This window comes from Campylobacter corcagiensis, from assembly GCF_013201645.1.
GTDB lineage: Bacteria > Campylobacterota > Campylobacteria > Campylobacterales > Campylobacteraceae > Campylobacter_B > Campylobacter_B corcagiensis.
On record NZ_CP053842.1, the window covers coordinates 1,437,817 to 1,553,159 of the forward strand.

Genomic DNA, 115,343 nt, shown 5'->3' on the forward strand with positions numbered 1-115,343 from the left:
AGGTAGTGACCACAGTGTTTTACGAAACCTGACAACACATAAAACAAAAAGAGTAAAAAATAAAAATAAGATAAGCAAACGAGCTATTAGTACTGGTCAGCTAAATGACTTACATCACTTACACACCCAGCCTATCAAACTAGTAGTCTACTAGAGCTCTTAAAAGAAGATTAATCTTGGAGTTGGCTTCGAGCTTAGATGCTTTCAGCTCTTATCACATCCCAACTTAGCTACTCTGCGATGCTCTTGGCAGAACAACAGATACACCAGTGGTTGGTTCAACCCGGTCCTCTCGTACTAGGGTCAACTCTCCTCAATCTTCTTACGCCCACGGCAGATAGGGACCGAACTGTCTCACGACGTTCTGAACCCAGCTCGCGTACCGCTTTAAATGGCGAACAGCCATACCCTTGGGACCTGCTCCAGCCCCAGGATGCGATGAGCCGACATCGAGGTGCCAAACCTCCCCGTCGATGTGAGCTCTTGGGGGAGATCAGCCTGTTATCCCCGGGGTACCTTTTATCCTTTGAGCGATGGCCCTTCCACACAGAACCACCGGATCACTAAGACCGACTTTCGTCTCTGCTTGGCTTGTTGGCCTCGCAGTTAAGCTAGTTTATGCCTTTATACTCTACAAACGATTTCCAACCGTTTTGAACTAACCTTTGTAAGCCTCCGTTATTATTTGGGAGGCGACCGCCCCAGTCAAACTACCCACCAGACATTGTCCTACATATGGATAACATATGCTAGTTAGCTACCCGAATAAAGAAGAGTGGTATCTCAACAATGGCTCATAATAAACTGGCGTCTATTAATCAAAGCCTCCCACCTATCCTGCACATCTTTATCCAAGTAGCAGTGTCAAGCTATAGTAAAGGTCCACGGGGTCTTTCCGTCTTGCCGCGGGTAGGAGGAATTTTCACCTCCACTACAATTTCACTGGATCCCTCTTTGAGACAGCTCCCATCTCGTTACGCCATTCATGCAGGTCGGTATTTAACCGACAAGGAATTTCGCTACCTTAGGACCGTTATAGTTACGGCCGCCGTTTACTCGGGCTTCGATCAAGAGCTTCGCTAATGCTAACCCCATCAATTAACCTTCGAGCACCGGGCAGGCGTCACACCCTATACATCCACTTACGTGTTAGCAGAGTGCTGTGTTTTTGGTAAACAGTCGGGAGGGACTCTTTGTTGTAACCTCTAGGGCTTGCACCCTGGTAGGCACACCTTATACCGAAGATACGGTGCTATTTTGCAGAGTTCCTTAAAGAGAGTTCTTCCACGCGCCTTAGAATACTCATCCCACCCACCTGTGTCGGTTTACGGTACGGGCAATTATTACTAAACTTAGAAACTTTTCTTGGCTCGACAGTATCATGGGTTCTTCTCGCTCTCCGAAGAGTTTGAAAAGCCTTTAAAGTTTCGGATAAAGAGTTACGGATTTGCCTATAACTCAACCTACACTCTTAGACTAACTATTCCATCAGTTAGCCCCACTAACTCTAAGCGTCCTTCCATCGCACATAATAATTGGTATTGGAATATTAACCAATTTTCCATCGCATACCCCTTTCGGACTTTGCTTAGGACCCGACTAACCCTACGATGACGAGCATCGCGTAGGAAACCTTGGGTTTTCGGCGATCAGGATTCTCACCTGATTTAACGCTACTCATGCCTGCATGCTCACTTGTATTTGCTCCAACGCTCCTTACCGGTACATCTTCAACGCTAAATACAACGCTCTCCTACCACTTAGTAAAACTAAGTCTACGACTTCGGTACTTATTTTAGCCCCGTTATATTTTCCGCGCAAAATCACTAGACCAGTGAGCTATTACGCTATCTTTAAAGGATGGCTGCTTCTAAGCCAACCTCCTGGTTGTTTAAGTAACTTCACATCGTTTTCCACTTAAATAAGATTTTGGGACCTTAGTCGGTAGTCTGGGTTGTTCCCCTCTTGACGACGGATTTTATCACTCGCCGCCTGACTGCTATGATTACACTATAGGTATTCGGAGTTTGATAGGGTTTGGTACATTGGTGTATGCCCTAGCCCATTCAGTGCTCTACCCCCTATAGTTACTACATAACGCTATACCTCAATATATTTCGGAGAGAACCAGCTATCACGAAGTTTGATTGGCCTTTCACCCCTATCCACAAGTCATCCCAAGACTTTTCAACGTCAGCGGGTTCGGTCCTCCGCCGGCTCTTACACCGGTTTCAACCTGCTCATGGATAGATCACTTCGTTTCGGGTCTGCAATATCTGACTAAACGCCCTATTAAGACTTGCTTTCGCTACGGCTCCGGATTTCCTTAACCTTGCCAGATATCACAACTCGCAGGCTCATTATGCAAAAGGCAGTCCATCACACGTCATAAAGAATCGTGCTCTGAATGATTGTAAGCCAATGGTTTCAGGTTCTATTTCACTCCGCTCACCGCGGTTCTTTTCACCTTTCCCTCACGGTACTTGTACACTATCGGTTTGGTAGTAGTATTTAGGGTTGGAAAGTGGTCTTCCCAGCTTCAAACAAGGTTTCACGTGCCTCGTTCTACTCAGGATACTGCTAAGTAAAAAAGAGTTTTCATATACGGGAGTATCACCCTCTATGCTTAAACTTTCCAGATTATTCTATTAACTCTTTTTAGTCTTTATTGCAGTCCTACAACCCCACTAGTAAACTAGTGGTTTGCCCTATTACGCGTTCGCTCGCCGCTACTAGCGTAATCTCTATTGATTTCTTTTCCTGTGGGTACTAAGATGTTTCAATTCCCCACGTTTGCTCCATAACAATGGTAGTATATATCACTATATACTGGGTTGCCCCATTCGGAAATTCCCAGATCAAAGCTTCTTGACAGCTCCCTGAGACTTATCGCAGTCTAGTACGTCCTTCATCGCCTCTACCAACCAAGGCATCCGCCATTGGCTCTTAGTAGCTTACCTTTTTTAACTTCGCAGAGTAGCAAAGCTACTCTTTGCGACAAGGAGTGTAAACACTCCCTTGACCCACCTAAATCTAAATTAAGGTAGATTTACTATGTCGCTTACGAAGTATTAGAATCATTTTATTATGTTGATATTCTAATTCGCATTACTTCCTTGTTAAAGATAAAGTTAAATTTATAAAGATTTGAAATTTAATGATTTATACTATATAGTTCTTATAGATCATATTATAGTGTATCTATTATTACATAGTATCTTTAAATTATATCTTTATGTTTAAATTTAAAACTACTGAAGTTTTAAATATGCTTTATAATATTTAAACTAACTATTTAAGACGGAAAGAGATTAATGATGATATAAAGATAAGTTTTAACTCTTTATATATCCGTGATTCAATCTTTAACAAATAGATCTTGATAACAGTTAAAATCTATATGTTTGCTTTTATAATAGTTAGATTAAAGCTTTAACAAGTTCCTGTAAAATTGTTTTATTTTATAAAACTTGTTTGTGACTTTTAACAATTGTACTTTAAAGATCGTTTAGGTAAAGACCTAATCTTAAAATTTGGGTAAATTTTAAGATTAAATCTCTACTATTTAGTATTAAACTATAAATTTAAGACAAGCTATTAACTCAATTATTTTAATGGTGGAGAATAACGGGATCGAACCGATGACCTCCTGCGTGCAAGGCAGGCGCTCTCCCAGCTGAGCTAATTCCCCATCTTTATATATTTTTTTACATTTACAATACAGATATATCTTAATTTCATAAATGCTACTGGTTTAGTATTTATATCTATTTTTTAAGAAATTAGACAATAACCTTAGTCAACCTTTAAAATCTAAATAAGCTTTCAATTGATCATTTAATTGTAACTTTCTTATAGATATCTTGTGAGAGAGTATCTATATTGTACTCTAGAAAGGAGGTGATCCAACCGCAGGTTCTCCTACGGTTACCTTGTTACGACTTCACCCCAGTCGCTGATTCCACTGTGGAAGGTAGCTAATTTAGCATCCCTGCTTCGAGTGAAATCAACTCCCATGGTGTGACGGGCGGTGAGTACAAGACCCGGGAACGTATTCACCGTAGCATGGCTGATCTACGATTACTAGCGATTCCGGCTTCATGGGGTCGAGTTGCAGACCCCAATCCGAACTGGGACATATTTTATAGATTTGCTCCATCTTACGATATTGCGTCTTACTGTATATGCCATTGTAGCACGTGTGTCGCCCCGGACATAAGGGCCATGATGACTTGACGTCGTCCACACCTTCCTCCTACTTGCGTAGGCAGTCTGTTTAGAGAACTCAGCCGAACTGTTAGCAACTAAACACGTGGGTTGCGCTCGTTGCGGGACTTAACCCAACATCTCACGACACGAGCTGACGACAGCCGTGCAGCACCTGTCTTAACATTTCTGCAAGCAGACACTCTTCCATCTCTGGATGATTTGTTAGATATCAAGTCCGGGTAAGGTTCTTCGCGTATCTTCGAATTAAACCACATGCTCCACCGCTTGTGCGGGTCCCCGTCTATTCCTTTGAGTTTTAATCTTGCGACCGTACTCCCCAGGCGGTATACTTAATGCGTTAGCTGCATTACTGCTTTGACTTGCAAAGCAACAACTAGTATACATCGTTTAGGGCGTGGACTACCAGGGTATCTAATCCTGTTTGCTACCCACGCTTTCACGCCTCAGCGTCAGTTAGGTTCTAGTAGATCGCCTTCGCAATAAGTATTCCTCTTAACCTCTACGGATTTTACCCCTACGCTAAGAATTCCATCTACCTCTCCCCTACTCTAGACTACCAGTTTCCTGTGCAGTTTAATGGTTAAGCCATTAGATTTCACACAAGACTTGATAATCCGCCTACGCGTCCTTTACGCCCAGTGATTCCGAGTAACGCTTGCACCCCCCGTATTACCGCGGCTGCTGGCACGGAGTTAGCCGGTGCTTATTCGTTAGGTACCGTCATTATTCTTTCCTAACAAAAGGAGTTTACGCTCCGAAAAGTGTCATCCTCCACGCGGTATTGCTGCGTCAGGGTTTCCCCCATTGCGCAATATTCCTTACTGCTGCCTCCCGTAGGAGTTTGGACCGTGTCTCAGTTCCAATGTGACTGATCATCCTCTCAGACCAGTTACGCGTCATAGCCTTGGTAAGCCATTACCTTACCAACTAGCTGATACGATATAGTCTCATCTTACACCGAAAAAACTTTCCCAACTTAACTTATGATAAGTTGGAGTATAGAGTATTAGCAGTCATTTCTAACTGTTGTTCTCTAGTGTAAGGCAGATTAACTATATATTACTCACCCGTGCGCCACTAATTCATCCTAGCAAGCTAGGACTTCATCGTTCGACTTGCATGTATTAGGCATACCGCCAGCGTTCACTCTGAGCCAGGATCAAACTCTCCATAAAAATATGAAACTTTAGTATTTTTATATTACTATTATGGTATATAAAAACTAAAGAGTGTTTGTTTTTATTTAAGTTTAATCTTTAAAACTTTAATAGCTTAAATCTACTATGGAATTTATAGTAAAAATAAGATTTTAAAATATTTATTAATTTATAATTTTACTCTTAATTGATATAGTAAGTTAATTACTTGCTTATATCTAAGGTTCTCCATATTTTATATAGATATCTTAAAGTTATCTATATACGATAGAAAAGACTATAAAGAGTATATAAATAAATGGCTCAATCGATCACTTATTTAGATTTCAAAGATTGACTTTGATTTATAGTTTAACATTATTAAATTTAAAAAACATACTTTTATAAAAAGACTGTTTAACTTAGCTTGATAAAATTATTATTTAAGCTCTTTAAAAAGGCTTCCTTTAAAAGCGAAATGAAATTATACAAGAGTAAAGCTTAAATATAGCTGAAAGTTGGGGAGAAATTTCAAGGGGTTTTTAGAATTTGTTATTTGGGTGGTTGTTACTAGTTTGATTTTGCTCTTTTGTATATACACTAACATTAGAACTTCTGTTTCTATCTAAAATTTCACTAAAAATATTATAAGTTTTTGCTGTATTTAAGGTATTATTATGTGTTAAAAAATTTATAACTCCACTTTTCAAAGCATTTTGGCTATCTAACTCATCTATTTTTAACCCAATATTTTCTAAACTTTTAGCATATTTAGTATCTTTTATTAGGCTGTTTAAATTTATTTGAGTATTGATGATTATGTTATTATCTAAAGTTTTTATATTTAAAGTTGCTTTATTGCCATCACTAATTAAAATTCCACTACTAAAAAGTAGCTTCTCTACTGTAGTATCGCCTTTTGTAAAAAGCATTAAATACTCCTTATCAAAAGAGATATCTAAATCAGCATATATAGCCTTCGTAAGATCGCCACTGTAGTTATCCACGCCAAATCTACCGCTTATCAAAACCTCTCTATTGTGGATATCGCTAAAGCTAATATTTGAAACTTCTACCTTTAAATTTTGTGATAAAATTTCATATAATCCTCTTAAATTTAGCTCTTTTTTTATGAAATCTTTATCTAAATTTAAAATTTTAACATCAAATTTCAGATTTGAAAATTTATATATCTGCTTTAAAAAATCAAAAACCAACTCTGAAATTCCGCCATCTAAACTAAGGTTTATAAAATTTTCATCTGTTTTAAAACCAATATCTGTGTTTATATTTTCAAGTCGTGCTAAAAAAGAGCTTCCCTTTTTTACATAATTTTTAATTTTTATATTTATTATCTCATCTAAAGTTAGACTAAACCCGCCGATATTTCCATTTATTTTGCTACTTTCAACTCTTATAGTTTTAGGTTTAGCATATTCATAATTTGCCCAAAACATAGGGTAATAAAACAGGTAATCACCATCTAAATTTAACCTAAAACTTGGAAGTTGTGTATCTATGTAGGTGTTTTTTCCTAATTCAAAAATATTATATTTAACCTTGATATCATCATCAAGATAATCACTACTAAGCACTAAAGTAGTAGCGTTAAAATCAACATTTAAAACGCTACTTTTAAAGCTTTCTAAAGCTATGTCGCTAGCTAATGAAAACCTAAAAAATAGCAAAGTTGTGATTAAAAAGAGTTTTTTCATACTAAGCTTTTATGGATCAATGGATAACTTTTAGTATCTCATCTACACTTCTTCTTATCTTTAAACTTTGTTCATTAAGCCTATATCCAAACGATAATATTACTGCAATACGGCGTTTTTGCGAATCATTTGTAAGAATTGCATCTAGATTTTTTTCGCTAAACCAACCTTCCATCGGACAACTATCTATACCCAAAACTGCTGCCATACTCATCATATTTTGCACAGCTAAAAAGGTTTGAGCCTTACTCCACGCAAAAATTTCAAGATCGCTAAGCCCAACATTATTTCTAATAAAATTTTCTATTTTTTCTATATAGGTAGCGTGCTGATTGCTATTTTTATCAGTTCGTCTTGAAACCATATCCTTAATATATTCACTGCCTGGATAAAGATCAGAAATTTTAGCAAAAACAACCAAAAGATGCGATGCGGTAGTGATTTGTGCCTGATCCCAGCACTCTTTTTTAAGCCTTTGTTTTAGTTCAGTATTTTTTACTAAAAGAAAATCCCATGGCTCTAAACCAAGTGAACTTGGACTAAGCCTACCAGCTTCTATAATCTTAGAAAAATTTTCATCACTTATCTTTAACTTATCATCAAAAATTTTACAAGCATGACGAAATTTAAGACTATCTTCAAAACTCATCATTTTAGCTCCTTGTCATAATTTAGCTTATAATATCCAAATTTATATATAAATTTCAAATTCTCCTCTTTGTATAACCTCACCGATTATGGCGGCTTTTTCATAACCTAAATTTTGTAGATTTTTAAGGGCTTTTGGGGCATCTTTTTCTAGGATTGCTACCAAAAGTCCGCCGCTTGTTTGAGGATCTGTAAGTAAAATGTCTGGTTTTTTGTTTAAAAATTTGCTAACAAATTCTAAATTTCTATATCCACCAGCTGGTATAAGACCAAGATCTCTAAATTTAGCAGCAAAACTCATAAAAGGAATTTTCAAGCTATCAAATTTAAGTGAAATTTGAGAATTTAACATCTCACTAGCGTGTCCTAAAAGCCCAAAACCAGTAATGTCGGTTGCCGCGTGCACGCTTAAATCTTTAAGAGCTTCTACTGCGTAAAAATTTAGCTGACTCATGTAAAATACAGTCTCTTTTATCTGAGCTATACTAGCAAAATCTCCCTTTATAGCCGTGCTTGCAACACCGCTTCCAAGGGGCTTTGTAAGGATTAAGACATCTCCAACTTTTGCTGTATTATTAGACCAAAATTTAGTAGGATTTACTAAACCAGTTACGCTTAAACCATAATACATCTCAGGAGTTTCTATCGTGTGTCCGCCAGTCATTATCCCGCCACACTCTTTTACTTTACTTTTTCCACCCCTTAAAATTTCGCTCATTATCTCGCTACCAAAATGGCAACTATCAAAGCCCATGATGTTAAGGGCTGTGATGACTTTTGCCCCCATAGCAAACACATCACTTAAAGAATTTGCAGCTGCAATCTGCCCAAAAATAAATGGATCATTTACAACTGGAGTTATAAAGTCTAGAGTCTGAACTAAAGCAGTATCAGATGAAATTTGATAAACGCTAGCATCTTCATTGCTATTTATGCTTGAGATTAAACTCGGGCTACTTTCCAAGATACCGCCTAATGCATTGTCTAAACCCTCCGGGCTTACTTTAGCAGCTCAGCCCGCAGCTTTTACAAATTTCGTAAGACTAAAATCTTTATATATCAAAGTGAAATAACCTCAAATTTAGTCAAATTTTCCATTATTTCTAAAGCATTTGTCATCTTTCCAATGCTAAGTTTATCTACTAATTTATAGCTTTCAAGACAACTTCCGCATGTAAAAATTTCAATTCCTTTATCTTCTAGCTCTTTTAAAACCGCATAACATGGATGACTTCTATCTGTTGTCATCTTAACGCCGTTATTTACAATGAAAATTTTAGTTGGTTTATTTGGTAAATTTGAAATAGATCCTAGAAATTTTGCAAGCAAACTAGGGCCAACTTCGCCACTTCCAGCTCTATCATCATTTAGATATAAAATTTTAGTAGCATTTGTTGGAAGTCCACAATTATAAACAGATAAATCTTGCTCTTGTATATCTTTGTTTTTTGTAATTTTAAAAAGCACTTCTTTGCCATTTCTGCTCATCTCAAAAGGCACATCATTTGTCTTTAAAAAACGGCTAATATTTTCTTGCGGTGGAAGTGTATTTACAACAGCTTCAAAGCTTTCGCCGATTTTAATAGAGTTAAGTTTTTCTTTGACTTTAATAATTGGCTCTGGACACTCCAAATCTCGTAAATCTAGCTTCATAACATATCCTTATAAATTTTAAATCTTTGAAACTCAAAGCTAACCTCGATATTATATCTAAATTTCAATAACTAAAATATAAATTTAAGTATATTAAATTTGCATCTATTTTTTTATGAAAAGCTCTTTAAATCTTTTGTGAGCAAATTCTTCAATATCTCTTTCAAGCTCTCTATAAGCTTTTATTAGCTCATATGCTTTTGGTTTTAGTCTAGTTCCAGCTTGATTGCCACCACCTTGTTTTGTTTCAAAAAGAGTCTCGCCGAAATGACGCTCTAAAATTTTAAGGTGATTCCAGCACTTTTTATAGTTCATATCTAAATTTTCAGACGCTTTTTTAATGCTTCCTACCTTATCTATCATATCCAAAACCTCAGTTTTACCACGCCCAAAAAGCAGATCTCCGTTTGAATTTTCTATCCAAATTTTAGTTTTAATCTCCATTTGTTTGCCTTTTTTCTCTTTAAAACAGCCAAGTAGGCAGTATTTTATATCTATTTTATTTTCTCTAAGACTAGCTCTTACTTTTCTAAAACCGCTTCTGTTTTCTGCTATTTCTCTAGCATCTTTACAAAAAACTCGCCTTTTATCATCCATAAATTCTTTTAAAAGCTCTGCAGTTTCTACATCGCTGCTGTTAATTTCATGTTTAAATTTACCAAACTGCCCAAGTTGGCAAGCAGAAATTCTTATATTCATTTCATTAACTTTATCGCTAACTTCTGAAATATCAATGTTTAAATTTTTAGAAATCTTAAAACACATCCCACAATCAATCTTGCCATCAACTGTATGCTTATCAATCAGCTCTTCTAAACTACTCATATAAGCTCTCCACTATAAACATTTATATTTTGTCCTCTAGCAAAACCACACAGCCCTAAGTTAAAACTCCTTGCTACCATAACTCCTAGATAAGTTGGTGCTGTTCTTGAGACGATAAGTGGAACACCGTGCATTATCGCCTTAACAACCATTTCAGAACTGAGCCTACCACTTACCATTAAGAATGAATTTCCTAGATTAGCACCATTTAAAATGGCTTTTCCTAATGCTTTATCTATGGTGTTATGCTGGGCTATATCTTCACCTAAATAAAACTCATTATCACTGGTATAGAGTTTTGCTGTGTGAACGCATCCAGTTTGCTCGTAAAGATCACACTCAGTATAAAAAGTAGCCATTCTTGACAAAACTAAACGCTTGCTAAATTTAACTTCACCGCTAAATTTCTTAGCTTTAATATCTTTTGGCAATAAATTTAGACTTTTAGCACTCCCACAACCACTAACGATAATGCCATAAGAGTTAAGTTTAGCAAAATTTTCTTCATTTATTTTGGCTGAAATTTCTACATTTATGCTAAATTCATCTACTAGGTTAAATTCAAATTTAGATATATCTTTAAAATTTGCCACAATACCTTCGCTTATTAAATAGCCTATTATCAAAGCTTTTTCATCAATTGGCGTAGCCATTATAGATATTAAAAATTTAGAATTTACAAAGAGGTCATACTTGACCTCTCTAACTAAGATATCACTTACTTCTTTTTGTAAGTTATCTTTAAATTTAACTATTGAAGTCTTTGCAGTTGGGCTTATCATATAACCTTGCCAACAGCATTAACAGGTTCTAATCTTGGGTATTTATCTTCAAAAACAGACTCTTGGATTTTACCTTTTTTAAGTAGTTCTTGATACCAGTAGTGATGAAGCACATAAACTTCTTCTTCTTCTTTGTAGCCATTTATGATAGCATGTATTGCACCCTTGATACAAAAAACTGCCATATAAATATGCACTAATAAAAATACCGCACAAGCTGCACCTAAAATGTTATGGATGATAGCTGAAAGTCTTAAAAACTCAATCTGGCTTATACCAAATACTGCTCCATTTGCTCCAGGAATCGTACCATCTAAGAAAAACATCACAGCACCAGTAACAATCATAAAAAATCCACCTAACGTACAGACCCAAAACCATGCTTTTTGACCAAAATTAAATTTGCCAGCTGGTATTGCTCTTTTTTTCTTAGATAAATACCCGCCAACTATCAATGCCCATCTTAAATCATACATAACAGGAAGCATTCTTACAAACCAAAAAGCAAACATAAATGGCAGTGATATAGCAAAGAAAATAGTTGCCACACCGTGTAAGTCCTTCATAAATGATACAAATCCACCGCCACCAAAAGATGAGCCAAACATTATAATTAAACCTGTTGGAACAAGTATAACCCAAGCAACAGCAGCTATAAGATGGATAATTCTCTCAAATTTACTAAACGCATAAACCTTACCATGATCGTGTGAAAATGACTTTGGTCCAACAATCATATAGTGACCTATAAAAGCGATAATTACAGCAATAACTGCAAAAAGTGCTAAATATTTAAACACGCCTGCACTTTGAAGCTCAACAAAAAGCTGAGCAAAAGGGCTAGAAGCATATGGAACTATATTTTCTACCCTGCCTTCACCCCAAACTGAACTATTATATTGCACTTGATCAATAAACTCTTTGTTTGAAACACCAGCAAAGATAGCGCTTGTGCAGATAAATAGAAATAAAACTGCCTTTTTCATCTAATTTCCTTTAATAAAACTTAACCTTATGTGGATTATATCATATTTTTACTTAATATGATAAATCCACATATTATCTCAACCAAACATTATTGATGTTAGTGGATAATCACTAGCCTCATCATCTGGCGTACTAAGATTTCCTAAATTATAACCTCTAAGCTTGACTCTATCACTGTAAATTTTATCAACTTCTTGGGCATCTCCTACAATGAGTGCTTTTGTAGAACACATTGCTGCACATAATGGAACTTTACCCTCAGCTATACGGTTTTGTCCATATTTGTGATGCTCTTTAGAAGAGTGAGTTTCATCCGGTCCACCTGCACACATCGTGCATTTATCCATAACCCCTTTTGTTGCAAAAATTCCACTGCCATTTTTATCAAATTGAGGTGCTCCAAATGGACATGCATACAGGCAATATCCACACGCTATACAAGTGTCTTTATCGTGTAGGACGATTCCATCATCTCTTATGTAAAAGCAATCAACCGGACAAACCTGTGCACAAGGTGCATCTTTGCAGTGCATACAAGCTATGGAAGCTGAAAACTGCTTACCTGGAATTCCTTCATTAAAGGTATAAACTCTTCTTCTTCTAACAGCCAAAGGTAGCTCATGTCCGCTATCACAAGCAACAGAGCACCCATTACAATCTATACATCTATCAAAATCACATATAAATTTAAGTCTTGCCATTTATTACTCCTTATGCTTTTTCTATGCGGCAAATTCCGCCTTTTGTCTCAGGAATTTGAGTAAAAATATCATAACCATAGTTTGTAACTGTGTTTGCACTCTCACCCCACGCATATGGCCTAGTTCCTTTAGGGAAATTTCCTGTCATATCAACACCTTGCATGATTCCAGTAAAGTGGAATGGTAAAAATACCATATCTTCAGCAACCGCGTAAGTAAATCTAGCTTTTACTTTAATTTTTGTTCCCTCAGGAGAGTGAATCCAAATCATATCGCCCTCTTTAATGCCATATTTCTTAGCAAGTTCTGGTCTCATATCACAAAACATCTCAGGAGTTAGTCTTGATAAATACGGACTTGCTCTGTTTTCCATACCAGCTCCGTTCATATTCACAAGTCTTCCTGTTATCATATTAATCGGAAATTCCTTACTATAGTCTCTTGCAAGTTGAATGCTTTTATATTTAGTCTCAACCCTAAATAGACTCTCAACATCATCAAAGCTCGGATACTCCTGAGCAAGATCATATCTTGGAGTGTGAAGTGGCTCTCTATGAAGTGGAATTTGATCTTTAAAATTCCAAGCCCTTGCTCTAGCTCTTGCGTTTCCATAAGGAGTAATTCCTTTTTCCATACACTTCTTAGCTATTATGCCACTACCATCAGTTGTCCAGCTAGGACCCATAGCATCTCGTTCTTCATCGGTTAATGTTATTCCAAGAACTGTTTCTATATTTTCTTTTGTGATTTGTGGATATCCACCATTAATAGGTGAATTTAGTGGTGCTGAACCATCACCTGCAAGCTGGCTAACGCCATTATGCTCTAAGCCAAAGTTATTTCTAAAGCCCATTCCACCTTGCATTACTGGCTTACTAATATCATATAAATTTGGACTTCCTGGGTGATCTTCTGTCCAGCATGGCCACGGCAAACCATAGTACTCACCTTCAACAGGTCCTGTTCCCATAAGAGTTTTTTCATCAAATTTATCCCAATTATCGGTGTGTTTTTTAATCCTCTCAGGTGTCCAGCCCGTAAGGCCAATAGTTTTTACAATTCTAGCTATCTCTCTTGTAGCATCTTCAGGCCACTCAAAGCTGTCTTTGCCATTATAAAGTGATCTTGTATACTCATCATAAAATCCCATTCTTTTAGCTAAACCAAATAGTATTTCTTGATCTGGTTTGCACTCATGAAGCGGATCAACTACTTGATATCTCCACTGTGCACTTCTGTTTGTAGCAACAACTGTTCCAGATGTCTCATACTGTGTAGCAGCTGGAAGAATAAAGATGTTATCTTTTTTATTTGTAATAATAGCTGCTTCGTTAACAAATGGATCAGATATTACAAGTAGCTCCAAATTATCAAGCCCTTCTTGAACTTTAGCTTGTTGGGCGATAGAGGTTATACCATTTCCCATAACAACTAGTGCTTTTAAGCTCGTTCCAGCATTATCAATCTTATCATTTCCATTTTTACCATCTAAAACTCCAGCATACCACCTAGCTAAAGTAAAGCCACTTTTATGCATCCATTCCTTATTGACAAATCTTGAAACCATCCATTCATAATCAACTCCCCACATTTTTGAGAAGTATTTCCAAGTTCCTTCATTTAGACCATAATACCCTGGTAAATTTTCAGATAAACAGCCCATATCGCTAGCACCTTGAACATTATCATGGCCTCTTAAGATATTACATCCACCACCTTCTTTGCCTGCATAGCCAAGTGCAAGCTGAACTATTGGCCCAAGTCTTGTATTTGATGTACCAATAGTGTGCTGAGTTAAGCCCATAGCCCATACGAGCGTTCCAGGATTATTTTTTGCATACATCTGTGTAATCTCATAAAGTAGCTCTTTTTTAACGCCCGTAACATTTTCTACCAACTCTGGAGTCCATTTTTTAGCCTCTTCTTTAATGCTTTGCATATCATAAACGCGCGTTTCAATAAATTCCTTATCTTCCCAGCCATTTTCAAAAATTATATTTAGCATACCATACATGAATGGTATATCTGTTCCTGGTCTAATCTGTGCATAAAGATCAGCCCTAGCTGCTGTTTGAGTAAATCTTGGATCAATTACTATTAATTTAGCACCATTTTCTTTAGCTTTTATGAAGTGTCTAAAACCAACAGGGTGATTAACCGCTGGATTTGCACCAAAAACAATTATAGCTTTTGTTTTTTGGATATCTCCAAGGTGGTTTGTCATAGCGCCATAACCCCATGTATTCGCCACACCGGCGACTGTTGCACTATGTCAAATTCTAGCTTGATGATCTACATTGTTTGTGCCATAAAAAGCTCCAAATTTTCTTACATAATAAGCCTGCTCATTGCTCATCTTAGCTGAACCTAAAAAAAGTACTTGTTCAGGGTTTTCTTGTCTATACTTATCAAGCTGAGTAGCGATTTTATCCAAAGCCTCTTCATAAGAGATTCTTTTCCATTCACCATTAACTTTTTCCATAGGATATTTAAGCCTAACAGAAGACTTAACCATATCACACATATCAGCACCCTTACAGCAGTGTCCACCAAGACTTACTGGGTGATCTGTAGCAACATCTTGTCTTACCCAAACACCATTTTGAACCTCAGCTATAATCCCACATCCTACAGAACATGCAGTACATATAGTTTTAACTTTTTTTGATCCTGGAAACTGTTTACTTAGTTCCAAAGTCGTTGCATCTCTTGTAACTGTAGCAGCGTTTATCGCACCAGCTGAACCAGCCGCTCCTGCTAAAGCTGCCATCTTAAGAAATGATCTTCTACCCACTTTAGGCAAAAGAGTTTCTCTATTAACATTTGACATACTCTATCCTTTCTTTATTTTGACTTTTTATAGTATAATTCCCACTCTGGGGTTTTTTGGTAAAGAGTCTCTGGCTTTTTACCACTACTATTTTTAATATCTTCAGGCGTTACTGCATTTGCACTAACGACCGCTACACCAGCAACTCCAGTTAGAGCTTTTTTAAGAAAGCTCCTTCTTTCTTCTTTTATCATTTTCTCTCCTTTTTTTATTTGACTCTCTTCTTGCCATCTCAGCTCTTGAAAGACCATCTTTTACCTTGATACTTTTTACATTTTGTGACTCTATGCCGTCATAGTAAATTCTCTCAAAAGCAAAAAAACTAGCCATCAAAGATGCCACATTTCTATAAATTTCAGCTTTTGGATGAGTGTAGAGTTTTTCTACAAACTCATCAATATAAGGATTTAAAAATCTTACAAATATCTCATCACTAAGATCTCGATAATTTTCATCATTTTTTCCCAACTCAATGAAATTTGACATTAGTGAAAAAAGAAATCCAAAGTTATCTTCAGTGTCTTTATATCTCTTTTCATCTCGTCTAAATTTGGTTTTTAAAAGCATATTTTTAATCTCCAAGCAAGGACTTGATGACTCATAACCCTCTTCGTAAAAGCTTACACTTGTTCGTATTGGATCAGGCGGAGCATGAAAAATTCTATCATACTCACTAGCTACACTCTCTAAATTTCTAGAATCAAAAGCAAGTTGTAAATTTTCTAGTGCTTTTTGGCTATTTTCATCCATAGGGTTAGCTGCCATTAAATCAAGCATCTGTTGTACTCCGCTAAATCTATCATCATCCCAACTAAAAACAAAGAGTCTTGAAAGTAGCGAGTAGTAAACTCTTCTTGCATCAACAACACTTTGCTTATCGATCATTTATTATCCTTTTAAAAAATCTATACAAAACTCTATGATTTTGTAGCAAAAGCTTACCTAAATTTCTCTTGATACTTTATAAATTTATAAACTAATTAATTTTTTTAAACTTTTCTTAAATATGCTATTTTTGAATATTTCTTTTTAGATTTTTCTTTGAGTTCTTATATATTAAGCATAGAGAGTTTTAGCACTATTCTTTGCTTTTATTTATTAAATTTAAAAACTAATTTTATAAATTTATATAATTTTAATAAATGCAAAAATTTAAGAATTTTTTTATCTATTTCTTAAGGTGAAAAATAGACAAAATTTAGAAATTCTTGTTAAAATAGATAAAATTTATTAAAAAGGAGAAAATAATGAAAAAAATTTTATTAATGACAACGCTTTTTGTAAATTTAGTATTTGCTGCTTTTATAGATGAAAGCTTAATAAAAAATGAAATTTTTAGTAAAGATGCAAAACTTGAAGTTGTAGCTACTGATTTAGGCTTTAGCGAGGGTCCTTTATATCTTGAAAATGAACGCATTTGGATATTTAGTGATTTAATAAATGATAAAATCTACACTCTTGATGAAAACAATACATTAGGCGTTTTCTTAGATCCAGCTGGCGTTACAAATGGTATGACAAAATACGAAAACAGAGGCATTTTACAAGCAAGGCATTCAAGAAATTTAACGCTTTTAGATGAAAATAAAAACGAGAAAATTTTAGCCACTAACTATAATGGTAAAAAACTAAACTCGCCAAATGACGTTATCATAAGCAAAAACGGCGATATTTACTTTACAGACCCTAGCTTTGGTATCTCGCAAAATGGTCTTGTAAATGAAAAAAGCGAACTAGGATTTAACGGCGTTTATAAATTAAGCGGCGATAAACTAACTCTTTTAACTAGTAAGATAAAAATTCCAAACGGAATTAGCCTAAATCAAGATGAAACAAAACTTTATATTGCAGATACTTTTAGTGGGAAAATTTACTCAATAAATTTAGAAAATTTAGAACTAAAAGAGTTTATAGACCAAAATAAATTTATAAAACAAAAAGAAAATGCAGATGGTTTTGCTGATGGCATGGCAGTAGATGAGAGTGGAAATATCTTTACAACTACAAGTTTAGGCGTTAGTGTTTTTAGTAAAGATGCTAAGCTTTTAGGCTTTATCCACCTTGACGAAACGCCTACAAATATTAGCTTTGGAAAGGGTGAAGTTTTAATAACTGCAAGAAGCAGAGTTTATAAAATCACTCTTTAAATAAATTTATCGCCGTTAATTTCTACGGCGATACTCCTCATATCCTAATTCTATTTTATTTATGACTTTACCATTTTCATCAACTAAAACTAAATCAGGAAGCTTTATGCCATTAAAAGTTGTATTTTTTACTATTGTGTAGTGGATTTGATCTTTGAAAATAACTTTATCGCCAACTTTTAAAGGCTTATCAAATTTATAATCCGCCCCACCAGCCTCAAGCCCAACGATATCTCCTGCAAGGCAGGTATTTCCGCCAAATCTATACTCAAATTTGCCATTTTCACTCTCACCTTCCACATCTGGGCGATACGGCATAAGGATAGTATCAGGCATATGAGCCTCAGCTGAAATGTCCAAAATAGCGATATTTTTCTCATTTTCAACGATGTCTAAAACACTAGCTACTAAATACCCACACTCCCAGCCAACAGCCTCGCCAGGCTCAAGATAAACCTCTACGCCAAATTCACTTTTAAACTCTTTAATTAAGCTTATTAGATGATTTACATCATAACCTTTTTTTGTGATGTGATGTCCACCGCCGAAATTTATCCATTTCATTTTTGGAATAAACTCTTTAAAATCACTTCTAAATTTATCCAAAACTTTTTCTAAGCTTTTACTACTTTCTTCACAAAGTGCGTGAAAATGAAGCCCGTTTATGCCATCAAGTAAGGTTTTATCGCTATTTAAAGCTTTTAATAAATTTGCCTTTGTCGTGCCAAGACGGCTAAATTTAGCACAAGGATTATAGATATCTTTTGGCGAAAATGAACTTTGTGGGTTTATCCTAAGCCCACAATCCACGCCGTTTTTTAAGGCGTAATCTTTAAATTTTAAAATTTGATTTGGACTATTAAAAACGATGTGATTTGAAATTTTAACAATCTCTTTAAAATCCTCATCTTTAAAAGCAGGTGAATAAGTATGGATTTCTCCATTTTTTATAAACTCACCAGCAAATTTAGCCTCGTGTAATCCACTACAAGTCGCACCCCAAAGGTATTTATCCACATATGGCATAGCTAGACTAAAAGCAAAGCCTTTTAATGCACAAAGCACTTTTGCACCACTTTCATCACCTACAAATTTTAAAAGTTCTAAGTTTTTTATAAGTTTTGGAAGTTCGCAAACATAAGCTGGAGTTTTTATCATTTTTCAACCTTTTAAAAATTTTTTAATATTATATAGAAGTTTATTAACTTTTGATAAAATCTAGCAAAAATTTAAAAAGGAAATTAATAATGGTAAAAGTTGAGTTTTTAGGTCCTATTAAAAAGCCAGATTTAGAAGTAAAAGCTTCAAATTTAAGCGAATTAAAAGAGATTTTAAATCAAGATGAAAGCCTTAAAGAGTGGCTTGAAATTTGTGCTGTGGCGATAAATGATGAGATAGTTTGCGAGCTAGATACTATGCTTAAAAGTGGCGATAAAATCTCTATTTTACCGCCAGTTTGTGGTGGCTAAATAAATAAGGAAATTTATGCAAAATATTGAAATTTACAAAGGCGGGCTTGATACAGACGCACTTTATAAAAAGTGGTATGATGAGATAAAAACTCAAAATTTAGGAGCTTTTATAACTTTTAGTGGAGTTATAAGAGATGATGATGGCGTGGAAGCACTTAGCTTTGATATTTACGAAAAGCTTTTACAAAACTGGTTTAATGGGTGGCAAAAAAAAGTTAAAGATGAAAGAGTAGAAAATGAAAAAATTAGACTATTTTTTGCTCACTCTTTTGGCGATGTAAAAGTTGGTGAGAGTTCGTATTTTACAGCAATTGCATCAAAGCAAAGAAAAGTGGCTTTAAGGCTGATTGATGAATTTGTAGAAGACTTTAAAGCAAACGCTCCGATTTGGAAATATGATGTGAAAAATGGCACTAGAATTTATGCAAAAAATAGATCTTTTAAGTTAAAAGGTGCTGGACTTTTAAAGGGGTGAAAATGGAATTTATGGAGTATGAAAAAACGCTTGATATTTTAAAAAATAACCTTATTTCTTGGGATAGGGTTGAAAAAGTAGCTATAACAAACGCCTTAAATCGCTACTTAGCAGTTGATATAATCGCAAAAGAAAACTACCCAAAATCCCAAACTGCTTCAATGGATGGATATGCGATTAAATTTAATAGCAAGTGCAAGGAATATAAAATTCTAGGAAGCAATCCTGCTGGAGAGTTTAAATTTAAAAGTTTAAGTGATTTTGAGTGTATTAAAACCTTTACAGGCTCACTAATGCCACAAAATGCTGATACTTTGGTGCCTGTGGAAAATGTAAAAGTAACTAATGATAAAATAGAAATTTTAAAAAATGTTAATCAAGGTTTTGCCGTTAGAAAAATCGGCGAAAGCTATAAAAAAGGTGAAATCTTACTTAAAAAAGGCACAAAAATAAGCTACTCTGAAATCGCACTTTTAGCTGAAATTGGCGAGTTTCATATAAGTGTTTTTGTAAAACCAAAAGTATGCGTTATGGCTAGTGGAAGTGAGATAAAAGACCTTGGAGAACCACTAGAAAACGAAGCACAAATAAGAAGTTCAAACCATGTCGCAATTGCTTCGATGATGCAGTTGATGGGCTGTGAGGCGATAATTTTACCGATCGTAAAAGATGAAAAAGAGACGGTTAAAAAAGCTATTTTAAACTCGCTTAAATTTTGTGATATTTTAATAACAACAGGCGGCGTTAGCATGGGGGATTATGACTTTATAAAAGAGATTTTAGACTCAAAAACTATCATAAATGGGGCAGCCATAAAGCCAGGCAGACATATAAAAATAGCCAAATTTAATGAAAAATATATCTTTGCCTTGCCTGGGTTTCCATATTCAGCGATGGTGATGTGTGTTTTATATGTAAGAGTTTTGGTTGAAAGCTTTTTTTGTGCCACAAAAGATCACTTCATAAACGCTGTTTTAGAAAATGACTACACTAAAAAATCTCCATTTTTAGAATTTAGTGCTTGCTCTTTAAAAGTTGATGAAAACGGTATTGTAAGGGCAAATTTAGAGGGTAAAAAAAATGGCTCAAGTGCGATTGTAAATAACTTAAATAACGAAGCTGCACTTTTAGTAGTTCCAAAGGAGTTAAAAGGCTATAAAAAAGGCGATGTTGTTCAAATTTTAAAGATGATTTGATGAGATGTGCTGAGTTTTTTATTATTTTTTTGCTAGTCCCAGCCCTATTTGTTTTGGAAATTTTACCAAAAAGCTATATGTTTTTAACCCTTTGGGTTGGGTGTTTTTACGCACTTTATCACACCAAAAAAAATGGTATAAAAATTTTAAAAGGCTTTAAATTTGATGAGTTTAAATTCATCTTTAAAAGATTTTTAATCTTAGCTTTGTTTTTAGCTATTTTTACATGGATTTTTGAAAGAAATAGCTTTTTATCTCTCCCAAAGCAAAGGCTTGATATCTGGCTTTTAGTGATGATTTTATACCCTATATTTTCAGCGTTTTTTCAAGAGATTTTATTTAGGGCGTTTTTTACTTTAAGATATAAAGCTTTTTTTAAAAATCAAAATTTATTTATCTTTATAAATGCTTTGATTTTTGGTTTAGTTCATCTACTTTTTGGAAATTTTATAGCTGTTATTTTTAGCTTTTTTGGTGGAATTTTATTTATAAAAACCTATCTTAAATCAAACTCTACCCTACTTTCTAGCATAGAACACGCACTTTATGGAAATTTTATATTTACTATTGGGCTAGGGCATTATTTTTATCATGGATATTAAATTTTAAAAATTTAAATTTAATAAATTTTATTAAAAAGTTTAATGGCTTAAAACAACGATACATAGTCATTTAAAACTAAATTTATCACAAAAATATAAAGATTTTATTAATAATTCTCATTTACTTTTATCAGATTTTAAGCAACTATCTTATAAACTTCTGGGCTAATTTTATGTTGATAAGCAATATCATCATCAAATAAAAATTAAAATTAAAATTTAAAAGGATTAAAATGCAAAAAAATAGAGTTGTTTTATCACTAGCGGCTTCTTTTATGTTGTGTGCAAATGCATTGGCAGAAGATACGGTTAAACTTGATACGATAGAAGTTAGTAGCACTGTTGCAAACACTCAAACAGTTGATGCTTACAAAGTAAATACTAGAAATGCTGGGCTTTTAAAAGATGTTCTAAGAGATATACCAGGCGTTTATATGGGTGGAACAAACGGCTATAACCAAAAAATTTATATGCGCGGTATGAATGATAGAGCATTAAATATCACAATCGATGGTGCTAGACAAAAAGGAAATACATTCCACCATAATGCCGATTTATTAATAGATCCTGCTATTATAAAAGCAGTGGATGTTGGAGTTGGTGTTCATAGTGTAGTTGGAACAAGTGGAGCAATGGGTGGTAGTGTTGCTTTTAAAACTGTTGATGCAAGTGATTTACTAGAAGATGGTGAAATAGTAGGCGCTAGAATAAATATGGGCTTTGCATCAAATAACGATGAGTTCTCACAAGGACTAACTATTTATGGCTCTGATGAAGATAGAATATTTGATGCGTTAGGATATTTTAACCACAGGGGCTATGATTTTGGCAAAGATGGTGCAGGAAGAGCGATGGGCGGAGATGGAGATGATTATAACTACTTACTAAAACTTGGTGTAAAAACAGGTGATCATGGAAAATTAACAGGTAGTTATGAGCATATGGAGTATAAAGGAATTTATCCTATGAAAGCTGAATGGCCAGGTGGGGTAGACAGAAATGGTAAAAGAATTTTAAAAGATAGCAAATATACAAGAGATACTTTTGCATTAAACTATGACTATAATCCAAATAATTATATAGATCTTAATTTAAATGCTTATTACACAGATCATAACCTAGATATGACAAAAGAAGATCCATCAGGAATCAATACTGGTGTAAAAACTTGGGGAATAAAAGCCATTAATAAAACTAATTTTCAAACTGGAATTTTAGATCATACTTTAGTTTATGGAACAGAATATTATCAAACAAAAGCCTATAACGATTCAAAAAGTGCCACAAGTGGAAATAAATTTAAAACAAAAACAGCAAATGACTTTGGAATAAAAGATGATGAGGTAAAAAGCTTATCAATATTTTTAGAAGACCAAATAAGGCATGGTGGATTAACTTTTGTTCCTGGAATTAGATTTGACAAATATGAGCTTGATACATTGGGTGGCAAAGGCTCAACATATAATGCAAGCGGAAAAAAACTAAATGGAGATATAAAAGGTAGATCAAAATATAGCTGGAATGAATGGTCACCTGCACTTTTATTAGACTATCAAACACAATTTGGTTTAGGTGGATATATAAGCTATGCTAAACTTTTTAGAGGTCCAGATGTTTTTGAAGGAATTAGAATCAACAATGTAAATGCTACAGATACTAAATATAATGAAGATCTAAAACCTGAAACAGGCGATACTTACGAGATAGGACTAAGATATAGCACTGATTTAAGTGAGGTATCTAGCTTAAGTCTTTCAGCAAAATATTTTTACACAGAATATGAAAATTTAATAGGTGAGTTTTCAACTCCAAGCAATCCAAATGCTGTTAGAATGAACGCAGGAGATGCTAGAATTAATGGCATTGAATTAGCGGCTAAATTCTTGTATGAAAACCTAAGCCTATCAGCTAGTTACTCAACACAAGATACAAAGTACAAAAATGTTCCAACTGTTTTAAGTAGAGGTAAAAAAGCAAGTGGATATGGCTCAGGACTAGCCTATTCAGATATTGGAGATAAGATAACATTTAATGCAGAATACTTCATATCATCAATAGATACATTTGTAGGCTGGAATACAATAGCATTTACAAGTATAAATGAACAAAAATTTGAAGGTGAAAAAGGTAAAGTGCGCAAACCAGGATATGCAGTTCATGACATATATGCTACATGGGTTCCAAATAGTGGTAAATTTAAAGGGCTAGAAGTAAATTTTGGAATTTATAATATATTTGACAAAACATATGCTTCGCACTCTCAAAGAACACTTGATTTCTCATCAGCTGAAAAATCAAGTATCGATTTTGAAGAAGGTAGAAATGTCAAATTTAATGTAAGTTATAAATTTTAGTTAAAAGCCCCATAAATTCGGGGCTTTTTATATCTTAAATTTAACCAAAATATAAATTTTAGAACTCTTTTAGTATTTTAAAGGGCAAATCGCCCTTTAAATTTATATCATTCCTTTAACTCTCATATCTTCTAAACTCATGTCACTTATTAGATATGGAGCGATTTGAGCTATAGTTCTAGCACCACTTTCACCATTTTTTGATAAGCGATAAGCAGCCCTTGCGTAGGCTATCATCACGCTTGATGTAAACTCAGGATTTGAGTCTAAATTCAAGCTAAATTCATAAATTTGCTTACAATTTTTTCCTGTTATACCGCTTGTTATAACTACACCGCCATGTGGAAGGCCTGCGTGATCTCTTAAAAGCTCATCTTCACTTATAAAATTTACAGTTGTATCATAAGGCTCAAAGTAGTTTGGCATAGTTTTTATCTCATGTTCTACTCTTTTTCTCTCATCAGCTGTATCGTTTTCAAGTACGACAAAGCACTCTCTTGTGTGTTTTTCTTTTGTGCTAAATTCCTTTAAATCGCCACTTCTTACGGTATCAAGTGCGGTTTTTGAAGGTATAGTGTACTGCCTTGCATCTTTTACGCCTTTAATTCTTCTAATGGCATCACTATGTCCTTGACTTACGCCTTTGCCCCAAAATGTATAAGTTTTAGAATTTGGTAGTACTGCTGAACCGATTATTCTATTAAGAGAAAAAAGTCCTGGGTCCCAACCAACTGAGATTATTGCGATTTTACCGCCACTTTTTGCTGATGCATCAACTTCTTTGTAGTGATCGTTTATAAATGCGTGATTATCAAAGCTATCAACGATATTAAAATTCTTTACAATTGCAGGGCTTTGCTCTCTTAAGTCATTTGCACTTCCGCCACAAAGGATTAAAACATCGATTTTACCTTTGAAATTTTCTAGTTCGCTCATCTTAAAGCTTGCTACTCCTGAGTCGGTTTTAACTCCATCTCTTCTTGAGAAAACACCAACCAACTCAAAATCTTTAAAATTTTTGATATTTTTCTCAACGCCTCTTCCTAAATTTCCATATCCTACGATACCAACTTTTATCATATAAATCCTTTCAAATTTCTAGCAATTATATAAATATTTTCATAAATGCATAATAAATTATTTAAAAATTTGTATAATTTATTTAAATTTAAGAAAGCTTCTGATAGAATTCTCAACCTGATATAGATTATCATAATTAAAAAGCACTTAAGTTGCTTAAATTTCTAGAATGTAAGGTTGTAAATGGAAATTTTAAATTTTTTAAAAGACAATGTAGAAATTGGTATTATCGTTGTCTTAGGATTTATGGGTTTTTTAGTAGTTGTGTATACATTTGAAAGGCTATTTTTTTATGCAAAAGTTAATATAAAAAGCTATAAAAACGCAGATGAATTAGAAATAGCACTTACAAAAAATCTAACCACGCTTTATATTATCTACTCAAACGCTCCATATGTTGGGCTTTTAGGCACAGTTGCTGGTATAATGATAACATTTTATGATATGGGAATGGCTGGTGGAGTTGATGCAAAAGCTGTAATGGTTGGTATGAGTTTAGCCTTAAAAGCAACAGCTATTGGACTACTTGTAGCTATACCAACACTTATGATTTATAACGCATTTAGTAGAAAAGTTGATATTTTAATGACAAGGTACAGCTCTTTATGAGAAATTCAAAACTAAAAAAAGATGGGCTTAATATAGTTCCATTTATAGATATTATGCTGGTTTTGCTCTGCATTGTGCTAAGTATTTCTACATTTATTGCTCAAGGAAATATAAGCGTAGATCTCCCTAAGTCAAAAAGCGCTCAAAAAAGCAAAGATGAGATAAAATTTCTTGTAGTTGTAGATGAAAATAACACTATCTATCTAAATGATGAAATTATAAATGAAGAGGTTTTACTTTCAAAACTTGACGAGATAGATAGTAACACCACTGTAGTTTTAAAAAGCGACAAAAACGCTAAATTTGAGAGCTTTGTCAAAATAATAGACGCACTAAAAATAAAAAAACATGACAATGTATCAATCGCAACAGAAATTAGAGAATAAAAGCTTAGCTATAGGGCTTTTAGTAGCATCACTTTTATATGGTGGAACGATTTGTGGATATTATTACTTTAGACCCACTCCAAAGCAAACACCAATTTTAAACATAACTAAAATTGATCTAGATATGTTTGAGATAGCTGGTGGACTAAACGATGCTCCTCCAACTCCTGATGAGCCAATAAATGAAGTCTTAGAACCAGAGGAAATTTTAAAAGATGAAGCTGAAATTATAGAAGAGATCGTAGAACCTGAAACTATAGAAGAGGTAGTTGAAGTTATAGAAGAGATTGAACCAGTAGAAGAGATAATAACACCAGAAGTTGTTGAGAAAAAGCCCGAGCCTAAAAAGATTGAAAAAAAGCCAGAACCAAAAAAAGTGGTTAAAAAACCTGCCCCTAAAAAGCCCGTCAAAAAAGTAGAAAAAAAAGAAAAACCAGCAAAAAAACCATCAAATAGCGGTGGATATAACGCTTATAATCCAAATTCTAATAAAGTCGCCTCAAGTGCTATAGCTGGTGAAAACACCATACAAACGCTTAGTGCAAGTGAGAAAAACAGTATCGCTTCACAAATTCAAGCTATCATAGCAAAAGAGGCCAAGAAAAACTATCCAACAAAAGCTAAACGCTTAAGACAAAGAGGAACTTCAGTTATTAGTTTTACTTATAGTCCTGATGGAAGTGTGACAAATATCAGAGTTAAAAACTCATCTGGTCATCAAATTTTAGATGACACAGTTATACAGGCTATAAACAGAGTTAAAAGTAAATTTCCTAAAATAAGGGCAAGAGCAACTTTTGAAGTTCCAGTTAAATTCACACTAAATTAAATTTAGCAATTTTAAGGCAAATTTTGCTAAAAATTAGTAACTATAGGTTTTATAAAATTTAGGGATATTTGTAGATTTTATAGCTAAATATCCCCAAATTGTGATAATTAGATAAATTTAATCACACTTTTAGTTATCTTTTAGTGATTTTGCGACTGAAATTTGATAAATTCTAATAACTGGTATAAAGCAAAGCACGGCTGAGACTAAAAACACAAGCCCTAAAAAGATAAAATCACCGCTTTCAAACCTAGTTATCAGCGAAAATCCAAGCTTATCACCTAGCTTAAATGAGATAAATTTAGCCAACACAAAGCCTAAAATTACGCCAATTATCATGCCTGATAAAATTATACTAACTAACTCAGTCCAAACATAAGCCATGATTTTAAACACATTTGCCCCAAAGACTCGAAGTTCGGTTATTTGGTGGCGTTTTTGATGGATAAACAAAAACGAAAGCCCAAAAACTAGCCCAAAAGCTAAAATTTGAAGTGCGATAGAGATACTTAAAAGCCAGCTTTTCGCATCGCCTAAAAGTGCGTATAACCACGCTAAAATCTCTCCTGGAAAAACAGCTATCGTATCATCACTATCTTTATAATCCTGCCTTAATTGATACGCTGCTGCAAAGCTAACTGGCTTTACAACAATTGCTGGAACTCCTAACTTGTTAGCGTGAGTTAGTTCGCTATCATCGTGGTTTTGATGAGTTTCTTCGCCACTGTGTTTGTTAGTTTTGTTAGTAGAGTTGATAACATGAGTATCAAGGTTGTTTTCGTTATGATTTTCGCTGTGTTTGTTATGAGAATGCTCGTGTGAGTGGTCCTGAGAATTATCGTGCAAATTTTCATCGTGGTCGTCGCGATCAGCGTGTGCTTTATCGTGAGAATGACTATGCGAATGTTCTGCGTGATTATCGTGGTAGTGTGCGTGATCGTGATCAGAATGCACATGCCAAACAGCCTCAATGCCAACTAAAATAGAGTTATCCCAAGCTGAATTATCTCTTTTTTTAATGCCGACAACTTTATAAGTTATATCATCATGAGTGTGTGCTCCAGCTTCCACAAACTGCCCATGCATCGGACTAAAAGTGTCGCCTATTTTAAGTCCGGTATCAACTCCTGCAACAGCATCAAACATCTCTTTTAAATTCTCACCTTCTGAAATTTCGCCTTCAATCATCTCTTTTGAAATCCCAATCACAGGAAAGTTTTGATAAAAATCTCCAAAACCAACAGGAGATGCCCATTTTACTCTATCATCAGCTTTTAACTCATCTAAAATTTTAGAATCAATCAAATCAAGCGAAGCCGGTTTTAAAAAAACCGAACTTAAAACAAGCTGGACTTCGCTACCTTTTGCACCAACTACCAAATCAAACTTATCAGCCGCAGCAGCTGAGCCAAGACGAAGTGATCTCTCACTTAAAATACTTAACAAGCTAAGGCTTAAAGTTGCTGATATTAGAAGTATCATAACGCTAATTAATCCAAAATCTTTTCTAAAATCTGCTAAAAAAAGCTTAAAAAAACTCATTTTTCTTCCTTAGTTTGTAAAGTATTACTTTGCCAGTTGATGCTTTCATTTTTTTTGATATCTAAAATGTTTTTAAAGCTATTTTTTATAGTCTCATCATGAGAGGCAACTATCATCGTGGCGTTAGTTTTGTTAGTGAAATTTGTTAGTAAATTGGTGATTAAATTTGAGTTAAATTTATCCAAACTCGCAGTTGGCTCATCTAAGATAAGAACCTTTGGAGCACAAGACAGTGCCCTAACAATGGCTATTCTTTGCATTTGACCGCGTGAATAAAGTTTAAGTTTTAAATTTGGATTTGTTATGCCAACTTCATTTAAAAGATGCATCGCTAACTCTTTTTTAACTGGTTTGTTAGTAGAAAAAAGATTTAAAAGCATGATATTTTCAATGGCACTTAAATTTTGAATAAGATGAAAATTTTGCATCACGATGCCAAAATTTAGGTTTCTAAATCTATCTTTTTGAGTTTGATTAAGAGTTGAGGTTTTTACATTACCCCAGTAAATTTCGCCACTTGTTGGAAACTCTAAAAGGCTTATTAAATTTAAAAATGTCGTCTTTCCAGCACCACTTTCGCCAGTTACGACTAAATTTTCTCCACTTTTTAGATATAAATTTTCAACTTCTAAAATAGGGTTTTCTTCATTTTTTACTTTTAAAACTAAATTTTTGATTTTTAAATCCACATTTTGCCTTTATTTTCTTTTAAATTTTGCATCAACAATTCTCATCAAGCTTACAAAACCAGTCTCTTTATCAGTTTGTGAGCCAACTTCAAGCGTTCCAGTAACTTCAATCGGTGCGTTAAACTGCACAAAGCTTTGGCGTTTTTTAAGAAAAACGACGATGATATCAGGTGGCCAGTCAGCATCTGATGAGCAAAACGGACAAAGTGCCATTGGATACTGAGTTAAGACAAAAAACTTCGCATCCGCTTTTAAAGGTGGTGCCATAAAGCCTGTGATTTTTACCTCTTTTCCTACATTATCTAAAACTTGCTTAGACATCTCAAGCCCTAAAACTCCCCAGCTTGAGTAAAGTCCTTCAAATGAAAGTTGTGCAGGGTCTTTAGCAAAATTTGGTGTAAGAAGTAGCCACGATAAAATGGCTACTTTAAATAAGTTTTTCATAAATTTAAACTCTAAATTTTAATCTTTTTTAGGTTTAATTCCCAAAGTCTCAACTAAAACTCTAAACACTTCTGTATTTTCCATATATCCTTTTAGTTTCTCAGCCCCAGGACCCTCACCTAAAATAACCATATCATCAACTGCGTGGATTCCAGTTCCTTCAAATGTAGGTAGGTTTCCTTCTCTAAATACAGCACCTTTTACATTTTTATACTCTTCGTTTGCCACATATTCGCCTTTTTCATTTTTTACAGCAGGAACGAATTGTTTATCAAGTTTTGGTCTAAATGTCTCGTAGTAGTCAGGAAATGCAGCAAAAAACACAGCAAGTCTTACATCAACATCTAGCCTATCAGGGTATCCATCGCCGTCTTTATCTTCATAAGTTGGAAATCCAGCATGTTGATAAATACCAACTTTTTCACGCATTTTATCGCCTGGTTTGTTATCATCAACTGTTCCAATAACAGAAATCGGATGAGTGTGATCGCCAACTGTGATGATTAAAGTATCAGGGTTTTCTTTTTGAAAATCAAGTGCCATTTTTACAACTTTATCAAGCATTATCGTGCTCATCACAGCTCTTTCCCAGTCAAGTGGGTGAGAAGCTTTATCGATGTGGGCTGATTCTACCATTAGGAAAAACCCATCTTTGTTTTTTGATAAGATATCAAGTGCAGTTTTTGCCATATCAGGAAGTTCTGGCTGGTCTGGAAAGTTTTTTGTAGCACCATTTTCTTTTAAGAATTTAATATCTAAAATAGTGTTTAAATTTCCTGTGTGGAAAAGTCCTAGAAGTTTATCAGTGTTTTTAGTATCAATTTTGCTAAGTTCAGTAGCATTTGTAGCTAGGCTGTAACCTGCGTTTTTAAACTCATCTATGTAGTTTTTATCATCTTTTCTTTTTGAGCCAGGAGTTGATTGTGGTAAAAAGTAAGCTGAGCCACCACCTAAAATAACATCAGGCTTTAATGCAAACATCTGCTCAACTATCTCAGCTTTTTTTGATCTAGCTCTTGTGTGAGCTACAACAGCTGCTGGAGTGGCGTCCTCGACTTCTGCATCACTTACGATTCCTAGTGATTTGTTTGAGTGAAGTTTAATGAGTTCGCCGATATTTATAAATTTAGGATGATTAAATGGATCGCTTGATCTTGAAGTAAAGCTTCCCATACTATTTACGGCTGATTTTTGCCCAGTCATAAATGCTGACATTGTGTTTGCTGAGTCAGTTCCTATGCTATCTTGAGCTCCAATTCCAACAAAAGCAGCATAAGTCATATCATCCATTGCAAGGTTTTTATTTACTTTTCCCTCAGTTGAGCCACCTATCATAAGTCTTGCAGCAGTTCTGTGAGCTACTGATAAGCCGTCTCCAACTATAAAAATAACATTTTTAGCCAGTGGTTTTTCGCTTTCAAAAAACTCCCATTTTACGCTCTCATCTTTGCCATCGCCACTTGCTTTTACTTCGTAGTTTCCCTTTGGAAGAGTGATATCTCTTATCCAAATACTTGAGCCAAGCCCTTCTTCATCTTCAACAAACTCGATTTTATCTTTAAATAACTCGTTTATATTTTTATTGTTGATTAAGACTTTTGTATCATCTAAATTTAGCTTTTTATCAAACTCAACTTTGATATCAAATTTAGAATCTGCAACTAATTCTGCTCTATCAAGTGGGTAAATTTTCGCCCCAAAAGAACAAGTTACGCCAACTAAAAGCGAAACTGCAACTAATGAAATTTTTTTCATAAAACTCTCCTATCCATAAAATTTATAACATAAGTATAGAGAAATTAAGAAACTTTTTGATTACAAAAATTATTACAAGAAAGATATTAAATTTACTAAATATAGAAAAATTATTATTTGTGATTTTTAGTATGAATTTGTTAAATATTAAAGGCTTACTTAAATTTGATATAAAATTTATATCAAAGTATAGTTAAATCCCTTACTAAAAAGCAAGAGATTTAACCAAGTTTTATCTTAAAGCGTTTTCTAGGTCCTTTAGCATCTCATCCATAGCTGTTATCCCACCTTCACTTAAGTACCAAACAGCTGGATTTAGATAGTAAATTTTATCGTTTTTGTAAGCCTTTGTGCTTGCGATTAGATCATTTTCTAAGACCTGTTTTGCTTTTTTTGTTCCGCTATTTCCTATGGCTGTATCTCTATCTAAAACAAATAAATACTCAGGATCAAGTTTTATAATCAGCTCAAAACTTGCATCATTTCCATGAGTTGTCTTTGCATCAGCTGCAAGATTTTCAAATTTAGCATCATTTGCTATCATTGAGCATCTTTTTTTATTACCTAGCGTGTTGATATTTGAATTTGAAACCATAGCTATCACAGCTGTTTTGCCATTAGCACTATCTTTTATCTTATCAAGCCTTTTTTCAAATTCATCAAATTTAGCATCAACTTCGCTCTCTTTATTAAAAATCTTAGCTATAGTTTTTGCGTTTTTCTTTGTGCTTTCAAAAGTGCCATTTTCATAATTAATCTCCAAAAGCACAACTGGAGCTATCTTAGAAAGCTTATCGTACTGCTCTTTTAGCCTTGTGCCTATAAAAATCACATCAGGCTCACTCACCATCAACGCTTCTAAATCAACCTCTTTTACGCTTCCAATATTTACAATATTTTTATCTTTAATATATCTATCTAGATAATCAACATTTTGTGCTTTTGTAACAGCTACAACTCTATCTCCAAGCCCCAAACTATCAAGAGTATCTAAAGTAGCAAAGTCAGCTACAGCTATTTTTTTAGGATCGTCTTTGATAGTTACTTTAACAACCTCATCTTTAGAGTTAAAACTCTCAACTTCAACTGCATTTAAAAGCCCTAAAAATAGAGCTAAACATAAAATTTTTTTCATTTTTATCCTTTGATTTAAATTTTTAACAATACATACATAAATTTTTACCATCTCTATTTAAGATCTCAAAATCAACGCCATATAGCTCCTTTAAATTCTCACAAGTCATCACTTCCTGACTAGTTCCAAATTTCATAATTTTGCCATCTTTAAAAGCACAGATATAATCTGAATAGTAAGATGCTAAATTTAGCTCATGAAGAACCATTATAACGCTCTTTCCAAACTCATCACAAAGGCGTCTAATATTTTTCATCATCGTTGTTGAGTGGTAAATATCAAGGTTGTTTGTTGGTTCATCTAAAAGTACAAACTCAGTATCTTGAGCTAAAATCATCGCAATAAATGCTCTTTGCCTTTGCCCACCACTTAACTCATCTATAAATTTATCACTAATTTCTAAAAGCTCCATATCTAAAAGTGCCTTTTTTACGATCTCTTTATCCTCTTTTGTAAGTCTTCCAGAACTATATGGAAATCTTCCAAAGCTTACAAGTTCTTTTATGGTGAGTTTTATATTTATATTATTTGTTTGTGAAAGTATGGCTAAATTTTTAGATAGCTCTTTGCTTTTCCACTTTTTAAGCTCTTTTCCTTTAAATTTAACACTTCCACTATCCATTTGAACAAGTCTAGAGATAAGCCCCATAACTGTTGATTTTCCAGCACCATTTGGACCTATAAAAGATGTGATTTTGCCTTTAGGAATTTCAAAGCTTACATCATCAACTACTCTATTTCCAAAGTATGATTTAGATAAATTCTCAACTATCAAATTCTACTCCTATTTACTACTAACAAATACATAAAATACCCACCGCCCATTATGCTTATAAAAACTGAAATCGGCACACTTAAAACAAAAACTCTTTCTACAATCACTTGCCCAACTATTAAAACAATCATCCCAAAAAAGATAGACCCAGCTATCAAATAGCTATGGCGATATGTATTAAAAAACTGTCTTGATAAATTTGCTATGATAAGCCCTAGAAATGATATCGGACCAACTAAAGCTGTGGCAACTGCTATAAAAAGTGCAACTCCTAGAAGAAGTCTTTTTGTAACTTTATCATAGTCAATACCTAAATTTATAGCCATCTCTTTGCCAAGACTAATAGCATCTAAAAGCTTTAAATCTTTGTAAAAAACAATACTTAAAACAAAAGCTACTATAAATGCAAAACCTAAAATATCACTATTTACATTGTTAAAACTAGCTACAAGTGAGCTAAGTAGCGCGTCATACTCATTTGGATCCATAACTCTAACCATTGAGTTTTGAAGTGAGCTAAATAAAGTTGCCATTACCGTACCAGTAAGCAATACATAAAGTACATTATGCCCAGTTACGCGAAAAAGATAGCTATATAAAAATGTCGCAATACTTCCCATAAGAACCAAATCCAGCATAAAACTAGCAAATTTATTTAATACAAAAACACTAGCTGATCCTAGAAAAAACATAACCGCCGTATGGATAAGTAAATATAAAGAGTTCATACCAAGAAGGCATGGCGTTACGATTGTGTTTTTTATGATGGTTTGAAATATCAAAGTAGCAGCACCTATACAATAAGCCACCAACAGCATAGCCAAAAATTTAGGAATTCTTAAACTCATGCTAAATTCAAAGAATTTAAAATTTAATCCATAAAAGAGATAAACAAGACCAAAAACTGCAACCAAAACAGCCATAATTATAAGTTTAGTTCTCATTTTTAACCTTTATAAAACCACCACAACCTTTTACAAAAGCTACTACTTTTTTATCGCCTTTTTTAAGTTTGATAAAGATTAAAGCTATAAAAACCAAACTTCCTAAAACCCCAGCTATAAGATCAATTGGTAGTTCATAAGGTGCCATTATGAGTCTGCCTAAAATATCACAAACCAAAACAAACAGTGCCCCAAACAAAGCAGTATCAACAAGAGTTCCTTTAAGATTATCACCTTTAAACATTTTAATTAAATTTGGAACAATTAGTCCGATATAAGATATCGCCCCAACAACTACAACTACTGAAGCTGTAAGCATTGCTGCTAAGCTCATACCTAAAAATAGCACAACAGAGTAAGGAACGCCTAAATTTTTAGAAAACTCTTTACCAAGACCTACGATATTAAAGTAGTTTGCAAACAAAAACGCTACAACAACAAGTGGCAAAGTTATATAAAGTATCTCATACCGCCCTTTGATAATTAGTGAAAATGAGCCCGTAAGCCAAGTTGATAGAGTTTGAACTAAACCATATCTAAAAGCAAGATAGCTGGTTATGCCACCAATTACATACCCAAACATAATCCCAACAAGAGCAACCATCACACTATCTTTAAATTTGATAGCTTGAATAAAACCGACATATATCCAAGTCCCAATCATAGCAACAATAAATGCAAAAATAGCCCTGCCGTAAATACTTGAATCTGGTATAAAAATAAGTGCTATTAAAATCCCAAGCTGCGCTGAAGATATCGTTCCACCTGTTGTAGGTGATACAAAGTTGTTTTGCACAAGTTGCTGCATAATAAGTCCTGCAACACTCAATGCTACACCACTTAAGATGATAGCAAGTAGGCGTGGAAAGCGAGATATAAATAAAATCTCTAAACCTTCTTTACTAAAAAGATTAGTTATATCTAACTCTATAACTCCTATAAATAGCGATATAGAGCTAAATACAAGTAGCAAGGTGGCTAAGATAGCTGTTGATCTCAATAAAATCCTTAAAAAATTATTTTGATAATGATTATAACTTTTTATCTTTAAAGATTTGCTTAATTTCTTAAATTTAATTATATTTTTTAGGTTGTTTTTAGTTAAATTTAATGAAGCACTATAAGAATTTGCGAAATTTATAAAGCACAGCTGTTAAGCTTCTTTGCCACGGCTTTAGCAGATGCAAATGCAAAATGTAGGTTAAATCCACCTATCATACCACTAACATCCAAAATTTCGCCGATAAAATAGAGATTTTTACAAATCTTACTCTCGCAAAAATTTGACATCTCACTCACACAAATCCCACCTTTTGTTATCTCAGCTTTCTCATATCCAAAATTACCAGCAGGAGCAAATTTATAGCTTTGTAAATTCTTAATAATCTCAAACTCACTATCACTAAATCTACTTACAGGCTTATCTAAAAGGTTAAAATTTTTAAGGTAGGCTTTGATAAAATTTCTTGGAAGCGGCAAAACACTTACAAGTTGTTTACGAGAATTTCTAATATTTTTAAGGTTAAAATTTGGCATGAAATTTAGCTCACACTCACCTTTTTGCCAAAAAAGTGAAGCATTCATCGCCACTGGTCCGCTTATACCTTTGTGAGTAAAAAGTAGTTCGCCATCTAAAATTCTACTTCCAACTTTTAACGTCCCTTTTAAACTCACCCCACTTAAACTCTTCATCCAAAACTCAGGCTTTTGCACCGTAAGTCCTACAAGAGCTGGATTTAGAGTTGAAACTTTGTGATTAAATTTCATAGCTATATTGTAGCCGATATCGCTTACTCCTAGGGCTTTTGCACTAAGTCCGCCACTTGCAACAACCAAATTCTTACATGAAAAATCACCACTGTTTGTTGTTAATATGAAATCATCGCCTAGTTTTTTAACACTTTGTACTTTTGTGCTAGTTAAAATCTCGCTATTTTTACACATTTTAAGCAAAGAATTTAGCACATCTTTGCTTGAGCTTGCAAAGAATTGATTATTTTTTATCTTGCTAAATTTCACATCACTAAATTTAGCTAAAACCTCTTTATAGCTCAAATTTGATAAAATTTCATCTATAAATTCAGCATCTCCTAAGTAATTTTGTGATGATATAAACTCATTTGTGATATTGCATTTTCCACCACCGCTGGCAAGAATTTTCTTTCCTACTTTTGAGTTTTGCTCTAAGACAGTGTGCTGTTTTAAAAGAAGCGAGCTAAGATATAGCCCGCTTGCGCCGCCACCAATGATGATGGTCTTAGTTTGCCTCATCTGTTTTATTATTTTCTAAATTTTGAGTTTCGTTATTATCTGTGTTTTGCATAGCGTTTATCTCATTGATTAAATTTTGAAGTAAGTTACAACCATCTTGATTTCCTAGTTGGCAAGATTTTTGATACAAATTTATAGCAGTTTGGATGTCATTTAATGTATTAGCACTACTTTGAACTATAGCACCTAAATTTACACAAGCTGTACTTTCATCTCTTGAACATGCCAAATCATAAAGTCTTACAGCATTTTGTAAATTTTGTTCTATACCTAAACCATTTTGAAACATAAAACCAAGATTGTTACAAGAAGTTAAATTTCCACCATCACAAGCATTTGCGTATAAATTTGCTGCCATAGTTTCGTTTTTATCAGCCCCGCCGAGCCCACCTTGATAGTAAGCTGCTAGGTTATTACATCCGATAGGATCTTTACTGCTACATGATTTATTATAAAACTCAAAAGCTTTTACTAAATCTTTGCTAGCACCATACCCACCTTGATAAAAAAGCCCGGCCACATTACATCTTTCTATCACGCCGCCACTGCATGCTAATTCAGCATATTTTAAAGCTTTTGTTAAATTTTGATCAAGCTCACCTCCATTTTGAAAAACAACAGATAAGCTGTTGCAAGCAGGTGCGTAACCTAGTAAGCATGATTTATCAAGATATTTTATAGCTTTTGGCAACTCTTTTGTAGCTGCTCCAAAAAATAGCGTACCAGCGTTATTGCAACTTTGTGGATGATCTTTTAAGCATCCTTTTTCAAAAAATTTAGCAGAAGCGTTTAAGTCTCCACCATTTGTAATTATCGCAAGACCTGCATTAAAACACTCATTTTCGTTACCTAAAGAACACTTTACTTCGCTACTTAAAAGCTTACCATCAGTCATCTCTGTATAGACGATATATCCAGCCATGACCACTATCACAACTGACAATAAAATAATAATTTTTTTCAATGTTTTACCTTATTTAGAAATTTTAGCCTATTATTTTATACTGTTTTAGCTTAATTTTGGTATAATCAGCCAAAATTTATTAAAAAGAGCATAAATGATAGTTATAGATAGAGCTTTGAGAATTTTAGCTGGGCTTTTTGTTTTGATATTTTTTGGGTTATTATACCCGACTTGGTGGTGTTTTTTAGGACTTATACCACTTGTAACAGGCGTTAGCGGGATATCTTTGGTTTACTGGTTAAGGGGCGAGTATAAAAAGGATAAAAAACCTACAAAAACTCCAGAACAACTAAGCAAAGAAAAACTCTCAAAAGCAGCTAGAAAGCAAAAACGAGACGCTCTTTTTAAGTCTATGAAAAATGAAGCAATAAAAGCGAGAAAATATAGCCAAATGGCATGGAATGAACAAAAAGAGAGCTTAGAAAAGGGTGCATTAAAGCCTAAAAAGCGTGATAATAAACTTTTTAGCGATAAACCGCTTTTTAATGACTAAGTTTAAAAGTTATCATTCCAAGATAGCACGCTACTATACAAAGAGTGATATTTAAAGCTAAATTTAGACCAAATTTTAAAATTTCACCATTTTGTAAAAACATAAGACTTTCATAACTAAATGATGAAAATGTCGTAAATCCGCCACAAATTCCAGCTATTAAAAAGAGTTTTACTTGTGGTGGCAACTCTAAATTCAGAAAAATTCCCATCAAAAATGAGCCGATTGTATTTACAAAAAGAGTAGCATAAGCGAAATTTGTAGGTAGAATTTTACCTGCTCCAAACCCAACTAAAACTCTAAAAAAAGCCCCTATAAAACCGCCAAATCCAGCTAGCAAAAGTGCGTTAAAGCCACTCATCTTACATCTCATCATATGCTTTTTGCATATCTTTTCTAGCTTTTTCAAACCACTCAGGATCGCTTAAATCACAAAGTGGCAAACAAGTCATTTTTATATCAGAGCTTCTAACTTCAACTTTTTTAACATCAAGATTGTAAAGCGTATCTTTTAAAACAATTGGCTGAACTTTTAAATTTAGCTTTTCAGCTAAAACCTTAGCCCCTGTGTGAAATTTCAAAAGCTTATCGCTCCTACCGCGGGTTCCTTCTGGAAAAATAGCCAAAACTCTGCCATTTTCTACTCTATCTTTGGCATCTTTTATGAGTTTTACGATTGAGCGTGGGTTTTTCCTATCTACAGCTATCATCTTTGGAGTTTTTAAAATTTCACCAAAAACTCTCATCTCTCCTATCTCTTTTTTAGCTATCCATGCTAAATTTTTAGGATAAATCTCTTCTAAAATGATGATATCAAGCATACTTTTGTGATTTATCATTATCATATCGGCATCTTCAAACTCACCATTTTTTATAAGTTTATACCCTATCAAAAAGCGTTGTAGCTTTGCCCATTTTCTTCTAAATTTCCAGTTTTTTTTAGGTGCTATTTTAAATAAAATAACTATGAAAAGAATGCTTAAAGCACAAATAAAAGCATATATCCACCCTCTAATTTTTGCCACCATTTACCCCCAAAATTTCTAAAATTTCACTTTTGTTTGTCAAATTTGAGTTGTATTTTACTACAAAACTATCTCCTTTTTGATAGCTTTCTATAAAGCCATTTAGCGAATTTAAAGCACTAAAATTTAGCTTTTCATCAAAATATAAATTCTTAAAAATTGCTGGATTTGTAAGGCTTAAAAGAAGTAAAAACCAAACCAAACTTATAATTAAAACAGTTAAAATAAGTGCTAAAAGACCTAAATTTTGTAAAAAATACCCACCAGCTAATCCGCCAACAAAGCTTCCAAAATACCCAGCTGCGTTAAATATCCCTATAACTGCACCTTTTTCGCCAGCTTTTGCAAATTTTGAAGTTGTACTTTGCATAATTGGCTCGTGCATACAAAAACCCACAAAAAACACCACAATTCCTAGTAAAAATAGATATCTGTTCTGGCTAAAAAGTGCGTAAGACATGGCAAAAAATACAATTCCCAAAAGCATTATCTCCTTGCTTTTGCCCTTTTTTTCACCAACAAATCCAGCAAATCCCATCGCTATCATGCCAAAAATCATCGACACGCTATAAACTATCCAAAACCTGTCTTTATCAAAGCCAAAATTTGTAGTAAGCACGATTGGAATTATAAAAAACGCCATCGTCATAAGCATCTTTTGCATAAAATTTGTAAAATTCATAACTGTGATATCTTTATCAGCTAAAATTTTTAAAAACGGTGTATTTTCGCTGTGAGCTTTAACTTTTACTTCAGGTGGAACTAAAGTGTAAAGTAAGATTATACAAACTAGCGTTAAAATAGCACTTAGATGAAAAAGACTACTTAGTCCAAATTTTGATGCTAAAACTGGACTTAAAACCATAGATAAAGCAAAGCTTAAACCTATCATCATACCCATTACAGCCATTGCTTTGCCTCGTTCTTCTTCTTTGCTAAAATCACTTATCATCGCAATAGCAACGCCACCAACAGCACCACTTCCTTGCAAAAACCTACCAAATATCATCAAATAAATCGAGTCAGTAAAAGCACAAATAAGTGAGCCAATGATAAATATTATAAGCCCAAAAGTCATAGTATTTTTACGCCCAAATTTATCACTTATCGCCCCAAAAGGTGCTTGTAAAATCATCTGCATAATAGCGTAAATTCCTATTGCAACGCCTGCTAGAAAAGTTGTCGAACCATCTAAATCCTTAGCATAAAGCCCAAAAACAGGCAGTATTATAAATAGCCCAAAAAATCTACTTGCTACAACAAACGAAAGAGATAAAACTGTCTTATTCATAAAATATTTCCTATATAAAAATGTTAATTCTAACAGAATAGATAAAATTTCAGTTAAACTTAGGTAAAATTTTGGATTTTAAATTTAAAGGATGTTCATGAAAATAGTTTTAGCTACAAGCAATGGTGATAAAGTTAAAGAGATAAAAGAGTTTTATAAAGAATTTGAAATTTATGCTCTAAGTGAAGTATTAGAGCCATTTTACATAGATGAAACTGGCAAAAGCTTTAAGCAAAACGCACTTATAAAATCGCGCGCTGTTTATGAAAAAATTTGCCAAAAAGGGCTTGAAAATGAGTTTATATCACTAAGTGATGATAGTGGAATTTCACTTCCTATTTTAAATGGTGAACCTGGAATTTACTCAGCAAGATATAGCTTGGATTTAGTTACTAAACCAACAGATAAAACAAATAGGCAAAAACTAATATCTAAAATAAAAGCTCTAAATTTAAAAAGCTCACCAGCTTTTTACACCGCCTGTATCGCAGTTAGCTCTAAATTTGGAGATTTTACAACTCATGGATTTATGTACGGGGATGCTATAACACAAGAAAGGGGCAAAAACGGCTTTGGATATGACTTTATGTTTATACCAAAAGGTTTTGATAAAACCATAAGCGAGCTTGATATTGAGACAAAACTAAAGCTATCTCACCGCTCAAAAGCCTTAGAACTCATGAGATATATCTTAAAAACTATTGTCTAAATCTAAATTTTTAGCACTCTTATTATTAATTTGCTAAAAAACACTTGACATTTAACTCAAACTTGAGTATAATACACTCAAATTAAATAAGTAAAGGAGTTTAAGATGAGAGTAATGAGAAGATATAGTCCACTTTTGGAACTAAGTGATTTCGCAAATGAGCTTTTAGGAGCAAATTCACAAAGGAACATTTCAGGTTTCACACCTGCTGTAAATACAAGAGAAGATGAGAAAAGTTACTATATTGAAGTTGATCTTCCAGGAGTTAAAAAAGAAGATTTAAATGTAGACTTTGATAAAAACCACATCAGTATTTCAGGCGAAAGAAAGTATAAAAACGAGACAAAAGAGGAGGATTACTACAAATCCGAAAGTTTTTTTGGCAAATTTAGCAGAAGCTTTAGCCTTCCTGATAGCGTTGATGCTGATGCGATCAGTGCGAAATTTGAAGATGGTGTGCTAAACATAACTATCCCAAAAGTCGCACCTAAAATAGCTAAAAAAATCGAAATAGAGTAACAAAAGCCGGAGTTTTCCGGCTTATTTTTAAACAAAATACCCCGCATATACAAAGCAAATTCCACTCAAAAATACAAAATCTTAAGTTTTTTAGGATAAAATAACTCAGAAATAAGTTTTATTTAAATTTCACAAGGCAGTTTATGGATTTTGAATTTATAAAAGAATTTACACCGATGTTTATCACAGCTGGAATTCTTACAGTAAAGTTAGCTTTTTTTGGCATAGTTTTAAGTATCATCATAGGCTTAGCTTCTATGAGTTCAAGAGTCTTAAATCTTAAATTTATAAATAAAATTTTTGATATTTACATTGAAATTTCAAGAAATACCCCACTTTTAATCCAGCTTTTTTTCTTATACTACGGTCTTCCAAAAGTTGGTATCAAGCTTGATAGCTTTAGCTGTGGTGTTATTGGGCTTGCGTTTTTAGGTGGAAGCTATATGGCAGAAAGCTTTAGGCTTGGATATGAAGCGGTTAAAAAAGCCCAAATCGAAGCTGGTCTTAGCCTTGGACTTAGCAAATTTCAGCTTATATTTCATGTGATTTTACCACAAGCTTTTTTTATAGCACTTCCATCAATTAGTGCAAATATAATATTTTTAACCAAAGAAACCTCCATCGTTAGCGTTATTGCTTTAGCTGATTTAGTTTATGCTACAAAAGATATCATGGGGCTTTACTATATGACAGATGAGGCACTTTTTATGCTTGTAGTAAGTTATTTAATCATCATTTTACCGATATCTTTAGGGCTAACTCTTTTAGAAAAAAGGCTAAGTTATGTTTGATATTTTATTTGAAGGAAACAACTTCATTCGCCTTATGGTTGGACTTTGGGTAACGGTAAAAATTTCTCTCATTGCTATTGTTATATCTTTAGTTGGTGGGATGGTTCTTGGAATTTTGATGAGTTTAAAAAACCGCTTCATATACGCTATACTTAAATTTGGTCTAGAAGTAGTTCGTATAATGCCACAAATCGTTTGGCTAATGTTAGTTTATTTTGGACTAAGCAAATGGGCAAATATCCATATAAGCGGAGTTGGAGCAGCTATTATTATATTTAGTATTTGGGGCGTTTTTGAGATGATGGACTTGGTTCGTGGAGCAGTTAGTAGCATTCCAAAGCATCAGTTTGAAAGTGCAGCCAGCCTTGGGCTAAAAAGTTATCAAATTTACATCTATGTCATCATACCACTCGCCATGAGACGCCTTGTACCAGCATCTATAAATTTACTAAGCAGAATGATAAAAACAACTTCAATTGTCGTTTTAATAGGCGTCGTTGAAGTAGTAAAAGTAGGTCAGCAAATCATAGATAATGCCGTATTTACCGATAATTACGCTGCGTTTATAGTTTATGGATTTATATTTTTCTTATATTTTGCTATTTGCTATCCAGTTTCAAAACTCTCTAAAATTTTAGAAAATAGGTGGTCAGCGTGATGTTTCAAGAAAAAATTATAAATGAGTTTATAAAAAAACTTGATGAAAAAAAGCTTTTTAAAGCTTACGATGAGTTTAAAAAATTTCAAGACAAAAAAGATGCTATTAAAACTTTCAAAGAAGAAGTTTATCAAGATGGCTTTTTAAAAGATATCTTTGAAAACTGCCTAAACTACACGCTTGATACGACAAATCCTGAAAATTTCAATCTCAAAAGAGAGATGAAAAATGAAACTGATGCTAAAAAAGCAGATGGTGTTATCGCCCTAAATAACGAAGTTGTGGGCATTATAGAGTTAAAAGATACCACCACAAAAGATCTAAATAAAGTTGAAAATCAAGCCTTTAACTACCACAACTCTCACGCAAATTCTCGCTTTATCATCATCTCAAATTTTCAAAAACTTCGCTTTTACATTGATAAAAAGGTAGAATTTGTAGAATTTGATCTTTTTAATCTTAGCTTTGATGAGTTTAAAAAGTTTTATCTGCTTTTAAATTTTGAAAGTATTAAAAATCAAATTCCTCTACTTTTAAAAGATAAATCCATAAATTTTGAAAACGAAATTTCTAAAAAGCTTTATAAAGATTACTCAAATTTTAGGCTAAATTTATTTGAAAATTTGATTAAAAACAACCCCAGCATTGATAAACAAAAGCTTTTATCTTTTACTTCAAAGCTTTGCGATAGGATCATTTTCATACTTTTTGCAGAAGATAAAGCCCTTTTAAAACCAAACACCATTAAAACCATAGAAAACGACTTTCACGCCCAAAAATACACAAATTTTAGCCTTTATGAAATGTATAAATTCTACTTCAAAGCTATAAATAGTGGCGATGAAAAACTTGATATAAAAGCTTATAACGGCGGACTTTTCGCAGATGATAAAGAACTTGACGCTCTAAAAATCGACGATGATGCCTTAAACGCTTCAAAACTAAGCGAGTATGACTTTTCAAGCGAAATTAGTGTAAATATTTTGGGGCATATTTTTGAACAAAGCCTTAATGACTTAGAAGAAATCACAGCAAATATTAAAGGCGACGCGTTTGATAAAACAAAGACCAAACGAAAAAAAGATGGCATTTTTTACACGCCTGAGTTTATCACTAAATTTATAGTTTCTAAAACTTTGGGTGAAATTTGTAAAGAAAAAAGAGAAAATTTACTTTCCTTACCTCATCCAAAAAATAAAAACAATCTAACAAAAAAAGATAAAATCAATAGATATGAGTTTGATAAATACAGAGAATTTTTACTAAGTTTAAAGATCTTAGATCCAGCGTGTGGAAGTGGTGCGTTTTTAAATGAAGCGATGAATTTTTTGATAAATGAGCATAAATTTTGTGCAAATTTAAGGCAAGAAATTTATGGCGATGATTTAGGGCTTTTTGATATAGAAAATGCCATCTTAGAAAACAACCTTTACGGCGTTGATATCAACGAAAACGCAGTTGAGATCGCAAAACTTTCTTTATGGTTAAAATCCGCACAAGTTGGCAGAAAACTCACAAATTTAAGTAAAAATTTAGTAACCGCAAACTCTTTAACAAATTTTCCTTTTAAAGATCTTAAATTTGACGCAGTTATCGGAAATCCACCATATGTGCGTCAAGAACTCATAAAAGACCAAAAGCCACTTTTAGAACAAATTTATGAGGTTTTTAACGGCACAGCGGATCTATATGTCTATTTTTACGAGCTTGGTTTTAAAGCCTTAAAAGATGATGGTTATTTAGGATTTATCTGTTCAAATAAATTTTTTCGCACAAGATATGGTGAAAATTTAAGAGAGTTTTTGCTAAGTAAATTTAGCTTTAAACAAATCGTTGATTTTAACGGGGTTAAAATTTTTGAAGATGCCACGGTTGATAGTGCTATAACGGTATTTCAAAAAGCTATTAATAAAAATAACTCCTTTGAGTTTAGCTCAAATTTAGATGAAATTTTAGCCATTATTCCACAAAATCTGCTCTCAAAAACCGCTTTTACTTTTTTAAACAAAACTGAGTTTAGCATAAAATCAAAGCTACAAAGCAAAGGCACACCACTTAAAGAGTGGGATATAAATATTTATCGTGGAATTTTAACAGGACTAAACGAAGCTTTTATAATCGACACAAAAACAAAAGATGAAATTTTAGCCACTTGTAAAGATGAAGCCGAAAAAACAGCTACTGCGAATTTAATAAAAAAGATTTTAAGAGGGCGAGATATCAAAAGATACTCGTATGAGTGGGCGGATTTGTGGCTGATTTGCACTTTTCCAGCACTAAATTTAGATATAGAAAACTATCCTACACTTAAGAATTTCTTAATGAATTTTATGCCTAGATTAAACCAAAGTGGCGAAAAAGGTTGTAGAAAAAAGACATCAAATAAATGGTTTGAAACGCAGGATAATATCGCGTATTATAAGGAATTTGAAAAGGATAAAATCATTTATCCAAATATGGCAAGTGAATTTGTAGCTTATTATGACCCTGATAATTTTTATACAAACCAGAAATGTTTCACGATAACAAGCGATAAAGAGAATTTAAAATTTTTAACTATTTTTTTAAACTCAAAAATAAATTTTTGGTATTTTAAACAAATTGGTGCTAGACTTGGAAGTGGCTATGAAATGAGTAAAATTTTTGTTGAAAAACTTCTAGTACCGCAAATTTCAGCTGATGAAATGGCTAAATTTACAGATTTAGCCGAACAGCTTTTAGAACTGCATGAAAATTTAAAAGAGATAAAACAAGCTTTTTTAAATGAGTTAAATTTAACCAAAACTCCAAAAAGCTTAGAAAACTTTGAAAATTTAGAATTTGATGAGTTTATAAAAGAACTCTCAAAAGCCTTAAAGCTTAAATTTAAAGATAAATTTGATGAGGGAAATTTCAAAAATGAGTGGGAGAGAATTTTCACACACGATAAAGAAAGTGTGCTAAATTTACAAAGCAAAATCGCAAATTTAGATAAAAAGGCAAATGATTTGGTTTATAAACTTTTTGAGTTAAACAACGATGAGATTAAATTTATAGAAAATTTAGGATAAAAGATGGAAATTTTAAAATTAAATAGTATTAATAAATTTTACGGCGAAAATCACGCTTTAAAAGATCTAAGCTTTAGTGTAAAAAAGGGCGAAGTTGTGGTTATTTTAGGTCCTTCTGGGTGTGGCAAAAGCACGACTTTAAGATGCATAAATGGACTTGAAAAAATTCAAAGTGGCACGATGGAAATTCTAGGTGTGAAAATTGACAAAGACTTTAAAAACTGGCGTGAAATCCGCCAAAAAGTTGGGATGGTTTTTCAAAGCTATGAGCTTTTTGATCATCTAAATGTAATGAAAAATGTCACACTTGGACCGATGAAAGTTGAAGGAATTAGCAAAGATGAAGCTGAAAAAAGGGCTAAATTTTGGCTTAAAAAAGTTGGTCTTATCCAAAAAGCCTACGCTCATCCAAAAGAGCTTAGTGGCGGACAAAAACAGCGTGTTGCTATAGTAAGAGCGCTGTGTATGAATCCTGAAATAATGCTATTTGACGAAGTTACCGCCGCACTTGATCCTGAAATCGTAAGAGAGGTTTTAGATGTGATGCTAAGCTTAGCAAGTGAAGGTCGCACAATGTTAATCGTCACGCATGAGATGGCGTTTGCAAGGGCGGTAGCGGATAAAATCATCTTTATGGATAAAGGCGTGATTGTAGAAACTTCAACGCCTGATGAGTTTTTTACAAATCCAAAAACCGATAGGGCGAAGAAGTTTTTAAATATGTTTGAGTTTAAAAAGTAAATTTACTCTTTAAAGCTTGATTTAACCACTTTCATCATATCTTTTAGCATAGGAAAAAGCTCATTAAAGGGCTTTTCATTTTTGTTTTTTAAGATAGTTTCGATAAAAAGCTTTAAACCAACGATAAAAGCTATCTTATCATCACTGCTTACGTTTATATCAAGATCTCTAAAACGGCTTATAATGTTAAAAACATCGTCGTGATTTGTAGAGTTGAATTTAATCTCTTTTTGATCGCTTAAATCCTTAAAGCTCACTTCATATTTATATTTTTCCATATTTTTTCCTTTATTTATTTTGATTTAATTTATCATTATAGCAATAAATTAAAAATACTAAAAACTCCTAGTTTAATAATACTTTTACTAATAAAATATTATAATACTAGAAATTTTCAGTAAAGGATGTGATATGAAAAATATTTTCAAGATATTTCTACTCTTTGCTTTGGCGTTAAATTTTGCCTTTGCAAAGGATGTTTTAGTTGTGGGAATTGAGGGCGAAACCAAGCGTCTTAATCCACTATATGATGAAGACCATGACCCAACTTTAGGTTTGCTTTTTTCAGGACTTACAAAACACGATGAAAACACAAAAGTCGTTCCTGATTTAGCAAAAAGCTGGGAGATAAGCGAAGATGGGCTTGAGTATGTTTTTACTCTAAGAGATGACGCGTATTGGCATGATGGCGAAAAATTTAGTGCTGAGGACGTTAAATTTAGCATTGAAAGTGCAAAAGATAAAACTCTAAATTCACCAGCCATTGCTAACTATGAGATGGTAAAAAGCGTTGAAATTTTAGATCCATATAAATTAAAAGTAACACTAAATTCGCCATTTCCACCATTTTTAGACGCTCTTAGTTTTGGAGTTTTGCCTAAGCATTTATTAGAAGGAAAAAACATTGACTCTGATAAATTTAATGAAAATCCAGTTGGAACAGGACCATATAAATTTGTAGAGTGGAAAAAAGGTCAAAGCGTTGAATTTGTGGCAAATGAAGAGTATTACGCTACAAAGCCAAGTATAAAAAGAGTTTTTCTAAAAGTAGTTCCTGATGCAAATGTAAGACTTATGCAGCTTAAAAGCGGCGAGTTAGACGCGGCTTTGATTGACTCAAGCGGAGTTGAGCTTGCTAAGAGTGATAAAAATTTAGATGTTATTAAATTTGATAGTGCTGATTATAGGGCTTTAATGTTTAACTTTAACCATGAAATTTTAAAAGATAGAGCCGTTAGAGTAGCTCTAAACTACTTCACAGATAAAGACTCAATCGTTAAAAACCTACTACACAATCAAGGAATCGTAGCTCACAACCCAATCCAAAAAAGCTTTGCAAATGACCTAAGCAAAAAATATAGCTTTGATCCTAAAAAAGGTGATGAAATTTTAACTAAAGCTGGCTGGAAAAAGAATAAAAACGGAATTTATGAAAAAGATGGTAAAACTTTAAGCTTTGATATTTATAGCTTTAACTCAGATCCACTAAGAGTTGCTATTGCAAATATTTTAAGTCTTGAACTTCAAAAACAAGGCATTGATGCAAAAGCTTACGCTAAGCCAAAAACAGCTTTTAAAATAGCTGATGTTGATAGCTTTATAATCGGCTGGGGAAGCCCATTTGATCCTGATTTTCACACATATAGAATTTTTGGAAGTTTTGCTGATAGCGACATAAATGAAAACGGCTGGAACTATAGTCACTATAAAGATGAAAACGCTGATGAGGCTTTAAAAAATGCAAGAAGCACAAATGATATAGAAAAAAGAAAGGCTTACTATAAGGAATTTTTAGATGCGATTTATGAAAATCCTCCATATATTTTCGTAGCTTATCTTGACTTTAACCTTGCTCATAACAAAAACCTAACAGGCATAAAAACCCAAACTTTAGGACACCACGGTGCTGGATTTTTATGGAATATAAATGAGTGGAAGTTTAAAGATTGATAAATTTAATCTCTAAAAAACTAGCCCAAAGTGCGTTAATGCTTTTTGGGCTATCATTTATCGTTTTTTTAGTTCTTTTTTTACTTCCTGGCGATGTGACAAGTGCTATGTTTTCTCGTCCTGAGTCTATAAGTACATCGCAAAAAGAGCAAATCTTGATAAATTTAGGACTTGATAAGGGGTTTTTTACTCAGTATTTTTTATGGTTAAAAAGCATTTTTACTTTTGATTTTGGTCATAGTTTTATAAATGGGCAAAGTGTTGGTTCTATTATTGTGGAGCGTCTGCCAAATAGTCTTATTTTGCTAGGGCTTAGCTATTTTTTTATTATGTTTTTATCACTTATTTTAGGCATAATTAGTGCTGTTTATAAAAATAGCTTTGTTGATTATTTTATAAATTTTAGTACTTTTACTCTTATGTGTATGCCACACTTTTGGTTTGGGCTTATGCTTATTATAATTTTTAGTGTAAATTTGGGCTTGCTTCCTAGTTCTGGAGCGAATTTTTTAGGTCAAAATGGCTTTAGTTTAAAGCACACCATTTTGCCGCTTTGTGCTATAGTTTTGCCACATATTGGCATAAATATCAAATTTATTAGAGATCTGTTTGTAGAAAATATAAATAAAGAATTTATCCAAGCATCTATTGCAAGAGGGCTTAATAAATTTGATATTTATAAACTTACTATTTTATATATTTCACCTAGTATAGTTCGTTATTTTGGGACTTTAGCTGGTTCTATTTTTGGTGGGCTATATGTGATAGAAGCTGTTTTTTCATACCCTGGAGTTGGTGAGTTATCACTAAATTCAATAATCGCAAAAGATTATCCTGTAGTTCTTGCTACGCTTTTAGTAAGTGGCATTATCGTTGTTTTGGCAAATTTAATAGCTGAAATTTTATCTATTTTGATTGATAAGAGAAATTATGAAAAGTAAATTATTTTTATTTTTTATTATTATTTGTGCTTTTTTAGTCATTGGCGTTGAGTATTTGCCGCTGATAAATCCAAATTTAACAAATTTCCAAAGCTCAAATTTAGCTCCAAATTTTAAGCATGTTTTTGGGACGGATTTTTTAGGTAGAGATATCTTTTCAAGAACGATTTTTGGCTTAAAAACATCTATAATTATAGGATTTTTTGCTGGAATTTTAACAACTATTTTAGCTTTTATCTACGCTGGAATTTCTCAAATTTTTAAAATTTCAAGCGTTTTTGAACACATAATCGATGCGTTTTTAGCAGTGCCTAATATTTTATTTATTATGATTTTTTCAACCATAACTAGTGGTGAAATTTTAGATATGATTTTAGTAATTGCCATTTTTTCATGGATGAGTTCTGCTAAGGTTTTTATAACAAATATCAAAGTTATCAAAACTTCGCCTTATATTTTACAGGCAAAATGCTTTTGTGATAGCAAATTTAAGCTTTTATTTTTTGAAATTTTACCAAATTTAAAAGGGCTTTTCTTATCACTTTTTGCTATAAATATCGCTCACTCTATGGCGTATGAAGCAACTTTAAGCTTTTTTGGAATGGGTGGGGATTTAAGTCTTATAAGCCTTGGGCTTATGTTAAATGAAAGCACAAGTGCTGTTTTAATGGGAAGTTGGTGGGTTGGATTTTTTCCTGGATTTGTGCTGTTTTTAGTGATATTTGCCATTATTTATGCAAGTTCAAAGTTAGAAAATCAAGGCATAAAAGTATGATAAATATTAAAAATTTAAACCTTTTTTACAAAAATACTCAAATTTTAAAAAGCATTGATTTTGCTACAAATGGTGTTGGGTGCGTGTGTATAATGGGCAAAAGTGGCTCTGGAAAGTCAATGTTTGCTAAAAGTTTTATAAAGCTTTTTGATAGCGATTTTAAACTAAGTGCAGATAAATTTGAAGTTTTTAACCAAAATATTTTACATTTAAAGGGTGCAAATTTAAGAGAATTTAGGCAAAAAACCTCTGCTTTGATTTTTCAAAATCCAGTTGGTTCTTTGCATCCGCTTTTAAATATTGGAGATAGCTTTAATCTATATCTGAAAAAAACTATAAAAAATCCTAAAAAAGTAGCTTTTGAGTATTTACAAAAGCTTGGGTTTGATGATTTAAACCTTCTTTGGCATAAATTTCCATATGAACTAAGTGGTGGCGAAGCAAGTAGAGTAAATATCGCTATTGCGCTTTGTTTAAAACCAAAAATGCTAATTTGTGATGAGATAACAGCAAGCCTTGATACTATAAATCAAAAAGCAGTTATTGATATCATAAATTTAATCAAACAAGACCGCCAAATAATCTTTATCACGCACCAAAAAAGCGTTGCAAACTCTGTTGGAGATAGCTTTTATGAGATGAAAAATGGAGAACTAAAGCCATGCTAGAGGTTAAAAATATTACTTTGTCATATGACTTTAAAGAGCATTTTAACAAAAAAGCTAAAAAACTAACCATTTTAAACGATATAAGTTTTAGCTTAGAAAGTGGTGAAAATTTATCCATACTTGGCGTAAGCGGAAGTGGTAAAAGCTCGTTAGCTAGGGTTATAGCTGGTCTTATAAAACCACAAAGCGGAACTATTTTGCTAAACGGTAAGAGTTTAAATTTTGATAATTTTAAAGAATTTTCTAAAATATCACTTCTTATGCAAAATCAAAAATCCTGCCTAAACCCAGCCCTTAAAATCAAAACATCACTAAAGCTTTTAGAAAAATACCAAAACACAAAATTTATAGGAATCTTAGACAGTCTAAAAAGCCTAAATTTAAGCAAAAACACCCTTGATAAATATCCACACGAGTTAAGTGGTGGCGAAGCAAGTAGAGTTGGGATTTTAAAATCTTTACTTATAAAATCTGAAATTTTAATACTAGATGAGATAACATCTGGTCTTGATGATGATAATATCGCTCAACTTTTAGAGCTTATAAAAGGTATAAAAACTAGCATAATTTTTATAACTCATGATCTAAATTTAGCGCAAAAAGTATCTAAAAATTTCATCATCATAGAAAGTGCTAATCTTGTGACATATGGCAAATTTAGCGATATGCAAAATGATGAAATAGTTAAAAAATATCAAAATATTTAAAAATAATTAATATAATCACAAAAGCCCTTAGTTTAAGGAATTTATACAAAGGATAGAAAATGAAAAAAATTCTAACAATTTTTACAGCTTTAGCACTTAGCTTTATCACGCTTAATGCTTCTTCGCTTGATGAGATACAAAAGCGTGGCATAGTTAAAATAGGAGTTTTTGGCGATAAGTTGCCATTTGGATATATCGATAGCGATGGTAAAAACGCAGGATATGACATAGAACTTGCTAAAAGAATAGCAAAAGAGCTTTTTGGCGATGAGAGCAAGGTAGAGTATTTGTTAGTCGATCCAGCTACAAGAGTTGAATTTTTAAACGCTAATAAAGTTGATATTATATTAGCAAATTTCACTAAAACAAAAGAGAGAGAAAGAGTTGTTGACTTTGCAAGTCCGTATATGAAGGTAAGCATTGGCGTTGTTAGTAAAGAAAGTAATCCTATTAAAAGCGTTGATGACTTAAAAGGCAAAACTTTGCTTATCAATAAAGGAACAACTTCGGATCTATATTTCACTAAAAACAAACCAGACGCAAAGATATTAAAATTTGATCAAATCGCTGAGACTTTAGCTGCTATGCTTGATGGTAGGGGCGATGCGTTAGCACATGATAATGTATTTTTATTTGCCTGGGCAAAAAATAATCCTGGACATGTAGTTGCTATTGAGGCTTTAGGAAATGAAGATGTTATTGCTCCAGCTGTTAAAAAAGGCAACAAAGAGCTTCTAAATTGGCTAAATGAGCTAATCGCAAAGCTTGAGAGTGAGAAATTTTTCGCTGCTGCTTATGATAAAACTATTCGCCCAGTTTATGGTGATGATATCAATCCAGCAAGTGTTTTGATAGAAAAATAAATATGATTTCTTAAATTTATAAAAGTTGTATAAATTTAACTTAGCCCCAAAGCGGGGCTAATGAAAAAGGAGTTTTTAAAATGGTTTTTAAAAATTAAAAGTCATATCTATAACTTAACCAAAAATTTCGTCTATCTGTAAAATCGCTATACTCGTTTGTATAAGTTGGAACTATTTCTCCATATCCATTTCTTCTATTTCCAGTGTGAACTGGCTCGATATACTCTTTATCAAAGATATTATTTACTACGAAATTTATAGTTTGGTTCTCATTGATTTTATACTGCATTCCTAAATCAAACGCGTAAAAATCCTTATATTTTGGCACATTTTTCTTACCTCTTCCTGTATTTATGTGATCAAGCCTAGCTCTAGCTTTAAAAAACGCACTAAAATAGCCTATTTCATAGTTGATTTTTGCCATTGCAACTTGCCTTGGAACATCGCCTATGACATCTCCGTAGTTTTTACCACTTGTTTTATTTTTCTTATCGATATAGGTGTAACTTGCATCAAAGCTAAATCCATTAAATTTAGCAGTATTTATGCCTATTTCTATACCTTTTGTCTGAGTTTTATTTAAGTTTTGCATACTTCTACAAACAAAGCTGTTTCCATCGCAAATTCCATGACCTGCATTTGTTCCATTAGGGACATTATGCACAGATTTTATCTCATCTTTAAAGTCAGTTATAAAGCCAGTTAGCGAGATATTCATAATATCAGGAATGTTAATATTCATACCTAGTTCGTAGTTTATGCTACTTTCGGGTTTTAAATCAGGATTTCCAAAGGTCGCAGAATCACCTGATAATGCAGCTAAGCCCTTGTTTAAATCTTTTGGACTTGGAGTTTTATACCCTTTTGCAACGCCACCTTTTAGGGTTAGATAATCATTTGCATGATAGACTAAATAAACCCTTGGAACTATTTCTGAACCAAAAATATCATTATAAAGATATCTAAGACCTGTTGTAAAGATCAAATCATTAGTTATAAGCCACTCATTTTCAGCATAAACGGCTAAGTTTTTTTGAGATTTTGTCCCTTCAAATGAGACAACATTACTTACTTTTCTATCATAAAGTTCTTCTTTATCAAATCTTAATCCAAAAGTTGTGATAAAATCACCCCACGACCCAACGCTAAATGGAAGTACCGCCTTGCTTTCAGCAGTGTACATTTTACTATCAAAGCCCTTAAACGAGCCACTTCCATACATGTGGTTGTATTGTAAATACGAATTTGTTGAGCCCCAGTTGTAAGTTCCATCGTGATTTAATACAAAAGTATCTTTTTGTGTTTTATAATAAAACGGTCTTGCACCTTGAGCAACCCCATTTACTGGCTTCATCGCGACACTTCCGCCAGCTTTTTTAGTAATTATCTCATTTGTTGTATGGTCATAATCTAAATAAAAATGGTTATTTTCATTTAAAGAGTAGTCCAGCCTTAAGCCAAAGTTTAAGTTTTTATACTCACCTGGTCCGCCATAAGCCTTTTCTATCTCTCTTGCACTGCTTGGAACTCCAGGCCATTTTACATCGTTTTGTTCTTTTGTATAATAGCCAAATCTAAGCCCAAAAGATAGCACATCATCAATCACAGGCGTTGATGCAAAAGCACTTGTTCCCCAGCTGTTTCCATACTCGGAGTGCTGTTGCAAACCACCCTCTACTTGAATGGACCCAGTTGGTTTATTTGGGTGCTTTTTAGTGATGATATTTACAACACCACCAACTGCTTCTGAGCCATAAAGCGTTGAAGCAGGACCCTTTATAACCTCAACTCTTTCTATCATACCAACTGGTGGCATAAAAGCTGACGCAGTTGCATCCATTCCGTTAGAATACATCCCATCAACTGCATTTTGCCTTTTTCCATCGATTAAAATAAGAGTATATTTTGGACCAAAGCCTCTTATATTAAACGATCTAAGACCGCTATTTCCATGCACACTTGTATCAACGCCAGGGATTTCTTCTATCATCTCACCGATATCTTTTACAGGGCGTTTTTGTAAATCTTCACCTTTTATAACGCTAATACTTGCTGGTGCGTCGATCAACTGCTGGGCATAACCAGAGGCTGAGACAACCTCTATCTCATCGAGCTTTATAGTCTCATTTGCAAAACCAAATGAACAAACTAAAGCTAAGCTAAGAGTGGTTTTTCTACTCATTGCATTTTCCTTATTAATAAATTTTAAACATTAGGTATTTTATCTTTAATAAACTTACAATAAGATAAATTTGATAGTAATTATCATTAATTAAAAATAAATTTTATTAATTTAGAAAACATACATTTGTAAATATTATAAAACAAACTTTTAGTTAGTAAATTCATACGAGACAGTTTATTTTTTAGTTATAAATTTATTCAACAATTAAATTTGGGTAATATTTTTAAAAGCGACCCTAAAAATTTAAGATCGCCTCTTTATGAAATCAATATAAAATTTATCTTTTTATCCAAACAAAGGAAGCTTTAAGAAAAGCGTGATAGTTAAAGCATTTGCGATATCTACAAAAAATCCACCCATTATCGGAACGATAATAAATGCGATATTTGATGGTCCAAAGTGATAAGTTACTGCTTGAAGGTTTGCTACAGCTGTTGGAGTTGCACCCATTCCAAAACCACAATGCCCAGCTACTAAGCACGCTGCATCATAGTCTTTGCCACAAATACTAAATGTCACATATCTAACCCAAAGGATTATCACAACAGTTTGAATAGCTAAAAGCACTACCAAAGGCACGGCTAACTTGGTAAGTTCTACTAAATTTAGAGTCATTATCGCCATTGCTAAAAACATCGATAAGCTTACATTTCCTATTACCCCAACTTCTCTATCAAAAACTTGATGGATATTAAAATAAGACAAAGAATTTCTAACTAAAATACCGGTAAAAAGACACCACACAAATGTTGGCATTGTTATAGCGCTACCTTTTGTAAGGGCTGCTATAGTTGTTCCTACAAACATAGAAAACGCAAAAAGCCCCATACTTGTAAGAAATGACTCAGTTGTTATTAGGCGTTGTTTTTCAGGTTCAGCAAAAGCATAATCACTTGTGCTATTTTCACTTGCAAGCTCAGTTGGTTTTAAATTATACTTTGTGATAAGTCTTCCAGCAATCGGACCGCCTAAAAGTCCACCCGCTATAAGTCCATAAGTAGCACTCGCCATAGCAACTTCTATAGCTATACTGAAGTTATATGGATCTGCACTAAAGACATTACCCCACGCTGCACCTGTGCCATGACCTCCACTTAGAGTGATAGAACCAGCTAAAAGTCCAAGTAGTGGGTTTTCGCCCATAGCACTCATAACACCAATTCCGACGATGTTTTGTACAAAAAGAAAAAGACAAACAGAAATTCCAAAAAGTACTAGAAGTTTGCCACCTTTTTTAAGGCTTGCAAAGTCCGCACTAAGACCCACAGAAGTAAAAAACATAAGCATAAATGGATCTTTTATACTCTCTTCAAAAGTTATTTTCACACCAAATACAACTTGAGATATAAAAAACACAAAAGCAAAAATAAGTCCACCAGTTACTGGTATTGGAATATCATATTTTCTTAAAAATTTCCAGTTTTTAGTAATAAGCCCACCAACTAAAAGCACTAGGCAAATAGCCAGTAAAGTAGCATAAAAATCAAGCCTAATAGTTACCATTTCAGCCGTTTTGGTAATAGTAGCAAAAGCGAAATTTGTTATATTTTCATTCATTTGTGTCCTTTTTTAGATTTTTAAATCTGTATTTTAGTATAAATTTGCTTTGATTTTCTTTTGTATATCTTAAATTACTCAAATTTTGAGAAAAATAGTTACAAATTTTATCAAGCATATATCTTAAAATATAAAATTAAGTAATAAAAACTACCCTAAATTTATAGGGTAGTTATATATCTAAACTAGCTTTTCTCAAAATAACTATTTTTTCTTTTTACTTCAAGCAGTGCCGAGCTTATTTTATCAAAATTATCTTTTTGTATACCCACATAAACATAATAAATATCAATAAGATTCCATATAAAAAGTGTAAGCCATCCTAGCAAAAGTTTTGCTATGCCATAACCAATATCTCCTTTATAAAATCTATCAACTGAAAAAACTCCAAGGAAAAATCCTAAAGCAAGTCCGATTATAGGACTTTTAAGCTCTAAAATATAGAGTGGCTCAAGGGCTTTTTTATTTACAATATTTATATTTTCAAGCTCCTTTGAAAGATAAGCAAACTGTGCATCGTTAAGTTTATCATTCCACATCATTAATATAGCTGTTTTTTCATTACTCGACATTTTTATCTCCTTTAGTGTTTTTTACCTCATTTATAACATAAAATATCTTATCTAAATTCTCTTTTCTTACCTTTGGTCCAGTTGTAAAAAGATCAGCTATCCACCAAATAAGCACCCCAATGGTCAAAATACCATACAAAATAGACATCTCATCACTATCAAAAACATCAACAACCACGCTTATTAAATATAGCCCTAGTTTTAATGCCCCCATTAAAGTCTCGCCTATCATAAAACGATTTACTCCAAAATGTCCAAGCAAAAAGCTTCCCACCCAAAATATTACTGCTGGACTTTTAAGTTTTAAAAATGGAATTCTTTCAAAAACTCTATCTCTTTGCTCATCACTAAGCGTATCAAGCTTATCTATAAGCTTTTGTTTTAAAATCTCATCTTTTGGCAATTTCTTTTCTAAAGCTAAAAAAATACTTGCTGAATTCATTTCATATCCTTTTTAAGTAAATTAATTATTTTATTATAATTGTGATTTCTCGTGTAATTTCCCATAGTAAACATATCAACCAAACACCAAACAGAGTTAAGACTAAAAAATAGCAAAAACCCCATAAAGTAAACACTAAAAAATTGATAACTTTCGCTATAAACAGCACTGAAAGATAAGATAAAAAACAAAATAGTTAAAAATGTAAAAACAACTCTTAATATCCCATAGCCATTTTTACCAAGCATAAAGTAATTTAGTCCTATAAAGCCAAGAGCAAAATTTCCACCCCAAATAACAATCAAAGGCTCTTTTAAATCAAGTTCTAAAACTCTCCTTATAAAGTTACTCTGCTGACTTTTATCAAGAAGATAAAATCTCTCATCTATGAGTTTTAGTTTGGCTCTATCTTTTGGTAGAAAAGCACTTAGGCTTTTAGTTATATGGCACATTTGTATCCTAAATGATTTTTAATAATCGTATCTAAATTTAAATTACAATTTTCTTAATATTTAACTAAATTCTAATCAAAATTAATCCAATTTATAGATATGCTTTAATGTATCCAAATTTTAATGTAAATTTGCTACAATAAGCTCAAATTTACATTAAAGGATAAAAATGGCAAATTTATTAATAATCGGAGCTGGTGGAGTAAGTCAAGTAGCAACTGTAAAGTGTGCGATGAACTCAGATACTTTTACTAAAATCACTCTAGCAAGTAGGACAAAAAGTAAATGCGATGCGATAGCTGAGTTTATAAAAAATCGCCTAGGCGTGGAAATTCATACAGCACAAATTGACGCAGACGATACGGACGCGGTTGTGGAGTTAATCAAAAAAACAGGTGCTGAAATTTTACTAAATGTCGCACTTCCATATCAAGACTTAACTTTAATGGATGCTTGCATAAAGGCAAAAATTCACTACATCGACACGGCAAACTACGAACACCCTGATACTGCAAAATTTGAGTATAAACTTCAGTGGGCAAAAGATGATGAGTTTAAAAAAGCTGGTATTTTAGGGCTTTTAGGAAGTGGTTTTGACCCAGGTGTTACAAATGTTTTTTGTGCTTACGCACAGCAGTATCTGTTTGATGAAATTCATTACATTGATATTTTGGATTGTAACGCAGGAGATCACGGATATGCTTTTGCTACAAACTTTAATCCTGAGATAAATTTAAGAGAAGTTTCAGCAAATGGCAGATACTGGAAAAAAGATGAAAACGCAAAAAATGAAAAAAATGAGAACAAAACCGCGACAAATTGGGAAAGTGGCGAATGGATAGAAACAAAACCTATGGAAATAATGTTTAAATGGGATTATCCAGAAGTTGGCGTAAAAGATAGCTATCTGCTTTATCACGAAGAGCTTGAAAGTCTAAGCAAAAATATCAAAGGTTTAAAGCAAATCCGCTTTTTTATGACTTTTGGAGAGAGTTATCTAACGCATATGAAATGCCTTGAAAATGTTGGAATGCTAAGGATTGACGAAGTTGAACATAACGGCGTGAAAATAGTGCCAATTCAGTTTTTAAAGACACTTTTGCCAGACCCTGCGAGTTTGGGCGAACGCACAAAAGGCAAAACAAATATCGGTTGCGTAATTAGAGGCTTAAAAGACGGCAAAGAAAAGCAAGTTTATATCTATAATGTCTGCGATCATGAAGAGTGCTACGCTGAAACTGGTGCTCAAGCAGTAAGTTACACCACAGGAGTTCCAGCGATGATAGGGGCAAAAATGATAGCTAAGGGAATTTGGAGTGGTAAAGGCGTGTTTAATATGGAGGAATTTGACGCAAAGCCTTTTATGGATGAGCTTATGACGCAAGGACTACCGTGGAAAATCATAGAAATGATGCCAGGTGAGAGATACGAGGTAAAATAACCAAATTTAGAGCCTTTAAGGCTCTAAATTTAGAGCAAAATAAATTTCAACCATAAATTTAAAGCTACTACAAACTGTAAATTTACCACTTTACTAAAAATTTAAACTCAAAATATATCATAAAGCTCATCACAAACGAAGGATTGGAGTGCAAGAAGTTATATTTCTTATATTTTCTTTAGAAAACATCTACCTTGCTATTTGGATTATTTTTGTAACTAGTATTTTGCTATCTAAAAAACACCCCATAACCACAATGTCATGGCTTTTAACTATCACTTTAATACCTGTAATTGGAATGCTTTTATATATATTTTTAGGAATTAATTGGCGTGAAGTTACGCTTATAAATAAGATAAAAAACACCACTCACCACTCAGTAAGAAGCATAATGATCTCAAATTTAGTCAAATTTAATAGCTCAGATTTCTTTGGTCGTGGAAAAAGAGATAAATTAGATGAAATTTTAAAAAATCTAAAGCTAGAAGATGAGACAGTAGAGATAATAAATTTAATCTTTAACACCGAAAAAACTCAGCCTAACTTAAATCAGAACTACGAAATTTATTACAGTGGCAAAAATGCCTTTAAAGCTTTAAAAAACGATCTTTTAAACGCAAAAGATAGCATTTATATGGAGTATTATATCTGGAGATCTGACGAGCTTGGCGTTAGAGTAAAAGAGATCTTAATAGCTAAAGCAAAAGAAGGGGTTGAGATAAAGCTTATCTTTGACGGGCTTGGGTCGTTTTTAAGCATAGATAGAGTCTATAAAAAAGAGCTTGAAAAAGCTGGAGTTGAGTTTTTATATTTTTTAGATATAAAGCTTTTTATGCTAAAATTAGACTATAGAAATCATCGCAAAATGACCATAATAGATGGTAAGATTCTTCACACTGGTGGTATGAATTTAGGGCTTGAGTACATAACAGGTGGAGATAAATTTGATAGCTGGAGAGATACAAATATCCGCGTTATTGGGGATATGGCACTTTATTATATGGCTATTTTTGCAACAGACTGGTTAAATAGTGGTGGTAAATTTGACTTTAACAGATTTGAAAAATTTATATTAAATCGTTCAAACAGCATAAATTCTCATCCTATGCAGGTAAGTTCTAGTGGTCCAGACTCTCAGTGGGCAAGTATAAAATATCTTTATACCAAATGCATTACAAATGCAAAGCGTGAAATTTTCATACAAACTCCATATTTTATCCCAGATCACAGCCTTCTTGAACAGCTTAAAATCGCCGCTTTATCAGGTGTAAAGGTTAGAATAATGAGTGCTGGAAAAAGTGATAACATCATAACTCATAGAGTTGGAAAAACTTTTTTTGAAGAGCTTTTGCTGGCTAATATCGAAGTTTATCAGTATCAAAAGGGCTTTTTACACGCTAAAACCATACTCTATGACGATGAGGTTTCAAGCATTGGCACCTGTAACTTTGACTCAAGAAGTTTTAATATAAACTACGAAATAAATGCCATATTTTACGATAAAGAGATAAACTCAAAACTTAAAAAGCAGTTTTTTGAGGATATGAAATACTCAACAAAGCTAGAACTTGATTTTTTTATTAAGCAAAGCAAATTTAAAAGGCTTACAGACTCATTTTTTAGGCTATTTGCACCGCTACTATAAAATTAAAATTTAGCTTTAAATTTGTTACATTTATAGAATAATAAGCAAATTTGGATATAATCACCTGAAAATTTCAACAAAAGGCTTATAGTTTGCGTTTAAACTCGTTTCTTTTATCTCTTGCTTGTATTATTGTCATTCTAGCAGGACTTAAGGCAGCAAATGCCGTTGTAGTGCCGTTTTTGCTAGCTACATTTATAGCTATCATTATTTCACCTATAATTGATATGCTTGAAAAGGTAAAAATTCCCAGAGTGATATCTTTTGTGCTTGTTACTATATGCTTTATTGTGATACTTGCCATTATTGGAAATGTCGCTGTTAGTACAATGCTTGACTTCTTAGCTCAACTTCCTGAATTTTTGAAACGATTTGAAAAGATGATTGCATTGTGGAATGATAAGATAAACCAAACAGAATTTAGCCAGTTTGTAAATTTTGACCCTGCACTTATTAACGGTATAGATACAAGTGGGGTGATAGCCACAACTAGCGGAATAGTCAAGAAAACCAGTAGCATTATGGGCATGTGGGCACTTATACTTTTACTTGTTGCATTTATGCTTTTTGAGACATCAGTTATGAAAGATAAAGTTGCTTACATGGATAAGAAAAATCCAGCCGCTAGGATATATGTTCATACATTTATAAGCAATCTTAAAAAATATCTTCTTGTTAAAACCATCATATCATTTGCTACTGGACTTTTTATAGGTATTGGGCTTTGGTATCTTGGCACACCGTATGCTGTTCTTTGGGGCATAGTAGCTTTTATATTAAACTACATTCCAACAATTGGCTCAATCGTATCAGCAGTACCAGCTGTTTTTGTCTCACTTCTAACAGGCGATACGATAGATACTATCTGGGTTGTAGCTATCTATGTCGTTGCAAATACTGTTTTTGGAACAATAATAGAGCCACGCCTTGTTGGTGAAGAGCTTGGAATTTCAACCATAACTGTGCTTTTTAGCCTTCTTTTATGGGGTTATGTGCTAGGACTTGGTGGGCTTTTTTTAGCAGTACCGCTTACTATGAGTATCCAAATAGCACTTAAGATAAACCCTAGAACAGAACCAATTGCTGTAATACTAAGCAATAAAGTAGAGTAAATTTAAGGATAAAATTTGAAACTAATATCGTGGAATGTAAACGGAATAAGAGCAGCGGTAAATAAAAATGCCTTTGAGTGGGTTAAAGATGCTAAGCCTGATTTTTTAGGACTTCAAGAGATAAAAGCAAGCCAACATCAAATTCCAGCTGAAATTTACGCTCTAAATTTTAAAGAAATAAATATAAATTCAGGCGATAGGGCTGGATACTCAGGCGTTTTAAGCTTAAGCAACTTTGCTACAACCACTTCAAAATGCCTTTTTTCAAGTGATGATGAGTGTGGTAGGGTTTTAGAGCATAGATTTAAAGATATTGTACTTTTTAATATCTATTTTCCAAACGGACAAAAAGATGATGAGCGACTAAATTATAAGATGAGATTTTATGCTGAGTTTTTGGAGTATATTAAAGAGTTAAAAAATAGCGGTAAAAGCGTGATAATTTGCGGAGATGTAAATACAGCTCACGCTGAGATTGACCTTAAAAATCCAAAATCAAACAAAGATAGAAGTGGCTTTTTAGATATTGAAAGGGCGTGGATTGATGAGCTTTTAGAAGCTGGATTTATAGATACTTTTAGGCATTTATACCCACAAACCATAAAATACTCGTGGTGGAGTTATAGATTTAACGCACGCAAAAATAACGCAGGCTGGCGAATAGATTATTTTTTTATAAGTGAAAATTTACTTCCAAATTTAAAAGATGCTTTTATACTTAACGAAATAGAAGGAAGCGATCACTGCCCTGTAGGAATCGAGATTGATATTTAGCTTTTGTTACTTTTGGTAAAACTAACTCTAAATTTCATACAAATAATAGAATTTTTAGCCCTAAAATTGTATAATCATCAACTACACTAAATTTTAAGGCTTTTTATGAAAGATAAACAACTTTGGAGTAACAAACTTACTTATATTTTAACAGTAGCAGGAGCTACGATAGGATTTGGCTGTACTTGGCGTTTTCCTTATCTTGTAGGTGAAAATGGTGGCGGGGCTTATGTGTTGCTTTTTTGTATAGCGATGATTCTATTTGGAATTCCTATGATTTTAGTTGAAAATGTCATCGGTAGACGAGCGATGAAAAATAGCGTAGATGCTTTTAGTGTAGCAAAAAAAGATGGCACTAAGATAAATCCAGCATGGAAGATAGTTGGTTATCTTGGGCTTATTGGGGCTTTTGGAATTTTGGCTTATTATATGGTTTTAGGTGGCTGGGTTTTTACTTATATAGCTAATATTTTTACAGGAAATTTTGACTTAAGTAGTGCAATAACCAACAAAGTATACACTCAAAATTTTTATAATCAAAATATCGTAAATAACCCCTTAATGGTAGGAATTTACACATTTGTATTTGTCTTTATAAATTGGTATATTTTAAAAAAAGGTATCATTGATGGGATTGAGAAATTTGTAAAACTTCTAATGCCACTTCTGTTTTTGTGTCTTTTGATAGTCATTAGCGGAAACATTATGCTTAGTGGCTTTGAAGATGGCGTTAGATTCTATTTAAGTGTTGACTTTTCAAAGCTAACTCCAAAGCTTTTTATAGATGTTTTAGGTCAAGTTTTCTTTGCACTATCTCTTGGCTTTGGCGTTATGATAACACTATCAAGCTATCTTAGCAAAGATGAAAATCTCTTTGAAACCGCAACAATTACTGGAATTTTAAACACCATAATAGCAGTTTTAGCTGGATTTATGATATTTCCTGCTATTTTTACTGCTGGGCTTGAACCAGCAAGCGGACCAAGTCTTGTTTTTATAACTCTTCCAGTTGCATTTTCTCATATACCTTTTGGAAATATTTTGGCTATATTTTTCTTTACGATGCTTTTGGTTGCAGCCCTTACAACTTCTATAACAATATATCAAGTTATAATTCGAGTTCTTGAAGAAAAACTTCATATATCAACTAGTAAAGCGACAACTTTTACGCTTATAGTGATTTTTATATTTGGAAATTTGCCATCAGTTTTAGCTTATGGACCGCTTAGAGATTTTCTTATAATGAAAAGAAATATATTTGACTTTTTTGACGCAGTAAGTGCAAATATATTTTTCGTTTTAACCGCTCTTCTTTGTTGTATATATGTAGGCTGGGTGCTTAAAGAAGACGCCATAAGCGAGATAAGCAATTCTGGAAAGATAAAATCACCTTTTGTTAAAATTTGGTATAACTATATAAAATTTGTTCTTCCAGTTATAATCTTAGTTATATTTATAGCAGGACTTACTACTTTTTAGAAGTGGTTGGATTTAGTAAATAATCATATAAAAGGGTTAAAGCCCTTTTATATAGCGTAGTAATATTTTAAAACCCAAATAATAAAAACAAAAACGCAAAATATTAAAAATAGTTTTAGCTTTAATCTTTTTATATTTAGTTTTTCACAGAAATTTAGACGGATTAGAGAAAAAAGAAAAAGAAAACCAAACCAAACAATAGCAGCCATAAGCATATGCAACATAGCTGAAGAAAATTTTCCACCTTGTAAAATATCTTGTATAAAAGTTAATTTACTAGTTCCTCTTAATGGAGATACCTTGCTATCTAAAATTAATCCATTATAAATTTGATATATATAAAAAATAAAAAAAGCTATAACACAAATCCAGCCTATCGTAAAAAATATAGGACTCTCTTTAGGGTTCTTTTTTGTTCTCCAATTTGAACTATTAAAATAATCACTATTGCCAAAAATATGAAAAAATAGCTTATAAATATAAATAACAAAAAAAGATAAGAAAAATATTGTCATATATGAAAAATAAAAAATTATATTTCCAGGTGCTTGATACAAGATAAGTTTTTCAATAAGTGGAACAAAAGAAGCTATAAATTTACAAAACTGCCATAAAAAAGGAAATTTTTCTAAAATATCAGCTGGAATTATGTAAACATTTAAAGTAAATGCAAAATAAATTAACATTATAATATTTATATCATTTTTGCGAAAAGAACCTTTTCTAGCAAAATTTACTAGTTTATTACCAAATTTTGTCTGCATTTTTAATTACTATCATTGTAAATCCTAATATGTTCAAAGCTACTTCTTAAGCATTGAAATAATGCTATCATAAATTTCGGTGTTGAAAATTTCCATCATAGTTGAAAGCGAATTTACATTTTTATGACTTATGAAATTTAAAGTTGTAGCTTCGTCGTTTATAAGAAGAGTAATTTGTGCATCATAAACATAGCTATTTGTTCTTTTATCGTAGCAATCATTCCAGATTGTATCGATACAACACTCTAAAAATGGGTCTCTATCTTTTATGATAGTTCGCCTAAAATACTCTAAATTTCCCTTTATGCTTATATCTGCCATGCTCTCGTTACTTACAACGCTGTATCCATCACGCTTTAAATTCTCCACAAAAACAGCTGTTAAATTGCTATCAACTCCACTTGTATTTCTGAATTTAGCGTAAATTTTAGAATTTATAAGAGCTTTTGTTTGAAGTAGTTGGTTAGTGAAATTTATGGAATTTTTTTGTACACACCCACTTATAAAAACCACTACCAAAAGCAGCAAGCAAATTTTAAAGTTTTTCATCTAAGTCTTCACCTAAATACCCAAGAATTCTTTTATAAATTTGATAGTTTAAAATTTCAGTAATAGCACCAAATGAGTAAAGAGTTCTAGAGTGCTGAAATGTTAAATTTGTCTTTTCTTCTTCATCTTCAACTCTTAGCAAAAGCGAAACTCCAGCATCGTAAAAATACTCCCTATCTCTATAAAAATCATCATAATAATATCTTCTACCCCAAAAAGAGTAATAATACGGCTCATAAGAGTAAAACTCCCTTCTTCTAAAGTAGTCTAAATTTCCCTTAATCACAATATTTGCAAGCTTTTCATCGCCTACTATCTCATAACCGCTCTTAGCTAAATACTGCTTAATAGAAGCTGTAAGATTGCTATCAACGCTGCTTGTGTTTGTAAATTTAACATAGGTTTTTTTATCTGTTGGTTTAGTTTCTATAAAAACTGGTTGGCTACTTTTAACAATACCTTGATTTAAATTTAAACTTCTAGAACACCCTGTTAGACTAAGTAAAATAGTAAGAATCAGTATAAGATTTTTCATTTTATATCCTTAAAAATTTAAGGAATCATATCAAAATTTAGTAAATTTTTAAAAGGGGCGAAAGCCCCTTTTATTAGTAGATAGAAAGGGCGTCTGTAAGACCAGCTTCTGCTTTAGAGACAACTCTTTTTCTATACATATTTGATACCTCGGTTGCATCACCTACTAAAAGAGCATTTGTCGCACAAATCGCCGCACACATCGGAACCTTGCCCTCTGCAATACGGTTTTGACCATATTTATGAAGCTCATCGCTTGAAAATGTCTCTTCAGGACCACCTGCACACATAGTACACTTATCCATAGCGCCTTTTGTATTAAACGCACCAGTTCTAGGAAACTGCGGTGCCCCAAATGGACACGCATATAAGCAGTATCCACAGCCTATACAAGTGTCTTTGTCATGTAAAACTACACCATCTTCTCTAATATAGAAGCAATCAACCGGACAAACCTGTGCACAAGGGGCATCAGTGCAGTGCTGACAAGCAATTGTAGTTGACATCTCTTTGCCCTCAACGCCTTCGTTTAGTGTAATAACTTTTCTTCTATTTATACCAACTGGAACTTCGTGAGCTGAAGAGCAAGCTACTTGACAACCAAAACATGATATACATCTACTTGTATCTACATAAAATTTCATTCTTGCCATAACCTACTCCTTACGCTTTTTCTAACCTACATAGACCTGCATTAAACTCAGCTATTTGAGTTACTGGGTCAAATCCATAGTTTGTGATAGTATTTGAACTCTCACCTATTATATAAGGCTTAGTTCCCTCTGGATATCTTGGACTTAAATCCACACCTTGCATAACACCTGCAAAGTTATAAGGCAAACAAATTCTATCAGGAGTTACTGATTCTGAATAGTAGCATTTTACCTTTATCTTTGTGCCTTGAGGAGAGTGAATCCACATAAACTCATTATCTTTAATGCCATATTTTGCGGCAAGTTTAGGGTTTACATGAGCAAACATCTCAGGTGTAATAGCTGCAAGGTACTTGCTTGTTCTTTCTATCATTCCTGCACCACTTAAATTTACAAGTCTCATAGAACTCATTATCGTAGGAAACTCTTTTGACCAGTCTTTTGCTTGCTGCTCACTTATAAACCTAGTTGGAACTCTAAAGTTTCTAGCTTGATCGCCTAAAGCTGGATACTTTTGAACTAAATCCCATCTTGGCGAGTGAATTGGCTCTCTATGTTTTGGAATTTGATCATCAAACTCCCAAACTATAGTTCTAGCTCTTGCGTTACCATAAGGAACAACACCAGCTTCTCTACATTTCTTAGCTATTAGCCCACTATAGTCCATGCTCCAACTTGGTCCCATAACCCTTCTTTCTTCATCAGTTAAGGTTATACCTAAAACACTTTCAATGTTTTCTTTAGTTATTTGTGGATGTCCACCTTTTACCTTTGATCCAGGTAGAGTAATACTCTCATCAGCTAGCTGACTAACACCATTATGCTCTAAACCAAATCTATTTCTAAAGCCCATACCGCCCTCTGCATAAGGTTTTGTTATATCATAAAGATTTGGACTTCCAGGGTGTTTTTCATCCCAACATGGCCATGGTAAACCATAATACTCGCCCTCAACTGGACCGCTACCTAATAAAGTTTCTTTATCAAAATACTCCCAGTTTTGTTGATGTTTTCTTAGTCTTGCAGCAGTTCTTCCGTTATTTCCGATACTTTGAGTAGTTCTGGCAATCTCATCAGTTGCATCATCAGGCCATACAAAGTCATTTTTAACTTGTTTAACTTCGCCATCAACAACATCCATCATCATGCCTTTAACATACTCATCATAAAAACCAAATTTCTTAGCGAACAAAAACATTATCTCTTGATCTTCTTTACTTTCATAAATTGGTTTTATAATCTGATCTCTCCACTGAGCAGAGCGATTTGTAGCTGTGCAGTATCCTTCAGTTTCAAATTGAGTTGATGAAGGAAGTACATAAATACCATCTGGTCTATCAGTCATAATAGCAACTTCATTTAAAAATGGCTCAGCTATAACTAAAAGATCTATTTGATCAAGAGCGTCTGCTATCTTTGTAGTATGTGCCATAGATGCAATTCCTGTTCCTTGAACCCATAAAACTCTTAATCTACCACTTGAAAATGTGTCTTCACTTTCTAAAACACCTTGCCACCATTTGGCTAGCGAGTAACCTTTTTCATTTCTCCAATTTCTATCTTCAGGAGCTGTTGGATTGTGATAAAAATATTCGTTAAATAGTGTATTTTTAACAGGCTCACCTTTTTTATCTCTTGGCTCTTTTACTGAAACTGCAAAGCGTTTTATAAACTCATCATAATCTTGCCCCCAGCCTTTACAAAAATGCTTCCAAGCAGCATCACCTAGCCCATAATATGCTGGCAAACTATCTGCTAAACAGTTCATATCGGTTGAGCCTTGAACATTATCATGACCTCTTAGAATGTTACATCCTCCACCTGGCTTACCAACATTTCCAAGCACTAGCTGTAAAATAGCTAAAATTCTTGTATTTGCACTACCAACTGAGTGTTGAGTTATGCCAAGTGCCCATAAAAGTGTAGCTGGTTTTGTAGTAGCAAACATTCTTGTAAATGTTTCAAGCTCTTCTACTTTACAGCCTGTTACATTTGCGACCTCTTCTGGGTTCCATTTCTCAGCTTCGTCTCTTATTTGTTCCCAACCATATGCCCTTGTTCTAAGCATCTCTTTATCTTCCCAGCCATTTTTAAAGATTAGATGAAGCATTCCGTAAACAAATGCAATATCTGTTCCTGGTCTAATTCTTATATACATATCGGCTTTTGCTGCTGTTTTTGTGAAAATCGGATCAACAACGACTATCTTAGCACCATTTCTATCTCTAGCTTTTAAAGCGTGTTTCATACCACCAACTGGGTTTGCAACCGCTGCGTTTGATCCTATAAAAAGAATCATTTTTGAGTTTGTAGCCATATCATTGTTACTATTTGTCATAGCACCATAACCCCAAGTATTCGCCACACCGGCGACTGTTGCGCTATGTCAAATTCTTGCAACGTGGTCTATATTATTAGTACCCCAAAAAGCTGCAAATTTTCTAAAATAATAAGCTTGTTGGTTAGAAAATTTTGCTGAACCTAAAAACTCCACTGAGTCTGGTCCATCTTCAGCTCTAACTTCAAGCATTTTGTTACCGATCTCTTCAACTGCTGTCTCCCAGCTAATTCTCTCCCACTTTCCATTTACTTTTTTAAGCGGGTATTTAAGTCTCATCTTTGATTTAGTAAGATCGATTTGATCGATACCTTTACAGCAGTGACTTCCTTGATTCATCGGAGCATCTGCTGCCCAATCTTGTCTTATCCATGTATTTGAGCTCTCATCAACTTCTGCTAAAATTCCACAACCTGCCGAGCATATAGAACAAATCGTTCTTTTCATAACACTACCTGGAAATGGATCTTTTAACTCAGCTTCTGTTGCAAAGCGAAGTGTGTCATTACTACCAAAAGCAGTAGTTGCACCTGCACCCAAAGCAGCAAGCTTAAGAAAAGAGCGTCTTCCAATGTTTGACTGACTCATCTTAATCCTTTCTAAAATAACCTTATATATTAATATGACTGTTTATAATACTGTTTCCATGTATCACTTGTATGATATATGATCTCTTTCTTGTGTGCCTTGCCTTGAATCACACCATTTTTAGTTTGTTGTTTTTCAAGATCACTAGCAAGTATGGTTGTTGCAACACCTGCTGCTGAACCTACTAGGGCTTTTTTAAGAAAACTTCTTCGCTTGTCGTTCATTTTCTCCCCCTATGAAGTATTTTAACCAATCTGCCAAATTTGCATATTTTTATTTAAAAAAATTTATGGAAATGCGACTTTTGATTAATTATGCAATTCTAGCATATTAAATGTTAAAGGAAAATATTTTAAAAAATTAGTTGTTTTGTTTAAGTTTAGATTAATATTAATCTAAACTTAGTAATACTTATAATAAAACTTGTAGCAAATTTACCACAAATTTATCACTCAAAAAAATCAAAATCGTTTGCGTTAAATCTTCTACCTGCTTCGTTTGCCAAAGGAGCATTAGCAATGCTTTCTTTTGCTAAACTTTTATCTTTTATAGGGGCATCTACTCCAAGAGCAGCTCTTTCAAAACCAAAAAAGCTTCTCATTAAATTTGACAAAGCTTTAAAAAACACTGCTTTTTCTCCAGCACTTAAAAATTCACAAAACTCATCTGCAAAATCATTTATAACATTTACAAAAAGCTCTGTGCTTAAAAAGTTATTTTGTCCGATCTCATCTCTTAGTAATGCACTCATCAGATAAAACACAAAGCCAATATAGTCTTCACTATCTTTACAAATTTCTTGATCTCTTCTAAATTTGCTCTTTCTCATAGTGTTTAAAACAGCCACTCTCATCGCTCCATCGTCTCTTCCTTCATTGTAAAAAGATGCCGTTAGTGGAACATTTCCAAAAGAGTAACTAAACAAATACTCATTTTGTTCAAATTTAAAATCCTCAAAACTAAAGCCTTCTAGAATTTCAAAATCTTTTAAATTTGACGGTTCAATCGGTGAAGTTTTAAGATAACTAAGCTGCTCTTTCCATCTGTTAAATTTAATCTCCTTTTCGTTAAAAAAAAGCGGTAAAGCAAAGAATTCATAGTACATACTTCTAGCTATTGTAATATTTTTATCTAGCATTTTTAACCTCATCTTCTATACTTTTTCTTAAAGCCAAATCATCTTTGATTTGTTCTTTAATCATTATCTTAGCCTTACAATCTCCACAACAGTATAAAGTCTTAGCCTTAATAGGATCATTGCTCCACAAAGGAGCCAACATCTGAGCTATTTTCATAACTGATTTACTTGTAGCAAATTCTTTACCACACTCAATACAGGCAAAAAGCGAATCCCTTGCTAGTTCTTTAAACTCAAAATAACTAGGTCTTAATTCATACCCGCTTCGTTCTAACTTAATGGTATCTTTTTCAGCACAACTCATTTCACAATATCCACAGGTTGTACAAATTGATGGGTTAAATTTGATAGAATTTGTTATTTCATCAGCTACTAAAGCTCCAACATTACAGGCTCCAACACAGCTTAAACAAAGCGTACAGCTATCTTGGTTGATATAAACTTGACCATATCTTACCCACTCGCCACTTTTTACTACGCCTAAATCATCATCACCAACTATATGTTTTACTCTTTTTGCAAAAATCTCTCTTTTAGCTAGAGTATTTTCTTGTGCAGTATAGTAAAGCCCATCTATAAAGTCTGAGTTTTTTAAAGCCTGTCTTAGTTCTATCTCATCAGTTGCTACATAAATTCCAACTTTATCAAATTTAGCTTTTATAATGCCATTTACTAGCTCTATAGCTTCCATTGTTCCAGGACTTAAGACATCACTATAGTATATTAAACTTGCACCACTTTCTTGCAAGAGCGTTAAATAGTGAGTTTCACTTAAAAATTTCTCACCTTCAATAGCAAACGGCAAAAAACCCTTTGGAAGTATAGCATCACATCTATCAATATCCATAATTCTTGGAGTTATTACAATTTTTTTATCCTTATACATCTTAGCAACATCATAAAAAGCATCTCGTGGAAATTTTGCATAATCCATCGCCCCACTTGGACAAACAGCAACGCACCCACCACACTCATGACAATCGATATGGTTAAAAACTAGCTCTTTTTTCTCATCATCTTTAAGTATGGCAACAGTTGGGCAAATTTCAACACACTTTGCACAATGTTCACTTCGTCTACCGTGATACTGACAAATGGTACTATCGTAAGTTATGGCACTTTTGTACTTATAAAGTGGAGATCTTTTTTGAAGGTAATCCAAAATTTCATCATCAGTCATTCTTGAAATTTCAACCACGCCACTTTGCCTTAGCATATACTCCTTAGCCTCTCTTACCAAAACAAAATCAGCTTCAACTTCAAATTCATCATTCTCGCGAAGTATTGTTACAAAAAGATCGCCCATTTCACCATATAGAAATTTAACCTCAGCATGGCTTAAGGCTACAACTTTAAAGTTATACTGTTTAATAAATTCTATAGTATCACTCTCATCACTATCGCTTATTATCAAAACATTATTGCCTATCTCTTTTTGATAATCAATATCTCTTGCGGTATCAAAAACCCTAGCTCTTACTTCGTATAACAAGCTTAAATTTTTAGATTTTGTAAGCGTATCATCTTGGCTCATTTTGGCATAAAAATTTATCTCAGGTGCAAAAATTTCAGACCTTACTCTATTTGAGTTACTAACAAGATATTGCTCATCATTTGGTTTTGTTATAAACTCTATCTCGTCAGGAGTGATGATCTTGCTATCAAAATCATCCAAAAAAACAAACTCCCTCATTACGCTCCTTGGTTTTAAAATTTTGCTAATTGTATAACATTTATCTTAATTTAGAATGAATTTAGTTTTAATTTTGCTATAATCTCGCTACTGTGTAAATATAGCAAAAAGCTAAATTTTAAGGCTTTATTAGGAATGTTATGATCAAATGTTTAAAAACAAGACACGATGGCGGTCTTCTTTTTTTAGGAGCGATTTTTTCTGCTACCATAGTTATACTTGTACTTTTTGGTTTTTATGTTATAAATTTAAAAAGTACGATGGATTATATCTACAATAAAAATATAAGTCAAAACATGAAGCTAGATAGCTTTAAAGAGCTGTACTTAAAAGATATAGACTACCCTATATTAAAAACTGATGAGGAACAGCTAAGTTCAATAAAACAAAACATAGACAAACTTCAAAAAGAGTGGAATAACTACCTTCAAACAAACAAAGAGTATGAAAATCAATCCTTCATAAATAGACTTAAACTCTCGCTTTTACTACCCAAAAAAGAGCCAGAATTTATCACTTATGAAAAAAATTTAGAACGCTCAATTGCTCAAATAATAGTCACAATAGATAAAAAGCTAGATAATTTAGAAGATGAAAAACAGCTTCAAGGATACCTTAAATACCTACAAATTCAGATATCTACTCTATCAAATCACAACCTTGAAAATATAAAAAATCTTATAAAAATTGTAAATTCACGCTATGACACAAATTTTAAACTTATGGTTGTAGTTACAATAGGTATGCTTATAGTTTCAACAATTCTACTTTTTCTAACTATAAGAAGTGTTAGAATTTTAAACATAAAACTAGAAGAGAGCGTAAGAGAAAAAACTGAAGAATTAAGAGTTTTAAACCAAAATTTAGAACAAACTCTACAAAAAGAGATAGAACTCTCAAGAGTTAAGGATAAAACTATACTTTCTCAAGCCAGAATGGCAAGCATGAGTGAGATGCTAGAAAATGTAGCTCATCAGTGGAGACAGCCACTTAGCTTAATATCTATGATAATACAAAGCTTTGAAACAAAAGCTTTAAAAAATAAACTTAACAATGAATTTATAAAAAAACAGGTAGAAGAAGGTCTATTTTTAACAAATTCTATGTCAAAAACACTAAGTGATTTTCAAAATTTCTTTAGTCCAAACAAAGCAAAAGAGACTTTTAGTCTAAATAGTGCAATCCTTAGCGCTCTTAAAATCACAAAAATATCTCTAAACAAAAAAGGAATTTCAGTTGAATTTAATCAAGATAGTAACTATGCTATTTACTCATATAAAAACGAACTTATACAAGTCATAATCAACATCATAAACAATGCAAAAGATGCGATAAATGAAAACAGTAAACATAAATTTATCATTATAAAAGCATATGAAGAAAACAATATGACTGTTATTGAGATAACTGATAGTGGCGGCGGAATTGACGATGATATAGTAGATAAAATTTTTGATCCATATTTTACAACCAAACACAAAAGCATAGGAACTGGCATAGGACTTTACATGAGCAAAAATATAATTGAGAAACATATTAAAGGTGAATTAAATATAAAAAATGTTATACTTAACAAATTTAATAGGAATTTTGTATGTGCAAGATTTATCATTAAAATACCAATGCGAGATCTAATATCAAAATTCGAGTAAAGGCTACAAATGAAAGAGTATAACTTAGATGTTTTGACCAAATTTAACATTTTATATTTAGAAGATGAGATCAATCTTTTAAGGCAAACCACAGCTGTTTTAGAGGATTTTGTAAACTCTGTTTTTGCATGTAGCACCACAGAGCAAGCTTATAAAATTATGAAAAACAAAAAAGTAGATGTTATAGTTAGCGATATTTTACTTGATCAAACTACAGGAATTGAGTTTTTAAAGACATTAAGAGCTGATGGATTTAACACACCTGTAATATTTGTGACAGCTCATGACAAATCTGAGTTTTTACTTGAAGCTATCAGACTAAAGGCAAGCGACTATCTTATAAAACCTATGAATATAAAAGATCTTTTAAAATCACTATATAAAGTTCTTTTAAATAGCATTAAAAACGAAGAGATAGAAAAAAATGAAGCTATTATCAAGATGATAGCGGTTGTTACTGATACAAAAGCTGTAGAACTTATCAAATTTTTTATGAGCAAACTTGATAATGATATGACTTTTAACCATACTTATAATGACATAATGGATAATATCGACATAAGCAAACCTACGATTATTAAAATCTTTAAGCAACTTATAGACTCAGGAATCATTACAAAAATTCAAAACTCAAAATACAGACTAAACCCCAATGCTTTGATAAATTTGGAGCTTTGATGAGACTTCCAAAGGTAGATAAAGTTGCTAATAAAGATGAGTTTAAAGGGCTTTTTTATCCACTTATTCTTAGGCTTACAAAAGTTGTCATAGAAGAACAAAGAGCTAAAATGCTTGAAAATTTAGACTCTTTTGATGAAAACAGCATAGAAGATATAGTTGTAAATGAAATTTTAAAACGCTATAAAAACTATCAAAATTTAGAACTAAAACCACTCATAAACGCAACTGGAGTAGTACTTCACACAAATTTAGGAAGAGCTCCAATCCACCCTGAAATTTTACGCCGAGCAAGCACTACTATACAAAGCTACTCAAATTTAGAGTATGATTTACAAAGTGGCAAGCGTGGACAAAGATATGAGTATACCTCTCTTTTAGCTAAAGAGCTTTTTGGGCGTGATGCTATAGTTGTAAATAATAACGCAAGTGCTGTGTTTTTGATCCTTAATACATTTGCGAAAAACAAAGAAGTTGTGCTTAGTCGTGGAGAGCTTGTAGAGATAGGTGGAAGCTTTAGAATACCTGAAGTTATGAGTAGTTCAGGGGCTATTTTAAAAGAAGTTGGCACTACAAACAAGACAAATTTAAACGACTATGAAAACGCTATAAATGAGCAAACTTCAATGCTTATGAAGGTTCATAAGTCAAATTTTAGCATTCAAGGTTTTAGCCAAAGTGTAAATTTAGATGGTATTGTAAATTTAGCTAAAGAAAAGCAAATTTTGGATTATTACGATCTTGGAAGTGCTTATATAAATCCTCTTCCTTACGCTCTAGGAAAAGATGAACCACCACTTAGCAAAGTCCTAAAAACAGGCATTAGCTTAGTTAGCTTTAGCGGCGATAAGCTATTTGGAAGTGTTCAGTGTGGCATCATCGTAGGAAAAAAATCTCTACTTGATAAACTTCGCAAAAACCAACTCTTTAGAATGCTTAGAGTTGATAAAGTAACCTTAAGCATTCTAAATGAGACAATAAAAGCATATATAAATAAAGAATTTGATCTAATAACTGCTACAAGTCAAATTTACAAAGACACAGACGCTCTTTTAGGCTTAGCAAACGCCCTTCAAGAAAAAGTCAAATTTGATACAAAAGTCATCCAAACAAAAACTGTCGTTGGCGGTGGAACCCTGCCAAATAAAGAGTATCCTAGTATAGCTTTAGCTTTTAAAGGCGATAGTGAGTGGTTTGAGCTTAAATTTAGGCAAAATGGAGTTATAGGAAGAATAGAAAATGGTAGCTTTTTGCTTGATTTTAGAAGCGTTTTAGATAAAGACTTGGATAGTCTAAAAGAAATTTGTGAAAGAATTTATAATGAGTAAAACTAGTAGCATCATCATAGGAACTTCAGGTCATATAGATCACGGAAAAACCGCACTTATAAAGGCACTAAATGGTGTTGATGGCGATAGGATGGAGAGTGAAAAAGAGCGTGGCATTACGATAGATTTAAGCTTTTCAAATTTAAAAAAAGGTGATCAAAATATCGCTTTTATAGACGTGCCAGGACATGAGAATTTAGTCAAAACCATGATAAGTGGAGCTTATGCTTTTGATGCTTGTTTGCTTGTTGTAGCAAGCGATGACTCACTTATGCCACAAACTAAAGAGCATATAGAAATTTTATCACTTTTAAATGTAAAAAGCATTATTTTATGTATAACAAAGTGTGATTTAACAACAAAAGATAGGCAAGATGCGGTCGAAGCTGAAGTAAATGATGAAATTTCAAAGTACAAAAATTTAAGCATCTTAGAGACTTTTAGAGTTAGCATTAAAGATGAACTTAGCATTAATGAACTTAGAAACTATCTTTTTACCATAACTCCAAAGCCAAGAGATATTAGCCCACTAACTAGATACTACATAGATAGAGTTTTTAGTGTAAAAGGTGCTGGAACGGTAGTTACTGGAAGTCTTATTGAAGGCGTTATTAGAAAAAATGAAAAGCTTCATCTTCTTGATGTCGATAAGCAAACAACTGTAAAAAGCATAGAAGTTCATGACGATCAAAGAGAATTTGTAGAGTCTCCAAATCGTGTAGCACTAAATTTATCAAATTTATCAGTTAACAGTATCAAAAAAGGTTTTATTTTAAGCAAAAAAGGTTTTTTTAGAGGGTTTAAAGAAGCAGATTGCTTGTTTCATGGTGAAATTTCACATAAAGAAGAGATTGTTTTTTGCGTAGGAAGTAAGCAAAGTGCGGCTAAAGCCTTGATACTAAGTTCTAAAGATAACTCAAGTTTTATAACATTTAAATTTAACGAAACTATGTTTTTAAAATTTAACGAACCTTTTGTAGTTTTATCAAATTCTCGCGTAATAGGCGGCGGCAGGATTTTAAATCCCGTTTTAGAACCCCTTAAGAAAAATAACAAAACAAAGCTTCTTTTAGCCTTGATGAATGAAAATTTCAAAGACGCTTTTGAAATTTTAACCGCTTCTCACAAGCATGGCTTTGGGCTTATATCATCTTTTCAAAGATTTAACTTAAGTCATGAAGATGCCTTAAATATCGCTGAAAAGATAAATGGTGTTTTTGTCGATAAAAAAGGGCTTTGTATATACCAAAATGAAGCGATAAATGATCTAAAAGATATAGTTAAATTTATAATATCTAAAAACCCTCTAGCTATATTTTCAGCAAATAGCATTAGTCTTAGAGTAAACTGGGCTAGCGAGGACTTTTCGCAATTTGTTTTAGATGAGCTTTATAACAAAGGAGTCGTTGATAAAAACGGGTCACTTTTTGTAAAAAAAGGCGTTAGTTTTGATGAGATAGAGCGTAGTTTAAACAGTAAGATTTTAGATATATTATCAAATGCTGGACTAACTCCTGATGCACCTTATAATATCTACGATAGCCTTGATATAGATAGGCAAAGTGGCGATAATGCCTTTAAAGCTTTAACTAATTCTAAAAAAATAGTCCGCCTAGCTCACAATCTTTTTGTTACAACTGAAAACCTAAATTTAGCAATGAGAAAAATTAGAGAAATCATCAAAAAAGATGGCTTTGCAAATGTTAAAAATGTCAAAGATGAACTAAATTTTAGCCGTAAATTTGCCATAGCTTATCTTGAGTATCTAGATAAATTTGATGACATAGCTAAAAACGGTGATAATCGTGTATTTGCTTAAAGTTACTTGAAATTTACAATTAAAATATAAAATAAAATAATTTTTTAAAAAAGGATAAAAATGAAAAAATTTGCACTACTATCTTTAGTTGCGACCTGTTCGCTTTTTGGATTAACTAATGATGAACTTAAAGAAGTTTACACTTCTAGTTTGATGCCAGGAACTGGTGTTGAGATAATCGAGCGTGAAGCACTAAAAGAGATAGCAGGCGTTGATAGAGTTGTGATCGAAATAAGCAGCCATGGAAATTCTCAAAGAAGCGTGATATTCATAAAAGATGGTTATATAATTCCAGATGTTTTAGATGCCAAAACAGGTAAAAGCTACGCTGCTGAGTTTAACTATAAAGAACAACAAAGATTAGCTTTAGAGTCATTTAACAATATAGTTTTTTCGGATAAAAAAGAAATTGACGGCGTTAAAGGCATACAAAGTGCGATGATTAAAACAAAAGAGGGAAATGTAGACAGTGGTGATATAGTTTTAATGAGTGGCGATTACCTTGTGCGTGATTTAATAGACCCAAAAACAGGCAAAAGCTTTCTTGGAGAGTATCTTTTAAAACAGAGCAATGAGAAAATAGCTAAAATTTATAAAGATGAAAAATACATCATCAAAGTAGGAAATGGCGATAAAAATGCCACAACTGTGCTATTTACAGATCCTATGTCAGCTCACTCAAAAGATACAATAGCAACCCTTGATAGACTTTTAGAAAAATTTAATGTTGAAGTTATCTCACTTAGTTCAGTTGGTGGAGAAGCCTCAATAGCACTAAATGCTGATATGTACGAAGAGATAAAAGCTACAAAAGACAGCAGCAAAAACTTAGAAATTCTAAAAAAATACTATAATGGCGAAGTAAACGCTACAAAACCAAGCGAGGATAGTAAAAAAGAGATGGCTGAACTTACAAGCAGATATATAAAAGCAGGTGTTAATAGCGTACCAAGGGCTGTTAATAAAGATGATTTGAAGTAAATTTAAGGGCAAATTTATGCCCTTACTTTAAATTCTCTTTACGAGATATTAACACTACACATATATAATTTTTTAAATTTTAAATACAAAGGTAAAATATGAAAAAAATATTTCTAGCTTCAATTGTAGCGGCAAGTTCGCTTTTTGCATTGACAAACGATGAGATTAAAGGCTTATATTCAAATCTTCCACACGGTCTAACAATCGAGATAGAAGATAGATCTGAAGTTAAAGAATTTCCTGGCGTTGATATGGTTGTGATAAAAGTAACTGATGGAAAGATGAGCCAAACAGATGTTGTTTTTACAAAAGATGACTTTATGATTCAAGATCTTTTTAACGCAAAAACAGGCGTAAGCTATAAGGATGATTATCTAAGAGCGCAAACAAACAAAAATATAGCTCAAGTTTATAAAAAAGAAGATTCTAAAAATATCATCAAACTAGGCGATGATGATAAAAAACCAACAACGCTAATCTTTAGCGATCCAAGATGTCCACACTGTCAAAACACAGTAGCAAATCTTGATAGTATTTTGAAAGATTCAAATGTTGAGCTTATATCACTAAGCTTTATCGGTGGTCCTGACTCAGTAGCAAGAAATGCTAAAATGTACGAAGAAGCAGGCAAAGAAAAAGATCTTAAAAAAAGAGTTGAAATAGTTCAAAAATACTACAAAACAGAGACAAAAGTCGATCCTGCCAGTGAAGCCGATTCAAAAGCCATGATTGATATCACAAACAAATACTCAAACGCTGGTATTAATAGCGTACCTTATATCATCGAAAAATCAAAACTAAAACTTGACTAAAAAAGGGTGAAATTTCACCCTTTCAACTTCTAAACATTTGTTCAAAACTAAAAATTAATGCGTAGGAATTTTAACTTTTTTTATATCTTTTGCATCTTTATTGCTAAAAAAATCTCTTTTTACCAAACCATCTTTAGATGATGAATTCTTATCTTTTATGCTTAAATTTTCATCAGAATTTGTAAAGCCCAAACTAAACGCAAAAGCTAAAATAGCTAAAATTCTCACTATAAATCCTTTTAAATTTATTATGGTATTTTACATAAAAGTGGCAAACAAATTTTAAAATTTGCCACCAAATTTGGCTATATATAGCCTTGATCTATCATAGCATCAGCTACTTTTTTAAAGCCTGCTATATTTGCCCCAAGGACTAAATTTCCAGGTTTTCCATATTCAACAGATGTTTGATATGCTATATCAAAGATATTTTTCATAATATTTTTAAGCTCACCATCAACTCTATCAAAACTCCAGCTTGTCATACTTGCATTTTGCTCCATCTCCAAACCACTTGTTGCAACGCCTCCTGCATTTGCTGCTTTACCTGGACAGTAGATAAAGTCATCATGAGATAGCATAAACTCCATAGCTTCATGAGTTGATGGCATATTTGCACCTTCGCAAACAAGCCTACAGCCATTAGCGTATAGTGTTTTTACATCATCTAAATTTAGCTCATTTTGAGTCGCACTTGGAAAAGCTGCTTGGCAAGGGACATCATATACTTCATTTCTGCCACTTTTGTAGTCATTTACACTTACAAATTTAGCACTTTTTTTCTCTTTAGCATACTCACTAAGACTAGCTCTTCTTACCTCTTTTATCTCTTTTAGAAGTGCAATGTCAACTCCTTCTTCATCATAAACATACCCTCTTGAGTCACTTACTGTAACTGGTGTAGCACCAAATTCATAAAGTTTTTGGGCAGTATAAATAGCCACATTTCCAGCTCCACTTATCACGCATCTTTTGCCGTCTAAGCTTTTGCCTTTCTTTTTAAGTGCTTCAGTAGCAAAGTAAACCGAACCATATCCAGTAGCTTCAGTTCTTGCCAAACTTCCACCCCAACTAAGTCCTTTTCCAGTCATAGCTCCATCAAAACGCCCTGTTAGTTTTTTATACTGACCATACATATAGCCTATCTCTCTAGCTCCAACGCCGATATCGCCTGCTGGAACGTCCTTAACATCTTCTATAAGCTTATACAAATCATTCATAAAAGCCTGACAAAAACGCATAATCTCACCATCACTTTTGCCTTTAGGATCAAAATTCGCACCACCTTTGCCACCACCTAAATTTAGTCCAGTTAGTGAGTTTTTGAAAATTTGCTCAAAACCTAAAAATTTAAGCACATCTAAATTTACTGTTGGGTGAAATCTAAGTCCGCCTTTATAAGGTCCAAGACTTGAGTTAAACTGAACTCTATAGCCAAAATGAACCTGAGCCTTGCTGTTATCATCAATATAAACAGTTCTAAAAATGGTAGTTTTTTCAGGCATTACGATTCGCTCTAAGACGCTGTGTTTTTGGTACTTTGGCTCTTTGTCTAAAAGCGGAGTTAAATTTGTCAAAACTTCCCTTGCTGCTTGAAAAAATATCGGCTGTCTTGGCGAAACTCTTTTTATATGCTCTAATACTTCGTTGATGTAACTTTGCGAACTCATCTTACTCTCCTAAACAATAAATTTAAAAAATTATAACAAATTTGTAATGGAATTTAAGATATAAATTTAGTAGGTGAAATTTTTAAGAATTTTTTTGATCTGCCTTTATGTGGTTATTTTTACTAAAAAAATCATATAAATTTAATTTAGCTTAAATTTATAATTTTGTTACCATACGCAACACTCTTATGAAAATTTATAAAAATTTAATAACATTTTTAAGGATACGAGTTGGCTTATGTGTTTAGTTTGGGTTGAAATTTAATGCTCGTGATTTTTTAAGATAAAGCTTGAGTGCTTTTTTCTCTTTTGCTTGAATTTGATAACTTATGTAGTTTAAATACCATAAAATTTCACTCTTTTTTATGCCCCTACTTTTTGCGTAACGCTCCAAAATATATTGTGGGATTTTTATCTTTTTCTTTAAAAAACTCTTAGTTAAACGCTCATATGAACTCTTAGAGTCAGTTAAGCAAAAAACCGCAAAAACAAATGGCAAATTTGTCTTTTCATGCCAAATTCTACCCATATCATAAAAGCTCTCTTCGCCGCCTTCTTTAAGATATGCCCTAAGAGCGTTATCTCCTATGATAACCTCACCATTTAAACCCAAAACCTTACTTAGCATATTTGACGCCATAGAAGCGGGGTCTAGTTTTTTAGGGCTATTTTTGCGAACTAAAACGCTGATGACCTCTTTTTTGGCAACAATGCCCATATTTAATTTAGTGTATTTCTTACGCCTACTTTCAATGCTAGATATTACAGCAGCGTCCACGCTTCTTTTTGCGAGTTTTTTACAAAGTACACTTGGAACATCTTTTTTATAATCAATACTTTTTTTAACAGCACTTGGAAGTGGGTATTTTTTTAAAAAAACATGAAAAGGGAGTAAATTTAGATAATCAATCTTACCAAATATCACAGCTTAACCTTTGGAATAGGAACGACTTTAAAGGCTCGTCCATCGCCAAAATCAACTCTAGCATATTTGCTATCAAAGCAAACTTTTGCACCATCACCTTGCATACAATCTTTATTAACTCCTAAAAGAGCATAACTCATACCGCTGCTATCTTTCATAGTAGCGGTTTTAAAGTTATCATCGCTTTTTAAGCTAAAGCTTACTCCGTTAAGTCCTACAAAATATATAGCTTCATTACTATCTTTAGAACTTAAGCTCTTACTAGCACAAGATATTAAAATTCCAAGAATAAAACCAAACAGGCTAAATTTAGCTATTTGTGTTAAAGACCCTATCACCCGCATCACCTAATCCTGGAACGATATATCCTTTTTCATTTAGTCCTTTATCTATGGCTGCTACATAAACCTCAACATCTGGATAAATTTTATTAAATCTTTCTAGGCCGTCTGGAGCTGCGATTATAGAGATAAATTTTATATCTTTTACACCTTTTTCTCTTAGAAATTTAACAGCATCAATTGCTGTTCCACCTGTTGCAAACATCGGATCTATAATGTAGGCGGTTCTTTGTTTATAGTCACTTGGAAGTTTAGCGTAGAAAAATTCAGCATCAAGAGTTTCTTCATTTCTTTGAAATCCTAAAAACCCTACACTTGCTGCAGGAATAAGTTTAAATACAGCATCAAGCATACCAAGAGCGGCCCTTAAAATCGGACAAATCATAATTTTTGTTGATAATTTTTTGCCATCAGCTGTGGCAACTGGAGTATCGATTTTAGCGCTTTTAAGCTCTAAATCTCTGCTAGCTTCAAAAAGCAAGAGATATGTTATCTCATCTATTAGCATTCTAAACTGAAATGGATCAGTGTTTTTATCTCTTAAAATAGAGATTTTATGCTCTATTAATGGATGTGAAATTTTAAAAATATTTTTCATCCTAACTCCTATGTTTTGTTAGTAAATTCTCTCTTATATCCCAAAGTTTTTGAGATAAATCCACTTTGTATGTTGGTGGTTTAACATTTCTTAGATACTCACTCCACATGCTCTGTTTTTCAGATTTAGTTGTTTGAGCTATATCTTTTACGCTCTTTTTTTCTCCTACAAATTTGCCATTTTCAAACAGTGGTTTTAGAAGTTTTTTGGTATAGAAATTTTGAAGTTTATATCTTTTGTATGTGTATAAAGGGTGAAAAATCTCTAAGCTTTCTAAATTTTCAAAGCTCTCACCATCTAAGCATATAACATCGGCTAAAGCCTTGTGAGTATCTTTATCATAAAATCTAAACACCTGCTTAAGCCCTGGGTTATTTATCTTTCTAGGATCGTTTGAAATTTTTATTTTTGGCTCTACTTTGGAATTTCTTTCAACTCCACTTAGCTTATAAACCCCGCCTAAACTCGGGCTATCTTGCGAAGTTATAAGCTTTGTACCAACGCCGTAACTATCTATTTTAGCACCACTTTGATAAAGGTGTTCGATTGCATACTCATCTAAGTCATTTGACGCTGTTATTTTAGCATCTTTAAAACCAGCATCATCAAGCATCTTTCTAGCTTCTTTGGTTAAATATTCTAAATCTCCTGAGTCTATGCGAATTCCAAGCGGCTCGTGACCTTTATCTCTCAACTCTTTAAAAACAGTAATGGCATTTGGAAGACCACTATTTAAAACATCATATGTATCAACTAACAAAAGAGTGGCGTTAGGATACATTTTTGCGTATGCTCTAAAGCTTTCTAGCTCGCTATCAAAGCTTTGAACCCATGAGTGAGAGTGCGTTCCAAGTGCTGGTAAGTTAAATTTAGCGGCTGCTTCGACATTTGATGTGCCTATACAGCCACCTACAAAAGCTGCTTTTGCTCCATATAGTCCTGCACTTCTACCTTGTGCTCTTCTTAGTCCAAATTCCATAACGCTAGCATTTTTTGCACTTTCACATACTCTTGAAGCTTTAGTAGCGATTAGGGTTTGAAAATTTACGGTATTTAAAATAGCAGTTTCTATTAACTGAGCTTCTAAGATATTAGCTCTTACGCGGATTAGTGGCTCATGAGCAAAAACGATACTTCCCTCATCTATCGCATAAATTTCACCACTAAATTTAAAGCTCTTAAGATACTCTAAAAACTCATCTTTAAAATACCCACTCTTTTTTAGATAAGCTATATCATCAGGGCTAAATTTAAGCTCTTGTATATACTCTATAACTTCATTTATACCACATAAAATAGCATAAGCCCCGCCACTTGGGGCTTTTCTAAAATACATATCAAAAACAGCTACTTCTTTAGGTTTACTAAAAAAGTAGCCTTGCATCATACTAAGTTGATAGAAGTCTGTAAATAACGCTCTCATAATTTTATGTTTTTAAGGCTATCTCTATAAGAATTTTCATCAAATTCTTTAACCCTTGTAACCCCTGCATCAAAGGCTGCTTTTGCAACTGCTGGTGCTACTGCAAAAAGTACTCTTTTATCAAATGGATTTGGAATAATATAGTCTTTACCAAAGCTAATCTTATCTACACCCATTTTTTCACAAACATCAGCTGGAACTGGCTCTTTTGCCAAATCCGCTAAAGCTTTAGCAGCTGCCATTTTCATCTCTTCAGTTATAAATTTAGCTTGAACATCAAGAGCACCTCTAAATATATAAGGAAACCCTAAGACATTATTAACTTGATTTGGATAATCACTTCTTCCTGTTCCTACCATAGCATCATCCCTAATACTATGAACATCTTCAGGATAAATTTCAGGTACTGGGTTAGCTAAAGCAAAGATTATTGGATTACTTGCCATGCTTTTTACCATATCTTTTGTTAAAACTCCACCTTTACTTAAACCTAAAAACATATCCGCATCTTTTATAGCATCTTCTAAAGTTCTAGCGTCTGTATCTATGGCAAAGTAAGCTTTTTCAGGACTTAAATTCTCCCTACCACTATGAATAACACCTTTTGAATCAAGCATTATAATATTTTTAACTCCGATTTGCTGATACATCTTAGCGCATGCTATTCCTGCTGCACCACTTCCACTAACTACAACTTTTAAATCACTAGCTTTTTTACCACTTATTTCTAAAGCATTGATAAGTCCAGCTGTTGTTATGATAGCAGTTCCGTGCTGGTCATCGTGCATAACTGGAATATTAGTTTCTGCTTTTAATCTTTTTTCTATCTCAAAGCACTCTGGAGCTTTTATATCTTCTAGATTTATGCCACCAAAAGTTGGAGATATAGCTTTACAAATTTCAATTATCTTATTTGGATCTTTCTCATCTATCTCAATATCAAAAGCATCAACGCCTGCAAATTTCTTAAATAAAACCGCTTTTCCTTCCATAACTGGTTTTGATGCTTGCGCACCAATATCACCAAGACCTAAAACTGCTGTACCATTACTAATAACTGCTACTAAATTTGACTTATTTGTATACTTGTAAGCCAAATCTGCATTACCATCTATCTCTTTGCAAGGTTCAGCAACACCTGGACTATAAGCCAAAGTTAAATCCTTAGAGCTCTCAAAAGGAGTCTTAACCTCAACACTTATCTTTCCACCTATATGGTAGTTTAAAGCTTCTTCTTTTGTGTATTTTGCCATTTTCTATCCTTAAATTTATTTTATTTTGCGAATTTTATCCAAAATTAACTTTATATAGTATAAATACCCACTAAATGGAGCTATTTTTACTAAATTCCAGTAAATTTGATATTCTATTTTTAAGTTCAGTAGTGCCAATTATTTCCATTACTTCAAATATTCCAGGACTTACACTTGTGCCAGTTATAGCAACCCTTAAAGGCTGAGCGATGTCTTTTAGTTTGGCTGAATTTTCATCTAAGAATTTCACAGTTATCTCTTCATAAATTCTAGTATCAAGGTCGTTATCGCCTAAAATTTCGCTATATTTTTCTAAAAGCTCTATGCTTTGTGGCTTTATAAATTTTTTATAAGCTTTTTGGTCATAAGTTGTTGGCGCTTTTAGGATATTTAAAGCTGAATTTGCCATCTCAACTAAAGTAGTACTTCTCTCTCTTAAGCTATCAACTAAAAGCTTAGCGTGCTTTACAGGGTCTAAATTTACCCCAAATTCTTTTAACTCATCTTTTAAACGCTCAAAACTTGCCTCTTTTATATAATGCTGATTTAGCCACTCAAGTTTGCTTTGGTTAAATGTACTTGCGGATTTGCTAAGATTATTAGGATCAAAAAACTCTTTAAGCTCATCCATGCTAAATATCTCATCATCACCATGACTCCAGCCAAGTCTTACTAAGAAATTTAGAAGTGCTTCTGGCAAATAGCCCATCTTTTTATACTCCATCACATCAGTTGCACCATGCCTTTTAGATAGCTTTGCACCATCGCTTCCATTTATCATTGCGACATGGTAGAATTTAGGAACTTCAAAACCAAGTGCATTGTAAAGAATGATCTGTTTTGGAGTATTTGAAAGGTGATCATCGCCGCGTATCACATCAGTTACGCCCATTAATGCATCATCAATTACTACAGTAAAGTTATAAATCGGGCTTTTATCACTTCTTGCGATAACAAAATCATCAATCATATCAGCAACTTCAAATTTAACTTCGCCTTTTACTCCATCCACAAACTCAATCGTTCCGCTTGTTGGAGCTTTTATCCTTATAACAGGATCTATTCCAGCTGGTGGAGTTCCTTTAAAATCGCGGTATCTACCATCATATCTAGGTCTTTCTTTTCTTGCAATTTGCTCATTCCTTAAATCGTCAAGCTCTTCTTTACTCATATAACATTTATAAGCTTTACCTTCATCAAGTAGCTTTTGGATATATTTTTTATAAATTTCCATTCTCTCACTTTGATACTCTACAGTTCCATCAAAATCCAGTCCTGTCCACTCAAAAGCTTCAAGTATTGCCTTTGTAGCTTCTATTTTATTTCTTTTAAAATCCGTATCTTCAATACGAAGCAAAAATTTACCGCCATTTGCTCTAGCGTATAAATAGTTATAAAGCGCAGTTCTTAATCCTCCTATGTGAAGATATCCAGTAGGAGAAGGTGCAAAACGAGTAATTATCTTTTTAGTCATATTCTTCCTTTGTTTTCTAATTCATAGTTATTTTATGATATAATCGCAATTATAGTCTTATAAGCTTAAATTAAAGGTTTTTTATGAAAAAAAAGTTACTTTTTATAGTCGCGTTTGCATTTAGCATATCTAACGCAGCACCAGTAAATTGGGTAGTTACAAAGGTTAATAATGAGCCTATTACGAACTACGAAGTTACTCAGATGATGAAAATGATGAAAACAAATGATAAAAACAGAGCCCTTGAAGCTCTCATTAATCAAAAGCTTCAAATTTCAGAGATAAAAAAGCAAGATATTGCAGCAGCACCATTTGAAATAGACCAACAAATTCAAAGAATGGCAAAAGCAAATGGAGTAAGCGTGGAGAAATTTAAAGCAAGAGCTAAAAACAACGGCATAAGCGAAGCTGAACTTAGAGATGAAACTGCCAAAAGTATAAAACAAAGCAAACTCTTAGGAAATGTTTTTGCTAGGGCTGATGAGAGAGTAAAGCCTGAAGATGCACTAAATTTTTATAACCAAAACAAGATGCTTTTTATGAATTTCTCAGCGGTTAATGCAACAAGATATGCAGCTCAAACAAAGCAAGAGATCGTAGATGTAACTAGAGGAAAATTTGGACCAAAAGTTTTTAGCCATAAAATAACAATCCCAAGAGCGCAGCTAAACAACGAAACAGCTTATGTGTTTATGAATATGAAAAATGGTGCTTTTACTCCTGTAATGCAAAATCCTCAAGGATACTGGGAAGTGCTAAGGGTTGACTCAAAAAGCGGAATGGTTGCAAAAAGCTTTGAAGAAGTTAAGCCTCAAATTCTAAACATGATGGCTGAAAAAGAAAGAGCAAAAGCAGCTGAAAGTTACTTTGAAAAGCTTAAGGCTGAAGCTGTTATTGAACATGTAAACAGATAAATTTAGGGCATAAATTTGAAAAATTTTACTAAATTTATATCTATTTTTTTACTTATATTTATGCTTTTTGGATGTTCAAGCAAAAACACTTCTGTAGGTGGAAGTGGGGCTGCCGTTCACTCAAATAGCAGCAGCGGATATGCTGGAATGTTTAGTATAGGCAGGAGTTTTTAGCTTTAAAAACTAAATTGCTACTATTAGAAATTTATCATTTTAAATGTATCTTAAATTTATAGCAATCACTTAAGTCTAAATTTTCAAATTTGATTAGAAATAGAAATTTGGGCAAATTTTCATTGCCCTTAAATTTTAATAGTGCTTGGTTAGATAGTTAGTATCGTAGTTATTTGTGACAAAATCTTCATTATCCATCATAGATATGTGGAAATTTTTGGTGCACTTTATTCCTTGTATTATGAGCTGATCAAGTGCAACTTTCATCTTTGCAATAGCTTTCTCTCTACTACTAGCATAAACAACAAGTTTTCCTATCATGCTATCATAAAATGGCGGAACAACATATCCTTCATAAATATGGCTATCCCAACGCACATTTCTACCATTTGGAGCTACGAATTTAGAAATTTTTCCAGGACAAGGAGCAAAGCTTTTTGGATCTTCAGCTGAGATTCTACACTCAATTGAGTGTCCTTTTAAGCTTATCTCATCTTGGCTTGGAAGCTTTTCACCTTCAGCTACCCTTATCATCCACTCAACTATATCAAGCCCACTTACCATCTCACTTACACAGTGTTCAACTTGAAGCCTTGTGTTCATCTCTATGAAATAAAACTCTTTTGATGCTTGATCGTATAAAAACTCAAATGTCCCTGCACCACTATAGCCTATAGCCTTTGTGGCATCAACTGCTGTTTTATGAAGTTTTTTTCTAGTATCTTCATCAAGTATAACAGCTGGACTTTCTTCTATAAGTTTTTGATGGCGGCGTTGCATTGAACAGTCTCTTTCTCCTACATGAATAACATTTCCATGCTCATCGCCTATAACTTGAACTTCGATATGGCGTGGATTTTGAATATACTTTTCTATATACATCGCTCCATTTCCAAAAGCAGAAAGAGCCTCACTTTCAGCTGACCAAAAGTTCTTTTCTATATCTTCTTCTTTCCATACTACACGCATGCCACGACCACCGCCGCCAGCTGCAGCTTTTAATATAACAGGATACCCCATCTCATTTGCTAAATTTTTTGCCATTTCTACATCTTTTAGCACACCATCGCTTCCTGGTACAACTGGAACGCCAGCTCTTTTCATAAAGCTTTTAGCCTTACTCTTATCACTCATAAGACTCATAGCATCTACGCTTGGCCCTATAAATTTAATGCCTTCTTTTTCACAAATTTCAACAAATGTTTGATTTTCACTTAAAAAACCATATCCTGGAAATATCGCATCGCTTTCACTAATCTGAGCAGCTGAAATAATAGCTGGAATATTTAAGTAGCTATCACTACTTCTTGGCGGACCTACACAGATACTTGCATCTGCGTATTTTACATAAAGAGCGTCTTTATCTGCAGTTGAGTAGATAACAACAGCCTCTTTTCCCATCTCTTGGATAGTTCTTAAGGCTCTCAAGGCTATCTCGCCACGATTTGCTATTAGAATTCTCTTCATTATAGCTTCTCCACCTCAATGATTGGCATATCATACTCAACTGGCTGACCATCAGCAACTAAAATATCCAAAACCCTACAGTCAAACTCAGCTTCTATCTCATTCATTATCTTCATAGCTTCGATAATTCCAACAACTTCACCCTTTCTAATAGTCTGTCCAACGCTTACAAAAGGCTTTGCTCCAGGGCTTGGGGCCATATAAAATGTTCCTACCATAGGTGAGTTTATCGTACTATCTTTTTTAGGATGAGCCTCACTACCATTTACCACTAAATTTATAGGCTGGGGAGTTACAGCTTGTGGAATTGGTGTAGGACACATATCTGGAGTAAATTCAGGTACTTCTACACTTCTTTTTAGCTCTATTTCAAAATCATCTTGTTTTATTTTAACCTTTCCAATGCCTGAGGCTTCAAAAAATTTCATAAGCTCTTTTATCTCATCTATCTTCATAATAGCTCCTTTTTAATATTAAATGCTAAATTAGTAATTTTACTTAGTTTTTATAAAGCTTAGTTAAACATAATAAATTTTATGAGAATTTAAAATTTGAAACTTAAAAATTTTTTGCTATAATTTTGAAAAAAGGATTAAAATGGGTCTAAAAAGTGATGGGTGGATAAAAGAACAAAGCCTTAAAAATGAGATGATAACGCCGTTTTGTGAGGAAAATATAGGAAGTGGTGTAGTAAGCTATGGGCTTTCAAGTTATGGGTATGATATAAGAGTAGCTGATGAGTTTAAAATTTTTACAAATGTTGGTGGAACAGTCGTTGACCCAAAGAATTTTGATGAAAAAAATGTTGTGGATTTTAAAGGTGATATCTGCATAGTTCCACCAAATTCTTTTGCTTTAGCTAGAACTGTTGAGTACTTTAAAATGCCTAGAAATGTCCTAGCAATCTGCCTTGGCAAAAGCACATACGCAAGATGTGGAATAATAGTAAATGTAACGCCATTTGAACCAGGATTTGTTGGGCATATCACAATTGAAATTTCAAACACAACCCCACTTCCAGCTAAAATTTACGCAAACGAAGGAATTGCTCAAGTACTATTTTTAGAAGGCGATGAGCCATGTCTTGTAAGCTATGATGAAAAAAAAGGCAAATACCAGAGCCAAACAGGAATAACTCTACCTAAAATACTAAAATAAATTTGTAAAATAATTTAATAAATGTTAATAAATTTAGGTAAAATACGCAAAAAATTTGAAAGTGATAGTTTATAAACATGAAAAATTTAGTAATAGTAGAATCCCCAGCAAAAGCAAAAACAATAGGACGATTTTTAGGCGATGAGTATAAAGTTATAGCATCTAAAGGTCACATTAGAGATCTGCCAAAATCAAGCTTTGGTATTAAGATAGATGAAAATGGCTTTACCCCACAGTATAGGATAAGTAGTGATCACTCAAGCCTTGTAAAAGAGATAAAAGAGTTAGCTAAAAAAGCTAATCAAATTTACCTTGCAACGGATGAAGATAGAGAAGGTGAAGCAATTGCTTATCACATAGCAAAAGCTATAGATAAAGATCCAGCAAAACTTCCTAGAATCGTATTTCACGAAATCACAAAAGATGCTATCACTCACGCTGTACAAAACCCTAGAAATTTAGACGAAAGTAGCGTAAATGCTCAGCAAACTAGAAGGCTTCTTGATAGGATAGTTGGATATAAACTTAGCCCTTTACTAGCTAGTAAAATTCAGCGTGGTCTTAGTGCTGGTAGAGTTCAAAGCTCAGCACTTAAGATAGTTGTAGATAAAGAACGAGAAATTCAAGCTTTTGTTCCTGTAGAGTATCACAGCATCGATGCAGTGTTTAAAAAAGATCTAGAAGCTGAGTTTATAAAATTTGATGATAAAAAGATGGATAAACTTTCAGTTAAAACCTCTGATGAAGCAAAAATGATAGTTGATGTTATAAAAGGTGAAAATTTTAATATAACTAATATAGAAAGCAAAGAGCGTAAAACAAACCCTCAACCGCCATTTATGACTTCAAGTCTTCAGCAAGCTGCAAGTTCGACTCTTGGCTTTAGCCCTAAAAAAACAATGATGTTAGCACAAAGCTTATATGAAGGCGTAAATGCCCCACACGGCGGAGCTATAACATATATGAGAACAGATAGCTTAAATTTAGCATCATCAGCTGTTAAAGCAGTAAGAGATATGATAAAAAGTGACTACGGCTCAAAATACCTTCCAACCAAACCAAACTCATATGTTACAAAAAGTAAAGGTGCTCAAGAAGCTCACGAAGCCATCCGACCAACAGATCTAAATTTTACTCCACAAAGAGCTGCTACAGCTCTTCCAAAAGATGAAGCAAGGCTTTATACGCTTATTTATAACCGCTTTGTAGCGTGTCAAATGACACCAAGTATAAGCGAACTTCAAAGTGTTTTTGTAAGCTCTAAAAGAAGTGAGTTTAAAATAAATGGTAGAAAAGTGCTATTTGATGGTTTTTATAGAGTATATGGCGATCTTGATAGAGATAAAATTTTGCCAAATTTAAGCGTAGGCGATGAGATGAGTTTACAAAAAGTATCATCAAAACAAAATTTCACAGAACCGCCTGCAAGATATAGCGAAGCAAGTTTGATTAAAAAACTTGAAAGTTTAGGCATTGGAAGACCATCAACTTACGCTCCAACCATATCTATACTTACCGCTAGAAAATATGTAGAAATCACAAAAAAGCAGCTTGTCCCAACACAGATTGCTTTTAAAGTAATTGAACTACTTGAAAAGCACTTTACAAACATAGTTGATAGCGAGTTTACTTCCAAAATGGAAGCAAAGCTTGATGATATAGCTGAAGATAAGGCTGATTGGCAAGAGGTTTTAAAAAATTTCTATACCCCTTTTATGGCTGAAATAGAAAAAGGTAAAAAAAATATAAAAAGCCTTAAAAAACCAGCCGAACCAATAGGTGAAAAATGTCCTGAGTGTGGCAACGAACTAGTAAAAAGAGGTGGAAGATATGGAGAATTTATTGCGTGTTCAAATTTTCCAAAATGCAAATATAGTCGAAATTTAGAAAACAATAAAAATGAAAAAGCGTCCAAGAAAGAACCAGTCTCAACAGGAGTTAAATGCCCTGAGTGCGGTAGTGGCGAAGTAGTTGAAAGGTTTTCAAGGCGTGGTAAATTTTATGGTTGTTCAAACTATCCAAAATGCAAATTTACAAGTAACTACGAAATAGTTCCTAAATCATGTCCTGAATGCTCTGAAAAATATATGGTTAAAAAAGAGCTAAAAAAAGGAACTTTTTATGAGTGTTTAAAGTGCAAATTTAAGGAGCAAATTCTTTGAGGTTAAAATTTGGTGTTATATCTGATTCTCACCATAGAAGCGATGTAGCAAAGAGCGCTATAAATTTTTTAAAAGATTGTGGAGCAGATTTACTAATACACGCTGGTGATATAGTAGAACACGCAACCCTTAAAGATTTAAAGCACTCAAATTTGCCATATGTTGCTGTTTTAGGCAACAATGACAAAGAGTTGCAAAAATATAAAAAAGAGTTTAACCTCTTTAAAGAGCCATATAATTTTGATTTTAATGGCTTTAAATTTCGCCTAGCACACTATCCTTACTATTTAAAAGGAGACGCTGATATTTTTATATATGGACATACTCATGTTTTTAGCGTTACGAAATGTAACAACTCTTTATATTTAAACCCAGGTGAAATTTGTGCTAGAAAAAAGCCAAAATTTGAGTGTGTTTTAGTCGAGTGTGAAAAGCAAAATTTAATAAATTCATTTAAAATAGATAAATTTGAAAGCCATATAAACGAAATCTGCTGGCAAGAGGTCTAAATGAACGAACTTTTAATTCTTATAACTTTAGCTTTTATTATATTCGCATCGCCTTATGTTGCAACTTTTATAAAGCTTCCTACATCTGCGACTGAGATTTTACTTGGTATTATTTTAGGAACTATTGGGCTTTTACCAGATAGCCAAAGCTTTAAAACAGTAGCTGATGTTGGGTTTTATTACCTTATGTTTTTAGCCGGGATGAAAGTAGACTTAAGAGTGCTTCTTAGAACTGATAAATTAACACTTAATAACACGCTTTTATTTTTAGCTGCATCATATGCTCTTGCTGGGCTTTTTATATATATTTTTAGTCTTAATCTTATATATTTAATAGTTCTTCCGATAATGAGTGTTGGAATTTTATCTACTCTTTATAAAGAGTATGGAAATGACACTAAATGGCTAAATACAGCGATGTTCGTAGGAGTTGTTGGAGAGGTTATAAGTATTGCTTTACTTACGGTTTTTGGTGCTTATATAGAAAATGGATTTGGCGTAAAGCTTTTTATAAATCTTGGCGCATTAATTGGTTTTTTAGTTGTTGTAGGGCTTATTTTTAGGTGGGTTGATGTATTTTTTTGGTGGTTTCCAGATACAAAAAAAGCCCTTATGCCACAATTTGATAAAAACGAAAAAGATATCCGCTTGTCCATATCGCTTCTTTGTATTGTGATTGCTGTTATGATTATTTTAAAGCTTAAAATCGTCATTGGAGCCTTTATAGCAGGAATGTTTATACCTACTTTTTTTGGTTATAAAAAAGACCTTCCAGCTAAACTTGAAAGCTTTGGATTTGGATTTTTAGTTCCGATATTTTTTGCTTATATTGGTTCTACTGTAAATTTAAGCGTTCTTTTTAACCCTATAGTTGCAAAAAGCGTAGTGTTTTTAACGATTCTTATGCTTTTAATAAGAGTCGTGCCTGCTTTTGTATTTTACAAAGAGCTTCAAAGCATAAAAGAGGTTTTACTCTATGGAGTTAGTTTGGGTATGCCTTTAACTCTACTCATCGCAACCGCAACCGTAGGATATGGCTCAGGATATATCGGAAGTGATGCTTACTACTCTATGGTTTTAGCAAGTGTGCTTCAAGCTATAATATGTACTACTTTAATAAAAATTATATATGACTCAAAGATATAAACTCCACTATACTAAACTTAAATTTTAGAAATTTATGATATTATAACTTTTTTATAAGGAGTAAACCATGTCAAACACAGCAACTTTTACAGATAACAGAAACGGTAAGACTTATGAATTTCCTATAATTGATGGCGAACTTGGTCCATCAGTGGTTGATATATCAAATTTTTACACCCAAACAGGTATGTTTACCCTTGATAAGGGCTATACTTCAACTGCCATGTGCAAATCAGCCATAACATATATAAATGGCGAAAAAGGTGAACTAAGACACCGTGGTTACGATATCGCATGGCTTGCTGAAAACAAAGTTTTTTTGGATGTAGTCCATCTTCTACTACACAAAAAACTTCCAAGCCAGAGCGAACTTGACGCTTTTAGAAAAAAACTAAAAACAAAATCTTTCATAAATGAAAGAATGTTAGGTCTTTTTAATGCTTTTCCAGATAAAGCCCATCCTATGGCAGTTTTACAAGCTTGCGTGGCAACACTTAGTGCTTACTACTCAAGAGATATGAACTATGATGATCCGCATGAATACATGGAATTAGCTGAAAGATTGGTAGCAAAAATGCCAACTTTAGCAGCTTTTTACTACCGTCATGCTATGGGTTATCCGCTGATTTATCCTGATTTAGATCGTGGATTTACAGAGAATTTTCTTTATATGATGAGAAGTTTTCCACACTCTCATGTTGATATAAGATCCATTGAAGTAAAAGCATTAGATACTGTACTTATGCTTCATGCAGACCACGAACAAAACGCCTCAACCACGACTGTTAGAACAGTTGCATCAACCCACTCTCATCCATACTCATGTATAAGTGCTGGAATCGGGGCTTTATGGGGGCATGCTCATGGCGGTGCAAACGAAAGCGTTGTTAGACAGCTTGAGGCTATTGGAAGCGTTGAAAATGTAGATAAATACATAAAAAAAGCAAAAGATAAAGATGATCCATTTAGACTTATGGGCTTTGGTCATAGAGTTTATAAAAACTACGATCCAAGGGCAAAGGTTTTAAAAGGCTTAAGAGATAAGCTAGTAGATGAGCTTGATATTGATTCAAATTTAATCAAAATAGCAAATAGAATAGAAAAAATAGCTCTTGAAGATGAGTATTTTGTAAGTAGAAATTTATATCCAAATGTTGATTTTAACTCAGGACTTATCCTAAAAGCCCTAAATATACCAACTGATATGTTTGCTGTGATGTTTGTCATCGGCAGAGCTCCTGGCTGGATGGCACAGTGGATGGAACTAAAAGAGCAAGGAAACATGAAAATAGTTCGCCCAAGACAGCTTTACATAGGACCTAAAATAGGTTGCGAAGAAAATACTTCTAAAAATGACATCGAGTACTCAGGAAAACAGTAATGGAGCCTTTAGAAATTGCAGTAAGGGCGGCAAAAAAAGCTAGTAAAGAGATTTTAAAACATTATGATAATTTTGAAATTTATACAAAAGAAGATAAAAGCCCTTTAACTACAGCTGACCTTGCTGCAAATGAAGCATTAGTTAAAGAACTAAGTAAAACAGGCGTTAAAATTTGCTCTGAAGAGAGCATTTTAGGAGATGATGAAAGGGTAAAAGAAGAGCAGTTTTGGCTAGTCGATCCACTTGATGGCACAAAAGAATTTATAGCTCAAAATGATGAGTTTTGCGTTTGTATTGCTCTTATAAAAAGTGGTCGCCCAATACTTAGCGTTATAGCTATTCCGTGTAAAGACGAAATTTTTTATAGCGGTGGCGGCAAAGTAGTTTATAGAAATGGTGAAATTTTAAAGCCAAAAGATAAAACGCTAAATCTTTTTTTGATGGGAAAACATGGCTCAAGCAAAAAAAGAGAGGAATTTGCTAAGAAATTTGGCTTTGAAATTAAGGCTATAGGCTCTGCGATTAAATTTTGCCGTATCACTGAAAATTTGGCTAGCACTTATGCAAGACTTGGACCATCTTCGCTTTGGGACATCGCAGCTGGGGATTTTTTAGTAGAACAAAGTGGTGGCGTTACGATAGATCTTACCACTATGGAAAAGCCACTCTACAACCGCCCTACTTTGATAAATAATCCTTACTTAGTTGTGGATAAAAACCATGTAGAAAATTTAGATAAATATTTAGAGTTTTTTAAAGATTAACTCCAAATTTTGTTATAAATTTTAAGCATATTAAATTTAGTGTGAAATTTATTAGTTTTCATAGATCAAAAACCATAAATTTACTAAAAATTTCACACTTTTATTTTTAAGTTAAATCTCCTACTCTATAACCTCAGCTGAGATTATTTTGATCTCATCTATTGGTCTATCTTTTTTATCTGTTTTAGTGTTTTCTATTTTTCTAACGATGTCCATACCGTCTATAACTTCACCAAATATCGTATGATAGCCATTTAGCCACGAAGTAGGATTAAAAGTTATGAAAAACTGACTGCCATTTGTATTACGCCCAGCATTTGCCATCGCTAAAAGCCCAGCCTTATCAAAAGTTAGCTTTGATTCAAACTCATCTTCAAAATCCTTACCCCAAATGCTCTTGCCACCCGTTCCACTGCCTGTTGGATCGCCACCTTGCATCATAAAACCTTTTATTACTCTATGAAAGATAACTCCATCATAGTAGCCATTTTTAGCGTGTGTTTTAAAATTTAAAGCCGCTTTTGGTGCTGCATCATCATATATCTTTAGTTTGATATCGCCTTGATTAGTTTTTAAAACAACTTCTGAAGCAAAAACTACTGAACAAGCCAAAGAAAAACTTAAAACTAGCTTTTTTATCACCACTTCTCCTTAAAATTTAGATAAAATTAAGATAATTATATTTAAATTAATTAAACAAAAAAGCGTTATTATTTTAATATATATTTAAGTAAATAATAGCTAAAATCACAAGGAGTAAAAAATGGAATTGATTTCAGATTTTATCATCAGACAAAACGGAGATGATATGCTGATTAAAAAGCGTATTAAGCTTCTTAAAGAGATAGAAAAAACAGGTTCTATCTTAAAAGCAGCAAAAGAGATACCAATGAGCTATAAATCAGCATGGGATGCGATAGATGCTATAAATAATCTATCGCCAAAACCAGTCTTAGATCGTCAAGCAGGCGGTCGAAAGGGTGGTGGAAGTAAGCTAACCAAGTATGGTAAAAGCTTAGTTAATATGTATGAAAAAATTGAAAAAATTCAATCTGAGTTTTTAAAGTTTATATCCAAAAATACAGATATAAATTTGGGCGAGATATCGAATTTAGAAAGGATTGCGATGCAAATAAGTGCAAGAAATGTATTTTTAGGTAAGGTTTTAAGCATTAAAAACGATGCTGTAAACTCAAATGTAGTTGTAGAACTAAATGGTGGGGCTAAAATTTCGTCAACTATCACCACAACTTCAGCAAAAAATTTAGAGTTAAAAGAGGATCTTGAAGTAAAAGCTATCATCAAATCAAGCTCAGTTATGATAGCAAAAGATGAAAACATTACTATAAGCGCAAGAAATATAATAAAAGGTGAAATTGTAGAAATTTCAAAAGGTGAAGTAAATGCTGAAGTTCGTCTTAATATCGGCAAAAATCAAATTTTAACCTCTGTTATAACGCTAAATTCAGTAGAAAGACTTGGACTAAAGGTAGGCGAAATAGCCTTTGGCGTTATCAAATCAAGTGAAATAATGATAGGGCTTTAGGAATTTAGATAGAAATTAAATTTATTAAATAAAGGAGAAAATATGAGAAAATTGATTATCTTAGCACTAAGCGTTTTAGCAATAAACGCAGCTGAAATCAGAGTTGCAGCGGCTGCAAACATTGGGTATGTATTTGATGAGCTTAGGGCTGAGTTTTTAAAAGATCGCCCAAATGATAAGATAGAAGCTACTTTAGGAAGTAGTGGAAAGCTTGTCGCTCAGATCAAAGCAGGAGCTGATTATGCGATATTTATGGCTGCAAATATGGACTTTGCTCAAGGTGTTTATGAAGATGGCTTAGCTACTGCTCCAGCTGAAATTTACACTAGAGGCGTTTTAGTATCTTTTAGTACTACTCCAAAAAAATGGGATGAGAATTTAGAGTATCTAAAAGATAAAAATATACAAAAAATCGCTATAGCAAACAACAAAACTGCTCCTTATGGAATCGCTGCTTATGAGGCTTTTGGAAAAGCTGGCGTTTTAAATGATATAGAAAATAAGCTAGTTCAAGCTGATAGCGTAGGAAATGTGTTGCCACTTACAATAGCTCAAGCTGATGTAGGTTTTATGCCTAGATCTGGTCTTGTTGGCAAAGATGAGTATAAAGAGGGTGAGCATTTTGTAAATGTTGCTGAAAACCTTTATACACCGCTTGATCAAGGTATGGTTATTTTAAACAAATACAAAGATGATGAACTAACAAATGCGTTTTATAACTTCTTAAAAAGCGATAAAGCAAAAGAAATTTTCTTAAAAAATGGCTACAAATAAGATAGAAGCAAAAATCATTGCTTTAAAAAATAGCGATGATATTTTTAGGGTGGATTTGGAGACAAAAAGCGGGGTAAAACTCGCTTTAGTCTGCCTTAACTGCGAGAAAAATATAGGAGATGTTATACTAGTTGGCATAAACCCTACAAATGTCGCTATATCTAAAAAAATAGAAAATTTAAGCATATCAAATCAAATTCCAGCACAAATTTCAAGCATAGAAAATGGCGAAGTTTTAACCAAAATTTCTGCTAAATTTGAAGAGCGTGAAATTTGTGCTATTATCACCAGAACCTCATCTGATAAGTTAGGCTTAAAAGCTAATGAAAACGCTATTTTTCTAATCAAATCAACGGATATGTTTATAGTATGATAGAACTTTTTTCAAGTATAAATTTCACTCCATTTTATGTGTCGTTTAAGCTAGCTTTTATTACGACGATAGTTTTGTTTTTTGCTGTGATGCCGCTTGCTTGGTGTCTAAGCCAAAGCAAAAGCCACCTAAAGCCATTTGTAGAAACACTTGCTGCTTTGCCTTTGGTTTTACCGCCAACGGTTATGGGTTTTTATATACTTTTTGCTTTTTCTAAAAACTCGCCACTTGGAGCGTTTTTAGAACAAACATTTGGCATTAGTTTTGTTTTTACATTTTCAGGACTTGTGTTTGCTAGTTGTATCTACTCGCTACCTTTTATGTTTCAGCCACTTTTATCAGGATTTGAAAGCCTTAATAAAAACCTACTAGAAGCATCTTATCTAAGTGGCAAGAGCAAATTTGCTACTCTTTTTTTAATAGTTTTGCCTAACATAAAGCCATCTATTTTAACAGCATTAGTCATAACTTTTGCACACACAGTTGGAGAATTTGGCATTGTGTTAATGATAGGTGGAAGCATTGATGGAGAGACAAAGGTTGCAAGTATTGCTATTTATGAATTTGCTGAACTGCTTGACTTTAAATCAGCTCATGTTTATAGTCTTATAATGCTTGCGATGAGCTTTTTAGTACTTTTTGTAGTATATTTCTTTAACCAAAAGGCAAAAAATGCTAGAAGTTGATATCAAAAAGCCACTTTTTGGTGTAAATGGTCTTATAAATTTAGAGGCAAATTTTAGCCTTAAAAAGGGTGAATTTTTAGCCCTAGCAGGAGTTAGCGGAAGCGGTAAAACAACTATACTTAGATGCTTAGCTGGTTTAGAAAAAAGCAAAGGAACTATAAAAGTTGGTGGCAAAATTTGGCAAGATGAGAGAAATTTCTTACCGCCACAAAAACGAAAAATAGGCTTTGTTTTTCAAGATTATGCTCTGTTTGAAAATTTAACCGTTGAGAAAAACCTACTATTTGCAAACAAAAATTATGCCCTTTGTGATAAGCTTTTAGAGCTTTTGGATTTAGGTGAGTTAAAAAAGAGATATCCTACAAATTTAAGCGGTGGGCAAAAACAGCGTGTTGCTTTAGGTAGAGCGATGATGAGAGAGCCTGAGATTTTGCTACTTGATGAGCCTCTTTCAGCACTTGATCCAAATTTGCGTATCAAACTTCAAGATGAAATTTTAAAAATTCATAAAGAATTTGGCACAACTTCTATCATAGTAAGTCATAGCCCAAGTGAAATTTATAAGCTTGCAACTCATATGATAGAGATAGAAAATGGCAAAATCATAAAAAGCGGAAGCCCTAAGGAGCTACTTTTAAAAACAAGTGGTAGCCAGAAATTTTCATTTTCAGCTACAGTAGTTGAGCTAAAAGAGGTTGATAATATCTGCATAGCTACGATATCTTTTGGGCATCAAATAACGCAAGTTATCGTATCTGATGCTAGAAATTTAAAAGTTGGCGATACGGTAAATGTAAGCACAAAAGCCTTTAACTTACTTATAAATTCATAAAATTTCAGTATAATCTCACCAAAAAAGGATAAATTTTGAAAAAACTTTTAATCGTTGTAGACTATCAAAATGACTTTGTAGATGGAGCTTTAGGTTTTAGTGGGGCTGACAAACTAGAAAGCATTATAGAAGAAAAAATCAAAACCTACGAAGCAAACAGTGATGATATAGTATTTACTCTTGATACTCATGATGAAAATTACAAAGACACTGAAGAGGGTAAATGGCTGCCAACTCCACATGTTATAAAAGGCACAAAAGGGCATGAAATTTATGGCTCTATAGCAAAATATGCTAAAAATCATCCCTGTATAGAAAAACCAACATTTGCAAGTTCTAAGCTTTTAAAATTTATAGAAAGCAAACCTTACACATACAATGAGATCGAACTTTGTGGGCTAGTGAGTTCTATTTGTGTTACATCAAATGCCATCATAGCAAAGGCTGCAAATCCAAACGCTAGAATCGTTGTAGATACAAAAGCGACTGATTCATACGATAAAGAGATGGAAAAAAAGTGCTTTGAAGTGCTAAATCACCTACACATTGAAACAAGAAAATAAAATTTATTAAATTTGGGCTAAATTTAATAAAATCTAGCCCTAAAAGATAGCTTTAAAGCTATCTAAAATTTACATATAGCTTCCATCAGGTTGCGGGAAAAATCCTACATGACTATAAAATACAGTAAATGCAAGCATTATCCATAAAATTCCAAGGCACCAAATAAACACCCCAGCAAATTTAGCTACGCAGCTGTTTCTTAAAGCAAATGGAGCAAGGATAGCACCAACTCCAGTTCCTGCATACAAAAACGCTACAAAAAGAGGCTCTAATAAATTTCCAGCTAAAAGTCTAGCGATAGGCTCTATCGTAGGCGGTCTCCACATACCAAAATGAAGTCCAGCAATGCCAAACAAAATAAGCCCAAATCCACCAATTGCACCTATGTATAAAATCGGTCTAAGAGTGCTAATGATGTGTGAGTTTTTATCTTCTTTGCATCTATCTGATATGAGAATAGCCAAACCAATAATAAAAGTAAGAGTTCCATAAAATGCACTAGGTTCTCCAAAAGTTATGTTATCAACAGTGCAACAAAACGCTCCAGGAACCTCTTTTAAAGGCCAAGTTAGCATCATAGAAAAACCAGAAATCGCTAAAAATAACCCAAGCATCACAAAGGCAAAACCCCAGCCTAAGAAGTTTTTTTGCTTATTAAACGCAAGTTCTTTGCCAAACATAACGCTAAAAATCATAATAATACCAACAACCAATGCCATTGTGGTATTATAAGTTACTCCTTGATCAAGCATGAAGTCTCCTTATTTGATAGTAGCATCTCTTTAATGCTCATAACTGCAACACTTATAGTAAAAGTAATGCACCAAATCAGTGCTGCGATATCTTCGCCTACTGAACTTGACGAGATAAACCAAATAATAAGCCCTAAAATAACGCCAATTATAAGCGTAAAAATAGTAACTTTCGTTAGAAATTTAGAATAGATCTCTATCTTTTCATCACTATTTTTAAAAACGGCTTTAATAGTTTTAAAAAACACCATATCTCCTTTCTAGTTTAAAAACTAAGTTAAATTGATACAGATTTATTATATGGTTAATTTCATAACGCATAGTAAAAAAATTATGAAAATATAACTTTATCATGAAATTTTAATGAAATTTAGTACTATTAATCCTAAATTTAATAGCTTAAAATTTCCTAAAAATGGAGAGTATTAAATTTAAATTTTTCTAAGATTGTGTCTGAGTGGGCCTTTTCCATGTCCTAAATTTGGAGCTTGTAGTATCGCTTCGTGGATATATTTTTTAGAAATTTTTATAGCATCTTCTAAGTTTTTACCAAGTGCTAAATTTGAGGCTATCGCAGTTGAAAACGAACAGCCTGTTCCATGTAAATTTTCACTATCTAAAAAATCGCTTTTAAATTCTAAAATTTTGCCATCTTTATAGTAGAGCCTGTCTACGCTTTTTTCACCAATTTTTATGTTTTTTATGACTACATTTGCATCAGCTTTTATATCTAAATCATCACCAAAAAGGCACTTTGCTTCATAGATATTTGGAGTTATAATTGTAGCAAATTTAAAAAGGTTTTTTAAATTTTGTATGTTTTCTTTACTCATTAGTAATGAGCCTGCTTTTGATATAAAGACTGGATCAAGCACTACAGGTACTTTTACGCTACTTAAAAACTCACGCATAACTTCTATAATGCTAGAATTTGAAAGCATTCCCACTTTAATAGCTGAAATCTCAAAGTCTGATAAAATAGCTGAAATTTGTGCCTTTAAAAACTCAGGCTTAGTGTCCACAACGCCTGTAACACCAAGTGTATTTTGTGCTGTTAAAGCAGTAACGGCTGTAGTAGTAAAAACGCCAAAATACTCACCCGTTTTTATATCAGCTTGAAGCCCTGCTCCACCGCTACTATCACTACCTGCTACAATCAGGACTACTTTCATTTTTGCACCTCATTATCTAAAATTTCACGCTCCAAGTATAGTTTTTGAAGTCTTGCATTTTCATCTTTTAGTCTATTGATATCTTTGTGTAAAAAATATCTCTCTTCTTGTAAACTTTTAAGCACACTTAGGGATCTATCGCCAAAAAGTACATTTCCAGCGTAAACCCCAAGAACAATTACGATAACTGCTAAAGCCAAAAATATCACGATAAGCTTTAGATTTTCTTTACTCAAATACCGCTTCCTACAAACTCATCACTAATTAGTTCTATCTCAAGCAAACGATTGTATTTAGCATTTCGCTCACTTCTTGCTGTTGCACCAGTTTTTATCTGTCCAGCATTTGTTGCTACTGCAAGATCAGCGATAAATGCATCTTCACTCTCTCCACTTCTATGACTTATAACGCATTGATAACCATTTCTTTGTGCTAGACGGATAGTTTTTAAAGTCTCAGTTAGAGTGCCTATTTGATTTGGTTTTATTAAAATAGCGTTTGCGACGCCTTTTTCTATACCATCTCTTAAAATTTTCTCATTTGTTACAAATAGATCATCTCCAACTAGTTGAACCTTACTTCCAAGTCTATCGGTTAGTTTTTTCCAACCAGCCCAGTCATTCTCATCAAGAGCATCTTCTATAGAGTAAATCGGGTATTTTTTACATAAATTAGCATAAATTTCTATCATCTCATCGCTACTTAAATTTTTACCACCAACTTTATAGCTTCCATTATCATAAAGCTCACTAGAGGCTACATCAAGAGCTAGTTTTATCTCTTTACCAGCCTCGTACCCAGCATTTTTTATCGCTTCAAGTATAAGCTTGATTGGCTCTTCATTATCAGCTAAATTTGGTGCAAAGCCACCCTCATCACCAACTGCTGTGCTATGACCCATTTTATCTAGAAGTTTTTTAAGATTTTGGTAAATTTCAGCAGCTGCTCTTAAAGCATCACCAAAACACTCAAATCCAAAAGGCATTATCATAAATTCTTGAAAATCAACGCTATTATTTGCATGAGCACCGCCATTTATGATATTAAACATAGGAACTGGCAAAACACTAGCATTTACACCACCAAGATAGCGATATAGTGGGATATTTAAGCTTTTAGCAGCTGCTCTTGCAACAGCCATAGAAACGCCAAGAGTTGCATTTGCTCCTAAATTTGAGTAGTTGTCTGTACCATCTATCGCTTTTAATGTTTCATCTATCAGTGTTTGATTAAAAGCATCAAGCCCCACAAGCTCATCAGCTATGGTAGTGTTTACATTTTCTACTGCTTTTAAAACGCCTTTTCCACCAAATCTTGTCCCGCCATCTCTAAGCTCTAAGGCTTCTTTGCTTCCTGTGCTTGCACCACTTGGAACTATCGCACTTGCACTTACTCCATCATCTAAAAAAACCGTAACTCTTACAGTTGGATTACCACGGCTATCTAAAACTTCATTTGCAAAAACATCTATAATACTACTCATCACTCTCTCCATCAACTACTATATCATCATCATCTTTACTTGGTTCTAAAATTTCACCTAAATGCTCATAAATTTTTGACTCTATCTCGGCTGCTATATCTGGGTTTTCTTTGAGATAAATTTTAGCATTTTCTCTACCTTGACCTATCTTTGTAGCACCATAACTAAACCACGCACCACTTTTATCTACGATATCAAGCTTTACACCATAATCTATCAATTCGCCAGTTCTACTTATGCCTGAGCCAAACATTATGTCAAATTCAGCCTGTCTAAATGGCGGAGCGACCTTGTTTTTAGCTACTTTTACTTTTACTCTATTGCCTATACTTTCATCATTTTGTTTTAAAGTAGCTATTCTTCTTACATCTATCCTAACAGAAGCGTAGAATTTAAGGGCATTTCCGCCTGTTGTTGTCTCAGGTGAACCATAGCCCATTGTGCCTATTTTCATTCTGATTTGGTTTATAAATATCACTGTTGTGCCCATTTTATGGACTATTCCAGCTAGTTTTCTAAGTGCTTGACTCATTAGTCTTGCTTGAAGTCCTACATGAGTATCTCCCATATCCCCTTCAATTTCTGTTTTTGGAGTTAATGCAGCAACGCTATCTACAACAATCAAATCAACCGCCCCACTTCTTGCTAAAGTCTCAACTATATCAAGAGCTTGTTCGCCAAAGTCAGGCTGAGAGACATATAAATTTTCGGTATCTACACCTAAATTTGCAGCGTATTTAACATCAAGAGCATGTTCAGCATCTACAAATGCACAAATTCCACCCTTTTTTTGAGCTTCAGCTATGATATGAAGAGTAAGAGTTGTTTTTCCAGAGCTTTCAGGACCATAAATTTCAATGATTCGCCCCTTTGGAACACCGCCAATACCAAGAGCAATATCAAGACCAACTGAGCCAGTTGATATAGCTTCAATCGGTTCAATTTTCTTATCTCCAAGGCGTTGAAGAGTGCCTTTGCCAAAGCTTTTATCGATCTGTTTTAGTGCTAAATCTAGAGCTTTTTGCTTATCATCGATCTTTTCATCAGTTTTAGCTTTTGCCATTTTTATCCTTTTGTGAAATTTTAGTGTTAATTATAGTCAAATTTTACTTAGCAGTAAGTAAAAATGTACTATACTAAGCAAAAATTTAGGAGATAAGATGAAAAAAGAGATTTTTGTAGCACACTCACCTGATGCAGATGATATTTTTATGTATCAAGCGATAAAATTTGGCTGGGTAGATAGTAAAATTTTAAGCTTTAAAAATAGAGCTGATGATATACAAACCCTAAACGAAGCAGCACTTAAAGGCGAGTATGACGCGTGTGCGATAAGTTTTAGTGCGTATCCTTTAATATCTTATGATTACGCACTTTTAAGATGTGCGGTAAGTTTTGGCGAAGGCTATGGTCCAAAACTTATAAAGAAAAAAGGGGTAAATTTAAAAAGAAATTTCAAAGTCGCACTTAGTGGAAAACACACCACAAACGCCCTGCTTTTTAGAGTGGCTTATCCTGATGCAAAGCCTGTTTATATGAATTTTTTGGGTATTGAAGATGCAGTTATAAACGGCGAAGTCGATGCTGGAGTTTTGATACATGAAAGTATTTTGGAATTTAGTGACGAGCTTGAAGTAGAGCGTGAAATTTGGGATATTTGGTGTGAGTTAAGAGGGAGTGAAAATCTGCCTTTGCCACTTGGTGGAATGGCACTTAGAAGGAGTCTTCCTATAACTGATGCGATAGAGTGTGAGGGGGTTTTAACAAAAGCAGTTGAAATCGCTACAAAACATAAAAAGCTTTTAAGTAAGATGCTAATTGAAAGAAATTTGGTCCGCGTTGATGATGAAAAGCTTGAAAAGTATCTAAATTTATACGCAAATGATGAGTCAATCTCTATGAGTGAAATTCAGCTAAAAGCGGTAAATAAGCTTTTTGAGATCGGATATAAAAATGGCTTTTATCCTAGCAAAGTAGATGCATTTAACTCTTTAGTTCCTATCGAGTATGAAGGGCTTAGAAATTGCTAATTGATTTTAGTAAATTTAGCTCCATTAAAATCGGCGGGGTTTTTGAAGTAGCTGAAATTTCTTATGAAAATGCTAGCGAATTTAATGGCGTGATAATTGGGGCTTGTAATAATATCTTAATCTCACCAAAGCCACCAAATTTGGGAATTTTAAGCGATGATTTTAAATTTATAGAACTTTTAGATGATGAAATTTTAAGAGTTGGAGCTAAAACAAAAAGCTCACAGATTTATAACTTTGCTAAAAAGCAAAATTTAGCTGGATTTGAATTTTTAAGGGGAATTCCTGGCACACTTGGTGGGTTATTAACCATGAACGCTGGACTTAAAGGCTTTGAAATTTCTAACTCCTTAGTGAGTGCAACAACAAGCAAAGGTAAATTTATACGTGATGAGCTTGATTTTTCATATAGAAAAAGCGAAATTCCAGGCGTAATATTTGAAGCGGAATTTAGTGTGAAATCTGGCTTTGATTCATCCTTAAGTGATGAAATTTCAAAAGCTAGAAACAATCAGCCAAAAGGCTATAGCTTTGGAAGTTGTTTTAAAAACCCAGCTAATGACTCAGCGGGGCGTTTGATAGAAAGCGTCCAGTTAAAAGGCTATAAAATAGGTGGTTGTAAATTTAGCGAAATTCACGCAAATTTTTTGATAAATTTTGATAATGGAAAATTTGAAGATGCTACCAAACTTATAAATCTAGCCAAAAAAAGAGTCCTAGAAGAGCATGGCGTAAAGCTAGAGTGTGAAGTTAAAATAGTGTAAAAATATAGCTATAATATGTTTTCATTAACAAAAGCTTACTATACTTTAAGTTATGAAAGAGGTAGAATTTGACCTACATATGCACTCTATTTATAGCGATGGAAGACCTGCTCCACACGATATTGTTAACATTGCTAAGAGTAAAAATATAGGCTTTGCAATCACTGATCACAACCATATAAAAGGTTCAATCATCGCTAAAAAACTAGCTGATAAAGATGGCATTCCTTCGCTTTGTGGTATAGAGCTTGGCACAAATGAAGGCAAAGAGATGCTTATATACTTTGATAAACCTTTTAGAGCTGAAGAGTTTTATATAAAAGAAGTAGAGCCTTATAAAACAAGCAGAATGACTAGAATAAAGCGTTCTATGTGGGAGTTTGTGGGCGATGAGTTTATGAGCTTAAAAAGGCGTTATGAAATTTACTTTGTAACTATACCACACCCTTATGCTATGCTTTATAAAAGCGTAAAACACAACCCCTTGCTTTCAAATGCTATGCTAAAAGTAGCAAACGCAGTCGAAGCAGTAAATTTAAGCATAAGCAGTAAAGCAAACGCAAAAGCCTACTGGCTTGGTGTAGAACTTGGTAAATTCCTAACTGCTCCAAGTGATGCTCACCTTAAAAGCGACATAGGCTTAGTAACTACAAGGTTAGAATTTGATGAGAATAAAACCATAATAAAAAGCGATATTTCGCACAACTTTACTCACTCTCACATACTTAAAAACTCTCTTACCCTGCTTCAAATAACCAAAGAAAATATCAACTACTCGCTTTTAAAAAGAGGAAGTTTTAAGCTATGATAGATGAAATTCTACTAAATTTAGAAGATTTTAGAGATGAAAAATATGCTAAATTTCAAAATAAACTTATAAAAACAGATATGAAAATTTTAGGCATAAGAACGCCTGTGCTTAGGAAATTTGCTAAAAAAGTAGAAAATTTAGAGTTTTTAAAGGCTAAAAAAAGAGAGATTTATGAGCTAAATTTGCTAGAAGCTTTTGTTTTATCGTCCATAAATTTAGAGTTTAAAACTAAACTTGAAATTTATAATAAATTTATAAAAAGAGTTGATAACTGGGCGTTAATAGATGCTGTTAAATTTAAAGAATTTGATAGAAATATGCTTTTTGGCGAGATTAAAATTTGGCTTATTAGCAAAGATGAGTTTATAAAAAGGGCTGGATATGTAAATTTGCTCTATCATTTTGTAGATGAGAGGTGGCTTGATTTTATCTTTAGTATAAAAGATAACAACCTAGCTTACTATGATACTATGGGACATGCGTGGCTTATAAGTGAGTGTATGGCAAGATATCCTAGTAAGACTTTTGAGTTTTTAAAAGATAGAAATTTAAAAGAAAAAACCTTTAAAAAAGCGGTATCAAAAAGCCTTGATAGTTTTAGAGTGAGTGAAATTTATAAACAAAAGCTTAAGGGATTGAGACTTAAAAGCTAAATTCTGATATAATATATAAAATTTTTATCAAAGGCTAGATATGAAAAAAATTTTGATTTTGCTTTTTATGTTAGAAGCTGTTTTTGCTGGAGATATCGCTATAGTTAAGATGACTAAGGGAAGTCCAGTAGTTCAAAGAGATGGTAAAAATCTAAATTTAAGCGTCGGAGATAAACTTAATAATAAAGATATATTAATAACTGATAAAAACTCTAAAGTTGGTGTGATTTTCAATGATGGAAGTACGCTTACTTTAAGTGAGGGAAGTTTTTTAAATATTGAGGAATTTACCTACGAACCAATAGAAGAGAAGTATAAATTCACTCTAAAGCTTGATAGGGGCGAGACTTTATTTGAGAGTGGTAAGATGGGTGAAGTAAGTCCTGAGAATTTTGAGTTTAAAATTCCAACTGGAACGATAGGAATAAGAGGAACAAAATTTATCATAAATCTAAAATAAAGGTCAGATATGGAAGCAGTTTTAGCGATGCTAGCTCTGATAGCTGGTATAAATTTCTTAGATAAAAATAGCACTCAAATAGTCTTGCTTGATAGCAATAAAACCTCATCTATAACGCTTAAAACCGCTTATAAAAGTGAGCTTTTAAGCACTCCAAATGAGTATTTATCAATAAACAACATAAACCAAAATGAAAAAAGAGTTCTTAATAATAGCGAAGTAGAGGATAAATTTGGCTCTATCATAAAAGTAAGTGTAGATAAGCCAATAAGCTATAAACTATACTTCACAAATTCAGACTCTCTTGATGAAAAATCCTTAAAAATCATACCTAAAATAAAACAAACCATAAAAGATAGATATCCTTGTGAAGTATCTATAATAGGTCATACTGATACGATTGGTTCTAATGATATAAATAAAAAAGTATCTTTAAAAAGAGCAAAAAAAGTAGCTGGGATTTTTAAAGATGAAAATATCTCAAGAGTAGATATATACTCTTTTGGCGAGTCAAATTTGCTAGTAAAAACAGCTGATAATGTATTTGAACCAAAAAATAGGCGGGTTGAAATCCAAATAAGATGAGATATCTAAAATTTATAGTTTATAGCCTTATGATGCTACTTGTAATGGCATTTGTGGCTAAAAGTAGCTTTGTTACTTTTATAGACTATAAAATTTTTGATATGTTTAGTAAAGATACTAAAACTTCTTCAAAATCTGTAATTATAGTAGCTATAGATGAAAAAAGCTTAAGTGCTTTGGGGCAGTGGCCGTGGAATAGAATAATAACAGCTAAAATCACTCAAAATATCCTTATGGCAAAACCTGCTGTTTTGGGCATTGATATGATACTAGCAGAAAAGGATAGAACATCGCTTAAAGAAATATCTAAATTTTATGAACATAGCCTAGGTCTTAGTATAGATATAAATAGCGTTCCAGATATTTTACAAGATAATGATAAAATTCTCTCTTCAGCCCTAAGTGCAAACAAAAGCGTTTTAGGAACATTTATGGATAATAGCAACAAAGAGTGTGAGAAATTTACTACCATAAAAAGCGATCAAAATATAAAAAACTTAGCTAAATTTAGCGGGATGCTTTGTAGCTACGATACTATAAATAACAATGCTAGCGGAAATGGATTTATAAACTCTAAAATCTCTATAGATAGAAATTTAAGGCAAAACGTCTCTTTTGTAAGATATAAAGATGCTATCGTGCCGTCTTTAACCATGGCTATGTTGATGCAAATAGATCCAAATATGACTCTAAAAAATGCTAAATTTGGTACAATAGAACTTGAGTTTTTAGGTCAAAAAAGATATTTTAATAAAAAAGGAACCACACTAAACACTCCTTATGATTCAAAAAATTTTAAAATAGTATCTGCTGTAGATATCTTAGATGCAAATTTTGATAAGAGTATTTTAACAGGTAAACTGGTAATACTTGGTGCTACTGCTACAGGGCTTTATGATCACTATATCAACACAGATGGAGTTATGTATCCAGGTGTTTTTTATCACGCTTCTTTTTTGGAAAATTTTATAAAAGACTCACTAATTATAAATCCTATATTTTTTAAAAATATCTTTTTTGCTCTATCTTTGGTTTTTAGTATGCTACTAATATTTTTATACAACAAAAAAGGCTATATTTATGCTATCGTATTTTTTAGTTTAGCATCTCTTTTGGTTACATCTATAGCATATATCTTTGTAAAAAAAGGAATTTACATCTCTGCTGGTTATTTTTTAGTGACTTCTATCATACCGATGGTTGCTTTATCTCTTTTTGGTGCTTACAAAGGGGTAATAGAGAGAAAAAACCATATCTTAGATATGGAAAGTGCTAACCGTTCAACCATAGCTAGTATGATAGCTGTAGTTGATAGTAAAGATGGCGAAACTGGTGGGCACATCATAAGAACTAGAAGCTATATAGAAGCTCTTTGTAAATACCTTTACAAAAAAGGCTTATATAAGGATATAATCACTCCTGAATTTATTGAAATTTTATATAGAGCTGTTCCACTTCATGATATAGGAAAGGTTGCAATACCTGATGATATCTTAAAAAAAGAGGGAAAACTCACTGAAGAAGAGATGAAGATAATGAAAACTCATGTCCAAAGAGGTAAAGAGATAATAGAAAAAAGCATATCAATGTCTGAAACTAAGAATAAATTTCTTATTTCAGCTAGAAATATCGTCTATACTCACCACGAAAAATGGGATGGAAGTGGCTATCCGCAAGGGCTAAAAGGAGAAGAAATTCCACTTGAAGGAAGACTCATGGCTATAGCTGATGTGTATGATGCTCTTGTTTGCGAAAGATATTATAAAAAAAGTTATAGTTTTGAAAAGGCTGAAGATATCATAATAAGCCAAAGCGCAAAGCACTTTGATCCGCTTTTAGTTGAAGCGTTTAAAAAGATAAGGGGCGAATTTAGAAATATCGCCCTTAAAATTTCTTAACCAAAAAATTTCTTAAACACGCCCTTAAAAGCACCACTTAAGCCACTTTTTTTCATAACGCCTTCTAAAAAGTCACTATAACTCATACCCTTTTGTTTAAGTATCATATTTAATTCATGCTCACTTGCATCCATTCCGCCAACTTGTTCAGCGTCTAGAAGTTTTTCATATATGGAAGTAATTGTTTTTATAGTGTCATTATCAGCAGCTCTTCTAAAAGCAGTAAAGCCTGATATATTTCCATTTTCATCTGTTTGAACTTGAAAATCAGTTACAACCCAGTAGTATCTACCATCTTTTGCAAGGTTTTTTACAACTGCTGCCATATTTTTACCACTTTTTATTCTATCCCACATCATTTTAAATATAACCCTTGGCATATCTGGATGGCGAACTATGTTGTGCGGACTTCCAACTAGTTCATTAGCTTTATACCCTGAAATGCTTTTAAAGTAAGGATTTACAGAAGTTATTATTCCTTTTGTATTGGTTGAAGAGATGAGATATCTCTCTTTATCTAATTGTATCATCTCATCAATTGGGGTTGGTTTATAAGTTGTCATTTTCTACCTTTATAATAAATTTTTATCTATTCTATCGTAAGTTAACTTATGCTGATATTAAGCATTTATTATTTAAATTTTTAAAGTTAACTTTATTATTTCTGGAACTAATTTGATTTAACTAATGTTTATCAAATAGAAGTAGAATATGCAAACGATAAAATTTATCGTTTACTAAAATTTAAAAGGAAAGATTATGTCAAAAACATTAACAACAACTTCAGGAAATGTAGTCGCTGATAATCAAAACAGCCTAACAGCAGGAAAAAATGGTCCTGTTTTATTGCAAGATTATAAACTGATTGAAAAATTAGCACACCAAAATAGAGAGAGAATTCCAGAAAGAGCAGTCCATGCAAAAGGAAGTGGGGCTTATGGAAAGCTAGTAATTACAGAAGATATCTCAAAATATACAAAAGCTAGTGTTTTACAAAAAGGTGAAAGCACAAGAATGCTTATAAGATTTTCAACCGTTGCAGGCGAAGCAGGTGCGGCAGATGCTGAAAGAGATGTTCGTGGTTTTGCTATGAAATTTTACACAAAAGAGGGAAACTGGGATTTGGTAGGCAATAACACTCCTGTGTTTTTCGTCCGCGATGCGTATAAATTTCCAGATTTTATCCACACTCAAAAAAGAGACCCAAGAACTCATTTAAGATCAAATAACGCTCAATGGGACTTTTGGACATTAGTTCCTGAAAGCCTTCACCAAGTTACGATTTTGATGAGTGATAGAGGAATTCCAGCAAGTTTTAGAAATATGCATGGATTTGGAAGTCATACTTATAGCTTGATAAATGATAAAAATGAGAGATTTTGGGTTAAATTTCACTTCAAAACCGCTCAAGGAATTAAGAATTTAACAAACGAAGAAGCAAAAAAAATCATCGGCGAAGATAGAGAAAGCAACCAAAGAGATCTTTATGAGTCAATCGAAAAAGGAGACTATCCAAGGTGGAATTTTAAAATCCAAATCATGCCAGAAAAAGAGGCAAAAACATGTGGATTTAACCCATTTGATCTAACAAAAGTTTGGTCACATAAAGACTATCCATTAATTGATGTTGGATATTTTGAGTTAAATGAAAACCCGCAAAATTACTTTAACGAAATCGAACAAGCTGCATTTAGCCCATCAAATGTTGTGCCAGGAATCGGCATTAGCCCTGATAAAATGCTTCAAGCAAGAACTTTTAGCTATCCAGACGCTCAAAGATATAGAGTTGGCACACACTACGCACAACTTCCAGTAAATCGCCCAATAAATGAAGTAAATACCTACACAGTTGGTGGGTCAATGAATAACGGAATGTATAAAGTTGAAAGCGGAAAATACTACGAGCCAAATAGCTATAATGGTCCAAAAGAAGATAGAAGCTTTTTAGAACCAGATTTAGAAATTGATGGTGTTGCAGGAAGATTTGGGTATGATGATGAGGACTACTACTCACAGCCAAGGGCGTTATTTAACCTAATGAGCGAGTGCCAAAAAAATCAGCTTTTTAACAATATCGCTGATAGTATGGATGGCGTTTGTGATGAGGTTAAAAAAAGAGCGTTAGGTCATTTTGAAAAAATTTCGCCTGATTATGCAAAAGGTGTGGAAAATGCACTTAAATCAAAATGTGGCTGTTCAAAATAAGGCTTTTTGATGAGTGAAAATAGCTTTTCAAACCAAATAAGCGATGAAGAAAAGGCAAGGTTTAACGAACTTTGCCAAATGGCACTAAATTTTGCAAGAACAAATGAGTATAAAACATTAGGAAAGATGATAGATGCGGGGCTTGATGTAAATTTAAGCAACGATAAAGGCGATACTTTGCTAATGCTAGCAAGCTATAATGCAAATTTTGAGACAACTAAAATGCTTTTAGAAAAAGGTGCTTTGGTTGATAAGAAAAATGACCGCGGTCAAACGCCACTTGCAGGAGTTGCCTTTAAAGGAAATTTAGAAATCGCAAAACTTTTAGTTGAAAATGGAGCTAATATAGATGAAAATAATGGTCTTGGAATGACACCGTATTCCTTTGCTGTGATGTTTGGCAGGAGCGAAGTAGCGTCTTATCTTGCAAGTAAAAGTAAAAATAAAAGCCTATTTAAAAAGCTTAGCTCAAAACTTTTAAATTTATTTAAGAAAAGCTAAAATTTTTAAGCCTAGAGAAAATTTATAGGCTTAAGTTTTAAATTTATATTTTGGTTATTAGCAAATAAACTACGCCCCGCAATCAGAGCAAGGTAAAATTTACCACTTTCCAAAAAGTTTTCTAGCTACAGATCTTAAAAATCCACTTCTTTTAATCTCACCCTCGATAAAATCAGTATATCTCATTTTCATACTTTTAAGTATATTTGTTAACTCTATCTGACTTGCCTCCATCCCGCCAGTAGCTTCAACCTCAAGGAGCTTTTTATATATAGGAATTACTGCTTGTATAGTATCATGTGGAGCAGCTTTTCTATATGCTACATAGCCCTTTATATCGCCTTTATCATCT

115 protein-coding genes, 1 tRNA gene and 2 rRNA genes (1 of these 118 running past the window's edge) are annotated in these 115,343 nt (G+C 33.2%); 56 read left to right on the top strand and 62 right to left on the bottom strand.

Going from position 1 to position 115,343, the window contains the following annotated elements; translation table 11 throughout:
• Positions 1 to 66 precede the first annotated feature (66 nt).
• The 14 genes from CCORG_RS07370 to CCORG_RS07435 form a co-directional block, all read right to left on the bottom strand.
• Positions 67 to 2,960 (bottom strand): 23S ribosomal RNA (locus CCORG_RS07370).
• Between the two features lie 655 nt (positions 2,961 to 3,615).
• A tRNA-Ala gene (locus CCORG_RS07375) sits at positions 3,616 to 3,691 on the bottom strand.
• Between the two features lie 202 nt (positions 3,692 to 3,893).
• Positions 3,894 to 5,405, bottom strand: a 16S ribosomal RNA gene (locus CCORG_RS07380).
• The 16S and 23S rRNA genes sit together here with 1 tRNA gene alongside, the layout of an rRNA operon.
• Before the next feature lie 503 nt (positions 5,406 to 5,908).
• On the bottom strand, positions 5,909 to 7,081 hold the full coding sequence (locus tag CCORG_RS07385) for a hypothetical protein (protein WP_025801736.1): 1,173 nt from the start codon (positions 7,079 to 7,081) through the stop codon (positions 5,909 to 5,911).
• A 16-nt stretch (positions 7,082 to 7,097) separates the two neighbouring features.
• Positions 7,098 to 7,733 carry an NAD(P)H-dependent oxidoreductase gene (locus CCORG_RS07390; protein WP_051487241.1) on the bottom strand — a complete coding sequence of 212 codons (636 nt, stop codon included), beginning with the start codon at positions 7,731 to 7,733 and terminating at the stop codon, positions 7,098 to 7,100.
• A gap of 39 nt (positions 7,734 to 7,772) precedes the next feature.
• Positions 7,773 to 8,792 (bottom strand): selenide, water dikinase SelD, encoded by a 1,020-nt coding sequence (selD, locus tag CCORG_RS07395; RefSeq protein ID WP_081755050.1) that lies wholly within the window; start codon positions 8,790 to 8,792, stop codon positions 7,773 to 7,775.
• Entirely contained in the window at positions 8,789 to 9,382 is a 594-nt protein-coding gene (gene yedF / locus CCORG_RS07400; RefSeq protein WP_025801742.1) for a sulfurtransferase-like selenium metabolism protein YedF, read from the bottom strand. Before yedF ends, selD begins: the two co-directional genes overlap by 4 nt.
• 105 nt (positions 9,383 to 9,487) lie before the next feature.
• A complete protein-coding gene (locus CCORG_RS07405) occupies positions 9,488 to 10,207 on the bottom strand; it encodes a winged helix-turn-helix domain-containing protein (protein WP_025801744.1) in 720 nt (239 codons plus the stop codon).
• Positions 10,204 to 10,986, bottom strand: a complete 783-nt coding sequence (fdhD, locus tag CCORG_RS07410; protein WP_025801746.1) for a formate dehydrogenase accessory sulfurtransferase FdhD — start codon at positions 10,984 to 10,986, stop codon at positions 10,204 to 10,206. Before fdhD ends, CCORG_RS07405 begins: the two co-directional genes overlap by 4 nt.
• On the bottom strand, positions 10,986 to 11,975 hold the full coding sequence (locus tag CCORG_RS07415; RefSeq protein WP_025801748.1) for a formate dehydrogenase subunit gamma: 990 nt from the start codon (positions 11,973 to 11,975) through the stop codon (positions 10,986 to 10,988). Before CCORG_RS07415 ends, fdhD begins: the two co-directional genes overlap by 1 nt.
• Before the next feature lie 78 nt (positions 11,976 to 12,053).
• On the bottom strand, positions 12,054 to 12,677 hold the full coding sequence (gene fdh3B, locus CCORG_RS07420; RefSeq protein ID WP_025801750.1) for a formate dehydrogenase FDH3 subunit beta: 624 nt from the start codon (positions 12,675 to 12,677) through the stop codon (positions 12,054 to 12,056).
• Positions 12,678 to 12,687: 10 nt separating this feature from the next.
• Entirely contained in the window at positions 12,688 to 15,507 is a 2,820-nt protein-coding gene (locus CCORG_RS07425; protein WP_081755051.1) for a formate dehydrogenase subunit alpha, read from the bottom strand.
• A gap of 14 nt (positions 15,508 to 15,521) precedes the next feature.
• Positions 15,522 to 15,701, bottom strand: coding sequence for a twin-arginine translocation signal domain-containing protein (locus CCORG_RS07430; protein ID WP_034971317.1), 180 nt, complete (start codon positions 15,699 to 15,701; stop codon positions 15,522 to 15,524).
• The gene (locus tag CCORG_RS07435; RefSeq protein ID WP_025801756.1) at positions 15,670 to 16,392 is read right to left on the bottom strand and encodes a TorD/DmsD family molecular chaperone; all 723 of its coding nucleotides are present in this window, start codon (positions 16,390 to 16,392) and stop codon (positions 15,670 to 15,672) included. Before CCORG_RS07435 ends, CCORG_RS07430 begins: the two co-directional genes overlap by 32 nt.
• Positions 16,393 to 16,754: 362 nt before the next feature.
• On the opposite strand from CCORG_RS07435, the gene CCORG_RS07440 reads away from it, so the two are divergent.
• The gene (locus tag CCORG_RS07440; RefSeq protein WP_025801758.1) at positions 16,755 to 17,654 is read left to right on the top strand and encodes an SMP-30/gluconolactonase/LRE family protein; all 900 of its coding nucleotides are present in this window, start codon (positions 16,755 to 16,757) and stop codon (positions 17,652 to 17,654) included.
• A 15-nt stretch (positions 17,655 to 17,669) separates the two neighbouring features.
• Here CCORG_RS07440 and nspC read toward each other — a convergent pair whose 3' ends face one another.
• The gene (nspC, locus tag CCORG_RS07445) at positions 17,670 to 18,812 is read right to left on the bottom strand and encodes a carboxynorspermidine decarboxylase (RefSeq protein WP_025801760.1); all 1,143 of its coding nucleotides are present in this window, start codon (positions 18,810 to 18,812) and stop codon (positions 17,670 to 17,672) included.
• A gap of 89 nt (positions 18,813 to 18,901) precedes the next feature.
• Between nspC and CCORG_RS07450 the strand changes: the two genes are divergently transcribed.
• The 5 genes from CCORG_RS07450 (at position 18,902) to CCORG_RS07470 (ending at position 23,753) form a co-directional block, all read left to right on the top strand.
• A complete protein-coding gene (locus CCORG_RS07450) occupies positions 18,902 to 19,123 on the top strand; it encodes a MoaD/ThiS family protein (protein WP_025801762.1) in 222 nt (73 codons plus the stop codon).
• A gap of 16 nt (positions 19,124 to 19,139) precedes the next feature.
• Positions 19,140 to 19,601, top strand: coding sequence for a molybdopterin synthase catalytic subunit (locus tag CCORG_RS07455; protein ID WP_025801764.1), 462 nt, complete (start codon positions 19,140 to 19,142; stop codon positions 19,599 to 19,601).
• Positions 19,602 to 19,603: 2 nt separating this feature from the next.
• On the top strand, positions 19,604 to 20,797 hold the full coding sequence (locus CCORG_RS07460; RefSeq protein WP_025801766.1) for a molybdopterin molybdotransferase MoeA: 1,194 nt from the start codon (positions 19,604 to 19,606) through the stop codon (positions 20,795 to 20,797).
• Between the two features lie 53 nt (positions 20,798 to 20,850).
• A complete protein-coding gene (locus CCORG_RS07465) occupies positions 20,851 to 21,399 on the top strand; it encodes a CPBP family intramembrane glutamic endopeptidase (protein WP_244948760.1) in 549 nt (182 codons plus the stop codon).
• Between the two features lie 233 nt (positions 21,400 to 21,632).
• A complete protein-coding gene (locus CCORG_RS07470) occupies positions 21,633 to 23,753 on the top strand; it encodes a TonB-dependent receptor domain-containing protein (protein WP_025801769.1) in 2,121 nt (706 codons plus the stop codon).
• A 102-nt stretch (positions 23,754 to 23,855) separates the two neighbouring features.
• On the opposite strand, the gene CCORG_RS07475 is transcribed toward CCORG_RS07470, so the two are convergent.
• The gene (locus tag CCORG_RS07475) at positions 23,856 to 24,833 is read right to left on the bottom strand and encodes a diaminopimelate dehydrogenase (RefSeq protein WP_025801771.1); all 978 of its coding nucleotides are present in this window, start codon (positions 24,831 to 24,833) and stop codon (positions 23,856 to 23,858) included.
• A 183-nt stretch (positions 24,834 to 25,016) separates the two neighbouring features.
• Here CCORG_RS07475 and exbB point away from each other — a divergent pair, with 183 nt between their 5' ends.
• Genes exbB through CCORG_RS07490 form a run of 3 tightly spaced genes read left to right on the top strand, consistent with a single transcriptional unit; the run spans position 25,017 to position 26,657 of the window.
• Positions 25,017 to 25,442 (top strand): TonB-system energizer ExbB, encoded by a 426-nt coding sequence (gene exbB, locus CCORG_RS07480; protein WP_025801773.1) that lies wholly within the window; start codon positions 25,017 to 25,019, stop codon positions 25,440 to 25,442.
• On the top strand, positions 25,439 to 25,828 hold the full coding sequence (gene exbD, locus CCORG_RS07485) for a TonB system transport protein ExbD (protein ID WP_025801775.1): 390 nt from the start codon (positions 25,439 to 25,441) through the stop codon (positions 25,826 to 25,828). The genes exbB and exbD overlap by 4 nt, the downstream gene beginning before the upstream one ends.
• Positions 25,797 to 26,657: an energy transducer TonB gene (locus tag CCORG_RS07490; RefSeq protein ID WP_025801777.1), complete on the top strand. Its 861-nt coding sequence runs from the start codon at positions 25,797 to 25,799 to the stop codon at positions 26,655 to 26,657. Before exbD ends, CCORG_RS07490 begins: the two co-directional genes overlap by 32 nt.
• A 129-nt stretch (positions 26,658 to 26,786) precedes the next feature.
• Here CCORG_RS07490 and CCORG_RS07495 read toward each other — a convergent pair whose 3' ends face one another.
• The 10 genes from CCORG_RS07495 to CCORG_RS07540 form a co-directional block, all read right to left on the bottom strand.
• The gene (locus tag CCORG_RS07495; RefSeq protein ID WP_025801778.1) at positions 26,787 to 28,199 is read right to left on the bottom strand and encodes an ABC transporter permease; all 1,413 of its coding nucleotides are present in this window, start codon (positions 28,197 to 28,199) and stop codon (positions 26,787 to 26,789) included.
• Positions 28,196 to 28,888, bottom strand: coding sequence for an ABC transporter ATP-binding protein (locus tag CCORG_RS07500; RefSeq protein WP_025801780.1), 693 nt, complete (start codon positions 28,886 to 28,888; stop codon positions 28,196 to 28,198). Before CCORG_RS07500 ends, CCORG_RS07495 begins: the two co-directional genes overlap by 4 nt.
• A gap of 9 nt (positions 28,889 to 28,897) precedes the next feature.
• Positions 28,898 to 29,332 carry a hypothetical protein gene (locus CCORG_RS07505; RefSeq protein ID WP_025801783.1) on the bottom strand — a complete coding sequence of 145 codons (435 nt, stop codon included), beginning with the start codon at positions 29,330 to 29,332 and terminating at the stop codon, positions 28,898 to 28,900.
• Positions 29,333 to 29,350: 18 nt separating this feature from the next.
• Positions 29,351 to 31,087: an alkaline phosphatase gene (locus tag CCORG_RS07510; RefSeq protein WP_025801785.1), complete on the bottom strand. Its 1,737-nt coding sequence runs from the start codon at positions 31,085 to 31,087 to the stop codon at positions 29,351 to 29,353.
• Between the two features lie 232 nt (positions 31,088 to 31,319).
• Entirely contained in the window at positions 31,320 to 32,222 is a 903-nt protein-coding gene (locus tag CCORG_RS07515) for a siderophore ABC transporter substrate-binding protein (RefSeq protein ID WP_034971336.1), read from the bottom strand.
• Between the two features lie 22 nt (positions 32,223 to 32,244).
• The gene (locus CCORG_RS07520) at positions 32,245 to 32,997 is read right to left on the bottom strand and encodes an iron ABC transporter ATP-binding protein (RefSeq protein ID WP_025801789.1); all 753 of its coding nucleotides are present in this window, start codon (positions 32,995 to 32,997) and stop codon (positions 32,245 to 32,247) included.
• On the bottom strand, positions 32,994 to 33,941 hold the full coding sequence (locus tag CCORG_RS07525; RefSeq protein ID WP_025801791.1) for an iron chelate uptake ABC transporter family permease subunit: 948 nt from the start codon (positions 33,939 to 33,941) through the stop codon (positions 32,994 to 32,996). Before CCORG_RS07525 ends, CCORG_RS07520 begins: the two co-directional genes overlap by 4 nt.
• Entirely contained in the window at positions 33,931 to 34,941 is a 1,011-nt protein-coding gene (locus CCORG_RS07530) for an ABC transporter permease (protein WP_025801793.1), read from the bottom strand. The genes CCORG_RS07525 and CCORG_RS07530 overlap by 11 nt, the downstream gene beginning before the upstream one ends.
• 137 nt (positions 34,942 to 35,078) lie before the next feature.
• Entirely contained in the window at positions 35,079 to 36,212 is a 1,134-nt protein-coding gene (locus CCORG_RS07535; RefSeq protein WP_025801796.1) for an aminoacetone oxidase family FAD-binding enzyme, read from the bottom strand.
• A complete protein-coding gene (locus CCORG_RS07540; RefSeq protein WP_025801798.1) occupies positions 36,199 to 37,176 on the bottom strand; it encodes a tetratricopeptide repeat protein in 978 nt (325 codons plus the stop codon). The genes CCORG_RS07535 and CCORG_RS07540 overlap by 14 nt, the downstream gene beginning before the upstream one ends.
• Before the next feature lie 94 nt (positions 37,177 to 37,270).
• Between CCORG_RS07540 and CCORG_RS07545 the strand changes: the two genes are divergently transcribed.
• Positions 37,271 to 37,669: a YgaP family membrane protein gene (locus tag CCORG_RS07545; RefSeq protein ID WP_025801800.1), complete on the top strand. Its 399-nt coding sequence runs from the start codon at positions 37,271 to 37,273 to the stop codon at positions 37,667 to 37,669.
• Here CCORG_RS07545 and CCORG_RS07550 read toward each other — a convergent pair.
• Genes CCORG_RS07550 through CCORG_RS07560 form a run of 3 tightly spaced genes read right to left on the bottom strand, consistent with a single transcriptional unit; the run spans position 37,659 to position 39,985 of the window.
• Positions 37,659 to 38,042 carry a fluoride efflux transporter FluC gene (locus tag CCORG_RS07550; protein WP_025801802.1) on the bottom strand — a complete coding sequence of 128 codons (384 nt, stop codon included), beginning with the start codon at positions 38,040 to 38,042 and terminating at the stop codon, positions 37,659 to 37,661. The genes CCORG_RS07545 and CCORG_RS07550 overlap by 11 nt on opposite strands.
• Entirely contained in the window at positions 38,032 to 38,694 is a 663-nt protein-coding gene (locus CCORG_RS07555) for a lysophospholipid acyltransferase family protein (RefSeq protein ID WP_051487248.1), read from the bottom strand. The genes CCORG_RS07550 and CCORG_RS07555 overlap by 11 nt, the downstream gene beginning before the upstream one ends.
• Positions 38,681 to 39,985 carry an MFS transporter gene (locus CCORG_RS07560; RefSeq protein ID WP_025801806.1) on the bottom strand — a complete coding sequence of 435 codons (1,305 nt, stop codon included), beginning with the start codon at positions 39,983 to 39,985 and terminating at the stop codon, positions 38,681 to 38,683. Before CCORG_RS07560 ends, CCORG_RS07555 begins: the two co-directional genes overlap by 14 nt.
• A 97-nt stretch (positions 39,986 to 40,082) precedes the next feature.
• On the opposite strand from CCORG_RS07560, the gene CCORG_RS07565 reads away from it, so the two are divergent.
• From CCORG_RS07565 to CCORG_RS07590, 6 genes are all read left to right on the top strand, one after another.
• A complete protein-coding gene (locus tag CCORG_RS07565) occupies positions 40,083 to 40,694 on the top strand; it encodes a non-canonical purine NTP pyrophosphatase (RefSeq protein WP_025801808.1) in 612 nt (203 codons plus the stop codon).
• Between the two features lie 105 nt (positions 40,695 to 40,799).
• Positions 40,800 to 41,213 (top strand): Hsp20/alpha crystallin family protein, encoded by a 414-nt coding sequence (locus tag CCORG_RS07570; protein ID WP_025801810.1) that lies wholly within the window; start codon positions 40,800 to 40,802, stop codon positions 41,211 to 41,213.
• A 143-nt stretch (positions 41,214 to 41,356) separates the two neighbouring features.
• The gene (locus tag CCORG_RS07575) at positions 41,357 to 42,004 is read left to right on the top strand and encodes an amino acid ABC transporter permease (protein WP_025801812.1); all 648 of its coding nucleotides are present in this window, start codon (positions 41,357 to 41,359) and stop codon (positions 42,002 to 42,004) included.
• Complete coding sequence (locus CCORG_RS07580; protein ID WP_025801814.1) at positions 41,997 to 42,662, top strand: amino acid ABC transporter permease; 666 nt, start codon at positions 41,997 to 41,999, stop codon at positions 42,660 to 42,662. Before CCORG_RS07575 ends, CCORG_RS07580 begins: the two co-directional genes overlap by 8 nt.
• Positions 42,662 to 45,712 (top strand): Eco57I restriction-modification methylase domain-containing protein, encoded by a 3,051-nt coding sequence (locus tag CCORG_RS07585; RefSeq protein ID WP_172658571.1) that lies wholly within the window; start codon positions 42,662 to 42,664, stop codon positions 45,710 to 45,712. Before CCORG_RS07580 ends, CCORG_RS07585 begins: the two co-directional genes overlap by 1 nt.
• Positions 45,713 to 45,715: 3 nt before the next feature.
• Positions 45,716 to 46,453 carry an amino acid ABC transporter ATP-binding protein gene (locus tag CCORG_RS07590; RefSeq protein ID WP_025801818.1) on the top strand — a complete coding sequence of 246 codons (738 nt, stop codon included), beginning with the start codon at positions 45,716 to 45,718 and terminating at the stop codon, positions 46,451 to 46,453.
• Between the two features lie 2 nt (positions 46,454 to 46,455).
• Here CCORG_RS07590 and CCORG_RS07595 read toward each other — a convergent pair whose 3' ends face one another.
• The gene (locus tag CCORG_RS07595) at positions 46,456 to 46,731 is read right to left on the bottom strand and encodes a DUF3861 family protein (protein WP_025801820.1); all 276 of its coding nucleotides are present in this window, start codon (positions 46,729 to 46,731) and stop codon (positions 46,456 to 46,458) included.
• A gap of 133 nt (positions 46,732 to 46,864) precedes the next feature.
• Between CCORG_RS07595 and CCORG_RS07600 the strand changes: the two genes are divergently transcribed.
• Genes CCORG_RS07600 through CCORG_RS07625 form a run of 6 tightly spaced genes read left to right on the top strand, consistent with a single transcriptional unit; the run spans position 46,865 to position 52,357 of the window.
• A complete protein-coding gene (locus tag CCORG_RS07600; RefSeq protein WP_025801822.1) occupies positions 46,865 to 48,403 on the top strand; it encodes an ABC transporter substrate-binding protein in 1,539 nt (512 codons plus the stop codon).
• Positions 48,400 to 49,344 (top strand): ABC transporter permease, encoded by a 945-nt coding sequence (locus tag CCORG_RS07605; RefSeq protein WP_025801824.1) that lies wholly within the window; start codon positions 48,400 to 48,402, stop codon positions 49,342 to 49,344. Before CCORG_RS07600 ends, CCORG_RS07605 begins: the two co-directional genes overlap by 4 nt.
• A complete protein-coding gene (locus tag CCORG_RS07610) occupies positions 49,334 to 50,119 on the top strand; it encodes an ABC transporter permease (protein ID WP_025801826.1) in 786 nt (261 codons plus the stop codon). The genes CCORG_RS07605 and CCORG_RS07610 overlap by 11 nt, the downstream gene beginning before the upstream one ends.
• Positions 50,116 to 50,787 carry an ATP-binding cassette domain-containing protein gene (locus CCORG_RS07615; RefSeq protein ID WP_034971322.1) on the top strand — a complete coding sequence of 224 codons (672 nt, stop codon included), beginning with the start codon at positions 50,116 to 50,118 and terminating at the stop codon, positions 50,785 to 50,787. The genes CCORG_RS07610 and CCORG_RS07615 overlap by 4 nt, the downstream gene beginning before the upstream one ends.
• Positions 50,781 to 51,494 (top strand): ATP-binding cassette domain-containing protein, encoded by a 714-nt coding sequence (locus CCORG_RS07620; RefSeq protein WP_025801830.1) that lies wholly within the window; start codon positions 50,781 to 50,783, stop codon positions 51,492 to 51,494. The genes CCORG_RS07615 and CCORG_RS07620 overlap by 7 nt, the downstream gene beginning before the upstream one ends.
• 59 nt (positions 51,495 to 51,553) lie before the next feature.
• A complete protein-coding gene (locus tag CCORG_RS07625) occupies positions 51,554 to 52,357 on the top strand; it encodes a cysteine ABC transporter substrate-binding protein (protein WP_025801832.1) in 804 nt (267 codons plus the stop codon).
• Positions 52,358 to 52,451: 94 nt separating this feature from the next.
• Here the strand turns inward: CCORG_RS07625 and CCORG_RS07630 are convergent, their stop codons facing one another.
• The 5 genes from CCORG_RS07630 to CCORG_RS07650 all read right to left on the bottom strand — a co-directional run bounded on the left by CCORG_RS07630 (position 52,452) and on the right by CCORG_RS07650 (position 57,565).
• Positions 52,452 to 54,539 (bottom strand): TonB-dependent receptor domain-containing protein, encoded by a 2,088-nt coding sequence (locus tag CCORG_RS07630; protein ID WP_025801834.1) that lies wholly within the window; start codon positions 54,537 to 54,539, stop codon positions 52,452 to 52,454.
• A gap of 288 nt (positions 54,540 to 54,827) precedes the next feature.
• Positions 54,828 to 56,045: a sodium/glutamate symporter gene (gltS, locus tag CCORG_RS07635; protein WP_025801836.1), complete on the bottom strand. Its 1,218-nt coding sequence runs from the start codon at positions 56,043 to 56,045 to the stop codon at positions 54,828 to 54,830.
• A 239-nt stretch (positions 56,046 to 56,284) separates the two neighbouring features.
• Positions 56,285 to 56,671, bottom strand: coding sequence for a TM2 domain-containing protein (locus CCORG_RS07640; protein WP_025801838.1), 387 nt, complete (start codon positions 56,669 to 56,671; stop codon positions 56,285 to 56,287).
• A complete protein-coding gene (locus CCORG_RS07645; protein WP_025801840.1) occupies positions 56,661 to 57,113 on the bottom strand; it encodes a TM2 domain-containing protein in 453 nt (150 codons plus the stop codon). Before CCORG_RS07645 ends, CCORG_RS07640 begins: the two co-directional genes overlap by 11 nt.
• Positions 57,110 to 57,565, bottom strand: coding sequence for a hypothetical protein (locus CCORG_RS07650; protein ID WP_025801842.1), 456 nt, complete (start codon positions 57,563 to 57,565; stop codon positions 57,110 to 57,112). Before CCORG_RS07650 ends, CCORG_RS07645 begins: the two co-directional genes overlap by 4 nt.
• Positions 57,566 to 57,734: 169 nt before the next feature.
• Here CCORG_RS07650 and CCORG_RS07655 point away from each other — a divergent pair, with 169 nt between their 5' ends.
• The 5 genes from CCORG_RS07655 (at position 57,735) to CCORG_RS07675 (ending at position 64,016) form a co-directional block, all read left to right on the top strand.
• Complete coding sequence (locus CCORG_RS07655; protein ID WP_025801844.1) at positions 57,735 to 59,006, top strand: saccharopine dehydrogenase family protein; 1,272 nt, start codon at positions 57,735 to 57,737, stop codon at positions 59,004 to 59,006.
• 148 nt (positions 59,007 to 59,154) lie between these two features.
• Positions 59,155 to 60,651 (top strand): cardiolipin synthase, encoded by a 1,497-nt coding sequence (gene cls, locus CCORG_RS07660; protein ID WP_025801846.1) that lies wholly within the window; start codon positions 59,155 to 59,157, stop codon positions 60,649 to 60,651.
• Positions 60,652 to 60,743: 92 nt separating this feature from the next.
• A complete protein-coding gene (locus CCORG_RS07665) occupies positions 60,744 to 61,763 on the top strand; it encodes an AI-2E family transporter (protein WP_025801848.1) in 1,020 nt (339 codons plus the stop codon).
• Between the two features lie 15 nt (positions 61,764 to 61,778).
• The gene (locus CCORG_RS07670; RefSeq protein ID WP_025801850.1) at positions 61,779 to 62,537 is read left to right on the top strand and encodes an exodeoxyribonuclease III; all 759 of its coding nucleotides are present in this window, start codon (positions 61,779 to 61,781) and stop codon (positions 62,535 to 62,537) included.
• Between the two features lie 105 nt (positions 62,538 to 62,642).
• The gene (locus tag CCORG_RS07675; protein WP_025801853.1) at positions 62,643 to 64,016 is read left to right on the top strand and encodes a sodium-dependent transporter; all 1,374 of its coding nucleotides are present in this window, start codon (positions 62,643 to 62,645) and stop codon (positions 64,014 to 64,016) included.
• A gap of 47 nt (positions 64,017 to 64,063) precedes the next feature.
• Here CCORG_RS07675 and CCORG_RS07680 read toward each other — a convergent pair whose 3' ends face one another.
• The 8 genes from CCORG_RS07680 to CCORG_RS07715 form a co-directional block, all read right to left on the bottom strand.
• Positions 64,064 to 64,780 carry a hypothetical protein gene (locus CCORG_RS07680; RefSeq protein WP_025801855.1) on the bottom strand — a complete coding sequence of 239 codons (717 nt, stop codon included), beginning with the start codon at positions 64,778 to 64,780 and terminating at the stop codon, positions 64,064 to 64,066.
• 39 nt (positions 64,781 to 64,819) lie between these two features.
• Positions 64,820 to 65,329, bottom strand: coding sequence for a hypothetical protein (locus CCORG_RS07685; RefSeq protein ID WP_025801856.1), 510 nt, complete (start codon positions 65,327 to 65,329; stop codon positions 64,820 to 64,822).
• A complete protein-coding gene (gene traT / locus CCORG_RS07690) occupies positions 65,316 to 65,864 on the bottom strand; it encodes a complement resistance protein TraT (RefSeq protein ID WP_025801858.1) in 549 nt (182 codons plus the stop codon). The genes CCORG_RS07685 and traT overlap by 14 nt, the downstream gene beginning before the upstream one ends.
• 73 nt (positions 65,865 to 65,937) lie before the next feature.
• Positions 65,938 to 66,516, bottom strand: a complete 579-nt coding sequence (gene fdh3B, locus CCORG_RS07695) for a formate dehydrogenase FDH3 subunit beta (protein ID WP_025801860.1) — start codon at positions 66,514 to 66,516, stop codon at positions 65,938 to 65,940.
• 10 nt (positions 66,517 to 66,526) lie between these two features.
• On the bottom strand, positions 66,527 to 69,442 hold the full coding sequence (locus CCORG_RS07700) for a formate dehydrogenase subunit alpha (RefSeq protein WP_081755053.1): 2,916 nt from the start codon (positions 69,440 to 69,442) through the stop codon (positions 66,527 to 66,529).
• Positions 69,443 to 69,471: 29 nt separating this feature from the next.
• Positions 69,472 to 69,666 carry a twin-arginine translocation signal domain-containing protein gene (locus tag CCORG_RS07705; protein ID WP_025801866.1) on the bottom strand — a complete coding sequence of 65 codons (195 nt, stop codon included), beginning with the start codon at positions 69,664 to 69,666 and terminating at the stop codon, positions 69,472 to 69,474.
• A gap of 224 nt (positions 69,667 to 69,890) precedes the next feature.
• Positions 69,891 to 70,580 (bottom strand): molecular chaperone TorD family protein, encoded by a 690-nt coding sequence (locus tag CCORG_RS07710; RefSeq protein ID WP_025801868.1) that lies wholly within the window; start codon positions 70,578 to 70,580, stop codon positions 69,891 to 69,893.
• Entirely contained in the window at positions 70,570 to 72,273 is a 1,704-nt protein-coding gene (locus CCORG_RS07715) for a 4Fe-4S dicluster domain-containing protein (RefSeq protein WP_025801870.1), read from the bottom strand. Before CCORG_RS07715 ends, CCORG_RS07710 begins: the two co-directional genes overlap by 11 nt.
• A gap of 140 nt (positions 72,274 to 72,413) precedes the next feature.
• Here CCORG_RS07715 and CCORG_RS07720 point away from each other — a divergent pair, with 140 nt between their 5' ends.
• The 6 genes from CCORG_RS07720 to CCORG_RS07745 all read left to right on the top strand — a co-directional run bounded on the left by CCORG_RS07720 (position 72,414) and on the right by CCORG_RS07745 (position 79,543).
• Positions 72,414 to 73,925, top strand: a complete 1,512-nt coding sequence (locus CCORG_RS07720; protein ID WP_025801872.1) for a sensor histidine kinase — start codon at positions 72,414 to 72,416, stop codon at positions 73,923 to 73,925.
• Positions 73,926 to 73,934: 9 nt separating this feature from the next.
• A complete protein-coding gene (locus tag CCORG_RS07725) occupies positions 73,935 to 74,603 on the top strand; it encodes a response regulator (protein WP_025801875.1) in 669 nt (222 codons plus the stop codon).
• Positions 74,603 to 75,931, top strand: a complete 1,329-nt coding sequence (gene selA / locus CCORG_RS07730) for an L-seryl-tRNA(Sec) selenium transferase (RefSeq protein WP_034971326.1) — start codon at positions 74,603 to 74,605, stop codon at positions 75,929 to 75,931. Before CCORG_RS07725 ends, selA begins: the two co-directional genes overlap by 1 nt.
• Positions 75,924 to 77,750, top strand: a complete 1,827-nt coding sequence (gene selB, locus CCORG_RS07735; protein WP_034971346.1) for a selenocysteine-specific translation elongation factor — start codon at positions 75,924 to 75,926, stop codon at positions 77,748 to 77,750. The genes selA and selB overlap by 8 nt, the downstream gene beginning before the upstream one ends.
• A 60-nt stretch (positions 77,751 to 77,810) precedes the next feature.
• Complete coding sequence (locus tag CCORG_RS07740) at positions 77,811 to 78,731, top strand: thioredoxin domain-containing protein (protein WP_025801881.1); 921 nt, start codon at positions 77,811 to 77,813, stop codon at positions 78,729 to 78,731.
• A gap of 98 nt (positions 78,732 to 78,829) precedes the next feature.
• Complete coding sequence (locus CCORG_RS07745) at positions 78,830 to 79,543, top strand: thioredoxin domain-containing protein (protein WP_025801882.1); 714 nt, start codon at positions 78,830 to 78,832, stop codon at positions 79,541 to 79,543.
• Between the two features lie 54 nt (positions 79,544 to 79,597).
• Here CCORG_RS07745 and CCORG_RS07750 read toward each other — a convergent pair whose 3' ends face one another.
• The 8 genes from CCORG_RS07750 to gltX form a co-directional block, all read right to left on the bottom strand.
• Complete coding sequence (locus CCORG_RS07750; protein WP_161632375.1) at positions 79,598 to 79,771, bottom strand: hypothetical protein; 174 nt, start codon at positions 79,769 to 79,771, stop codon at positions 79,598 to 79,600.
• Positions 79,772 to 79,848: 77 nt separating this feature from the next.
• The gene (gdhA, locus tag CCORG_RS07755; protein ID WP_025801884.1) at positions 79,849 to 81,213 is read right to left on the bottom strand and encodes an NADP-specific glutamate dehydrogenase; all 1,365 of its coding nucleotides are present in this window, start codon (positions 81,211 to 81,213) and stop codon (positions 79,849 to 79,851) included.
• Positions 81,214 to 81,457: 244 nt separating this feature from the next.
• Positions 81,458 to 82,138 carry an MqnA/MqnD/SBP family protein gene (locus tag CCORG_RS07760; protein WP_025801886.1) on the bottom strand — a complete coding sequence of 227 codons (681 nt, stop codon included), beginning with the start codon at positions 82,136 to 82,138 and terminating at the stop codon, positions 81,458 to 81,460.
• The gene (locus CCORG_RS07765) at positions 82,135 to 82,482 is read right to left on the bottom strand and encodes a hypothetical protein (protein WP_152534240.1); all 348 of its coding nucleotides are present in this window, start codon (positions 82,480 to 82,482) and stop codon (positions 82,135 to 82,137) included. Before CCORG_RS07765 ends, CCORG_RS07760 begins: the two co-directional genes overlap by 4 nt.
• Positions 82,448 to 83,077: a uracil phosphoribosyltransferase gene (upp, locus tag CCORG_RS07770; protein ID WP_025801890.1), complete on the bottom strand. Its 630-nt coding sequence runs from the start codon at positions 83,075 to 83,077 to the stop codon at positions 82,448 to 82,450. The genes CCORG_RS07765 and upp overlap by 35 nt, the downstream gene beginning before the upstream one ends.
• A 1-nt stretch (position 83,078) precedes the next feature.
• The gene (locus CCORG_RS07775) at positions 83,079 to 84,500 is read right to left on the bottom strand and encodes a nicotinate phosphoribosyltransferase (protein WP_025801892.1); all 1,422 of its coding nucleotides are present in this window, start codon (positions 84,498 to 84,500) and stop codon (positions 83,079 to 83,081) included.
• Positions 84,497 to 85,753, bottom strand: coding sequence for a malic enzyme-like NAD(P)-binding protein (locus CCORG_RS07780; RefSeq protein WP_025801894.1), 1,257 nt, complete (start codon positions 85,751 to 85,753; stop codon positions 84,497 to 84,499). The genes CCORG_RS07775 and CCORG_RS07780 overlap by 4 nt, the downstream gene beginning before the upstream one ends.
• Positions 85,754 to 85,823: 70 nt before the next feature.
• Complete coding sequence (gene gltX / locus CCORG_RS07785) at positions 85,824 to 87,227, bottom strand: glutamate--tRNA ligase (protein ID WP_025801896.1); 1,404 nt, start codon at positions 87,225 to 87,227, stop codon at positions 85,824 to 85,826.
• 83 nt (positions 87,228 to 87,310) lie between these two features.
• On the opposite strand from gltX, the gene CCORG_RS07790 reads away from it, so the two are divergent.
• Together CCORG_RS07790 and CCORG_RS07795 are read left to right on the top strand one after the other, a co-directional pair.
• Entirely contained in the window at positions 87,311 to 88,141 is an 831-nt protein-coding gene (locus CCORG_RS07790) for a SurA N-terminal domain-containing protein (RefSeq protein WP_025801898.1), read from the top strand.
• Positions 88,142 to 88,156: 15 nt separating this feature from the next.
• Positions 88,157 to 88,315, top strand: coding sequence for a hypothetical protein (locus CCORG_RS07795; protein WP_161632376.1), 159 nt, complete (start codon positions 88,157 to 88,159; stop codon positions 88,313 to 88,315).
• Positions 88,316 to 88,450: 135 nt separating this feature from the next.
• Here the strand turns inward: CCORG_RS07795 and CCORG_RS07800 are convergent, their stop codons facing one another.
• Positions 88,451 to 89,782, bottom strand: coding sequence for an acetyl-CoA carboxylase biotin carboxylase subunit (locus CCORG_RS07800; protein ID WP_025801900.1), 1,332 nt, complete (start codon positions 89,780 to 89,782; stop codon positions 88,451 to 88,453).
• The gene (accB, locus tag CCORG_RS07805; protein WP_025801902.1) at positions 89,782 to 90,237 is read right to left on the bottom strand and encodes an acetyl-CoA carboxylase biotin carboxyl carrier protein; all 456 of its coding nucleotides are present in this window, start codon (positions 90,235 to 90,237) and stop codon (positions 89,782 to 89,784) included. The genes CCORG_RS07800 and accB overlap by 1 nt, the downstream gene beginning before the upstream one ends.
• 142 nt (positions 90,238 to 90,379) lie before the next feature.
• On the opposite strand from accB, the gene dcd reads away from it, so the two are divergent.
• From dcd to CCORG_RS07835, 6 genes are all read left to right on the top strand, one after another.
• Positions 90,380 to 90,940, top strand: a complete 561-nt coding sequence (gene dcd / locus CCORG_RS07810; protein ID WP_025801904.1) for a dCTP deaminase — start codon at positions 90,380 to 90,382, stop codon at positions 90,938 to 90,940.
• Between the two features lie 77 nt (positions 90,941 to 91,017).
• Positions 91,018 to 93,102 (top strand): type I DNA topoisomerase, encoded by a 2,085-nt coding sequence (gene topA, locus CCORG_RS07815; RefSeq protein WP_025801906.1) that lies wholly within the window; start codon positions 91,018 to 91,020, stop codon positions 93,100 to 93,102.
• Entirely contained in the window at positions 93,099 to 93,611 is a 513-nt protein-coding gene (locus CCORG_RS07820) for a YfcE family phosphodiesterase (protein ID WP_025801908.1), read from the top strand. Before topA ends, CCORG_RS07820 begins: the two co-directional genes overlap by 4 nt.
• Positions 93,612 to 94,757 carry a cation:proton antiporter gene (locus CCORG_RS07825; protein WP_025801909.1) on the top strand — a complete coding sequence of 382 codons (1,146 nt, stop codon included), beginning with the start codon at positions 93,612 to 93,614 and terminating at the stop codon, positions 94,755 to 94,757.
• Positions 94,758 to 94,824: 67 nt separating this feature from the next.
• The gene (locus CCORG_RS07830) at positions 94,825 to 96,138 is read left to right on the top strand and encodes a citrate synthase (protein WP_025801911.1); all 1,314 of its coding nucleotides are present in this window, start codon (positions 94,825 to 94,827) and stop codon (positions 96,136 to 96,138) included.
• On the top strand, positions 96,138 to 96,902 hold the full coding sequence (locus CCORG_RS07835; RefSeq protein ID WP_025801913.1) for a 3'(2'),5'-bisphosphate nucleotidase CysQ family protein: 765 nt from the start codon (positions 96,138 to 96,140) through the stop codon (positions 96,900 to 96,902). The genes CCORG_RS07830 and CCORG_RS07835 overlap by 1 nt, the downstream gene beginning before the upstream one ends.
• Before the next feature lie 120 nt (positions 96,903 to 97,022).
• Here the strand turns inward: CCORG_RS07835 and CCORG_RS07840 are convergent, their stop codons facing one another.
• The gene (locus CCORG_RS07840) at positions 97,023 to 97,541 is read right to left on the bottom strand and encodes a peptidylprolyl isomerase (RefSeq protein ID WP_025801915.1); all 519 of its coding nucleotides are present in this window, start codon (positions 97,539 to 97,541) and stop codon (positions 97,023 to 97,025) included.
• A gap of 124 nt (positions 97,542 to 97,665) precedes the next feature.
• Between CCORG_RS07840 and CCORG_RS07845 the strand changes: the two genes are divergently transcribed.
• Genes CCORG_RS07845 through CCORG_RS07870 form a run of 6 tightly spaced genes read left to right on the top strand, consistent with a single transcriptional unit; the run spans position 97,666 to position 101,676 of the window.
• A complete protein-coding gene (locus tag CCORG_RS07845) occupies positions 97,666 to 98,448 on the top strand; it encodes a TOBE domain-containing protein (RefSeq protein ID WP_025801917.1) in 783 nt (260 codons plus the stop codon).
• A gap of 42 nt (positions 98,449 to 98,490) precedes the next feature.
• A complete protein-coding gene (gene modA / locus CCORG_RS07850) occupies positions 98,491 to 99,222 on the top strand; it encodes a molybdate ABC transporter substrate-binding protein (protein WP_025801919.1) in 732 nt (243 codons plus the stop codon).
• Positions 99,209 to 99,595: a TOBE domain-containing protein gene (locus CCORG_RS07855; RefSeq protein ID WP_025801921.1), complete on the top strand. Its 387-nt coding sequence runs from the start codon at positions 99,209 to 99,211 to the stop codon at positions 99,593 to 99,595. Before modA ends, CCORG_RS07855 begins: the two co-directional genes overlap by 14 nt.
• A complete protein-coding gene (gene modB, locus CCORG_RS07860; protein ID WP_025801923.1) occupies positions 99,592 to 100,281 on the top strand; it encodes a molybdate ABC transporter permease subunit in 690 nt (229 codons plus the stop codon). The genes CCORG_RS07855 and modB overlap by 4 nt, the downstream gene beginning before the upstream one ends.
• The gene (locus CCORG_RS07865; protein ID WP_025801925.1) at positions 100,268 to 101,113 is read left to right on the top strand and encodes an ATP-binding cassette domain-containing protein; all 846 of its coding nucleotides are present in this window, start codon (positions 100,268 to 100,270) and stop codon (positions 101,111 to 101,113) included. Before modB ends, CCORG_RS07865 begins: the two co-directional genes overlap by 14 nt.
• A 35-nt stretch (positions 101,114 to 101,148) precedes the next feature.
• Positions 101,149 to 101,676, top strand: a complete 528-nt coding sequence (locus CCORG_RS07870) for a cysteine hydrolase family protein (RefSeq protein WP_025801927.1) — start codon at positions 101,149 to 101,151, stop codon at positions 101,674 to 101,676.
• A 69-nt stretch (positions 101,677 to 101,745) separates the two neighbouring features.
• Here CCORG_RS07870 and CCORG_RS07875 read toward each other — a convergent pair whose 3' ends face one another.
• The 6 genes from CCORG_RS07875 to recA all read right to left on the bottom strand — a co-directional run bounded on the left by CCORG_RS07875 (position 101,746) and on the right by recA (position 106,147).
• The gene (locus CCORG_RS07875) at positions 101,746 to 102,429 is read right to left on the bottom strand and encodes a DUF981 family protein (RefSeq protein WP_025801929.1); all 684 of its coding nucleotides are present in this window, start codon (positions 102,427 to 102,429) and stop codon (positions 101,746 to 101,748) included.
• Positions 102,411 to 102,677, bottom strand: a complete 267-nt coding sequence (locus CCORG_RS07880; protein ID WP_025801931.1) for a hypothetical protein — start codon at positions 102,675 to 102,677, stop codon at positions 102,411 to 102,413. Before CCORG_RS07880 ends, CCORG_RS07875 begins: the two co-directional genes overlap by 19 nt.
• 183 nt (positions 102,678 to 102,860) lie before the next feature.
• Positions 102,861 to 103,601, bottom strand: a complete 741-nt coding sequence (gene thiD / locus CCORG_RS07885) for a bifunctional hydroxymethylpyrimidine kinase/phosphomethylpyrimidine kinase (protein ID WP_025801933.1) — start codon at positions 103,599 to 103,601, stop codon at positions 102,861 to 102,863.
• On the bottom strand, positions 103,598 to 103,837 hold the full coding sequence (locus CCORG_RS07890) for a hypothetical protein (RefSeq protein ID WP_025801935.1): 240 nt from the start codon (positions 103,835 to 103,837) through the stop codon (positions 103,598 to 103,600). The genes thiD and CCORG_RS07890 overlap by 4 nt, the downstream gene beginning before the upstream one ends.
• Positions 103,834 to 105,084 carry a phosphopyruvate hydratase gene (gene eno, locus CCORG_RS07895; RefSeq protein ID WP_025801937.1) on the bottom strand — a complete coding sequence of 417 codons (1,251 nt, stop codon included), beginning with the start codon at positions 105,082 to 105,084 and terminating at the stop codon, positions 103,834 to 103,836. The genes CCORG_RS07890 and eno overlap by 4 nt, the downstream gene beginning before the upstream one ends.
• Complete coding sequence (gene recA, locus CCORG_RS07900; RefSeq protein WP_034971327.1) at positions 105,077 to 106,147, bottom strand: recombinase RecA; 1,071 nt, start codon at positions 106,145 to 106,147, stop codon at positions 105,077 to 105,079. Before recA ends, eno begins: the two co-directional genes overlap by 8 nt.
• Positions 106,148 to 106,244: 97 nt before the next feature.
• On the opposite strand from recA, the gene CCORG_RS07905 reads away from it, so the two are divergent.
• From CCORG_RS07905 to CCORG_RS07935, 7 genes are read left to right on the top strand one after another with little or no spacing between them, the layout of a single operon-like run.
• Positions 106,245 to 107,114: a menaquinone biosynthesis family protein gene (locus CCORG_RS07905; RefSeq protein ID WP_025801941.1), complete on the top strand. Its 870-nt coding sequence runs from the start codon at positions 106,245 to 106,247 to the stop codon at positions 107,112 to 107,114.
• Positions 107,108 to 107,878, top strand: coding sequence for a UDP-N-acetylmuramate dehydrogenase (locus CCORG_RS07910; protein WP_025801943.1), 771 nt, complete (start codon positions 107,108 to 107,110; stop codon positions 107,876 to 107,878). The genes CCORG_RS07905 and CCORG_RS07910 overlap by 7 nt, the downstream gene beginning before the upstream one ends.
• A gap of 52 nt (positions 107,879 to 107,930) precedes the next feature.
• Positions 107,931 to 108,686: a PHP domain-containing protein gene (locus CCORG_RS07915; RefSeq protein ID WP_081755054.1), complete on the top strand. Its 756-nt coding sequence runs from the start codon at positions 107,931 to 107,933 to the stop codon at positions 108,684 to 108,686.
• The gene (locus CCORG_RS07920) at positions 108,683 to 109,342 is read left to right on the top strand and encodes a DNA alkylation repair protein (RefSeq protein WP_025801947.1); all 660 of its coding nucleotides are present in this window, start codon (positions 108,683 to 108,685) and stop codon (positions 109,340 to 109,342) included. Before CCORG_RS07915 ends, CCORG_RS07920 begins: the two co-directional genes overlap by 4 nt.
• Before the next feature lie 40 nt (positions 109,343 to 109,382).
• The gene (locus tag CCORG_RS07925) at positions 109,383 to 109,802 is read left to right on the top strand and encodes a FecR family protein (protein ID WP_025801949.1); all 420 of its coding nucleotides are present in this window, start codon (positions 109,383 to 109,385) and stop codon (positions 109,800 to 109,802) included.
• Between the two features lie 9 nt (positions 109,803 to 109,811).
• The gene (locus CCORG_RS07930; RefSeq protein ID WP_025801951.1) at positions 109,812 to 110,387 is read left to right on the top strand and encodes an OmpA family protein; all 576 of its coding nucleotides are present in this window, start codon (positions 109,812 to 109,814) and stop codon (positions 110,385 to 110,387) included.
• Positions 110,384 to 112,285, top strand: coding sequence for a CHASE2 domain-containing protein (locus CCORG_RS07935; RefSeq protein ID WP_025801953.1), 1,902 nt, complete (start codon positions 110,384 to 110,386; stop codon positions 112,283 to 112,285). The genes CCORG_RS07930 and CCORG_RS07935 overlap by 4 nt, the downstream gene beginning before the upstream one ends.
• On the opposite strand, the gene CCORG_RS07940 is transcribed toward CCORG_RS07935, so the two are convergent.
• The gene (locus tag CCORG_RS07940) at positions 112,282 to 112,848 is read right to left on the bottom strand and encodes a PAS domain-containing protein (protein ID WP_025801955.1); all 567 of its coding nucleotides are present in this window, start codon (positions 112,846 to 112,848) and stop codon (positions 112,282 to 112,284) included. The genes CCORG_RS07935 and CCORG_RS07940 overlap by 4 nt on opposite strands.
• Positions 112,849 to 113,044: 196 nt before the next feature.
• Here CCORG_RS07940 and CCORG_RS07945 point away from each other — a divergent pair, with 196 nt between their 5' ends.
• Positions 113,045 to 114,490, top strand: a complete 1,446-nt coding sequence (locus CCORG_RS07945) for a catalase (RefSeq protein ID WP_025801957.1) — start codon at positions 113,045 to 113,047, stop codon at positions 114,488 to 114,490.
• A gap of 9 nt (positions 114,491 to 114,499) precedes the next feature.
• Positions 114,500 to 114,991 carry an ankyrin repeat domain-containing protein gene (locus tag CCORG_RS07950; RefSeq protein WP_025801960.1) on the top strand — a complete coding sequence of 164 codons (492 nt, stop codon included), beginning with the start codon at positions 114,500 to 114,502 and terminating at the stop codon, positions 114,989 to 114,991.
• A 99-nt stretch (positions 114,992 to 115,090) separates the two neighbouring features.
• Here the strand turns inward: CCORG_RS07950 and CCORG_RS07955 are convergent, their stop codons facing one another.
• Positions 115,091 to 115,343 carry the 3' portion of a PAS domain-containing protein gene (locus CCORG_RS07955; protein WP_025801962.1) on the bottom strand. It continues 305 nt past the right edge of the window, so 253 of the gene's 558 nt are visible here — the last part of the coding sequence; the start codon falls outside the window, past its right edge — the gene reads right to left on this strand; it ends in the stop codon at positions 115,091 to 115,093.

Coding starts and splice junctions, on each gene's coding strand:
- CCORG_RS07920 (WP_025801947.1), top strand. CDS start 108,683: ATGATAGATGAAATTCTACTAAATTTAGAAGATTTTAGAGATGAAAAA.
- modB (WP_025801923.1), top strand. CDS start 99,592: ATGATAGAACTTTTTTCAAGTATAAATTTCACTCCATTTTATGTGTCG.
- upp (WP_025801890.1), bottom strand. CDS start 83,077: ATGAAAAATATTTTTAAAATTTCACATCCATTAATAGAGCATAAAATC.
- CCORG_RS07675 (WP_025801853.1), top strand. CDS start 62,643: ATGAAAGATAAACAACTTTGGAGTAACAAACTTACTTATATTTTAACA.
- CCORG_RS07475 (WP_025801771.1), bottom strand. CDS start 24,833: ATGATAAAAGTTGGTATCGTAGGATATGGAAATTTAGGAAGAGGCGTT.
- CCORG_RS07510 (WP_025801785.1), bottom strand. CDS start 31,087: ATGAAAAAAATTTCATTAGTTGCAGTTTCGCTTTTAGTTGGCGTAACT.
- CCORG_RS07600 (WP_025801822.1), top strand. CDS start 46,865: ATGAAAAATATTTTCAAGATATTTCTACTCTTTGCTTTGGCGTTAAAT.
- modA (WP_025801919.1), top strand. CDS start 98,491: ATGAGAAAATTGATTATCTTAGCACTAAGCGTTTTAGCAATAAACGCA.
- CCORG_RS07630 (WP_025801834.1), bottom strand. CDS start 54,539: ATGAGTAGAAAAACCACTCTTAGCTTAGCTTTAGTTTGTTCATTTGGT.
- gdhA (WP_025801884.1), bottom strand. CDS start 81,213: ATGAGTTCGCAAAGTTACATCAACGAAGTATTAGAGCATATAAAAAGA.
- exbD (WP_025801775.1), top strand. CDS start 25,439: ATGAGAAATTCAAAACTAAAAAAAGATGGGCTTAATATAGTTCCATTT.
- CCORG_RS07570 (WP_025801810.1), top strand. CDS start 40,800: ATGAGAGTAATGAGAAGATATAGTCCACTTTTGGAACTAAGTGATTTC.
- CCORG_RS07620 (WP_025801830.1), top strand. CDS start 50,781: ATGCTAGAGGTTAAAAATATTACTTTGTCATATGACTTTAAAGAGCAT.
- CCORG_RS07715 (WP_025801870.1), bottom strand. CDS start 72,273: ATGAGGGAGTTTGTTTTTTTGGATGATTTTGATAGCAAGATCATCACT.
- CCORG_RS07505 (WP_025801783.1), bottom strand. CDS start 29,332: ATGAAAAACTTATTTAAAGTAGCCATTTTATCGTGGCTACTTCTTACA.
- CCORG_RS07585 (WP_172658571.1), top strand. CDS start 42,662: ATGTTTCAAGAAAAAATTATAAATGAGTTTATAAAAAAACTTGATGAA.
- CCORG_RS07495 (WP_025801778.1), bottom strand. CDS start 28,199: ATGAGTTTTTTTAAGCTTTTTTTAGCAGATTTTAGAAAAGATTTTGGA.
- CCORG_RS07435 (WP_025801756.1), bottom strand. CDS start 16,392: ATGATCGATAAGCAAAGTGTTGTTGATGCAAGAAGAGTTTACTACTCG.
- CCORG_RS07390 (WP_051487241.1), bottom strand. CDS start 7,733: ATGATGAGTTTTGAAGATAGTCTTAAATTTCGTCATGCTTGTAAAATT.
- CCORG_RS07625 (WP_025801832.1), top strand. CDS start 51,554: ATGAAAAAAATTCTAACAATTTTTACAGCTTTAGCACTTAGCTTTATC.
- dcd (WP_025801904.1), top strand. CDS start 90,380: ATGGGTCTAAAAAGTGATGGGTGGATAAAAGAACAAAGCCTTAAAAAT.
- CCORG_RS07835 (WP_025801913.1), top strand. CDS start 96,138: ATGGAGCCTTTAGAAATTGCAGTAAGGGCGGCAAAAAAAGCTAGTAAA.
- accB (WP_025801902.1), bottom strand. CDS start 90,237: ATGAAGATAGATGAGATAAAAGAGCTTATGAAATTTTTTGAAGCCTCA.
- CCORG_RS07905 (WP_025801941.1), top strand. CDS start 106,245: ATGAAAAAAGAGATTTTTGTAGCACACTCACCTGATGCAGATGATATT.
- CCORG_RS07590 (WP_025801818.1), top strand. CDS start 45,716: ATGGAAATTTTAAAATTAAATAGTATTAATAAATTTTACGGCGAAAAT.
- CCORG_RS07430 (WP_034971317.1), bottom strand. CDS start 15,701: ATGATAAAAGAAGAAAGAAGGAGCTTTCTTAAAAAAGCTCTAACTGGA.
- CCORG_RS07925 (WP_025801949.1), top strand. CDS start 109,383: ATGAAAAAAATTTTGATTTTGCTTTTTATGTTAGAAGCTGTTTTTGCT.
- CCORG_RS07740 (WP_025801881.1), top strand. CDS start 77,811: ATGAAAAAATTTGCACTACTATCTTTAGTTGCGACCTGTTCGCTTTTT.
- CCORG_RS07525 (WP_025801791.1), bottom strand. CDS start 33,941: ATGAGAACTAAACTTATAATTATGGCTGTTTTGGTTGCAGTTTTTGGT.
- CCORG_RS07565 (WP_025801808.1), top strand. CDS start 40,083: ATGAAAATAGTTTTAGCTACAAGCAATGGTGATAAAGTTAAAGAGATA.
- CCORG_RS07830 (WP_025801911.1), top strand. CDS start 94,825: ATGTCAAACACAGCAACTTTTACAGATAACAGAAACGGTAAGACTTAT.
- recA (WP_034971327.1), bottom strand. CDS start 106,147: ATGGCAAAAGCTAAAACTGATGAAAAGATCGATGATAAGCAAAAAGCT.
- CCORG_RS07560 (WP_025801806.1), bottom strand. CDS start 39,985: ATGAATAAGACAGTTTTATCTCTTTCGTTTGTTGTAGCAAGTAGATTT.
- CCORG_RS07595 (WP_025801820.1), bottom strand. CDS start 46,731: ATGGAAAAATATAAATATGAAGTGAGCTTTAAGGATTTAAGCGATCAA.
- exbB (WP_025801773.1), top strand. CDS start 25,017: ATGGAAATTTTAAATTTTTTAAAAGACAATGTAGAAATTGGTATTATC.
- CCORG_RS07745 (WP_025801882.1), top strand. CDS start 78,830: ATGAAAAAAATATTTCTAGCTTCAATTGTAGCGGCAAGTTCGCTTTTT.
- CCORG_RS07790 (WP_025801898.1), top strand. CDS start 87,311: ATGAAAAAAAAGTTACTTTTTATAGTCGCGTTTGCATTTAGCATATCT.
- gltX (WP_025801896.1), bottom strand. CDS start 87,227: ATGACTAAAAAGATAATTACTCGTTTTGCACCTTCTCCTACTGGATAT.
- CCORG_RS07405 (WP_025801744.1), bottom strand. CDS start 10,207: ATGAGTAGTTTAGAAGAGCTGATTGATAAGCATACAGTTGATGGCAAG.
- CCORG_RS07725 (WP_025801875.1), top strand. CDS start 73,935: ATGAAAGAGTATAACTTAGATGTTTTGACCAAATTTAACATTTTATAT.
- CCORG_RS07685 (WP_025801856.1), bottom strand. CDS start 65,329: ATGAAAAACTTTAAAATTTGCTTGCTGCTTTTGGTAGTGGTTTTTATA.
- CCORG_RS07680 (WP_025801855.1), bottom strand. CDS start 64,780: ATGCAGACAAAATTTGGTAATAAACTAGTAAATTTTGCTAGAAAAGGT.
- CCORG_RS07710 (WP_025801868.1), bottom strand. CDS start 70,580: ATGCTAGATAAAAATATTACAATAGCTAGAAGTATGTACTATGAATTC.
- yedF (WP_025801742.1), bottom strand. CDS start 9,382: ATGAAGCTAGATTTACGAGATTTGGAGTGTCCAGAGCCAATTATTAAA.
- CCORG_RS07950 (WP_025801960.1), top strand. CDS start 114,500: ATGAGTGAAAATAGCTTTTCAAACCAAATAAGCGATGAAGAAAAGGCA.
- CCORG_RS07535 (WP_025801796.1), bottom strand. CDS start 36,212: ATGAGGCAAACTAAGACCATCATCATTGGTGGCGGCGCAAGCGGGCTA.
- selB (WP_034971346.1), top strand. CDS start 75,924: ATGAGTAAAACTAGTAGCATCATCATAGGAACTTCAGGTCATATAGAT.
- CCORG_RS07855 (WP_025801921.1), top strand. CDS start 99,209: ATGGCTACAAATAAGATAGAAGCAAAAATCATTGCTTTAAAAAATAGC.
- CCORG_RS07945 (WP_025801957.1), top strand. CDS start 113,045: ATGTCAAAAACATTAACAACAACTTCAGGAAATGTAGTCGCTGATAAT.
- CCORG_RS07610 (WP_025801826.1), top strand. CDS start 49,334: ATGAAAAGTAAATTATTTTTATTTTTTATTATTATTTGTGCTTTTTTA.
- nspC (WP_025801760.1), bottom strand. CDS start 18,812: ATGATAAAAACTCCAGCTTATGTTTGCGAACTTCCAAAACTTATAAAA.
- CCORG_RS07490 (WP_025801777.1), top strand. CDS start 25,797: ATGTATCAATCGCAACAGAAATTAGAGAATAAAAGCTTAGCTATAGGG.
- fdh3B (WP_025801750.1), bottom strand. CDS start 12,677: ATGGCAAGACTTAAATTTATATGTGATTTTGATAGATGTATAGATTGT.
- thiD (WP_025801933.1), bottom strand. CDS start 103,601: ATGAAAGTAGTCCTGATTGTAGCAGGTAGTGATAGTAGCGGTGGAGCA.
- CCORG_RS07720 (WP_025801872.1), top strand. CDS start 72,414: ATGATCAAATGTTTAAAAACAAGACACGATGGCGGTCTTCTTTTTTTA.
- CCORG_RS07775 (WP_025801892.1), bottom strand. CDS start 84,500: ATGAGAGCGTTATTTACAGACTTCTATCAACTTAGTATGATGCAAGGC.
- CCORG_RS07515 (WP_034971336.1), bottom strand. CDS start 32,222: ATGAAAAAAATTTTATGTTTAGCTCTATTTTTAGGGCTTTTAAATGCA.
- CCORG_RS07645 (WP_025801840.1), bottom strand. CDS start 57,113: ATGAATTCAGCAAGTATTTTTTTAGCTTTAGAAAAGAAATTGCCAAAA.
- CCORG_RS07460 (WP_025801766.1), top strand. CDS start 19,604: ATGGAATTTATGGAGTATGAAAAAACGCTTGATATTTTAAAAAATAAC.
- CCORG_RS07550 (WP_025801802.1), bottom strand. CDS start 38,042: ATGAGATGTAAGATGAGTGGCTTTAACGCACTTTTGCTAGCTGGATTT.
- CCORG_RS07845 (WP_025801917.1), top strand. CDS start 97,666: ATGGAATTGATTTCAGATTTTATCATCAGACAAAACGGAGATGATATG.
- CCORG_RS07575 (WP_025801812.1), top strand. CDS start 41,357: ATGGATTTTGAATTTATAAAAGAATTTACACCGATGTTTATCACAGCT.
- CCORG_RS07765 (WP_152534240.1), bottom strand. CDS start 82,482: ATGCGGGTGATAGGGTCTTTAACACAAATAGCTAAATTTAGCCTGTTT.
- CCORG_RS07615 (WP_034971322.1), top strand. CDS start 50,116: ATGATAAATATTAAAAATTTAAACCTTTTTTACAAAAATACTCAAATT.
- CCORG_RS07455 (WP_025801764.1), top strand. CDS start 19,140: ATGCAAAATATTGAAATTTACAAAGGCGGGCTTGATACAGACGCACTT.
- eno (WP_025801937.1), bottom strand. CDS start 105,084: ATGAGTAGTATTATAGATGTTTTTGCAAATGAAGTTTTAGATAGCCGT.
- gltS (WP_025801836.1), bottom strand. CDS start 56,045: ATGGTAACTATTAGGCTTGATTTTTATGCTACTTTACTGGCTATTTGC.
- fdh3B (WP_025801860.1), bottom strand. CDS start 66,516: ATGGCAAGAATGAAATTTTATGTAGATACAAGTAGATGTATATCATGT.
- CCORG_RS07875 (WP_025801929.1), bottom strand. CDS start 102,429: ATGCTTGATCAAGGAGTAACTTATAATACCACAATGGCATTGGTTGTT.
- CCORG_RS07940 (WP_025801955.1), bottom strand. CDS start 112,848: ATGACAACTTATAAACCAACCCCAATTGATGAGATGATACAATTAGAT.
- CCORG_RS07705 (WP_025801866.1), bottom strand. CDS start 69,666: ATGAACGACAAGCGAAGAAGTTTTCTTAAAAAAGCCCTAGTAGGTTCA.
- CCORG_RS07930 (WP_025801951.1), top strand. CDS start 109,812: ATGGAAGCAGTTTTAGCGATGCTAGCTCTGATAGCTGGTATAAATTTC.
- CCORG_RS07915 (WP_081755054.1), top strand. CDS start 107,931: ATGAAAGAGGTAGAATTTGACCTACATATGCACTCTATTTATAGCGAT.
- CCORG_RS07440 (WP_025801758.1), top strand. CDS start 16,755: ATGAAAAAAATTTTATTAATGACAACGCTTTTTGTAAATTTAGTATTT.
- topA (WP_025801906.1), top strand. CDS start 91,018: ATGAAAAATTTAGTAATAGTAGAATCCCCAGCAAAAGCAAAAACAATA.
- CCORG_RS07580 (WP_025801814.1), top strand. CDS start 41,997: ATGTTTGATATTTTATTTGAAGGAAACAACTTCATTCGCCTTATGGTT.
- traT (WP_025801858.1), bottom strand. CDS start 65,864: ATGAAAAATCTTATACTGATTCTTACTATTTTACTTAGTCTAACAGGG.
- CCORG_RS07825 (WP_025801909.1), top strand. CDS start 93,612: ATGAACGAACTTTTAATTCTTATAACTTTAGCTTTTATTATATTCGCA.
- CCORG_RS07545 (WP_025801800.1), top strand. CDS start 37,271: ATGATAGTTATAGATAGAGCTTTGAGAATTTTAGCTGGGCTTTTTGTT.
- CCORG_RS07640 (WP_025801838.1), bottom strand. CDS start 56,671: ATGTCGAGTAATGAAAAAACAGCTATATTAATGATGTGGAATGATAAA.
- CCORG_RS07470 (WP_025801769.1), top strand. CDS start 21,633: ATGCAAAAAAATAGAGTTGTTTTATCACTAGCGGCTTCTTTTATGTTG.
- CCORG_RS07415 (WP_025801748.1), bottom strand. CDS start 11,975: ATGAAAAAGGCAGTTTTATTTCTATTTATCTGCACAAGCGCTATCTTT.
- CCORG_RS07650 (WP_025801842.1), bottom strand. CDS start 57,565: ATGTGCCATATAACTAAAAGCCTAAGTGCTTTTCTACCAAAAGATAGA.
- CCORG_RS07865 (WP_025801925.1), top strand. CDS start 100,268: ATGCTAGAAGTTGATATCAAAAAGCCACTTTTTGGTGTAAATGGTCTT.
- CCORG_RS07450 (WP_025801762.1), top strand. CDS start 18,902: ATGGTAAAAGTTGAGTTTTTAGGTCCTATTAAAAAGCCAGATTTAGAA.
- CCORG_RS07800 (WP_025801900.1), bottom strand. CDS start 89,782: ATGAAGAGAATTCTAATAGCAAATCGTGGCGAGATAGCCTTGAGAGCC.
- CCORG_RS07780 (WP_025801894.1), bottom strand. CDS start 85,753: ATGGCAAAATACACAAAAGAAGAAGCTTTAAACTACCATATAGGTGGA.
- CCORG_RS07385 (WP_025801736.1), bottom strand. CDS start 7,081: ATGAAAAAACTCTTTTTAATCACAACTTTGCTATTTTTTAGGTTTTCA.
- CCORG_RS07655 (WP_025801844.1), top strand. CDS start 57,735: ATGGCAAATTTATTAATAATCGGAGCTGGTGGAGTAAGTCAAGTAGCA.
- CCORG_RS07935 (WP_025801953.1), top strand. CDS start 110,384: ATGAGATATCTAAAATTTATAGTTTATAGCCTTATGATGCTACTTGTA.
- selA (WP_034971326.1), top strand. CDS start 74,603: ATGAGACTTCCAAAGGTAGATAAAGTTGCTAATAAAGATGAGTTTAAA.